The sequence below is a fragment of the Kitasatospora sp. NBC_00315 genome (assembly GCF_041435095.1).
GTDB lineage: Bacteria > Actinomycetota > Actinomycetes > Streptomycetales > Streptomycetaceae > Kitasatospora.
The window spans coordinates 4366663-4479988 of sequence record NZ_CP108025.1; the positions used below are offsets into that span (position 1 = coordinate 4366663).

Consider the following 113326-nt stretch of genomic DNA (forward strand, 5'->3'; position numbering starts at 1 on the left):
CGCCCTTTCGTCACCACGCCGTTCAGGTGCCTGAGCGTCAGTTCCGATCCGGACGGATCGTCAGCGGATGCCGACACGCGAGGCGTTAAATGTCGCATTTGATGACATATGTACTTAGCCTGAGTCTGGCACTGCCCGTCAGATCCGGGCCGCCCGTTGCGCGACACACCGACCCCGAGGATCCGTGCATGGACGTCACCCGCGATTCTTCGCAGCGACCCGACAATTTGGCCAACACCCTGCCCGGGGTGCCGCCCGAGTTCGCCCCGGTGGGGGCGAGCCCGCTCGCCAAGGCGGCCAAGGCGCCGCTGGAGGCGGTCGGCCGGAGGCCGGCGCGTACCGTTCCCGACCCGCTCGACGGCGGTCCGACCGCCGAGACGGTCGCCGTACCGGTGGTCCCGGCGGCAACGGAGCCCCACTCGGCCCAGTCGGCCCCGGCGCCGGGACGACCGGTGGTCGCCGCTCGGGCCGTCCCCCGCGAGGAGGACGCCGTGGTGCCCGCGACCGCGACCCGCCGCCCGCCCCGGGTGGACCCGGTCCTGCGCGAGCACGGCGCCGTCGCCCTGCCGGGGTGGATCGGCGTGCTCGCGCTGCTCGTCGGCCTCACGGCGGTGACGGCGGTGCTGGCGCGGGCCGGGGCGATCCCGCACTGGGCCGCGCTCCCCGACATCCGCAGCGCCGCGGCGAAGGCGGCCGGCGGTCCGGTGATCACCGTCCGGTCGGTGGCCGCCGCGGCCACCGGCGCGCTGCTGCTCCTGTTCACGCTGGCCGGGCTGCTGGCCAACGCGGGCGGTGAGACCCGCGTCCTCACCCGCTGGGGCCGCTACCGGGGCACCGTCCGCCGGACCGGTCTGGTCTGGGTCAACCCGCTGCTGCGCCGGCGCCGGGTGGACGTCCGGCTGCGGCACTGGCGCAGCGAGCCGGTCCCCGCCGTCGACCGGGCGGGCACCCCGATCGTGGTGCGGCTGCTGATCGTCTGGCGCGTCAAGGACACCGCGCGGGCGCTGCTGTCGATCGCCGACCACGAGAACTACCTGCGCGAGCAGGTGCACGCGGTGCTGACCCGGACGGCCTCCACGCTGCCCTGCGACAGCAACGCGGCGCCGGGCCCGGCCCTGCGGGACGGCCAGTGGTTCGCGGACGAGCTGACCCGGGCGCTGGCGGCCGAGGTCGCCCCGGCCGGCCTGGAGGTCTACTCCGCGCAGCCGTTGGCGCTGGACTACGCGCCGGAGGTGGCCGAGTCGATGCGTCGGCGCCGCCTCGCGGACCTCGACGCCGGCCTGCGCAACGTGCTCGTCGACGACGCCGTGGAGTCGGCGGCCCTCGCGGTGCGCCGACTGGAGCGGGCCACCGCGCACGAACTGGACGAGGCCGCCCGCAGCGCCCTGATGGAGCAGCTGCTGGTCGCCTTCGTCGCCCCGGCCGGTGTGGCCGCCTCGGTACCGTCCCCGACTGTCCGGGCCGGGGGAACGCCATCGGCCGTCAGGGCCGGACGAAAGGAAGGACGACCCGCATGAGGATAGCCATCGCACCCGCTACCGCCGATCCGGCTCTCGCAGGCTTCGACGAGAGCCGCGGCACCGCCGCCGCGATAGCGGGCTGCCGCTGCCCGGACTGCGCGTCGGCGGCGCGCGCGGCCACGCGGGCCGCCCGGGCCGGTGCCGGACGGGCCCACCGCGCCGTCCGGAGCACCTGCCTGGCCACCACCGTGGTGGCGGGGGCGGGAGTCATCGGCCTGACCGCCGGCGCCGGAGCCGCGCACGCAGCGTCCGCGCCGGTCGAGCAGGGCTGGGACGGCTCGAAGTACTGGTTCCGGACCGCGGGCGGTGAGTGGCGCTACACCGCCCACTACGACGTCTACCTGAACCGGATCGGTGGCAGGACCCAGTCGCCGGCCTCCGCACCGGCCCCCGCGTCGGCCTCCTCCGCCGGAGGCGGCGGCACGTCGGGAACCGGCCTCAAGCAGGGCTGGGACGGCTCGAAGTACTGGTTCCGGACCGCGGGCGGTGAGTGGCGCTACACCGCCCACTACGACGTCTACCTGAACCGGATCGGCCGCAGCGGCTCCGCCGCCGAGCCCGCCGGGCCGGCCAGGCCCGCTGCCCCGGCCGCCGCCTCGGACGGTGCGGAGAGCAGCGCGGACGCCGTCGACTACGCCCTCGCGCAGTTGGGCAAGCCCTACGTGTGGGGCGGGAACGGCCCGGCCGGGTTCGACTGCTCGGGGCTGGTCCAGCAGGCGTACCGGCAGAGCGGGATCGCTCTCCCCCGGGTGGCGAACGACCAGTACGCGGCCACCACCCCGATCTCCGCGGGTGAGCTCCGCCGCGGCGACCTGCTCTTCTGGTCGGACAGCGGCCGGGCCTCCGGCATCCACCACGTCGGGATCTATCTGGGCGGCGGTAAGTTCGTGGAGGCCCCACGCCCCGGGAGGAGCGTCCGGATCTCGACCCTCGCCGGCGGCTACCGCCCGACCCACTTCGGCCGCCCCACGGCTCGGTGACCGGGACGGATCTCCGCATCCGTTCGCCGGCACCCCCTCCGTCCGCGTTCACCCGGGGCGTTGTCCACAGCCTGTGGACAACGCCCCGAGGTGTGGGTCCGGCCCGTCCACAGCCTGTGGACGGCGGGGCGGCCCGCTCAGGCCGAGGCGTCGTCGAGCAGGGCCAGCTCCTCCGGTGCCAGCCGCAGACCGGCGGCGGCCAGCAGTGGCGGCAGCTGCTCGACCGTGCGCGCGCTGGCGATCGGTGCGGCGACGGTCGGCCGGGAGGCCAGCCAGGCCAGCGCGACCGTGGCGAGCTCGCTGCCGCGTGCCGTGGCGACCGCGTCCAGTGCCTCCAGCACCTTCGGGCCGCGCGCGTCCTCCAGGTAGCGGCCGGCGCCCTGCGCCCGTGCGCTGTCCACCGCGGCGCCACCGGGACGGTACTTGCCCGTCAGGAAGCCCGACGCCAGGGCGAAGTAGGGCACCGCCGACAGTCCGTGCTCGGCGACGACCGCGGCGAGCGGCCCCTCGTAGGTCGCTCGGGAGACCAGGTTGTAGTGCGGCTGGACGGCGATGTACCTGGCCAGGCCCTCGCGCTCGGAGAAGGCCAGCGATTCGGCGAGCCGCTCGGCGCTGATGTTGGAGGCGGCGATCTCACGGACCTTGCCCTCCTTGACCAGCTCGTCGAGGGCGCCGATGAACTCCTCCACCGGGGTCTGCGGATCGTCCCGGTGGGTGTAGAGCAGGTCGATCCGCTCCACGCCGAGCCGGCGCAGGGACTCCTCCGTCGCCGACTTCACGGTGGCGGCCCGCAGGCCGGTCGAGTCGGGGTGGGCGCCGACCTTGGTGGCGATCACGATCTCGTCCCGGTTGCCCCGGCTGCGCAGCCAGTTGCCGATGATGGCCTCCGACTCGCCGCCGGTGTTGCCCGGCACCCAGGCCGAGTAGACGTCGGCGGTGTCGACGAAGTCCCCGCCGCCGGCCGTGAACGCGTCGAGCACCGCGAACGACTGCGCCTCGTCCGCCGTCCAGCCGAAGACGTTGCCGCCGAGGGAGAGCGGGAAGACGGCGAGATCGGAGGTGCCGAGCGTCACACGGGGCCGGGAGTCACTGTGGTTATCGGTCATGCCCGAAGTCAACCCGATCCCGGTGGCGGCCATTCCGCCGTCGCCGAGGTCTTCACGAGCTTGTCGTGCCGCCGTTGCACACCCGCCGGGACGGCCCCCTCCGGATCCGGAGGGGGCCTGGGGTGTCGGCGGGGTGGCCGGATTCGTTAGAGTCCCTGCCATGGCTGACAACGACTACGACCCCGCCGGCAACACCCAGATGTTCCGGGCGTTCGTCGACGAGACCCCGGCCCCCCAGGCGCCCGGCTCCGTCTCCACCTATGGCAGCAACCGCGGCGGCAACCGCACCGGCGTGGTCGCCGGCATCGCTGTCGCGGTGGTGGCCGTGCTGGCCGTCGTCATCTGGCTCGCGGTCAGGTAGGGCCCTCCCCGACCGGTGCGCCTGGCGGCGCGGGCAGGCCACGGCCTGCTCAGCAGGGCTGCCGCCAGGCGTCCAGGTTCAGGTGCTTCTCCATCGAGCTGAGACCCAGCGACTTCGCCTGGGAGCAGAACTTGCCGACCGGCACGTTGTACTCGACGTGCAGCACGGCCTTGCCCGCCTTGATGAACGGGCTGAGCTTGGCGCACTCGTCGTACTCGGCGCACTGCTCGTTCACCGCGAAGTCGAAGTCGCCGACCAGCTCCGGGATCTGGTCCAGGTCGTTCTTCAGGGCCACCGCCATGCCGCGTTCGTGCGCCAGGCCGGCGATCATGCGGTTGTACGCGAGCTGGTCGTTCGCGGTGAGCGGGAAGCCGGTCTTGTTGACGTAGGCGTCCAGCAGATCCGGCTCGACGGCGTCGAAGCCCTTGGCCCTGCACATGTCGAAGCGGGTGGCCATCAGCGGCTTCAGCTTGTCGATCTGCCGGATGTCGAACCACTTCTCGCCCTGCCAGCCGTTGCCGGAACCCTGCAGCGACTTGGAGAAGGCCGTGGCGTCGGGGCGGAAGTCCTCCCAGGAGCCGGCGTTGACGTAGCAGACCACCTTGCGGCCCTTGGCGTGCAGCGCGGCGACCACGGAGGCGTCGTGCTCGAAGCCGTCGATGTCGTAGACCGGAACGTCCACCGACTGGTCGAGCGTGCCGCCGAGTTGCCACTGCCAGGTGACGCCCGGCCGCGGCTGCCAGATCGCGCCGGCCGGATTCGGTGCTCCGCCCCGGGTGCCCGGAGTGCCGCCCGGGGTGGTGCCCGCGGGTGTGCCGGGGGCCCCGGTGCCCGTGGCGGGCGGGGTGCTGCCGTCCGGGCTGGTGGGCGGGGTCTGCGACGGGGTGGCCGGGGCGGGGACGGCCGGGGCGGTGGCCGCCGGCGTGTCCGTTCCCGTCGCGTCGGCGGAGGCGCTGTCGTCGCCCTCGTCCGAGCTGCTGCACGAGGTGGCCAGCAGGGCGGTGGTCAGGGCTACGGCGGCCAGCATGGGCCTGGAACGGCGGGTCACAGTACTCGAACTCCGGATCGGGTCGGGTCTCTTCGGGTCGGTTCCGGCGGGGCGGCACCGAGGTCGGCCCGCCGGCTCGCCGCGGTGGCGCCGGGCCGTGCGGGCCTGCCGGAACCGGGGCCGCCCGGTACCGGCCGGGTCAGCTCTGCGGCTGGAGGGCGGAGAGCTCGTAGGGCAGGGTCGCCCAGGGGTTGTCCCCGGTGCCGGGGACGGCGCAGCCGAGCCCGGCCCGCCGGGCGGTGATCAGCGCGGCGGCCTCGCCGGCCGACTCGGCCGGCACGTCGTAGACCAGGTGGCAGAAGTGGGCGTTGGCGTGCCGGGCCGTCCACAGCGGCAGGGTCATCGACCGGTAGGCCTCCCAGTCGCCCTCGAAGGTGACCAGCAGGTCGGCCAGACCGAGTTCGGCGTAACCGGGATCGGGGTGGTCGCCGTGGCCGAAGACGACGGTGCCGCAGCCGGCCGCACGGGCGGCGGTGGCCAGCCGGCGGTAGTGCGGCAGCGCGCCGGTCGCGGTGGCGACCTGGTCGAAGTAGACGCCCTCGATGGCATACCACTGACGATACGTCAGCAGATCCGCCACCACGGCCGCGTGCGGACGGCGGCCGTAGTCGGTGTCCGAGTAGCCCAGCAGCGGGATCCCCGCCGCGCGGACCTCCTCGGCGGCGGCCGCGAACACGTTGTCCGGCGCGTCGCCGGGGCCGTCCGCGATGTTGAGGACGACGGCCGCGACCCGGGCCGGGCCGGCGGCGGCGACCGCCCGCCAGGCCGCCGGGTCCACCGCGGGGTGGACGTACAGCGGCACCAGCAGGCGGCCGTCGGAGGGGTGAGCGGCCGTCATGCGGCTGCCGGATCGGGCGCGGCGGCGGGCTCGGCGGTGCTGAGCCACAGGTCGCGCAGGGTCTCGCCGAGGGCGGTCTCCGGCTTCCAGTCCAGCTCCCGGGCGGCCAGCGAGACATCCGCCTGCTGCCAGGAGACGGCGGCCGACCGTTCGGAGCCGGCGCCGCTCTCGTCGATCCGGCCACCGAACGCGGCGGCCTCGGCCAGCCCGTCCGCGATCGCGCGGACCGGTCTGGCCTGCCCGCTGCCCAGGTTGATCACCCGGGGCAGCGGCCGGTCGGCCAGGACGGTCAGCGCGACCGCCCGGGCGACATCCCGGGCGTCCACGAAGTCGCGGTACGCGGAGAGGTCGCCGACCTTGACGACACCGGCCGGGCCGGCGCGGCGCAGCTCGGCGGCGAGCCTGCCGGGCAGCGAGCCGGCCGGGGAGCCCGGGCCGACCGGGTTGAAGACCCGCAGCACGACGGCGTCCAGCGCCGAGCCGGCCACCGCGAGGCTGCCGGCCAGCTTGGTGGCGCCGTACACGCCGACCGGGCGGGCCTGCGCCCACTCGGCGAGCGAGTCGCCCTCCTCGCAGACGCCGTACTCGCCGGCCGAGCCGATGTGCACCAGCCGTGCCTGCGGGGCGCCCTCCCGGAGCGCCTCGCAGAGTACGGCCGGGCCACGGGCGTTGACCTCGGCGAGGGTGACGGCGCTGCCCGCCACCGCACCGGCGAAGTTGACCACGGTGTCGACCGCGAGCTCCCGCAACCGGTCGGCGAGGGCGCCGGGGTCGGCGGTGGCCAGGTCGACGGCGAGGTCGTGCGCGGGCCGGCGTCCGCCGGTGAGCACGGTGGCCCCTTGGAGTTCCCGCAGGGCGGTGGCGGCGTGGCGGCCGAGGAAGCCGTCCGCGCCGAGCAGCAGGATCCTCACGCGGCCCGCCCGTCGGCGCCGGCCGGTTCGCCGGGCTCCACGGTCTCCGGTGCGGTCCTGGCCGCCGGGATGGGCGTCGGGGCCGCCGGGACGGCCGTCGGGGCCGGCTCGGGACGCGTCGCCTGCGGCACGGAGCGCAGGCCCTCGGCCGGCTCGTCGCGCAGGAGCAGCGAGCGGTTGAGCGCGAAGTCCGCGTTGGCCCGGTCGTAGTCGTCGGGGCGGCCGATGTCGAGCCAGTAGCCGTTGAACTCGTACGCGGACGGCGGGGTCTCGGCGGCGAGCAGGTCGAGGACCAGCTCGTCGAAGCCGAGCGGCAGGCCGGGGGTGTACGAGGCCAGGGTGGAGCGGGAGACGCCGTACACGCCCATCGAGACGTTGTAGTCGATGGTCGGCTTCTCCTGGAAGCCGGTGATGCGGCCCGACTCGCTGGTCAGCACGCCGAAGTCGATCTTGACCTGGCGGGCGTAGGTGGCGATGGTCAGCGGCGCTCCGGACTCCTCGTGGTGCTTGAGCACACCGGCGAAGTCCAGGTCGGTGAGGATGTCGCCGTTCATCACCAGGAAGTTCTCGGGCAGCCGGTCCTGCATCGTGAGCAGCGGGCCCATGGTGCCGAGCGGACTGTCCTCGACGGCGTAACCGACCCGCAGCCCCCACTGCGAACCGTTGCCGACGTAGGCGCGGATGATGTGGCCCAGGTGGCCGATGGCCAGGGTCACGGTCTTGAAGCCCGCAGAGGCGAGCTGGCGCATCACGATCTCCAGGATCGCGTGCTGGTCGCCGATCGGGACGAGCGGCTTGGGAAGGGCGGTGGTGTACGGGCGAAGGCGAACGCCCTTGCCACCGGCCAGGATCACTGCATGCATGGTGTTTCCCCCACGGAAGACGGTGTCTGAAGGCTGCTGGACGGGTCAGACGGTGTTGCGGGACCGACGGTGTGGACGCCGGGTGGGAGCTGGTGTCCGACGGTGAGGACGGACACGGCGGGGTCAGACGTTGTAGAGGTCGGTCTTGTAGCGCGCCAGGTTGGCCGGGTCGCGGAAGAACTCGATGGTCTGCTCCAGACCCTCCTCCAGCGAGTGGCCGGGCGCCCAGCCGGTGGCGGTGCGCAGCCGGGTGGCGTCGGCGACCAGGCGCATGACCTCGGAGTTGGTCGGGCGGATGCGCTGCTCGTCCTCCCGCACGGTGACGTCGACGCCCATCAGCTTGCCAACCAGGGTGACCAGGTCGCCGACCGAGATCTCGCCGCCGGTGCCGGCGTTGAAGGTCCTGCCGACGACCGTCTCGGCGGGCGCGGTGCCGACCGTGCGGAACGCGGCGGCGGTGTCCTTGACGAAGGTGAAGTCACGGGTGGGGCGCAGGTCGCCCAGGGTGATGGTGGTCTCCCCGGCGGCGAGCTGGGCGATCACGGTCGGGATGACGGCGCGCATGGACTGCCGCGGGCCGAAGGTGTTGAACGGGCGCAGCGTCACGACCGGGGTCTCGAAGCTCGCGTGGTAGCTGTCCGCGAGGCGGTCGCCGCCGGCCTTGGAGGCGGCGTACGGGGACTGCGTGTTGATCGGGTGGTCCTCGGTGATCGGCACGGTCTGCGCGGTGCCGTAGGTCTCGCTGGTCGAGGTGTGCACCAGGCGCGGGATGTCCAGGTGGCGCACGGCCTCCAGGACGTTCAGGGTGCCCGTCACGTTGGTCTCGATGTACGAGTGCGGGGCCTGGTAGGAGTACGGGATCGCGATCAGCGCGGCCAGGTGGTAGACCGCCTCGGTGCCCTTGACCAGGCCGTTGACCGAGCCCGGGTCCCGGACGTCGCCGAGGACGATCTCCACCGAGTCCAGGACCTCGCGGTCGAGGGTCTCCAGCCAGCCGAAGGACGAGAAGGAGTTGTACTGGACCATCGCGCGAACCTGGTGGCCGTCGGCGACCAGGTCCTCGACGAGGTGGGAGCCGATGAAGCCCTCGGCTCCGGTGACGGCGACTGTGCTCATACGTGTGGTGTCTCTTTCTGCGAGGTGGTCCGCTGAGGGTGGTTCCGGCGGGCTCCGCTGCCCGCCGGCGTTCAGCGGTGTTTGGTGGTGCGGCCGAGCACGGGCCCGGCGATCGAGGTGAGGACGAGGGCGGCCGCCCCGCAGCCGAACAGCTGCAGGAGGGTCGGGTCGAAGCCGGCCAGCAGTCCGGCGCACTCGGCGCCGGCCGCGGCCAGACAGATCAGGGTGGTGCTCCAGCTGTGGCCGAAGGCGTTCAGCAGCAGGGCCAGCCAGAGTGCGCCGCCGAGCACCAGCAGGGCGCCCAGCTCGACGGCGCCCAGGGTCGGCGCGCCCGGCCAGAGCACGGTGGTCGCGGCGTCCAGGGCGGCCACCGTGGTGAGGTAGGTGAGCAGGCAGCCGAGCAGCACACCGCCGGTGCGGCGGACGAACTGTCCGGGGGTGTGGCTGGTGCGCAGCGAGGCCACGGCCATCGCCCGGTAGCGGAAGAGCAGCCACTCGGCGAGGCCCAGGCTGAGCGTCAGCGCGACCATCGCCGGGCCGGTGGGGCTGGCGGTGGCGCCGGCCCGCAGGCCGCCGGAGGCGACCGCCTGGTGGATGGTGGTGCCGAGCCCGGCGATCAGGGTGAGGGTGCCGACGGCCAGGCCGAACAGGGCGTGCGGCAGTTCCTGGTGAGCCGGCAGGCGCAGCTCGGTGGCGTCCTGTTCGGCCCGCAGGCAGCGGTGCACCTCGCGGGCGGCGAGCCCGAGCGCGAGCGTGAGGGTGGCCAGCAGGACGGTGGTGCGGACGGCCTGCGGCACGTCGATCGCGAGCACCACGCCGGCGCCGAGCGCCGACGGCGCCAGCGCGATCAGCAGGGACTTCTCCCGGCCGAGCACCAGCAACACGGTCGCGGCGGCGAGGTAGCCGGACTGGCCGGCGGCGAAGAGCAGCGAGCTCAGCGGGCCGCCGACGACGTACCCGGCGGCGGCCGCGCCCAGCGCGCCCGCCGGGGCGCCGATCGCCAGGCAGCGTCCGGCGGCGCGACGCCGGCCGCGTCCGAGCCAGGAGTAGGAGCGGTGCGCCAGCGCCTGGTTCCAGGACCAGCTGGCCAGCGTGGCGACGGACAGCGCGAGCATGCCGGAGGGCAGGCCGAAGCGCATCCGGTCGACCGCGAAGAGATTGGCGCCGAGCAGGTAGCCGAGGCCGGGCAGCGCGAAGACCAGCCCGCGCAGCACGCAGCGCCAGGGGTCGGCCCGCCAGGGGTTGGCGAACTCGGCGGCCGGGCCCGGGTAGCGCCGTGCGACCTTGGCGAACAGCTCCTCGGCGAGGGTGAAGGAGTCGGGCCGGCCGTAGTTCAGCGCGGCCTGCTCGTCGGTGAGGCCGTCCGACTCCAGGAACGCGGCGATCTCGTAGGGGTGCACGGCGTCGGCGCAGACGTCGGCGAGCCGCTCGGCGAGTGCGTCGATCGGGTCGGCGCACAGGCCGAGACCGTCGTCGGCCGGCTCCGGGACGGCCTTGCGGCGCTGCCGGGGCAGTGTGCGCAGTTGCATGGTCTGCTCGGCCCACTCGGGGCCCGCCTCGTCGGGGACGAGGCGCAGTGGGCCGCTCATCGGGCCCCCTGGAGCTTCTCGCGGCGTCCCCAGGTGACCGGCCCGAGCGGGGCCGGTTCGACGGCGGGGGTGTCGGCCGGGGCGTCGGCGCCGACGGCGACCACGCCCTCGGGCAGCCAGCGGGCGGTGCCGAGCAGCTCGGTGTAGATGTTCCGGAAGCCGTCGATGTTCTGGCGGAGCGTGAACTGCTCGATCACCCGCAGCCGGGCCTGCTCGCCGAGCCGGGCCCGCCGCTCGGGGTCGCGCAGCAGTTCCAGCGCTGCGGCGGCCATCGGCTCGGGCTCACGCGGCGGGACGACCAGACCGGTGTCCCCGACCGCCTCGCGCACGCCGCCCACGTCGGTGGAGACGGTGGAGCGCCCGCAGGACATCGCCTCGATCAGGGTGAACGGGAAGCCCTCGCTGATGCTGGAGAGCATCACCACGTTGCCGGCCGCGTACGCGTCGGTGATGTCGGCGACCCGGCCCTCGAAGACCACCGAGTCGGCGATGCCGAGTTCGGCGGCCAGGGCGATGCAGCCGTCGCGGTAGCCCTCGCCGCCCTTGGGGGTGCCGCCGAACAGGCGCAGCTTGGCGTCCGGCAGCTCCTTCAGGACGATGGCGAAGGCCCGGATCAGCGTCTCCAGGTCCTTGATCGGGTCGACCCGTCCGGCCCAGCTGAGGGTGGGGATCTCGGGCTCGGGCCCGGCGGGCGGGAAGGCCGCCGGGTCGACGCCGTTGTACACGGTGCGGATGTGCGCGGACGGCGTGCCGCCGCGCTCCTCCCAGCGCCGGTTGTACCGGTTGCCGGGGGTGACCAGCGCCGCCCGGGAGTAGCTCTCCTCGGCGAGCATCCGGTAGAAGCCCAGCAGCAGCGCCTTGACCGGCCAGCGGTAGGGGCCGGTGCGGTAGCCGAGGTAGCGCTCGCGCAGGTAGATGCCGTGCTCGGTGAGCAGGAAGGGGACGCCGTACTGCTGGGAGGCGATCAGCCCCGGCAGGGTGGCGAGGCCGCCGCTGGCCGCGTGCGCGACGCCGTCCTGCGGCGGTTCGACCGAGAGCGGGCGCAGGGCGTGCTCCAGCAGGTCGGTGGCGTTGAGCGCGTCGTGCAGGGTGGGCCGGGAGACGGCGGTCGGCAGGTAGTCGCGGGTCCAGACCCGTTGGAGGGTGCGCAGGGCGGGCTCGCTGCGCAGCGCGGGACTGAGCAGGCCGCGCCGGGCGAGGTCGGCGAAGCCGTACAGCTCGGTGCCGAAGTGGGTGGTGTAGACGGGGTCGAGGATGGAGTGCAGGAAGCGCTCGTACGCGTCCAGGAAGCGGCGCATCTCCTTGCGGCGAGGTGCTCTCGCGGCGGAGGCCGGGCCCCAGAGCGGCGCCATGGTCACCGACCGCACGTTGGCGGGCAGCTCCCAGGCGAGTGGCTCGTGGCCGGTACCGGTGACCGCGACGACGTCGAACTCGACGTCCGGCATGCCCTGGACCAACTGGTCGCACCAGACACTGACGCCACCGTGTTGGTGCGGATACGTCCCCTCGGTGAGCAGGGTGACGCGCATCCCTGACCCCCCTCCTTCTTCTCTTCCCTCGACGCCTGCCGTGGTGGTGCGGGCGTACAGCCGGTGGTGGGGCGGGATCGCCCGCCCCACCACCGGTCCTGCGAACTACCGGTTGCCGGTCTTGCGAGTGGTGCTGGTCGCCTTGCCGGCGGGCTTGCCGGCCGTCCCCCCGGACGGCTTGCCCGTGCTGCCGGTGGAACCCTTGCCCGCGGCGTTCTTGCCGGGGACGACCGCGCCGCTGCCGGGAACCAGGGTCTTGGCCTTGGTCCGGGCGGTGTCGCTCGGGCCGGCCGGAACCGCGGTGGCGGTGCCGCTCGGCACGACGGTCTTGGCGGCCGGAGCCAGCAGCGGCTGCACCGTGGTGGCCGCCGCGGCGGCCACGGCCGCCGGGGTCTGCGCCGCGGTGAGCTTCAGCGTGACGCTGCTCTGCAGGGAGCCGGGCTTGACCCAGCCGGAGAGCGATCCGGCGTAGGCGGTGCCGAAGGCGCTGCTGCCGAACGCCAGCTTCTGGGTGGTGCCGGTCGGCATGGTGGCCTCGGCCTGCACGCCGGAGGGCGCGTTGACCGTGACGGTGTCACCGATCCGGTAGCCGGTGGCCTGGCCGGCCGAGACCGCGGTGTTCCAGGCCGCGCGGCGCTGGAACTCGGCGCCGATCTCGCGCTGGGCCAGGTTCACCACCGGGGTGTTGTCCGCGTAGAGGCCGCGGTAGGTGGAGAGCACCTTCTCCAGCACCGGGTAGACGATCCGGCCCTCGGACAGGTTCGACTGGTGGATGAAGTGCGGGCGCGGGTCGTTGTTGAGCACGTGGCTCAGGTCGATCCGGGCCTCGAGCGGCACGATGTACGACGTGTAGCCGGTGGTCGTGTTCAGCGGGGTGGTGAGGCAGGTGGAGTTCGCGTTGTTCTCGCAGACGCCACTGCCGCCGTTGGCCGCGCTGGTGTAGATCCAGTTGTACTCGTCGGTCTCCTCCTGCGCCGTGCCGGCGTTGTAGAAGACGTTCATCGGGTAGCGCGGGACGGTCAGCGTGGACGACCCGACGGCGCGCTGGGCGGGCTCGCGGGAGGCGTCGCTGGCGGTCCACTTGACCCCGTTGGCGACCAGGGCGGGCGCCAGGTTGGGGTTGTCGCTGGTCTCCTGGGGGGCGGTCAGCAGGCCGGAGTGCTCGCCGGTGACGAGCTCCGACTTGTCGATCACCAGGCTGTGCGCGGCCGCCCAGTCGCTGTTGCTCTTGATCTGGGTGTTGATGGTGGCCTGGTCCACCCAGACGGTGTTGCCGCCCGCGTCCTTGGTGCACTTCCACGGCACGACGGTGACGTCCTGCTGGCAGCCGAGGTACGGGTGCTGGTAGGTGTGGTTGATCCAGCGGTAGCTGGTCTGGTCGGCGACCATCTGGTCGACCAGCGGGTCCGCGGTGACCTCGTGGTCGGACTTCCAGTCCTCGCTGCCGCCGCCGTTGAAGACCATGTCCAGGGTGAAGTTGTGGTCCAGCTGCCACTGCTTCGCGTACTGGGCGTCGGCCGTCGTCATCCGGATCGGGTTGACCGTCTCGGGCGTGCCGGGCGGGCAGGTGACGTCACCGGGGGTGCACTTGAGCGTGGTGTCCCAGCGGTCGTCGGCGAGGAAGACGTCGTCGACGTGGGCCGCGAAGTAGTTGCGGTCGTAGCCGAGGTGGATGCCCTGGGTGACCCAGTCCACCATGCCGCGCGCCAGCAGCCGGTACTGCTGCTGGTACTGGTTGTAGACGAAGGTGACGACCAGTTCCTTGCGGCCGTCGTGGGTGTACTCGCCGACCAGCGAGCCGCGCGAGGTGGTGCCCGGGATGGGAGCGTCCACCAGCGGCTTGAAGTCGGCGCCGGCCAGCGGGGTGGCGAGGTAGCCGTAGCTCTCGCTGACGGAGGCGTCGTTGTCCTCGAACGGGACGCTGCCCTTGAGGTACCCGAACGGCCCGGCGAGGCCGTCCGTGGTGACCTGGCCCTGGGTGCCGTCGAGGGTGCCGATGTAACCGGGGTTCTGTGCCCAGTTCAGACCGACGCCCGGCTGGGCATAGGTGTAGGCATCGACCTGACGGATGCCGAAGGTGGCCTCGAAGGTGGCGATGGCCGCCATCTCCGTGGACCCCGCGGCGAAGGGGTTGTCATTGGGCATGACGACACCCTGGAACTTCGCGCGCGGCTGTCCGTTGAGGGTGTCGCTCAGGAAGGCGGCATCGATCACGGGGCGGTTGGCGTCGTTCAGATTGACGATCTTGTGCGGGGTGCCCTGGCTCGCGAGTTCGGCGGTGATCGCGGCGGTCGCGGGACCGCCGTCGTCGAGCACGAGAACGGTGAGGTCGATCCGGTTGGTCGTCGTCGCGTGCGCGATCGACGACTGGAGACCGCCGGCCAGCAGGACGGCTGCCGCGCAGGCGGCAGCTCTTCGGGTCGCTCGACCCATGGTTGTTCCTCCCCTTGGGCAGGGGCGGATCGCTGCTCGGCGCCCGCCTGCCCTGACCTTGTTCGAAGGCAGCAGGCTGCCTGCGCCTATCTTGGGGGAGGAACAGGGGTGCTCGGGACCAAATGGGTGACAACGCAGCGAATCTGTTACCAACGTTCAAGGGGGCGCCCGGAGTGGTTCGAACACGGTCCAGAAGTAACAACCTGTGAAAATAATTAAATCGATCGACAATCAGTCAGCGCCTGACAGCAATCGGTTGACTTTCGCTCAGTCCTCGGGGGTTACCGCTGGTCACAGGCGGATGCCGGGGATCGGAAGTCCGCCCTACCCAGACTGATCACTCCTGTCACTCGCGCATCAGCATCTTCGGTGGGCAGGTTCATGCAACATCGCGCGGGTTCTGTACCGCGGCGTTCCGAATTCCGATGGAGGCCATCCGTGACCGAGCAGCAGACCGAGATCGCCGGGCCCGCAATGACCGTGTCGGTCACGACCGAACCGGCCTTCGACGACCGGCCCGCCGGCGGTCCGGAGACCGCGCGCAGCCTCGGCCTGCACGGCGCCGCCAACGCCCGCGATCTCGGCGGCTACCGGACGGCCGACGGCCGGGTGCTGCGGCACGGCGCCGCTCTGCGCAGTGACGGCCTGAACCGGCTCACCGACGCCGACCTCGCCGCCCTCGCTGGGCACGGCCTGCGCCACGTCGTCGACCTGCGCAGCCTGGACGAGGTCCGCCAGGCGGGCCCGGACCGCGTCCTCGGCCTGCCGGTCGCCGAGATCGCCGCCACCGAGCTCTCCGCCACCGCGCTCACCGTCGGGCCCGACACCCCCGACGGCGTCACCCTGCACCACCTGCCGGTCTTCGCCGCCGACTTCGACATCTACGTCGCCCTGCGCGACGCCCTGGCGGACCGCAGCCACGAGAAGCAGCACGCACTGCTCGGCGACGGCCGGGCCGCCGCGATGATGGTCGGCCTCTACCGCTGGTTCGTCACCGACCCGGTCGCCCGGGAGCGCTTCGCCACCGTGCTGCGCCTGCTCGCCGCCCCCGACGGCGCGCCGCTGCTCTTCCACTGCTCGGCCGGCAAGGACCGCACCGGCTGGACCGCCGCGATCCTGCTCACCGCGCTCGGGGTGGACCGTGACACCGTCTTCGCCGACTACCTGCTCACCAACGAGCGTTCCGCGGCGGTGGTCGAGAACATCCTGGACAGCTTCGGCACCCGGGGCCTGATGCGGGAGCCCGCGCTCCTCCTGCCGGTCTTCCGTGCCGACCGCGGTTATCTGGAGGCCGCGTACGAGGAGGTCGCCCGCGGCTGGGCGTCCTTCGGCGACTTCTGGCGGGACGGCCTCGGCCTGGACGACGAGGTGCTGGCCGGACTGCGCGCCAACCTGCTGGCCGACTGAGGCGGACGGCCCGACGCGCACGGCCCGACGCGTACGGCCCGACGCGTACGGGCCGATGCGTACGGGCCGACGCACACGGCCCGATGCACACGGCCCGACGCGCACGGCCTCCCGGTCGGGCCGGGACCGCCCCCGGCCCGGCCGGGAGGCCGGGGCGACCGATCGGGCCGCGTCGATCACCTCTCGCTGATCAGGCCCTCGCGGAGCTGGGTGAGCGTCTTGGTCAGCAGCCGGGAGACGTGCATCTGCGAGATGCCGATCTCCTCGCCGATCTGCGACTGGGTCAGGTTGCCGAAGAACCGCAGCATGATGATCCGGCGCTCACGCGGCGGCAGCTTGGCCAGCAGCGGCTTGAGCGACTCCCGGTACTCCACGCCCTCCAGCGCGAGGTCCTCGTAGCCGAGCCGCTCGGCCAGCGGGCCGTCGCCGTCCTCCTCGCCGGGGCTGGAGTCCAGCGAGCTCGCGGTGTAGGCGTTGCCGACCGCCAGGCCCTCGACCACGTCCTCCTCGCTGACGCCCAGGCAGACGGCCAGCTCGGCGACGGTGGGGGAGCGGTCGAGCCGCTGGGCCAGCTCGTCGCCGGCCTTGGTCAGCGCCAGCCGCAGCTCCTGGAGCCGCCGCGGCACCCGGACCGACCAGCTGGTGTCGCGGAAGAAGCGCTTGATCTCGCCGACCACGGTGGGCATCGCGAAGGTCGGGAACTCGACCCCGCGCTCCGGGTCGAAGCGGTCGATCGCCTTGATCAGCCCGATCGTGCCGACCTGGACGATGTCCTCCATCGGCTCGTTGCGGCTGCGGAAGCGCGCGGAGGCGTACCGGACCAGCGGCAGGTTGAGCTCGATCAGGGTGTCGCGGACGTACGTGTGCTCGTCGCTGCCGGCCTCCAGGCCGGCCAGCCGCAGGAAGAGCGCGCGGGAGAGCGTACGGGTGTCCAGGGCCCCGCCGGTGGCCGCTACGGGCGGGGCCGCCGCGGGCGGCTCCGGGCCCTTCTGGACAGGGATCCGATCGACCACCGTCGTGGCGTCGTGGATCTCAGCAGTGCCCAGGTCTCCGGACATGCACCCACCCCCTTGTGACTGACTGTTGAACGGATGTCACCGGTCGGCGGTTCCCGCGCGGCGCCCTCCCCCTCCATACCGGCGCGCGGACCGCCGCAAACCCGAACGTCGCAAGACGTCACGCGGCGGTAACGCGGAGCAATCCCGTTCTCCTCGGTGGGGATCGGCCGGTATGAGTGGATCTGTGATGATCAGTCTTCCCAGGAATTCCCGGTTCGAAGCCTGGACAGGATCCGCGAGAGCAGCCGGGAGACGTGCATCTGCGACATCCCCAGCTCGTTGCTGATCTGGGACTGGGTCAGATTGGCGAAGAACCGCAGCATGATGATCCGCCGCTCCCGCTCCGGCAGCTGGACCAGGAGGTGACGGACCATGTCGCGGTGCTCGACCTCGGCCAGTGCGGAGTCCTCGTAGCCGAGCCGGTCGAGCAGGGCCAGGCCGCCCTCGTGCTCCTGCGCCGCCTCCAGCGAGGCCGCGTTGTACGCCCGCCCGGCGTCCAGGCAGGCCCGGACGTCCTCCTCGGGGATGCGCAGGCTGGCGGCGATCTCCGGGACCTTCGGTGTCCGGCCGTGGGTCACCGTCAGCTCCTCCATGGCGCCGCTGACCTGGACCCAGAGCTCCTGGAGCCGGCGGGGGACGTGCATGGTCCGGACGTTGTCGCGGAAGTAGCGCTTGATCTCGCCGAGGATGGTCGGCAGCGCGTAGGTCGGGAACTGCACGCCCCGGCTCGGGTCGAACCGGTCGATCGCGTTGATCAGGCCGATGGTGCCGACCTGGACCACGTCCTCCATCGGCTCGTTGCGACTGCGGAAGCGGGTGGCGGCGTACCGCACCAGGGGGATGTTGACCTCGATCAGGGCGGCCCGGACCCGTCCGCGCTCCGGGGCGTCGGGGGGCAGTTCGGAGAGCCGTTCGAACAGCACCCGGGTGAGGGTGCGGACGTCGACGGCGGGCCGTCCGCCGCCGGGCTTGAGCTCCCCGGCGGGCCCGAAGAGGGCGGCCACCAGTTCGTCCTGCGAGGGACCGGCGGGAGTCTCGGCGGCGGTCGCGGTGGTCGTGGCCGGCGGCGTGGCGGCCGGCGGCGTGGCGGGCGGCAGCACGGGGGCCGGCGGTGCGGCGCTTGGCAGTACAGGGGCCGGCGGCGTGGCGGGCGGCGGCCCGGTATCGGTGTCAGTCGCAGTCTCCTGTGTCCGCACGGACGCGTCACCCCTCCCGAAGTCGTCGATGGTGGGACCTGCGGGTCGGGTGGCGTGGCCCCCGTTCGTCACCTCGCCATGTCCGGCAAAACCGGTCATAGCATCACAAGCTGGGCACAGTTCGTTCAAGCACCGGGCCCAGGTGTGTCGAGGTGCCGTTGGGGCATCCGGCGCAGTGCCGCCGGCCCCGGGCCGCACGCACGGCGGTGCCCCGCCCGGGTCGGGAGGCGGGGCACCGCAGGGTCGTGCGAATGCGACCGAGCTGGTCGACGGGTTCAGACCTCGATGTCGGCAATCACCCAGGTGGCGAACGTCCGCCACTGACCGGCGGCGGCCTGGTGGGCCGGATGGGCGATGTAGGACTGCAGCGCGTCGCGGTCGGCGACGAGGCTGTTGATCGCGAAGTCGTAGGCGATGTCGCGCTCGGTGATGTTCCAGGCGCACTCCCACTCGCGCAGCTCGGGGACGAGTGGGCCGAGCTCCTCGAAGGCCTTGACGCCGGCGACGACGGGCTCGTCGTCCCTGCGGACGCCTTCGTTGAGCTTGAACAGGACCAGGTGCCGGATCATGATGCCGCTCCCAGCGGGCGAGGGTCGTTGGACCCCGCCACGTTAGCCGCCGGCCGCGGACGGCCCGCGCGGGGGCGGCGGCGCCCCCTGCGCCCCGGCCTCCGGTCCGCGCCGCGTCGTCCGCCCGCCGGCCCGCGTCGCTCCGCTCGCGCCCGCCTCGTCCGCCCGCCGTCCGGGTCGCGCTACTTGACCAGACCGGTCATGAACGTGCCGACCGCCTTCGCCGCCGTCGAGATCCCCTCGAACCCCGACTGGACCAGCTCGGCCGCCCTGGCCGGTGAGGTGATGATCGTGTAGAGCACGAAGATGAGCAGGAGGTACATGCCGATCTTCCTCGCCTGAGCCATCGAACTGCCCTGCCTCCCTGCTCCGGGCCGCCGCCGTCCGGCACCCGTGCGCCCCGCGCCACCACTGCCCTGCGGCCGCGCTGCGCAGCCCTCCGGCAGCTTATCCACCGAACGGCCTATCAAGTCAGCGCCGCGTTCGCCCGACGGGACGAAGGTCCCCGCGGGTGAGGGCTTTCTCCGGGTGCCCGGGCGGGGTCGGTGCAGCAGGATGGTTGTTGTACCGAGGATCTGGCAGGAATCAGCGGTACATGGTCCGGAGCCCCCGCTGTGGGACCGGTGCTGCGGTTTTCCCCCGACGCGGCGCCGGTTGTGGGGCTCCGTCCGGGGGAGCAGCTCGGCCCCCCGGAGCTGCTCCCCCCTCCAGGCTCCGTACTCAAGGCGTTGGTGGTCATCGGCCGGAGTACGGAGCCTTACGCCTTCCCCGGGCCGGTTTCGGGCCGGGAACGACGAATGGCCCGTCCGGATCGGACGGGCCATTCGTGTCAGCTGGCGGTAGCGGTGGGATTCGAACCCACGGTGAAGTTGCCCCCACACACGCTTTCGAGGCGTGCTCCTTTGGCCGCTCGGACACGCTACCGAGGGAGACTCTACCGGACGGCGGCTGCGGTCACGAAATCCTTTGGCCGGGTCCGGGGCGGTGACCGTCGAAGAAATCGCGCAGCTGCCTGCCGCACTCGTCCGCGAGCACGCCCGGGACGACCTCGGGCCGGTGGTTGAGCCGCCGGTCGCGCATGACGTCGAAGAGCGAACCGGCCGCGCCGGCCTTCTCGTCGAGCGCGCCGTAGACGACCCGGTCGATCCGGGACAGCACGATGGCGCCCGCGCACATGGTGCAGGGCTCCAGGGTGACCACCAGCGTGCAGCCGCTCAGCCGCCACTCGCCGAGGGCCGTGGCGGCCTCGCGGATGGCGACCACCTCGGCGTGGGCGGTCGGGTCGCCGACCGCTTCGCGCTCGTTGTGGCCGCGTCCGAGGAGGGCCCCGTCGGGTCCCAGCACCAGGGCCCCGACCGGTACGTCACCGGAGGCCGGCGCGAGAGCGGCCTCGGCGATGGCGAGGCGCATCTGCGCCGTCCAGCGGTCGCGGACCGGGTCGGGGCGGACGGGTGCGGGCAGCGGGGCGATCTGCGGGACGGACTGCATGGCATCCAGTGTCGGGCATCCGGTCCTGCGGCCGTCCGCGGACCGCCTACCGGACGGCCTCCAGGATCTCGCCGCAGCCCAGCGCGTCGGCGATCTCGGCCAGGGCGTCGCCCGGCATCGCGCCCTCACCGCTGAGGTCCACGAGGTCCTTGGCGGCCAGCCCGAACTCGGCGAGGAGTTCGGAGTCGCCCAGCGGTCCGACGGGCACCCCGCCGGGGCCCACGACCGGGCCCTCGTCGTCCTCGTCCTCGTCCTGGTCGGAGACCTCGGCCTCGTCGTCCAGTTCGGCGACCAGGTCGTCGAGGTCGTCGAACTCACTCTCGCCGGCCTGTTCGACCAGTTCGTCGGTGAGCACCGACCCGTAGGAACTGCGGGCGGCCGCGGCTCCGTCCGAGACGAAGATCCGCGGGTCCTCCTCGCCGTCCACGCGGACGATGGCGAACCAGGCATCCTCCTGTTCGATGAAGACCAGCACGCTGTCGTCGTCCTGTGCGGCCTCGCGGGCCAGCTCGGCCAGGTCGGCCAAGGTCTCGACATCGTCCAGTTCGGTCTCGCTCACATCCCACCCGTCCTCGGTGCGAGCAAGCACTGCAGCGAAGTACGCCACCAGGGACACTCCCAAGATTGGTCTCGGCTGTAGGCGATCTCGGGCGAACGCGGTCTGGCCGCCCCCGCGCCAGAGGCGGCCCGCCGTTCGGACCGTCCCATCGGAATCGTGACAGAAACCCCGGCATTGCGGGGGGTGTTCGGCAGCGCGTCTTCGCAGGTCGTGTCGGAAGTGTCGGCCGACGGGCGAGAAGTGGCCCGGCACGCGGTCAGATCCGGAAGGTCCGCATCCGCATGGCCTCCCGCATCCGGCGCTCCTTGGTGCGGCGCGGCTGCACGCGCGCTCTCAGCTCGCGGGCCTCGGCGAGCTCGCGGAGGAACACGGCCCGCCGCCTGCGGCGCTCCGTCTCGGTCTCCGGGTGGTCCGGGGCCGCCCTCGCGGGGCCGCCCGACGGGCCGTGCGACCCGTCCGTCGAGCCGCCCCCGGCGTTCGGGTTGCTCGTCATAGCGTCTGACCTTCCCAGATCCGCCGGATTGATACCACAGGAACGGCAACCGGCCGGGGATTCGCGGTGCGTCACGGCGTGCCGCCGGTTGCGTGACCGCCGCCCGGGGCCGGTGCCCCGGCTCCGCGGACCCGGGCCGGCACCGCTCCCCGCCCGGCGGGTCGTACGCCTGTCCGGGCGCGGTTATGGTCGAGACATGCGGATCCACGTCGTCGACCACCCCCTGGTCGCCCACAAGCTCTCCACCCTGCGCGACGAGCGCACCGACTCACCGACCTTCCGTCGCCTCACCGACGAGCTGGTCACCCTGCTCGCGTACGAGGCGACCCGGGACGTCCGCACCGAGGAGGTGGAGGTCACCACTCCGGTCGCGGTCACCACCGGTACCCGGCTGAGCTATCCCCGCCCGCTGGTCGTCCCGATCCTGCGGGCGGGCCTGGGCATGCTGGACGGGATGACCCGGCTGCTGCCGACCGCCGAGGTCGGCTTCCTGGGCATGGTGCGCAACGAGGAGACCCTGGAGGCCTCCACGTACGCGACCCGGATGCCCGACGACCTCTCCGGCCGCCAGGTGTACGTCCTGGACCCGATGCTGGCGACCGGCGGCACGCTGGTGGCGGCGATCCGGATGCTGATCGACCGGGGCGCCACCGACGTCACCGCGGTCGTGCTGCTGGCGGCGCCGGAGGGCGTCGCGGTGATGGAGAAGGAGCTGGCCGGTCTGCCGGTCACCATCGTCACCGCCGCGGTCGACCAGCGCCTCAACGAGAACGGCTACATCGTCCCGGGCCTCGGCGACGCCGGCGACCGGCTCTACGGCACGGCGGGCTGACCTCCCGTATCGCCCGCGGCCCGAACGCCGCGGGTCCGGCACCGACGAACAGCCCGTACGCCGAAGGCCCCCCGTGTCGGGGGGCCTTCGGCGTACGTCGTACGGGTGGCGTGCGGTCAGCAGCTGCCGGGCGCGGGGCTCGCGGTGGGCTTGGTGGCCAGTGCGAGTGCGGCGGCGGCCTGGGTCTCGTCGAGCAGCGCGTTGTAGCTGTCGCCGATCACGAAGTCGACGGTCGCGTCCGTCCGGGTGTCGGGGGTGCTGGTGGCGCCCGCGATCTGCGCGCCGAGCAGGGTCATGGCACCGAGGGCGGCGGGACCGCCGACCACCGTGGCGGTACCCGGGACCTTCTTGTCGAGGGCGGTGGGGGCGTTGCCGATCTTGCCGATGACGAAGCCGCGCTTCTTCAGCTCGTCGGCGGCGCGGGCGGCCAGGCCGGCCTTGGCGGTGGCGTTGTAGACGTTGACTGTCACGGTCTGCGGCTGCGGGACGGCCTTGGGATCGACCGGAGCGGCCGGCGAGGCGGCCGCTCCCGGTGTGCCGTCGGCGGCCGGAGCGGCCAGCGGCTTGCCGGAGACGGCGGCGGAGGGGGACGCGCAGGCCTGGGCGGTGGCGTGTTTGAACCTGCCGCTGAAGATGTCCACCAACTGCACGCCGCCCAGGGCGATCAGTGCCAGGGCGAGCAGTGTGCCGATCGCCGCGAGGATCTTGCGACGCTTCTTCGGTGGCCTGCCGAGCCGCGGATACGCGGTGCCGGTGACCCGGTACTGCTTCCCCTTCAAGCCTTGGGGAGTCAACATGCTCACGGTTTGTCTCCCCCTCGTGCCGGGGCGGGGTTCGGTGACGGGTACGACCGGATGCGCGGAGCGCCGGCGATATTTCGGCCGTAGTCAGCAGACTAGTGCGCGGTCGCTCCGAAGGTACTAAATGATCATCATCTGGAGTACGGCGGCACCCGAAAGGATGTACGGGGGTGCGTGCGGGCGTCCTGGCCGGTGGGCCGGGGACGGCCTGCCGGACGTGACGGCGGGCGAAGGGGCGGGGCGGTGACGGGCCGTGGGGGCGCCGGGGCCGGGCGGACGGGCGGTGCCCGTCACTCCATTTCGAGGACCCGGGCGTGCAGGACCTGACGCTGCTGCAGGGCGGCGCGGACGGCGCGGTGCAGCCCGTCCTCCAGATAGAGGTCGCCGTGCCACTTCACCACGTGGGCGAAGAGGTCCCCGTAGAAGGTCGAGTCCTCGGCCAGCAGGGTTTCGAGGTCCAACTGCCCCTTGGTGGTCACCAGCTGGTCCAGTCGCACCGGGCGTGGGGCGACGTCCGCCCACTGGCGGGTACTGGTCCGGCCGTGATCCGGGTACGGCCGCCCATTGCCGATGCGCTTGAAGATCACACGGAAAGCCTACCGTTTGGGTGGCGGGTGGCGCAGCAGACGCGGCCCGGCGAAGCGCGCCGGGTCGGGCGGACCTGCGCCGATGTCCTGAAGCCCGGGTGAAAATGTTCCTCCGCGAAGGGGCCTGTCGAAGACGGGTGGCGGGCGATTGCAGATGTTTCATGGGGAATGTCGTGATTGTCGTCCGTCCGTCCAGGAGCGTGCCCCGATGCCGACCGCAGAGCAGCCCGCCGACCGGCCGGCCCCCGCCGGGGACCCGGGCGGGTCGCCCGGCGCCGCGCTGCCGGCCGCCCTCCGGGAGATCGCCGAGGGCTACGCCTTCACCGGCCCGGCCCTCGACCTCGGCGCCGCCCTCCAGGGCGCCACGGCCTGGCCGGGGGCCGCGATCAGGATCCCGCTCGGGGTGCTCAACCGGCACGGACTGATCGCCGGGGCGACCGGCACCGGCAAGACCAAGACGCTCCAGCTGATCGCCGAACAGCTCTCGGCCCAGGGCGTCCCGGTGTTCCTCGCGGACGTCAAGGGGGACGTCTCCGGGATCGCCGCGCCCGGCGTGCCGGTCGACCGGGTCACCGCCCGCGCCGCCGACGTCGGACAGAGCTGGGAGGCGCGTGGCTGCCCCGCCGAGTTCTACGCGCTCGGCGGCCTCGGGACGGGGATCCCGCTCCGAGCCACCGTCACCAGCTTCGGTCCGCTCCTGCTGGCCAAGGTGCTCGACCTGAACGAGACCCAGGAGGCCTCGCTCGGCCTGGTCTTCCACTACGCCGACAAGCACGGCCTGGAGCTGTACGACCTCAAGGACCTCACCGCCGTCATCACCTTCCTGGCCTCGCCCGAGGGCAAGGAGGAACTGAAGGGCATCGGTGGTCTCTCGGCCGCCACCGCCGGCGTCGTCCTGCGCTCCCTCACCGTGCTGGACAACGAGGGCGCCGGGGCGTTCTTCGGCGAGCCGGAGTTCGACACCGCCGAGTTGCTGCGGACGGTGGAGGACGGCCGGGGCGTGGTCTCGGTGCTGGAGCTGCCCGCCGTGCAGGACCGGCCGCGGCTGTTCTCCACCTTCCTGATGTGGCTGCTGGCCGACCTCTACCAGGAGCTGCCCGAGGTCGGCGATCTCGACCGGCCCAAGCTGGTCTTCTTCTTCGACGAGGCGCACCTGCTCTTCAAGGACGCGTCCTCGGCGTTCCTGGAGGCGATCACCCGGACGGTCCGGCTGATCAGGTCCAAGGGCGTCGGGATCTTCTTCGTCACCCAGACCCCCAAGGACGTCCCCGCCGACGTGCTCGCCCAGCTCGGCAACCGGGTGCAGCACGCGCTGCGCGCCTTCACCCCGGACGACGCCAAGGCGCTCAGGGCAACCGTCTCGACCTTCCCGCGGTCCTCGTACGACCTGGGCGAGGTGCTGACCTCGCTCGGCACCGGCGAGGCGGTGGTGACGGTGCTCTCCGAGACGGGGGCGCCGACCCCGGTGGCGGCCACCCGGCTCCGGGCGCCGCAGTCGCTGATGGGACCGCTCGGGGCCGAGGCGCTGGTGGCGGCGGTGGACGCCTCGCTGTTGACCGCGCGCTACCGGGACGTGCTCGACCGGGAGTCGGCGTACGAGAAACTCGCGGCCCGCGCCGCCCGTCCCGTCCAGCAGGACGCCCGGGAGGATGCCCGGGAGGACGCCCGGGAGGCGCCTGGGCCGGCGCCCCGCCGGGAGGAGCCGGGCGGGAAGGACGACGGCGGGCTGCTCGGCTCGCTGCTGGGCAACCCGGCGCTGAAGTCCTTCGCCCGGTCGGCCGGCACCCAGCTCGGGCGGGAGATCTCCCGCAGCCTGTTCGGGACCTCCCGCCGCCGCCGGTAGCAGGCGGTCAGCCGGCCAGCGCGGCGCCGATCCGGTCCATCGAGGAGAGCCGCATCAGGCCGTAGTTGTAGAACTCGACCTCGGGCACGCCCAGCGAGCGCAGCACCTCGATCTTGGCGGCCAGGTTGGCCGGGCCGTCGCAGTCCGAGGCCATCGGGCGCAGGATCACCGCCATGTCCTCGGGCCGGACGCCGTGCAGGGCGAACGCCGCGACCTTCTCGCGGACGGCCTGCGGCGTCTTCGCGTAGCCGAGGGTCTCGATCTGGTGGGCGGCCCCGGCGAGAGCGGGCAGGTCGATGCCCGACAGCCAGCCCGTGCCGGGGCCGCCGCCGTCCATGAAGGTCAGCCGCATGCCGTGCCCGGCGGCGGCCTCGGCCACCTCGGCGGCCAGCGAGGTGACGGTCGAAGCCGAGGCGTCGACGTACGCGGCGACCGTGCCGCCGCCCAGTTCGTCCAGCGGGGTCTGCTCGGCGGCGGCGCTCTCGTCCGCGAGGCGGCGGCGCAGCTCGCCCCGGACCGCGGCGCGGACCTCCTCGGCGGGCACACCGGCCCGTACGGCGTTCGCCCGGCAGTGGTCGCAGAAGCAGATCCCGAGCAGCGCCTCGGCGAGCGGGCCGAGCTCCTCGAAGTAGCGCTCGTGGTGGTAGCCGTGCCGCAGGCCGTGGAAGTGCAGCGACTCGGCGCGGATCGCGTCCACGCCGTACCGGGCCAGCTCGGCGACCAGGGTCACGGCGTACTCGCGGACCTCGGGGTTGGCCGGGCACAGCTCGGTGAGGTGGCGGTCGCCGAAGGCGTTGGCGGGGGCGCAGTCGGGGTGCAGGAAGCCGAGCCGGTCGTTGTGGCAGAAGACCGTCCAGGCGTGCAGCTTCAGGCCCCGGCGGTGGGCCTGCTCGGCCGCCTCGGCGAACGGGTCGCGCTCGCCGATCGCCGTGGACGGCGCGGGCGCGAGCCGCCGGCCGGCCCAGCGGGCCGGGTCGGGGCGGAAGTAGGCGGCGCCGGGCTCCAGATAGCGGATCACCCGCTCGGGGTTGTGCGGGAACACGTCGCGGGCCTCGTGGTACACGGAGGCGAGGGTGACGCCGCCGACCGCTGCCCGGTCGGTGAGGTTGCCGAAGAAGGTGTCGGCGCCCTCGTCGATCAGGTCGGTGGCGAAGGCGAGGACGGACGACTCCACGGTGCGGCTCCGGAGCAGGGGGTACAGGTGCACCTCACGCTAACCCGGCGCCCGTGATTGGTCTATACCTCAGAGGGCCGGAGCGCCCGGTCGGAGCTCCCGGCGGCGGCCGGCGGCCGGCGTGTCACAGGCCGAGGTCCTCCAGCTCCTTCAGCAGGGCGGCGTGCGGGCCGGCGGCCTGCGCGGGCACCTGGGCGGGGCCGCCGGCGGCCTTCCCCGCCGCCCGGTCGCGGAAGATCCAGGCGCCCGCCAGGCCGCCGACCAGGCCGCCCAGGTGGCCCAGCCAGCTCACCCCCGGAGTGCCCGGTACGGCAGTGGTGAGGATGTAGGCGAAGGACGCCCCCATCACCACGCCGACCAGCGTGTCGATCAGGTTCCGGTCGAAGACCCCGCGCAGGACGACGTAACCGAAGTAGCCGTAGATCACGCCGCTCGCCCCGACCGAGAGGGTGTTCTCGCCCTGGAAGAGCCAGACGGCCGCTCCGCTGGTCACCGTGATCAGCAGGGTCAGGCCGAGGAACTTGCGCACGCCCCGGTACGCGGCCAGGAAGCCGAAGATGAACAGCGGCCCGGAGTTCCCCTCCAGGTGGTGCCAGTTCATGTGCAGGAACGGCGCCGCGAACACGTCCGCGAGCCGGCCCAGCTGCTGCGGGCGGATGCCGTGGTCCCGGGTCAGCCGGTAGTCGACCGCCCAGTTGGCGGTCTGGATCAGCCAGACGGCCGCCAGCACGCCGATCATCAGGAAGAAGGCCCTGCGCGCGTCCGCGATCATGCGGGCGGGATCCAGGGTGGAGGCGGTGCTGCGGTCGTCCGAGGCCATGGGGCGACTCTAGGGCTTGGGTGGACTGCTCCCCGGGGCAGGGGCGGCCGGCTCAGGAGCGACCGTGCGCCGGTCGTCCTACAGTGGATTCGCCCAGTCAGAACCGTCGAGAGGTGACCCACCGTGAGTGCCCGTCCGCCGCTTCCCTACGAATTCCTGCCGCAGGTGCCGTCCTTCGAGCTGACCAGCAGTGACATCACCGACGGCGGCGTGCTGCCGAAGGAGTTCGCCCACGGCGGCGGCAACCTCTCGCCGCAGCTGGCCTGGTCCGGTACGCCGGCGGGGACCCGCGGCTTCGCCGTGACCTGCTTCGACCCGGACGCCCCCACCGGCAGCGGCTGGTGGCACTGGCTGGCCCTCGGCCTGCCGGCCGACACCACGGAGCTGGCGCGCGGGGCCGGTTCCTCGGACGGCTCCCTGCCGGGCGAGGCCTCCTTCCACGCCCGCAACGACTTCCCCGGTCACCGGTACGACGGCGCCGCCCCGCCGCCCGGAGCTCCCCACCGTTACGCCTTCGCGGTGCACGCGCTGGACCTCCCGGCGCTGGACGTCACCCGCGACACCCCGGCCGCCCAGATCGGCTTCCACATCACCTTCCACACGCTGGCCCGCGCGGTGATCACGGCCGAGTACAGCTCCTGAGCCCGGCTCAGCCGGGGCCGCCCGCCGTGGCGCGGGTGGCCCTGGCGCCCAGCGCGCGCAGGTAGTCGGTCAGCTCCGGCGGCTCGTGCACCTCGAACTCGCAACCCATCAGCACCAGTCGCATCGCCAGCCATTCCAGCGCCTCCGCCCGGCTGTGCAGCCGGCAGCTGTGCTCGTCGAGCGGCACCACCGCCTCGGCGCCGGGGAAGCGGCGCGACACCTCCTCCGCCGGTGACCGGACGGTCGCCACCACCCGGTGGGTGGCCGAGATCCGGGAGAACTTCGCGGCCACGTAGGCGGCCGCGTCCTCGGCGGGCAGTTCGCGCGCCGGGGCCCGTACGCCGGTGGCGAGCGGCCGCGAGATCCGGTCCACCCGGAAGATCCGCCAGTCGTCGCGGTCGTTGTCGAAGGCCACCAGGTACCAGCGGCTCCCGGTCGCGACCAGGCGGTGCGGTTCCACCAGCCGCCTGCTCTCGGCCCCGTCGACCGCCCGGTAGCCGAAGCGCAGGCGCTCCCGGTTGGTGATCGCGGCCGCCAGCAGGGTCAGCTCCTCGGGATCGACGGTCGGGCCGTCCCCGCGCATCAGCGGCACGGTGGCGTCGTTCAGCACGCTCACCCGGTGCCGCAGCCGCGAGGGCAGCACCTGGACCAGCTTGGCGAGTGCGCGGACCGACGCCTCCTCGATGCCGTCCACGGCGTGCCCCGCGGCCGCGCGCAGGCCGACCGCGATGGCCACCGCCTCCTCGTCGTCCAGCAGCAGCGGGGGCATCGCGGTGCCCGCGACCAGGCGGTAGCCGCCCACCGAGCCCATCGTCGCCCGGACGGGATAGCCCAGGTCGCGCAGTCGCTCGATGTCGCGCCGGATGGTGCGCGGGCTGACCTCCAGGCGTTCGGCCAGTTCGCTGCCCGGCCACTCGCGCGGCGTCTGCAGCAGGGAGAGCAGGGTCAGCAGTCGTGCCGGGGTGTCCGTCATGGGGTCAGCATGCCGGAGAACGAGGACAGGATCCGGCCTACATCCCCTCTACTGTCATGGTGTGCCCAGGAACCACGAGGAGAGGCAGCGTGCCATGACCGCCGCAGCAGTGCCCGAGACCGAGCCGGAACCCGGAGCCGCGACGGCGGCCGATCGGCGCCGCTGGCTCGCGCTCGCCGTGGTGATGACCGCCTCCTTCATGGACCTGGTCGACGTCACCATCGTCAACATCGCGATCCCCAGCATCCAGCAGGACACCGGCGCCTCGTTCAGCGCCGTCCAGTGGGTGACCGGCGGTTACGCCCTCGCCTTCGCGATCGGACTGATCACCGGCGGCAGGCTGGGCGACATCTACGGCCGCAAGCGGCTGTTCCTGATCGGGATCGGCGGCTTCACCCTCGCGTCCGCGCTCTGCGGTCTGGCCGTCGGGCCCGAGATGCTGGTCGCCACCCGCATCCTGCAGGGCGCCACGGCCGCGCTGATGGTGCCCCAGGTGCTGTCCATCATCCACAGCACCTTCCCCGCGCACGAGCGCGGCAAGGTCTTCGGCATGTTCGGCGCGGTCGTCGGCCTCGGCGCAGTCTCCGGGCCGATGATCGGCGCACTGCTGACGGAGTGGGACATCCTCGGGCTGCACTGGCGGCCGATCTTCCTGATCAACCTCCCGGTCGGCGTCGCCGGCCTGCTGCTCGGTCGCAGGTTCATCTCCGAGTCCAGGGCCGAGAAGGCGCTCCGCCTCGATCTGGTCGGCATGGCGCTGGCCAGCGTGGGCCTGCTGATGGTGATCTACCCGCTGACCCACGGCCGCGAGGCGGGCTGGCCGCTCTGGGGCCACCTGTCGATGGTGGGCAGCCTGCCGGTGTTCGCGCTGTTCGTCCGGTACGAGCAGGCGAAGACCCGGCGGGACGGCTCGCCGCTGGTGGAGCTGTCGCTGTTCCGGGTGAAGAGCTTCGCGGCCGGCATCGGCGTGCAGCTGACCTTCGGGATCGTCACCGGCATCTTCTTCCTGGTCTGGACGCTCTACATGCAGGTCGGGCTCGGCTGGAGCGCGCTGCGGGCCGGCAGCACCGGCATCCCGTTCTCGATCGCCGTCTCGGCCGCCGCCGGGATGTCCGTCCAGAAGCTCGTCCCGCGGTTCGGGCGCAAGGTGCTGCAGGCCGGCGCGCTGGTGATGGCGGCGGGCGTGCTGCTCTACATCGGGGAGGCCCACCGCTACGGGGTCGGGATCCAGCCCTGGCAGATGGCGTTGCCGCTGGTCGTGATGGGTGCGGGCATGGGGCTGATCGTCGCCCCGATCACCGAGGCCATCCTCTCCGAGGTGCCGCGCGAGCACGCCGGATCGGCCTCGGGGCTGATCAACACCACCGGACAGCTCGGCACGGCGCTCGGCCTCGGCCTGGTCTCGGTGGCCTTCTTCGGGGCGATGGACGACCACGTCGCGCCGGAGGCCGTCGGCGCGGCCTTCACCGTTGCCTTCACGCACGCGCTCTGGTGGGTCGTCGGGGTGCTCGCGGTGGTCTTCGCGCTGATGTTCGCCCTGCCGAAGCGGCCCGCCGGGCCCGAGGCGGCCGGGTCGGTCGACCCGGACGGCACCGCGCAGGTCGAGCGGCAGCCGGTGCTCGTCCCCTGATCGGAAGCCGCTCCTGATCGGGAGCCGCGTCGAGGGGCCCGGCCGGCTCGGGCCCCTTTCGCGTGGCCCGCGCGGGCGGCGCACACTGGCGAAGGGGTCCGGGACGGCGAGGCTGGTGGCTCATGGCGCACACGGGCGGCAGGCGCAGGGCGGTGGAGTCCTCGGCGCTGCGGTCGGTCGGGTACGACGGGCGGGCCCGGGTCCTGGAGATCGAGTTCGTCTCGGGCGCCGTGTACGCGTACACGGGGGTGCCCCGACGGGTGCACGAGGAGCTGATGGGGGCGCCCAGCCACGGCCGGTGCTTCGGCCGCGTCGTGCGGGGTCGCTACCCCTACCGGCGGATCGGCTGAGCTGCTCCGACCCGGGTCACGGGCGCCGGGCGGCCCACACGGAGCGCTCGGTACGCACCACGAGGTCGCCGCGGCGCAGGACGCCGTGCGGGCTGTCGGGGTCGAGCAGCCGGTCGAGTGCGGCGAGGTCGCCGGGTGACAGCTCGTCGGCGACCGTGCCGCGCATGCGTCGCAGGCTCGTCAGGGCGTAGCGGCCCACCGCCTCGGAGCGGGGGTTCTCGATGTTGACGTCGAGCGTGCGCTCGGCTTCGACGGTGAATCCGGCGGCGGCGAGCATCGGGCCCCAGTCGGCGCCGCGGTGGGGCAGTTGCTCGGCGTGGTGGCGGTCACTCACGGCGTGGCAGCGCTCCAGCAGGCCGGGAGCGTCCGCGGGGGCGTCCTCGGGCAGGAAGCGGGGGAAGCCCGCCAGTTCGACGACGGCGAGGAGGCCGCCGGGTGCGAGGGTGTCGTGGACCTGGCGCAGGGTACGGGCGGGGTCGGCCATGTGGTGCAGGGAGGCGGACGCCCAGACGAGGTCGGGCGTGCCGAGCTCCGGCCATTCGGTGTCGAGGTCGGCCCGGACGGTCCGGACGCGGTCGGCCACCCCCTGGGCGAGTGCCTTCGCCTGGAGCCGGTCCAGGTGCGCGGGCGAGGAGTCGACGGCCGTGACGGACGCCTCGGGGAAGAGCCCGAGCAGGGCGAGCGTGCCGGCGCCGGTGCCGGAGCCGAGGTCGACCAGGTGACGAGGGGCGCCGTCGACGGGCAGCCACCGAACGATGGAGGCGAGGTGCTCGGCGAGTACCTCCGCGTCCAGATCGAGGATCTCCGCCTGGTCGTGCTCGTGGTCCTGCTGGTGCTGGTGCTGGTGCTGGTGCTGCTGGTGCTGCTCGTGCGGCTCGTGCGGCCGGTGGGCGGTGGGGTGGGGGCCGTCGTGCGCCGTGTGCGGCAAGGGGTGGGTCATGCGCCCCACGCTAGGTGGCCCGGGTGCCGACGGCCCGTCCGCTGTCGCGATGCGCAAGACGATTCCCCGTTCGGCTGCCGGACGCGCAAGGGCGTCCCGACGGCCGGGTGCCGGCGCCGGTCACCGGGCGGGGCCGGTCGGTGGGGAGCCGTCCTCGCCGCGCTGGTGGCCGCGGCGGGCGTCGCGGTCGAAGATGCCCAGGATCTCGCACGGTCCCCCGTCGGCGCCGATGGCGTGCGGCAGCATGGTGGGGAACTCGGCGGCCTGGTTGGTCTCGATCCGAAAGCGCCGGTTGCCCAGCAGCAGGATCGCGGTGCCGGACAGGACGACGAGCCATTCGCGGCCCGGGTGCGCACGCAGGCGCGCGGGATTGTCCGGCGGCGGGTCCGTCATGCGCTGCCGCACGACGGTCATGCCCGGTTCGGCCCTGATGGGCCAGCGCATCAGCGAATGCGCCGCGTCGATCATCGGGCTGGAGACGACGTCGTCCGTGGCCGTTTCGACCAGCTGGTCGAGAGTCGTGTCCAGCGCGCGGGCGAGGGTGACCAGCTGGTCGAGGGCGAGGCGCCGCCGGCCGGTCTCGATCCGGCTGAGGGTGGACTGGCTGACCTTGGCGCGGGCGGCCAGTTCCTCCAGCGACCAGCCCTGCGCCACCCTCAGTGCGCGGATCCGTTTGCGCACCAGGCTGTCCAGCTCGCCATCATCTTGCGTCATGAGCAACATCGTATGCCTTTGATGCAAGCCGGGCCTACGGTCGACACAGGACCCGCCTTCGGGCCCACTCGAAGGAAGGGGAGCCCTCCCATGCCGGTGACCGCTACCGAGATGCCCGTGACCGCCACGGAGACCACGCCGGACGAACTGCCGTACGAGACCGTGGACGCCGTGGTCATCGGCGGTGGCGCCGCCGGCCTGAACGGCGCGCTGATGCTCGCCCGCTCCCGCCGCTCGGTCGTCGTGATCGACGGCGGAACCCCGCGCAACGCGCCCGCCGAGGGGGTGCACGGCCTGCTCTGACTGGACGGCACGCCGCCGGCCGAGCTGCTGCGCACGGGACGCGAGGAGGTCCGCCAGGTCGTCGACACCCCGGTGACCGCCGTCGAGGCCACCGGGGACGGCGCCGTCACCGGCGTGCGCCTGGCCGACGGACGGCTGGTGTCCCGCCGCGTCCTCGCGGTCGCGACCCGTCTTCAGGCCCGTACCGAGGGTCTGGCGGCGCTGGAGCTGCCGATGCGGGATCTCCCCGGCGGGATGGGCCGCCACTTCGTCACCGGGACGGCCGGTGCCACCGAGGTTCCCGGCGTCCGGGTGGCCGGCAACGCCACCGACCTGAGCGCCCAGGTGGGTGCCTCCGCGGCGGCCGGCGCCCTGGCGGGCGCCCACCTGAACGCCGACCTCGTCACGGCCGACACCGACGCCGCTCTCCGGGCCGCCCGGGCCCGCGCCTGAGAACCCCGCGCTCCGCGGGACGCCATGCCGCTTCGGGGCGGCGTCCTGTGGATCATCCACAACCACGCCCTGAGCCCGGCGGCGCTCCTGTTGCCGCTCGGCGCCGTCGGTGACCGCTTCGGCCGCAAGCCCGTGCAGGTCGGTTCGGCACGCCTTCCGCTCGGGCGCGCCTTCCGCTCGGGCACGCCTACCGCAGGGGCGCGCCTACCGCGGGGGCGGCGCCCCGTCCTTCGCCGATGCGGACGGCCGGGCGCCCGGCGCCTGTGCTCAGGTGCACCAGAAGATGACCCGCTTGCAGGTCGGGCTGGGGGACGGGGTGGGCGACGGTCCGGTCGAGGTCGGGGGCGCGGAGGTGGGACGGCCGGTCGGACCGGTGGACGGGGCGCCGGGGCGGCTCCCGGTCGGGCTCGTTCCCGGCGCGGTGGTCGGCGGTGGCGCGGTCGAGGCCGACGGCGACGCCGTGGTCGCCGAAGGGGAGGCGCTCGGGCTGGGGCGCGCGCTCGGGGTCGCACTCGGCCTGGCCGACGTGGCCGGACCGGAGGCCGTGGGAGAGCTGCCCGCCGCACCGGTCGGCGTGGGCCGCGCCGGATCGGAGACGGCGGTGGGCACCGTCGAACCGTCCGCGCCGCCGGTGGCCAGCACCGCCACCCCGAGCCCCGCGAGCACCAGCACCACGGCCGACACCACCAGCACACCCCTGCGCGGCCTGGGCCGTGCGGCGACCCGCCGCCTGCCGCGCGGTCCGGCGGGCCCGGCGGGCGGCGGTGGGACGGCCGCCGGGAGCAGTTCCGTCGGGGCCTCGGCCTCCGGGCCGTACGGGGCGGCGGCCGCCACCGTGGAGGCCCGTCCGCACCCGGGGCAGGACAGGGCGCCGTTGAGGTGACGTCTACAGGATGCGCAGTAGTCCATGTGATCTTTCCGTACGGGCAGCGACGCAGGAGCGCGCGCCGGCCGGGGGCCGCACACTCCGTTGTGTACGCACGCGGAGCCTAAGCAGCCCGCAGGCTCCGGGAACAGCTGTTCGTGTGAGGCTTCTGGAGAGATCGCATGAACGCGTCAGGTGGACGGACCGTGTCCGTACCGGCTGCTCGGCCCCGCCGGACGCGACGCGACCCCCGCTGCCGTCCTCGCAGCGGGGGTCGGGGCGTCGCGTGGACGGCGCGGCCGGAACGGACCGCGGCGGTGGACCCGGCGTCGGTGGACCCGGCGTCGGTGGACCCGGCATCGGTGGACGTGGCATCGGTGGACGTGGCGCCGGCCGACGCTGTCGCGACCGGGTGACGGCGGATGCCGCGCCCGCGACAGGGGTGGTCAGGACGCTCCGTCCACCGCCGGTCCGGTCTTCTTCCGGTCGGCGGCCTGCTTGGCCGCCTGTTTGGCGGCCTGCTTGTAGCTGCGGACCTCCGCCAGCGACTCGGGGCCGGTGATGTCGGCGACCGAGCGGTGGCAGTCCGCCTCGCCGTACGCCCCGGCGGCCTGTCGCCAGCCCTCCGGGGTCACGCCGAACTGCTTGCCCAGCAGCGCGAGGAAGATCTGCGCCTTCTGCTTGCCGAACCCCGGGAGGTCGTTCAGCCGGGTGAGCAGCTCCTTGCCGGTGCCGACGCCCTGCCAGACGGCGGCGGCATCGCCGCCGTGGTGCTCCACCAGGTACTGGCAGAGCTGTTGCAGTCGTTTGGCCATCGCCGCCGGGTAGCGGTGCACCGCCGGCTTCTCGGAGAGCAGCGCCGCGAAGGCCTCCGGGTCGTACGCGGCGATCTCGTGCGCGTCCAGATCGCTCCGGCCCAGGCGTCGCGCGATGGTGTACGGCGCGGAGAACGCCCACTCCATCGGGACCTGCTGGTCCAGCAGCATGCCGGTGAGGGCGGCCAGCGGGCTGCGGCCGAGCAGCGCGTCGGCCTCCGGCTGCTGGGCGAGCCGAAGTGTGATGTCCATGGATGGTCCTCGCTTCCGTCCGGCCTCCTCAGTCTGCCGTAACGGGCCGGTACGGGCAGTGCCGACGCCGGTGTCCGTGACGTTCGGCGGCGGCGGGGCGGCGGGGCGGCGGGGCGGCGGGGCGGCGGCGCGGCGGCGCGGGGGTGCGCCGGTGCGCCGGTGCGAGCGGGGCAGGCGCCGGTCAGGGCGCCGCCGGCGACCCGGCGGCGGCGAGGACGGTGTCGAGAAGTCCGGGGAACCGCCCGTCCAGCTCCTCCTGGCGCAGGCTGGTCAGCCGCCGGTTGCCCTCCTCGCGCTGGTGGATCAGGCCGCTCTCGCGCAGCACCCGGAAGTGGTGGCTGAGGGTGGAGGGCGCGACATCCACCGGGAAGGTGCCGCAGGCCCGTTCGGGGTCGCGGTGGAGGGTCTGCACGATGGTCATCCGGGTCGGGTCGGAGAGTGCGTGCAACACGTCGAAGAGGTCGACGTCGGCGGCCTCGGGGTGGGTCAGCGGGGTGCGGCGCTGGTGCGAGCGGGGCATCGGTGCTCCAGGTCGGTCGGGCGTCGGCGGGAGCGAAGGTCTTTCGACGGTCATCGTACATCGTGTGATATGAATTACGTCGTACGACGAACATCGAACAACGTGTCCGAGCAGGGGAGCCAGTGATGCGCGCTTTGGTGATGACCGCTCCGGGTGGAGCCGAGAACTCGGAGATCCGCGAGACGCAGGTGCCCCGGCCCGGTCCGGGCGAGGTCGCGATCGACGTCTCGCACGCCGGGCTGAACTTCGTGGACGTGATGGCCCGCCGGGGAGACCCGGGCTATGTGTCGGCCTGGCCCTACGTGCCGGGCATCGAGGTCGCGGGCACTGTGCGCGCGCTCGGTCCGGGTGTCGAGGGCCTGGCCGTCGGGCAGCGGGTCGCCGCCGCCCCGGCCGGTGGTGGGATCGCCGAGATCGCGATCGCACCGGCCGCGCTCACCGTCCCGCTGCCGGACGGCCTGTCCGCCGCGGTGGCCGCCGCCGCACCCGCCGGGCTGGTCACCGCGTTGCTGCTGCTGGCCGACGCCGGCCGCTTCACGGCGGGTGACAGTGTGCTCGTGCACTCGGCCGGCGGCGGGATCGGTGCCGCGATCGCACAGCTCGTCCCGGCCCTCGGCGGCGGGCGGCTGATCGGTACCGTCGGACGCCCGGAGAAGGCGGCCGGAGCCGAACGGAGCGGTTACGACGTGGCGCTCGCGCGCGGTGAGGGGCTGGCCGACGCGATCCTGGCCGCCAACCACGGCCGGGGCGTGGATCTCGTGCTCGACCCGCTGGGCACCACCGCGCTCGACGTGGACGTGGAGGTGGCGGCGCCGGGCGGGCGGATCGTGCTGTTCGGCAACGCCTCCGGCACCGCGCCGGCCCCACTGCCGCCGGCCGGCGTGCTGCTCGGCCGGAACCTCGCCATCGGCGGCTTCAGCCACCGGGGGCTCTCTGCCGCCGCGCCGCACCGGATCGCCGCCGCGCTGCGCCGGATCCTCGGACTGCTGGCGGCCGGTGACCTCGACCTGCCGGTCACCGAGGTCGCCGCCCTCGCGGAGGTGCCCGCGGTGCACGACCTGCTGGCGGCCGGCCGGGGCGAGGGCAAGTACGTGGTGCGGCTCGGCGCCGAGGGTTGAGCGCGGGGAGGGGGGTCGGGGGCTGAGCGCGGGGGAGGGGCCGGGGCCGGGGTCGGGGAGAGGGAGCACCCACGGGCGCGGTATCCGGCGGCGGCCGCGTACCGCGCCCGCGGTACGCGGGGTGTCTGCGCCCGGGTGACGACATCTCGCCGCCCGGGCGGCAGGGTTGAGTACACCGGGGAGAGGGCCCGCGGCCACGGCCGAGCGGGCCCTCGGCCAGCGCCGTCCGCCCCGGCCCGACGACACCGCCGGCCCCCGATCGGGGCGCCGGGTCGTACGTACCGGCCCGCCCGCAGGGCCCGAAACCCATCGGAGAGCGGATGTCCGCGCTTGCCCGCTGGTGCCACCGGCACCGGCTCGTGACCGTCTTGCTGTGGCTGGGCCTGTTGGTCGGCCTCGGCGCGGCCTCGGGAGCCGTCGGCACCAAGTACAGCGACAGCATGTCGATGCCCGCCACCGAGTCGAGCAAGGCCCTGGAGCTGCTGAAGGCGGGCATGCCGGCCGCCGCCGGCGACACCGACACGGTGGTCTGGCACACCACCGGCGGCTCGGTGAACGACGCCGCGACCAAGGACCGGATGACCAGGGCGCTGGAGCAGATCTCCACCAGCCCCTCGGTCGCCTCGGTGGTCAGCCCGTACACCCCGCAGGGCGCGCTGCAGGTCAGCAAGGACGGCGCGACGGCGTACGCCCAGGTGAACTTCACCGGGAACGCCCGCGAGATCCCGAAGGCCGACGTCGAGCACGTGGTCGAGCTGGCGAAGCAGGCCAGGACGGACGGCCTGGACGTCCAGCTCGGCGGCCAGGCGGTCCAGAACAGCGAGAGCGAGATGGGCGGCGCCAGCGAGCTCATCGGCATCGTTGCCGCGCTGATCGTCATGACGCTCGTGTTCCGCTCGCTCTGGGCGGCCGCGCTGCCGATCCTCACCGCCGTGGCCGGGGTCGGCACCGGTGTGATCGGCACCGGCCTGCTCAGCCACGGCATGAGCGTCGCCTCGGTCGCGCCCACCCTCGGCGCCCTGGTGGGCCTGGGTGTCGGCATCGACTACGCGCTGTTCATCGTCAACCGGTACCGCAAGGGCCTGATGGCGGGCCTGAGCGTGCAGGAGTCGGTGGTCAAGGCGCTGAACACCTCGGGCCGGGCGGTGCTGTTCGCCGGCCTGACCGTGGTGATCGCGCTGCTGGGCATGCTGATCCTCGGGATCGGCTTCCTCAACGGCATGGCGATCTCCGCCGCGCTGACCGTCGGGCTCACCGTGCTCGCCGCGATCACCCTGCTGCCCGCCATGCTCGGGATGCTGAAGCTGCGGGTGCTGAGCCGGGCCCAGCGCCGGCAGCTGGCCGAGCACGGCCCGTCCGAGGTGCAGTCCGCCGGGGTCTGGGCCCGCTGGGCGCTGCGGGTGCAGGCCAGGCCGACCGGCAAGGCGTTGGTCGCGCTGCTGGTGATGGTCGCCGTCTCGGTGCCGGTGTTCTCGCTGCGGCTGGGCAGCTCGGACGCGGGCAACAACCCGAAGTCCAGCACCACCCGGCAGGCGTACGACCTGATGGCCGGCGGCTTCGGGCCCGGTTCGAACGGGCCGCTGCTGCTGGTCGCCGAGGCCCCCGCCGCGCAGGACAAGGAGGCGCTGACGAAGCTCGTCACCGAGCTGAAGGCGGTGCCCGGCGTGGCCCAGGTGGCGTCCGCGCCGATGAAGGACGGGCAGAGCATCGGTACGGTGCGGGTGGTGCCGACCACCTCGCCGCAGTCCGAGCAGACCTCCGCGCTGATCACGGACCTGCGCGAGCGGGTCGTCCCGCAGGCCGAGGCCGGCACCGGCCTCCAGGTGTACGTGGGCGGCGCCACCGCGACCGCGGCCGACTTCGCCGACGTGCTGATCTCCAAGCTGCCGTTGTTCATCGCGATCATCGTCGGGCTCGGCTGCCTGCTGATGATGGTGGCCTTCCGCAGCGTGCTGGTGCCGCTGATCGGCGTGGCGATGAACCTGCTGACGATGGGCGCCGCGTTCGGCGCGATCGTCGCGGTGTTCCAGTGGGGCTGGGGTTCGGAGGCCCTGGGCGCCGGCGCGGCCGGTCCGGTGGAGGCCTTCGCGCCGGTCATGATCATCGCGATCCTGTTCGGCCTCTCGATGGACTACCAGGTCTTCCTGATCAGCCGGATGCACGAGGAGTGGACGCACACCCGGGACAACCGGCGGGCCGTACGGGTCGGCCACGGTGAGACCGGACAGGTGATCACCGCCGCCGCCGTCATCATGGCCTGCGTGTTCGCCGCGTTCATCTTCGGCGGCCAGCGGATGATCGCCGAGTTCGGCATCGGCCTGGCCCTGGCCGTCCTGCTCGACGTGCTGGTGCTGCGGATGGTGCTCGTCCCGGCGCTGATGCACCGGTTCGGCCGTGCCAACTGGTGGCTGCCCGGCTGGCTCGACAAGGTGCTGCCGCACGTCTCGGTGGAGGGCGAGCCCGACCCGGCGCCGCTCCCGGAGCCGGCCGCGCACCGCGAGCCCGCGGCGGCCGACGCCGGCCGCTGACCGTCCATCCACCGTGGGGGCCCGGACCGGCATGACCGCCGCTCCGGGCCCCCACTGCGTACCGTGAAGGAGTGCAGATGGCCGACACGATCAGACGGTGGTTGCGGGCCCGCCCGCTGATGACCGACCTGACCGTCGCGCTGGCCTGCTTCGTGCTGGCCGCCCCGGTGTCGGCCGCGGCCGCCTACCACCAGAACGACTCGATCCCCCGGTACCTCGTCCTGCTCGGCGTCTCCTGCGTCCCGCTGGTGGTCCGCAGCCGGTGGCCCGTCCCGGTGGCGTCGGCGGTGGTCGTGCTCACCGTGCTCGGGTACGCGGTGCTCCCGGCCTCGGGGCCGCCGCCCGCCGCCGCCGGCTTCGCGCTGTACGCGGTCGCGATCCGCACCGACCGGCGTACCGCGTGGCGCACCGGCCTCTGCGCCGCCGTCACGCTCACGGCCGCCGCACTGATCGTCCGCCCGGGCGTGGACGAACTCCCGGCCAACCTCGGCCTGATCGCCTGGACCTTCCTGTCGGTGGCCATCGGCGACGCCGTCCGCAGCCGGCGCGAGCTGCTCGCCTCGGCGATGGAGCGGGCCGAGCGGGCCGAGCGCACCCGCGAGGAGGAGGCGGGCCGGCGGGTCACCGAGGAGCGGATGCGCATCGCCCGCGAGCTGCACGACGTGGTGGCGCACCACATCACCCTGGTCAACGCGCAGGCGGGTGTGGCTCACCACCTGATGCGCACCGATCCCGAGCACGCCTACCAGGCGCTGGAGCGGATCCGGGACACCAGCCGGGCGGCCCTGGACGAGCTGCGCGCCACCGTCGGCCTGCTCCGTTCCGGCGGCGAGCAGGCGGCGCCGCGGGAGCCGGCTCCGGGCCTGGCCGGCCTGGACGACCTGCTGGAGGCCTTCCGCCACTCGGGCCTGCCGGTCGTGCTCGACCGGTCGGGCGAGCCGGTCGCGCTCCCGCCGATCACCGACCTGACGGCCTACCGGATCATCCAGGAGGCCCTCACCAACACCCACAAGCACGCCGGCCCGGCGACCGCGCAGGTCCGGCTGGAGTTCCGGGCCGACGTCCTGCGGGTGACCGTCGAGGACGACGGCCGGGGCGCCGGTACCGGCGCCGGTGGCGGTGGCGGTACCGGCCACGGGATGATCGGGATGCACGAACGCGCCCGCGCCGTCGGCGGTACCCTCGCCGCCGGGCCCCGCCCCGGCCGGGGCTTTCGCATCGACGCCGAACTGCCGCTGCCCACCGGCAACGGCCGGAAGGGCTGCAGGCTGCCATGACGATCCGCGTACTGCTCGCCGACGACCAGGCGCTGCTCCGGGGCACCTTCCGGATGCTGATCGACTCCGCCCCCGACCTGGAGGTGGTGGGCGAGGCCGGTACCGGTCGCGAGGCCGTCGAGCTGGCCCGCAGCCTGGGCGCCGACCTCGTCCTGATGGACATCCGGATGCCCGTGCTGGACGGGCTCGCCGCCACCAGGCTGATCACCGAGGACGAGGACCTGGCGGGCGTCAAGGTCCTGGTGCTGACCACCTTCGAGAGCGACGAGTACGTGGCGGAGGCGCTGCGGGCGGGCGCCAGCGGCTTTCTCGGCAAGGGCATCAACCCGGAGGAGCTGCTGGACGCGATCCGGGTCGTCGCCGCGGGCGACGCGCTGCTGTCGCCGGCCGCGACCAAGGCCCTGATCGGCCGCTTCCTCGCCCAGCCGACCCCGCACGAGCGCGCCGCGCTGCCCCGCATGGACGTGCTCACCGCCCGCGAGCAGGAGGTCGTCACCCTGGTCGCGGCCGGGCTCTCCAACGACGACATCGCCGAACGGCTCTTCGTCACGCCGCTCACCGCCAAGACCCATGTGAACCGCGCGATGGCCAAGCTCGGGGCCCGTGACCGGGCCCAGGTCGTGGTCATCGCGTACGAGAGCGGGCTGGTGCGGCCGGGCAGTTCCTAGGCCAGTCCCGGGCCCTGGGCGATCCGGCCCGGTACTGGTCGCGGGCGGCCCGCACTGGTAGGCATAAGCCGTGCGTTTCGACAGCGTTCCGATGCCGCCGGCCGTCGAGGCCAGGCCCCGCGACACCCGCGGCTACCCGGTACCCGCGATCACCCCGTGGGAGGGCGACGAACCGCAGTTCGCCCGCACCGACCACGGCCGGAGCGCGAACTGCGCGCGGCGCCGGCTCTGCTCGGTCTGCGACACGGTGATGGCGCCCGGCCCGGTCTGGCGGGTGGTCGGCGCCACCGAGAGCGCCGCGATCGCCGGGGCGCTGGCGGCCGGGCGCCCCTACCGCAACCTCGCGCCGACCCTGGAGGGGCCGGGGCACCGCGCCTGCATGCTCTACGCCTCGATGGTCTGCCCCTACCTCGCCCGTCCCAACGCGCGCCGGAGCCTGACGGCCGACGCCCCGGACGAGCTGACCGCGCACGTGGTGCGCGGCGCCGTCCGGGGCGAGCTGGGCGCGGTGGTCGGCTTCGGCGGCTTCGAGTACGCCGTCACCGCCGAGCGGGTGCTGTTCCGCTTCCTCGACGTGCTGGAGTACCTGCCGCACGACACGGCCGACGCCCACCTGGCCGAGCTGCGCGCCGAGTTGGACCGGACCGGCCCGGGTCAGCGCCGGTAGGCGGGCAGGCCGGTGTAGGTGGAGACCCGGGCGGGTTTGTCGGACCCGTCGACCCGGAGGGTGTAGATGCCGTCCGGGGTCCTGGCGGCGATGGTGAGGCCGTCCGGGGACCACGCCGGCTCGGTGAAGTCCGTGGTGGCGGCCGGGGTGAGGTCCCTGATCGGCCGGTCGCCCGCGCCGCCCTCGAAGATGTGGTCGTGGCCGTCGACCGAGCGGACGAAGACCAGGTCGTCCCCGGCCGGGGAGAGGGCGGGCTGGGAGCCGTTGGTGAGGGAACCGCCCTGCTGGCGCAGGTAGTCGTCGCGGATGTAGACCTCGCCGTTGTCGCTGTTCGCGTAGGTCGTCGTGCCGTAGGCGCCGCCTCCGCTCGGCCAGGTGTTGCCGGTCGTCGGGAGCGGCGCGACACCCTCACCGCTCTCGGTGCCCAGGCTCAGGACCTCGGGCCTGCCGTTGACGGAGGTGGCGACGAGGCCCTCCAGCCGGGAGACACCGCCCTTGGCCGCCGCGAAGACCAGGTTGTTCTTGGCCGACACGTCGCCGTTCTCGGGGTGGGCCGGGGCGACCTGCCAGGTCGGGTGGGACCAGGTCTCGCCGCCCGGGTTCCCGGCGACCACGACGCGGCCGCTGCCGTCCGGGTTGGCGGTCACCAGGTCGCCCGAGCCGTTGATGAACGCGGCCTTGGAGCCGTCCGGGGACCAGGCCAGATCCCGGACGACGGTGCCGAAGTCGACCGAGGTGCCGTTCATCAGGACGTGGTCGGTGCCGTTGCTGATGGTCAGCCCGTTCTTCCCGGTGCCGTTGACGGCGGGCTCGGCGGGCTTGGCGGGCGCCGGGCCGGTGCTGCCGGGGGAGCCGGTCGCCGGCGCGGCGGCCGTCGCGGTGCCGCTGACGGCCGGGCCGGCGGAGGCCGGGTCGTTCTCCGGACCGCAGCCGGTCAGCAGGGCGGCGGCGCCGGCGGTCAAGACGGTGGTGAGGGCTACGGCGGCGGTGCTGAGCCGGTGGCGAGCGGGCATCGGTGGTTCCCCCCTGGGAATGCGGACGGGTCGGGCTGCGGTCGCGGGAGCCGCGCCGCCGTCCCGGGGCCCTTGCGTCCGCCCGCCGACCGGTTGCCGCTCTTTGCGATGTCCCCAGCCTGGCAGTGGCAGATCCGGGCTTGGTTCGGCCGCTGTCACGGCACGGCAACAGGGCGGGCGGCGGGTCCGGCGGTTCGGGCGTCGTCCGGCCCTTCCGGGGGTACGCCTCACCCGTCCGGAGCAGTGGAGGGTGTCCTCGGGGCCACCCGTCCCGCAGGCTGTCCCTGACGCCGATCGTGCGCAGGAGCCGACCGGGCGAGAGAAGGGGGGCCGTCCGTGCCGACGCACCTGGTCCGCGCGGCCCGGGGGTGCTGGGCCTACGTGCGCCGGGCGCCGGGCACGTTCATCTGGCTGGCGATCCTGTTCGGGACCACGGTGGTGATCCGGCACGTGTCGCCGGAGACGGCCCACCACATCCTGGAGAAGCGCTCGACCAACCTGCACTACCTGGCGGTCTCGCCGGTGCGGGTGCTGCTGAGCAGTGCCATGTGGATCGCCGGCGGCGGCTGGCTCTTCTACTTCGTGCTCTACAACATCTTCCACGTCCCGGCGGAGCGGTGGCTGGGCACCGGCCGCTGGCTCGCGGTCCTGCTGATCGCCCACGTCGGCGCGACCTACCTCAGCGAGGGAGTGCTGTACTGGGCGATCGAGCACGGGTACGCGCCGGAGCGCGCCAGGTTCACCCTGGACTACGGCGTGAGCTACGCGCTGGCCGGCGTCGAGGCGGTGCTCACCTACCTGGTCGTGGCGCCCTGGCGCTACCTCTACCTCGCCGGGGTGCTGTTCTTCTACGGCCTCGCCCTGGTCCAGGAACGGAACTTCACCAGCGTGGGCCACTTCTCCGCCGTACTGCTGGGCCTCGCCTGCTACCCGATCACCCGCGCCCGCCCCGGGCGGTGGGATCCGGTCGCCGCCTTCCGCGCCGGGTGGCGGCGGCTGCGGCACCGGCGGATCCCGGCCGGCGCCCCGTCCGTCCGGAGCTCCGGACGGACGGTCGGCGGTAGCCGCCTCGGTCGGACGGGCGGTCGGTAGACGTCCCGGACGGACGGTCAGTAGACGTCCCGGACGTAGCGCTTCTCGGTGCCGAGTTGCTTGACGTACGCGTCGGCCTCCTCGTCGGTCAGGCCGCCGTAGCCGGCCACGATCTCGCGCAGGGCCAGGTCGACGTCCTTGGCCATCCGGCCGGCGTCCCCGCAGACGTAGAAGTGGGCGCCGCGCTGGAGCCAGTCCCAGAGCCGGGGGCCGTGCTCGCGCATCCGGTCCTGGACGTAGATCTTGGAACGCTGGTCGCGGGAGAAGGCGAGGTCGAGGCGGTCGAGATGGCCGGTGCGCCGGAACTCCTCCAGTTCCTCGCGGTAGTAGAAGTCGGTGGCCGCGCGCTGCTCGCCGAAGAACAGCCAGTTCGGGCCGGTGTGGCCGCGGGCCCGGCGCTCCTCCAGGAAGCCGATGAACGGGGCCACGCCGGTACCCGGGCCCACCATGATCATCGGCGTCGAGGAGTCGGCGGGCGGGCGGAAGTGCGGTGAGCGCTGGACGAACACCGGCACCGGCCCGTCGTCCGCGCTGTCCGCGAGGTAGGTGGAGCAGACGCCCTTGCGGTCGCGGCCGAGGTCGTTGCCGTAGCGGACGACGGACACCGTGAGGCGTACCTCGCCGGGGTGGGCGAGCGGGCTGGAGGAGATCGAGTACAGGCGCGGCTGGAGTCGCTTCAGCACGCCCGCCCACTCGCGGGCGGTGGCCCGCACCGGGTACCCGCCGACGATGTCGACGGCCTGCCGCCCCCAGCTCCACTTCGCCAGCTCACCCTTGTTGTCCGGTCGCAGCAGCCGCTTGAGGTCGCGGTCGCCGGTCCGCTCGCAGACGAAACGCAGCAGGTCGGGAGTGATCCGGGCGATCTCCAGGCGGGTCCGCAGGGCCTCGCCGAGCGAGATCTCGCCGGCCTCCGCGACGGGCACGGTGTCGGCCGGGTCGAGCCCGGTGACGGCCAGCCACTCCGCCACCAGCTCAGGACAGTTGGCGGGCCAGACGCCGAGCGCGTCGCCCGCCTCGTAGCTGAGATCACCGCCGTCGCCGCCCCGGGTGTCGAAGGCGAACTGCCGTACCTCCTTCTGCGATCCGGGCAGGCTGAGCACCCGGTTTCCGACCAGCAGGGTCGCGAACGGGGACGCCTTCGAGTAGCCGGGCGCCGCGGGTGCGGACGGGCGGGCGGTGGCCGGGGCGGCCACCGTGTCGAGCCGCTCGGCCAGCGCGGCGACCACCTCGTCGAGCCACCTGCCCGCGGCCTGGTCGTAGTCCGGTTCGCAGTCCGCGCGCGGGGTGATCCGGGTGGCGCCCAGCTCGCCGAGCCGCTGGTCGAGGCGGCGGCCGTGACCGCAGAAGTCGTCGTAGTTCGAGTCGCCGAGGGCGAGGACGGAGTAGCGCAGGCCGCTGATGCCGGGCTGCTCCTCGTCGGTGAGGGCCGCCCAGAACCCGGCGCCGTTGTCCGGGGCCTCGCCGTCACCGAAGGTGCTGGTGATGACCAGCACGGGGACGCCGGCGGGCAGCGAGCCCGGGGTGCAGTCGGCCATGCTCAGCACCTTCGGGCCCCAACCCGCCTCGGTCAGCCGGCGGGCCGCCGTCGCGGCGACCTCCTCGGCGTTCCCGGTCTGCGAGGCCCAGAGGACCACCACCTGCGGCGCGGCGCCGGCCGTCCCGGGGGAGTCGGGGGCGGTGCCGGGCCCGGCAGGCCGGTCCTGGCTCCCGGGGGCCTGGGAGAAGAGCCCGGCCAGCAGGCCGTTGACCCACAGCGCGCGCTCGGGCTCGATCGGAGCCTCGGCGGGTAGCACCGGTACGGCGCCGGCCCCGGTCCGCCCGCCGCCGCCCAGACCGGCCAGGTAGCCCGCCAGGTACTGCCGCTCCCCGCCCGCGAAGGCGGGCGGCGTGAGGTCCTCGACGCCCAGGATGCGGGCCAGCAGCGCGGTCGCCCCTTCGCCCGCGGCGGCCTCGGCGGCGGCCGGGACGGCAGTCGGGACGGCGGTCGGGACCGCAACCGGAAACGAGCCCGGGACCGCGCCCGGCTGCTCGGCGCGGGTCGGCGCGGCCACCTTGGCGAGCGAGACGGCGCAGGCTTTGAATCCGGGTTGGAAGGAGATGGGGTCGACGGCGTCGTGGGTGACGGCGTTGATGCTGAGGTACTCGCCGAAGAGGTCGTTCCAGTGGAAGGGGGCGAAGCAGTTGCCGGGTCGGACGCGGTCGGTGACGACGGCGGGCAGGACGGCGCGTCCGCGGCGGGAGGCGACCTCGATGTGGTCGCCGTCGGTGATGGTGAGGGTGGTGGCGTCGTGGGGGTGGATCTCGATGAAGGGTCCGGGGTTGAGTTTGTTGAGTTTGGCGACCTTGGCGGTCTTGGTGAGGGTGTGCCACTGGTGTTGGAGGCGACCGGTGTTGAGGACGAAGGGGTAGTCGTCGTCGGGTAGTTCGCCGTCGGGCAGGTGGGGGCGGGGGAAGAACTGGGCGCGGCCGGTGGCGGTGGGGAAGGCGAGTCGGGGGCGGGTGCCGTCGGGGTGTTCCAGCAGGCTCTGGCTGATGCCGTCGTTGAGGTAGCGGATCGGGTTGCGGTCCTCGCCGTCCGCGGTCGGGGCCGGCCACTGCACGGGGGTCGTGCGCAGTCGCCGGTAGCTGATGCCGCGCAGGTCCCAGCCGGTCTTGGGGTTCCAGGCCCGCTTGATCTCCTCGAATATCTCTTCGGCGTCGGTGTGGTCGAAGCCCTCGGTGAAGCCCATGGCGCGGGCCACGCGGGCGATGATCTGCCAGTCGGGCAGTGCCTGGCCGGGCGGGTCGGCGAGACTCTGGGCGAGGGTGACGTTCCGCTCGGAGTTGATCATGATGCCGTCGGACTCGGTCCACAGGGTGGCGGGGAGCACCACGTCGGCGTAGGCGTTGGTCTCGGTGTCGGCGAAGACGTCCTGGGTGATGACCAGGTCGGCGGCTTCCAGGGCGGCGATGACGGTGCGGCGGTTGGCCACCGAGGCGACCGGGTTGGTGCAGATGATCCAGCAGGCCTTGATGTCGCCGGCGGCCATCCGTTCGAACATCTCCACCGTTCCGTGTCCCACGTCGGTGCGCAGGGTGCCGGGTGGGAGGTTCCAGAGGTCTTCGACGAAGGCGCGTTCGGTGTCGACCAGGACGGAGCGTTGTCCGGGCAGGCCGGGGCCCATGTAGCCCATCTCGCGGCCGCCCATGGCGTTGGGTTGGCCGGTGAGGGAGAAGGGGCCGGAGCCGGGGCGGCAGATCGCGCCGGTGGCGAGGTGCAGGTTGACCAGGGCGTTGGTGTTCCAGGTGCCGTGGATGGACTGGTTGAGGCCCATCGTCCAGCAGCTCATCCATTCGCCGGCTTCGCCGATCCACTGTGCGGCGCGGCGGATGTCGGCCTCCGCGAGGCCGGTGGTCTCGGCGACCTTCGCCGGTGGGTAGTCGGCGAGGAAGGCGGGCATCGTCTCCCAGCCGTCGGTGAACTCGGCGATGAAGGCGGGGTCGGTGTGGCCGTTCTCGACCAGCAGGTGCAGCAGGCCGTTCATCAGGGCGAGGTCGGTGCCGGGCTTGATCTGGAGGAACAGGTCGGCCTTGTCGGCGGTGGTGGTGCGCCGGGGGTCGACGACGATCAGTTTGGCGCCGGCGGATTTGATCCGGTCCATCATCCGCAGGAAGAGGATCGGGTGGCAGTCGGCCATGTTGGCGCCGATCACGAAGAAGGCGTCCGCGTTCTCGAAGTCCCGGTAGGAGCCGGGCGGGCCGTCCGCGCCGAGCGAGAGTTTGTAGCCGGTGCCCGCGCTGGCCATGCACAGGCGGGAGTTGGACTCGATCTGGTTGGTCCGCACGAAGCCCTTGGCGAGCTTGTTGGCGAGGTACTGCGCCTCCAGCGACATCTGCCCCGACACGTAGAACGCCAGCGCGTCCGGTCCGTGCTCGTCCAGGATCGCGCGCAGCCGCCCGGCGACCGCCGTGATCGCCGTGTCCACGTCGGTGGCGACGGGCTCCGCGCCGCGCTCGGGGCGCACCAGGGCGGTGCCCAGTCGGCCGGGCGCGGCGAGCATGTCGGCGGTGGTCGAGCCCTTGGTGCAGAGCCGCCCGAAGTTCGCCGGGTGGGACTTGTCACCGGACGCCCGGAGCACGGTGCGCCGACCGGTACCGCTCTCCACGCCGACGTCGAGCAGCAGACCGCAACCCACCCCGCAGTAGGAGCAGACGGTCTTCACGGTGTCGGCCTGCGGCCCAGGTGCCGTCACGGACAGCTCCTCTCGGGAGAGCTCGGCTCGCCCGGTCGGGAAGGCGGTGACGGCGTTGGCACCGGTGGCGGGCAGTGGGATGGTCCCACTTAATCGACCCTAAAAGGCCCCGGTTGCGGGAAGGTACGGGGCTCGGCGCCGACCGGTTACGTCGGGCGCACACCCCGGCCGGTGCGGGTGTGAGCCTCTCCGTCGCAGCCCGGTCGTGGCGGTGGCGCGGCTCGGGTGGGGCGGCTCGGCCCCGCAGCTCCCGGATCCCGGGGCGGCTCGGGGCGGCTCCGGTCCGGCCGGGCGATGCCGTGGTTGGCTGGTCGTGCGGGGCTCCCGCTCCGGCCGGACGACCGGCGACCGGCGGCAGTGGACGGCCGGCGACCGGTGACAGTGGAGGAAAGCATCATGGTGACGCATCGGGAACAGTCCGGCGGCGGCGAGCGCGCCGATCTGCTGGAGACACTGGCGAAGCACCGGGGCCTCCTGCGCCGGACGGTCCGCGGCCTCACCGACGAGCAGGCGGCGCTGCGCACGACGGTCAGCGCGCTGTGTCTGGGCGGCCTGATCAAGCACGTGGCGGGGGTGGAGGACCGCTGGACGCGCTTCGTGGTCGGCGGCGCCGAGGCCATGCGGAGCGAGTCGGTCGACTGGGAGGGCCAGTTCCGGATGCTGGACGGCGAGACGCTGGCCGGCCTGCTGGAGACGTACGAGCAGGTGGCCCGGCGGACGGACGAACTGGTGGCGACGCTGCCGGATCTGGACGCGGCCCACCCGCTCCCGCAGGCGCCCTGGTTCGAGCCGGGCGCGCGGTGGTCGGCGCGCCGTGTACTGCTGCACGTGATCGCCGAGACCTCGCAGCACGCCGGGCACGCCGACATCATCCGGGAGGCCCTCGACGGGTCGAAGACCATGGGTTAGGGCGGTTCGGGCGGGCCCCGGGGCCGACCGGACCGCGCCCGGCGCGGTCACTCCGGGGCACTATGTCTTTTTTTGGATGATCTGCCACGGATCGAATTGTTACCCTGGCGGACATGACCGCCATGGCGCCCACCCGCACTGAACCGGACCTCTCCTACCTCCTGGACCACACCGGCCACGTCCTGCGGAGCAGGATGTCGGCCGCGCTCGCCGAGATCGGACTCACCGCTCGCATGCACTGCGTCCTGGTGCACGCCCTGGAGGCGGAGCGCACCCAGATCCAGCTCGCCGAGATCGGCGACATGGACAAGACCACCATGGTGGTGACCGTGGACGCGCTGGAGGAGGCCGGCCTCGCCGAGCGCCGCCCCTCCGCCAAGGACCGTCGGGCCCGCATCATCGCCGTCACGGAGGCCGGTGAGCTGGTAGCCCGGCGCAGCCAGGAGATCGTCGACGGGGTGCACGCGGAGGCGCTGGGCTCACTGCCCGAGGACGAGCGGGAGGTCCTCCTGCGGGCGCTGAACCGGCTCGCCGCCGGTCACCTGGCGACACCGGTGGAGAACCCCCAGCCCGTGCGGCGGGCGCGGCAGCGCGCCAAGTAGGTCCAAAGAGGATCGTCTATTACGGGACTATCTGCTACGGTCTCTCTTGTTGTCCCCTTTCGACGGGAGAGACCCATGGCTGCCATCCCCGACGCCCCTGCCGCGCCCGACGACGCACCCGCGCCGCCCGCCACATCCGGTCCGCCCGCCGCACCCGCGCCGCCCGCAGGCCCCGCGTCGCTCACCGCCCGCTCGCGCGGGCTCGCCCTCGCCGTGATCGCCGCGGGGATGCTGATGACCGTCCTCGACGGCAGTGTCGTGACGGTGGCGATGCCGGCCATCCAGCAGGATCTGGGCTTCTCGCCGGCTGGTCTCAGCTGGGTGGTCAACGCCTACCTGATCGCGTTCGGCAGCCTGCTGCTGCTCGCCGGCCGCCTGGGGGACCTGATCGGCCGCAAGCGGATGTTCGTGGCGGGGACCGTGCTCTTCACCGCCGCCTCCGTGCTGGCCGGCGCCGCCGACTCCCCGGCGCTGCTGATCACCGCCCGGCTCCTGCAGGGGGCCGGCAGCGCGATGGCCGCCGCCGTCAGCCTGGGCATTCTGATCACGCTGTTCGCCCGGCCCGCCGAGCGCTCACGGGCGATCGCCGTCTTCAGCTTCACCGGCGCGGCCGGCGCCTCGATCGGCCAGGTGCTCGGCGGCGTTCTCACCGACGCCCTCGACTGGCACTGGATCTTCTTCGTCAACCTGCCGATCGGTCTGGCGGTGCTGGCGGGCGCCGTCCTCGTCCTGCCGGGGGACCGCGGGCCCGGCCTCGCGGCGGGTGCCGACGTGATCGGCGCGTTGCTGGTCACCGCCGGACTGATGCTGGGAATCCACACCGTCGTCCGGGCCGGCGGCCAGGGCTGGGCCTCGGTCTCGACCCTCGGCCCGCTCGCGCTCTCGCTCGCCCTGCTGGCCGGCTTCGTCCTCCGCCAGGCCACCGCGAGGAACCCGCTGATGCCGCTGCGGATCCTGCGCTCGCGCAGTGTGCGGGGCGCCAACGTGGTGCAGATCCTGATGGTCGCCGCGCTGTTCGCCTTCCAGGTCCTGGTCGCGCTGCACCTCCAGAAGGTGCTCGGGTACGGCGCGGCCCGGACGGGCCTGGCGATGCTCCCGGCCGCCGTGGTGATCGGAGCCGTGTCGCTGGGGCTCTCGGCCCGGCTCAACGCCCGGTTCGGCGAGCGCCGGGTGCTGTCGGCGGGGCTGCTGCTGCTGGTGGCCATGCTCGGGCTGCTCACCCGGCTCCCCGTGCACGCCCACTACCTCACCGACCTGCTCCCGGTGATGCTGCTCGCGGCCGGTTTCGGACTCGCCCTGCCCGCACTGACCACGCTCGGCATGTCCGACGCGGACGCCGAGGACGCCGGCCTCGCCTCCGGGCTCTTCAACACCACCCAGCAGATCGGCATGGCGCTGGGCGTGGCGGTGCTCTCCACCCTGGCGGCCTCCCGTACCGAGGGGCTGCTCGCGGCCGGGCGCGGCCGGGCCGAGGCGCTGACCGGCGGTTACCACCTGGCGTTCCTGGTCGGAGCCGGGCTGCTGGCCACGGCGCTGGTGGTCGCGCTGGTCTCGCTGCGCGACCCGGCCCGGCGCAGGCCGCCGGTCACGGGGCCGGGCCGGGAGCGTCAGGACGCGAGCCGTCGGTAGCTTCCGGGAGCGAGCCCGTACTCACGCTTGAAGGCCTTCCCGAAGGCGAACTCGGAGCCGTACCCGGCGCGGGCGGCGACGGTGCTCAGCGGGAGGTCGGCCTCGCGCAGCAGCCTGGCCGCGGTCGTCATCCGCCAGCGCGTCAGATAGGAGAGCGGGGGCTCCCCGACCATCGCCGCGAACCGGCGGGCGAAGGCCGCTCGGGAGAGCCCGGCCCGGGCGGCCAGCGACTCGACCGTCCAGCGCGCCGCCGGATCCGTGTGGATGGCCGCCAGCGCCGGGGCGACCGCCGGATCTCTCAGTGCGGCGGCCCAGCCCTCGGCCGCCCCGGCGGGCCGCTCCTCCAGCCAGGCCCGCAGGATGTACAGCAGCAGGGAGTCGATCAGGGCGGGCACGATCCCGTCGGAACCGGCGCGCGGATTCTCCAGCTCGGAGCCCAGGAGCTGGATCGCGGCGGTGAGTTCGGGCCGCCGGCCGTGGCCGGCCGGCAGGTGGATCAGCTCGGGCAGCTGACGGACCAGCGGATGCGGGCGGCCCTGGTCCAGGTGGTAGTTGCCGCAGAGCAGGCTGGTCCGCGGGCCGTCGCCGCCGATCGAGAGCGCCCCGATCGGCGGCGCCTTGCTGTACTGGCCCGGCTCGGGCACCAGCGCCGGCGTGGCGGGGTCGTCGGCGAGGATGTGGCCCTGGCCGTCCCGGAGGAAGACCACGTCGCCCGGGCCGAGGGCGACCGGCTCCGGTACGGGACCGCTCCCCTCCAGCGGGATCAGCCAACAGGTCCCCTGCAGCACCACGTGGAACCCGGCCCCCGCCACGGACGGCAGCCGAAGCCCCCACGGCGCCCGCCCGTCGGTGCGGATCGAGCTCGGGTGCCCGGTGCGCATCGATCCCAGGGCCTCGGTGAGGATGTCCATCTCCCCCTCCTTCGTACTCGCTGCCCCCACGGTACGGGCGGGCCGCCGCGGGCCGGCGGCGGCCCGTGCCCGCCCGGTGCCCGCAGGTTCAGACCGTCAGGACGACCTTGCCCCGGGTGCGGCCCGAGCCGACCAGCTCGTGGGCCTTGGCGGCCTCGGCCAGCGGCAGGACCTCGGAGACGTGCGGGCGGATCAGACCGGCGTCCACCAGCCGCGCGATCGCCTCCAGGGCGGCGTGGTCCGGCTCGACCGAGACGCCCGCGAAACGGTGGCCGGCGGCCCGGGTGGCTGCCGCGAGCTCCTTGTTCCCGTGCTCCAGGATGCTGACCAGCACACCGCCCGGCCGCAGCACGCCGAGCGAGCGCTCGCCCTGCGCCGTCGAGTCGAAGACCACGTCGACACCCCGCACCGCCTCGGTGAAGTCGGTGGTCCGGTAGTCGATCACCTCGTCGGCGCCCAGGCCCCGGAGGAACTCGTGCCCGGCGGCGCTCGCCAGCGCGATCACGTGGGCGCCCCGGGCCTTGGCGATCTGGACGGCCAGGTGGCCGACGCCGCCGGCGGCCCGGTGGATCAGGACCCGCTGGCCGGCCGAGAGCCCGGCCGCGTCCACCAGGCCCTGCCAGGCGGTGAGCCCGGCGAGCGGCAGCGCCGCGGCGTGCACGTGGTCCAGCGAGGCCGGCTTGCGGGCCACCTGGCGCGAGGGCGAGGCGACGTACTCGGCGTAGCCGGTCGCGGCACGCGGGAAGAACGGCATCCCGTACACCTCGTCGCCGACCTCGAACCTGGCCCCGGGCCCGGCCTCCTCGACCACGCCGGAGATGTCCCAGCCGACTCCGAACGGCGGCTCGCCGAGCAGCGGGAACGCGCCCGACCTGACGGCCACGTCCACCGGGTTCACCGCACTCGCGTGGACCCGGACGAGCACCTCGCCGGAGAGCGTCCGCGGCCGCTCGATGTCGACCTCCTCGAGCACCTCGGGCCCGCCGAACGACTTCTGGATGACAGCACGCATGGGATTCTCCCCTGGGGTCTCGCGGTTGATGTGCTCAACCCTAGGGAGCTCCGGCGAGACGGAGAATGGTCTCCTGTCTCACTTGCATGTCCGATCGTCTTGCGGTCGGGCAGCTTCGTCGATTCTCGCTTCGGCCGGTCAGGCGGAGAGGGCGACCCCGAGCGAGTCGGCGCCCATCGGCTTCGGAGCGCCCTTCTCGTAGAAGACGTCGAGCTCGGTGATGGTGAAACCGGCGGCGGTCAGCAGCGGGACGATCGGCCGGGTGAGGTGGCAGCCGTCGAACACCCGCTGCTCCAGCGGGTCGAGGCGCCGTTGCCAGCGGCGCACCTTCTCGTCCGGGGCGAGCCCGTGCTCGACGAAGTGCAGCGTCCCGCCGGGCCTGAGCACCCGCCGTACCTCGCGCAGCGCGGCGGGGGCGTCCGGGATGGTGCAGAGCGTCCAGGTGGACAGCGCGGCGTCGAAGGAGTGGTCGGCGAACGGCAGCAGCTGGCCGTCCAGGCCCGAGCGCACCACCGGGACGTCCGACTCGCTCAGCCGCTTGCCGGCCAGCCGCCACCCCACGTCGGACGGATCGACCGCGGTGACCCGCGTGACGGCCGGCGGGTAGAACGGCACGTTGAGGCCCGAGGCGAACCCGATTTCGAGGACTTCGCCCGCGAGGCCCTCGCAGACCCGCCGCCGCAGCGGCTCGGCCTCCTTCATGCCGCAGGCGACGTTGATCATGCGTGGCACGACCTGCTCCGCGTAGAACCCCATGGCGGCCTCCTCGCTCACCCTCCAGTCTGGCACCCGGCCGGGCCGTCGGCCCGGGCCGGCGACGGGCGCCACGACCCGGTCCCGGCGCGCGGGGGCTGTCGGTACCGGCACCTGTGCTCCTCGGCAGCCGGGGTCGACCGGGCATCGGAGCACCACGCATACTCCGAGCGGCTCCCCCGCCCCGAGGAGCGGGGGAGCGCGCGCTGCACGGTCCTGCACGACGAGAGCGGCTGTCCGTCGGCGATCGCCTACTTGGGGGATCACCGCCGACCGACCGCCGGCCGGGCCCGGGGCGCAGCGCCGTGGCGCCGGGCCCGGCCGGGCGTTGCGGGGCCTCCGCGGGAGTCCCTCGCGGGGCGTCGGCGGCCGAGGATCCGAACGGGAATCGATCGGGAACCGGTGCGGTCAGCCTGTCCACATCAGAACCGGCGGCCCGACGGCCGCCACGTGGACAGGAGAGTTCCCCCCGTGGCCAAGATCGTTCTTATCTCCGGCAGCCTGCGCCGCGACTCGGTGAACACCGCCGCCGTCGCCACCGCTCGCCGCCTGCTGGAGCAGGACTCGCACGAGACCGGCACCCTCACGGTGGGCGAGCTGCCGTTCTACCACTTCGACGTCGAGGAGGCCGACAGCTCGGCCGCTGTGCGCGAGGCCCGCGCGCTGGTCGCCTCGGCCGACGCCGTCGTGATCAGCACCCCGTCGTACAACGGCGAGGCGCCCGGCGTGCTGAAGAACGCGCTGGACTGGCTGTCGCGCCCGTACGGCCGCAGCGCGCTGAGCGGGAAGACCGTCGCGCTGCTGAGCGCCTCGCCCGGCCCGCGCGGCGGCGCCGACGCCCAGCCGGCCCTGCGCGAGGTGCTCCGCCGCTCGGGTGCGGCGCTGGTCGAGCACGAGCCGGTCGCGATCGGCAACGCCGTCGAGCTGCGCGGCCAGGACGGCGAGTTCACCGACCCCGAGGTGCTGGCCGTGCTGCAGAGCCTGCTCAAGGCCACCGTGGTCGCCGTCGCCGCGCAGGCGTGACCGGGGGCCTCGGAGCATGAACCTCTGGAGCGTCCACCGGAACATCAAGCTGCGGCTGGGGGTCGGCTTCGTCAACCGCTTCCTCAGCTTCATGCTGGCCCCGCTGATGGCCATCTACCTCACGTCCGCCCTCGGGGCCGCCGTGGCCGGGGCCCTGCTCTCCCTCGTCGTGATCGTCTCGCTGGCGAGCACGTTCTACGGAGGGCACCTGGCCGATGTCCGTGGGCGCCGGTTCACCCTGCTGATCGCCGAGACGGGGGTGGTCGCCGGCTACCTGGGCATGGCGCTCGCCAACTCCGCCCTCTGGCACAGCGCCCCGGCGACGTACGTGTTCTTCCTGCTGCTCAGCTGCTCGGGCGCGCTGGCCTTCCCGGCCAACGACTCGGTGCTGATGGACGTCGCCACACCCGAGATCCGGACCACCCTCTACACCGTCAACTACTGGTCGATGAACCTGGCGTTCGCGTTCGGCGCGGCGGTCGGCGGCTTCTTCTACGGCCGGCACTTCCCCCATCTGCTCTGGGCCGGGGTCCTGCTCTCGGCCGGTGTGCTGGCCACCACCTTCGCCGCCCTGGCCGAGACCGCGCCCGCACTGGGCAGCCGGCGTCCGGAGGACAAGGGCGTCCGGGCGGCCTTCACGGGCTACGTCGAGGCGGCGAGGGACAGGCTGTTCGCCCGGATCGTGATCGCCGCGATCCTGCTCTCCACCGTCGAACTCCAGCTCACCTACTACCTGGGCGTCCGGCTGGCCGACCACTTCACCCCGCAGACCCCGCTGCGCCTCGGCTCCTGGGCCCCGGTGGTGGACGGCGTGCAGATGCTCGGCATCCTGCGCACCCTGAACACCGTGCTGGTGGTGCTGCTGGCCCTGGTCGCCAAGCGCCTGTTCGGCCTGTTCTCCGAGCGCGTCGGCATGCACCTGGGCATCGTGCTCTTCACGGTCGGCTTCATGGGTCTGGCGGTGAGCGACAACGCCTGGCTGCTGATCGCGCTCTCCTTCGTCTACACCGTCGGCGAGCTGATGAACGTCCCGATGCGCCAGGCCGTGATGGCCGACGTGATCAACCCGCGCAAGCGGTCGAAGTACATGGCCCTGTACGGGCTGCGCTCGCGGGCCGCCGCCCTGCTGGCCTCGTTCGGCGTGGCCCTGGGGCCGCTGCTCACGCCGTACGGCATGGCAGCGCTGTTCGCGGCGTTCGGCGGGATCTCGATGCTGCTGCTGAGGGCCCCCTCCCGGCAGCGCGAGGAGCGCAGGGCCCACTACGAGGCGCGGGCCGCGGCCGAGGCGGCCACCGATCACCAGAGCACCCCAGAACCGGAGAAAGCACGATGACCGTCCTGATCCTCAACCGGGGCCCGCTGGCCAAGCGGGTCTACCACGAGTGGCTCGCCGACTACCCCGGCCCGCTGCTCCTGCTCACCTCCCAGGAGTCCCTGGACGCCTACGGCGAGGAGCTCCCCGCCACCGGCTACCTGCGGGCGGTGGCGGTCACCGACTACGAGGCGCCCGGCACCATCGAGGCGAGCGCGCTCGAACTCGCCGGTGAGCACCGGATCGAGTACGTCATCGCCACCATGGAGGCCGACCTCGAACGGGCCGGACACCTGCGCGACCGCCTCGGTCTGCCCGGCCAGAGCGAGGCCAGCGCGCGGGCCTTCCGCGACAAGCTGGTCATGAAGCGGCACGCGACGGCGGCCGGCATCCCGGTCGCCGAGCACGCGCCGGTCGGTACCGCCGAGGAGGTCCGGGCCTTCGCCGAGGCGCACGGGTTCCCGCTGGTGCTGAAGGTCCGGGACGGCTTCTCCTCGATCGGCCAGCGCATCCTCCACTCGGCCGAGGAGCTGGAGGGCCACCTCGCGGACCACCCCGAGCTGCCGGCGAACCTGCTGGCCGAGGCTTTCGTCCACGGCTCGATGTTCCATGTGGACGGCATGATCCTGGACGGCGCGGTGGCCGCCGCCTGGCCCTCGCAGTACCTCTACCAGCTGGGCTCCTTCGGCCAGGACGACAAGCCGCGGCTCGACGTCACGCTGGACCGCGACGACCCCCTGGGCCGGCGGCTGCTGGCCTTCGTGGACGAGGTGGTCGCGGCGCTCCCCACCCCCGCCGACACGACCTTCCACGCCGAGGTCTTCCACACCCCCGACGACCGCCTGGTGCTCTGCGAGATCGCCAGCCGCAACGGCGGCGCGCTGATCAAGTCGGTCCTGGAGACGCTGTACGACGTCGACTTCCCGGTGTCCTGGGTCCGGGTCGCGGCCGGGCTGCCGATCCCCGTCCCGCGCGGCGGCGAGCGGATGGTGCCCGGCCGGCTGGCCGGCCAGCTGCTCATCCTCAAGCGCCCCGGCCTGCTGCGGTCCCTGCCCGGGCGCCCGCCGTTCGACTGGGTCACCGCGTACGAGCAGTACGTCGAGCCCGGCCGGTGGAGCGCCGGTGCGGCCTCCTCGGGCGACTTCATGGTCGCCATGGTCATCGGCGGCCCGGACCGCGCGACCGTCGAGGCCCGGCTGGGCGAGGCCGCCGAGTGGTTCGAGAGCCGGGTCGTGATCGAGCCCGGCCCGGAGGTCTGCGAGCCGCCCTCCACCGGCTCCGGCCCCGCCGAGGGCGCCCCCGCCACCGACGCCACCCCCCTCACCGAGAAGGAGCCGGCCGCATGAGGCGCCAGCACGTCGTCCTGCTCGACCGGTCCGGCTACGACGCCTACCGGCACCCGGACGGCCGCCCGTACCTGGATCCGGAGCAGTACGACGTCACCCTGGTGACCCTGCCGGAGAAGGCCGACGGACCGCGACCCGGCGAGGTCGCCCGGGTGATCACCGTCAACGTGCTCGACCCGGTCGAGATCATGGACGCGCTGCCCGAGCTGAAGGCCGGGCCGCCGGTGGACCGGGTCGTCGCGGCGGGCGAGCGCCTGCTGGTCCCGGCCGCACGCTTCCGCGAGGCGCTCGGCGTCCCCGGCTACCGCGAGGAGCAGATCGAGCTTTTCCGCGACAAGACGCTGATGAAGAGTCACTTCGCGGCCCAGGGGATCCGCACCCCGCGCTTCACCGAGATCGAACGGCCGCTGGACGCCGCCGGACTGCTCGCGGAGTACGGCACGGTGATCCTCAAGCCGGTCGACGCGATGGGATCCGTCGGCGTGCACAAGGTGACCTCCCGGGACCAGCTCGCCGAACTGGAGGAGTCGGGCTTCGGCCACCAGGGCCGTTACGAGGCCGAGGAGTTCATCGACGGCGTGATGTACCACATCGACAGCGTGGTGCAGGACGGTCGGGCCGTCGTCGCGGTCGCCTCGCGCTACCTCGACCCGAACAGCGTCTTCCCGACCGGGGGCCAGCTCCGCTCCGCGGCGCTCAACCCGGGCCGGGAGCGGGACGTCCTGCTGGAGTTCAACTCCCGTGTCCTGGCCGCCGTCCCGTGGTTCTCCGGGGTCACCCACCACGAGGTGTTCCTGGATCGGAGCGGCACGCCGGTCTTCTGCGAGATCGCCGGCCGGCCCGGCGGCGGCGGGATCGTCCCGCTGTTCAAGGACCGGTTCGGGATCAACCTGTACCTGGCCACCCTGCTGCCCCAACTCGGCCTGCCGATACCGGAGATCCAGGAGATTCAGCCGCCGGAGCGGCGGTTCGGGGGCTGGTCCATCATCTTCCCGCCGGAGCTCGGTCCGCTCCGTCCGCACCACCCGCTCCCGCAGGAGGACTGGCTGCTGGACCTCACGCTGTACCGCAGGCCGGGCGACGTGCTGGAGGCGGCCAGGTCGGTCGGCAACGGCGTCGCCGCGGTCGCGGTGGTCGGTCCCGACGCGGCCACCGTCACCGAGCGCCTCGACCGGGTGAAGGCCGCCTTCACCTTCGATCAGGCTCCCTCCGCCACCACCCCCACCCACGAAGGAGAAACCCGGTGAACCCGGCCCGGACGCTGCTGCTGGTCGGCGGCAACGAGGACAACGTGCGCAAGGCCAAGGCACACGGGCTGGACGTGATCCTGCTCCAGCACCCGGAGAAGTTCACCCCCGAACAGCGTGAACTGGCCGACGTCACGGTACTGGTGGACTACACCGACTGGACGCGGCTGCGCCCGGTCGCCGAGGACGTCCACACGGACCGGGGCTTCGCCGTGGCGCTGTCGCTGACCGAGGCGGGCGTCGAGGGCGCTGCCCGGATCAACGATCTGCTGGGTCTCGGCGGCACCGGCCTGGAGGTCACCCGGCGACTGCGGGACAAGTGGACGATGCGTCGCAGGCTGGCGGAGCTCGACCCCGCCGCCCTGGGCGCCCGGCTGCTCGAGGACCGCTCGGACCTGGACCGGTTCGGGGCCGCGTACGGCTACCCGTTCATCGTCAAGCCGACCGACGCCACGGCCAGTTTCGGGGTGCACCGGGTGGCCGACGCCGCCGACGCGGACCGGGTCTGGGCCGAGGCCGAGCGGATGCGCGGCGGCACCACCGACCGGGGCACCACGCTCTTCGCCATCCGGGCGTTCCTGATGGAGGAGTACATCGACGGTCCCGAGTTCAGTGTCGAGTCGTTCAGCTTCGCCGGCCGGCACGTGGTGATCGCGATCACCGAGAAGTCGGTGGACGAACAGCACTTCGCCGAACTGGGCCACGCCCTGCCGGCCCGCCTCTCCGAGCGGGTGCAGGAGCAGGTGGCCGACGCGGTGGCGGGGTTCCTGGACGCGGTCGGGCTGCGGGACGGGGTGACCCACACCGAGCTGCGGATCGGCGCCCGCGGCCCGGCGGTGATCGAGTCGCACAACCGGCCCGGCGGCGACGGGATCATGGACCTGGTCGAGGCCGCGTACGGGATCGACCTGACCTCGCTGGCGATCGGCTGGTCGTTCGGCCTGGTCGAGCCGCTGCCCGGCCGGCCGGCCGCCCTGCGCGGGGCGGCCACCCGGTTCCTCACCCGCACCGCCGCCGGGCGGGTCGACGCGGTCGAGGGCGAGGCCGAGGTGGCCGCGCACCCGGACGTCCTGTCGGTGCGGATCGCGGTCCGTCCGGGCGACGCCGTCCGCCCGCTCAAGGACAACTGGGACCGGCTCGGCCAGGTCTCGGTGACCGGGTCGACCACCAGCGCGGCGGTCGAGCTCTGCGAGCAGCTGATCGCCACCGGGATCCGGATCCAGGTCTCGGAACCCGCCGGGGCCCTGGCATGAGCGTCCTGATCCTGCACCGCGGGCCGCTGGAGGCCAGCCCGTACCACGAGTGGCTGGCGGACTACGAGGGTGAGGTGCTGCTGCTCGCCTGCCAGGCCCAACTCGATCTCTTCGCCGAGCGGCTGCCGCTCGGGCACCCGTTCTACGCCCACCTGGAGGCCTTCGCGGACTTCGACCGGCCGGGACCGGTGGAGGACCGGGCGCTCGAACTCGCCGCCCGCCACGGCGTCACGCACCTGATCGCCGTGCACGAGCTGGTGATGGACCGGGCCGCCCGGCTGCGCGAGCTCCTGGGCCTGCCCGGCCAGGGCGTGGAGAGCGTCCTGCCGTTCCGGGACAAGGTGGTGATGAAGGAGCAGGCGATCGCCGCCGGGGTCGAGGTGGCGCCGTACACGGCGAAGGTGACCACCGCCCTGGCGCGGGACTTCGCCGGGGAGCACGGGTTCCCGCTGGTCCTCAAGCCCCGGGACGGCGCGGGTTCGACCGGACTGCGGATGATCGCGGGGGAGCAGGACCTGGCGGAGGTCCTGGCGGAGCTGCCGGCCGAGGCCGGGGCCGCCGGGGACCTGCTGCTGGAGGCGTACGTGCCCGGGCGGATGTGCCATGTGGACGGCCTGGTGGTGGACGGACGGGTGGTGCTCGCCTGGCCGTCCCAGTACCAGTACGCGCTGGCCTCCTTCCGGGACGACCCGGGAGGCCGGATCGACCTGACGCTGGACCGCGACGACCCGCTGAGCGGGCGGCTGCTGGAGCTCGCCGAGCGGATGCTCGCCCACCTGCCGACCCCGGTCGACACCGCCTTCCACGCCGAGGTCTTCCACACCCCCGACGGGCGGCTGGTGCTCTGCGAGATCGCCTGCCGCACGGGCGGGGCACAGATCCGGCAGGTGATCCGCACGCTCTTCGGCGTGGACATCAGCGAGTACTGGGTGCGGGCCCAACTCGGCCTGCCACTGCCCGCTCTGGCCGGGGGGACCCGGCTGGAGCCGCGCTCGATGGCCGGGCAGTGGCTGTTGATGAAGCGGCCCGGCGAAGTGCGCCGGGTGCCCTCGGGCCCCGCACCGGAACAGGACTGGGTGGAGCACTTCCAGGTCTTCGTCCGGCCCGGACAGGTGATGCGGGAGGCCGAGTTCTCCTCGGACTTCCTGGCCGTCGCGGTGGCCTCCGCCCCCACCCGCGCCCTGGTCGAGGAGCGACTGCGGGCCCTGGGGGAGTGGTTCGAGGAGCGTACCGAGATCGCTGCCCCGCAGCCCGTCTGATCCCGGTCCGGCCCCCGGCGCCCCTCCGGTCGCGGGCCCGTCCGATCGCGACTCCCGTCCGGCACCGTCATCCGTCCGATCCCGGCACCGAGCCGTTCCAGCCGTCGAGTTGAGAAAGAGAACCGTCATGTCCGAACAGCGCGGCATTTTCAGGACGATGCGCGAGGACCTCCGGGTCGTGGTCGAGCGGGACCCGTCCATCCGCAACGCCGCGGAGGCGCTCTGGCACCCGGCACTGCCCGCCCTGTGGGCCCACCGGGTGGCCCACCGCCTGTACCGCCGGGGCCTGCGGATGACGGCCCGGCTGGTCGCCTACGGCGCCCGGCGGAGCACCTGCGTGGAGATCCACCCGGGCGCGGTGCTCGGCCGCCGGGTCTTCATCGACCACGGCGCGGCCGTCGTGATCGGCGAGACCGCCGTGGTGGGGGACGACGTGACCATCTTCCACCAGGTCACGCTCGGGGCGGTCGGCTGGTGGAACGACAACAACCGTCCCGAGGGCGAGCGCCGGCACCCGGTGATCGGCGACGGCGTGGTGCTGGGCACCGGCGCGACCGTGCTCGGCCCGGTCTCGGTCGGCGACCACGCGATCATCGGCGCGATGGCGCTGGTGACCAAGGACGTCCGGGCCGGCGCCCGGGTGTACGCCCCGGCCGCCGTGGTCAAGCCGCTCGGCGGCGCGCCCGAGCTGATGGAAGACCTGCTCTGCACCACCGCCTCCGCCGGCTCGTGGTGACGATCCCCGACTGTCCAGGAGTACTCGCATGACCGACACCGTCACGACCACCGACACCCTCACGACCGCCGCCGCCACCACCGGCTCCGCTTTCGCCGCCGCTCCCGCCGGGCGCCGTGTCGCGGCCGGCCTGGAGGAGCTGATCGGCAACACCCCGCTGGTGCGGCTGGACCTCGAAGGCGCCCACCCCACCGTCGAGGTGCTGGGCAAACTGGAGTCCGCCAATCCGCTCTCCACGAGCAAGGACCGCGCCGCGCTGTTCATGCTCCGGGCCGCCGAGCAGCGCGGGGAGTTGGAGCCGGGCGGCACGGTGGTGGAGGCGACCTCGGGCAACACCGGCATCTCGCTGGCCGCGCTCGCCGCCGCCCGCGGCTACCGCTGCGTCATCGTGCTGCCGGACAGCGCCACCGCGGAGCGGGTCGGCATGCTGAAGGCGCTGGGCGCCGAGGTGGTGCAGACCCCGCGCGCCGAGGGCTACCCGGGCGCCATCGCCCGGGCCGAGCAGATCCATCTGGCCACGCCCGGCTCCTGGTTCCCGAAGCAGCACGAGAACGAGGACAACGTCCGGGCCCACTACGAGACCACCGGCCCGGAGATCTGGGCCGACACCGCCGGCCGGGTGGACGTCCTGGTGGCCGGCGTCGGCACCGGCGGCACGCTGACCGGGATCGCCCGGTACCTCAAGGAGCGCAACCCGGCGCTGGAGGTGGTCGCGGTCGAGCCGGAGAGCTCCCCGGTGCTCTCCACCGGTGTCGGCGGTCTGCACCGGATCCCCGGCCTCAACGGCGGCTTCGTCGCACCGACCACCGACGTCTCGGTGATCGACCAGGTGCTGACCTGCTCGGACGACGCCGCGCTGGCCGCCGCGCGCGCACTGGCCCGGCGCCAGGGCCTGTTCGTCGGCGTCTCCTCGGGCGCGGCCGCGTACGGCGCGGCGCTGCTGGCAGCGCGGCCGGAGTACAGCGGGAAGACCGTGGTGACCGTCCTGCCCGACACCGGCGAGCGCTACCTGAGCATCTGGAGCGAGCCGGACGCCGGGTGACCGGTGCTCGCGGCGGCGTCCGGACGGATCGTTTCGACGGCGTGTCCAACCCCGGGAAAACCCGCTTGCCGCCGCCGTTCCCTTAGTAGTCTGCCGACCGGTATCGCCGGGGGAACAGACCGGGAACGGCTGCGGTGAGTATCAGCGGTGTCGGAAAGAGACACCACGAAAAAGGGGTTGGGGAACATGCGCGGCACGCTGGTTGGTCTGGTCGGCTCTCTCGCGGCGGCGGTCCTGACCCTCGGTCTGGGGATCGGCGCCGGGGGCGGTCCGGCCGGCAGCGGCTCGGTGGCGGACGACCGCCCGATCGTCAACTCCTTCCCGGCGCACCCGGGAACCGGGGTCTGATCCGAGCCGGTTCACTCCCGGAGCGACTCGACCGCTCCGGAGCGTCGGGGCCCGTGCCGGCGGCGCGCAGTTCGTGCCTCACAGTTCGCAGTTCGTACCTCCTGATGCCACCGTGCGGTCCTTGGAACGTGGTTCGCACCGTGCAGTCCGTACCCCGCAGTCCGGATCCCCGGGTGCGGGGCACGGCCGTGTGACCGGTCGGCCGGTCGGTCAGTCCAGGCGGCGGCACTCCTGCGGGATGCCCATCTCGTCGAACAGCCCGGTGGCTTCGGCCCGGTGGGCCTCGGCGGCCGCACTGTCGCCGAGCGCCGCGCTGGCGGTCGCCATCCCGGCCACGGCGTTCGCCATCTCGATCCGGAAGCCGATCTCCTGCGCCAGCCCGTAGGCGCGTCTGTGGCATTCCAGCGCCGGGCGGTGCTCCCCGAGTCCGCTGCGGATCCTGCCGACGATGTTGTCGACGGTGGCCCGGCGTACGGCGGAGCCGCCCTTGCCGACCAGATCCCCGGCGCGCAGGGCCAGTTCGCGCGCCCGCGGGCCGTCCCCCATCCGGTGGTGCACGTCGGCGAGCCGCGCCATCGCCAGCCCGGCCTCGGCCGGCCGGTGCAGCTTGCGGTACAGCTCCTGGGCCTCGGCGAGACCGGCCAGCGCCTCCCGGTACTCGCCGAGCCCGGTGTGCGCGTTGGCCAGGTTGACCAGCGCCAGTGCCTCGTAGTCGAGTTCCCCCAGTCGCCGGGTCAGCTCCACCGCGCCCTGCGCGGCCCGGGCCGCGTCGGCGTAGCGGCCGAGCAGCACCCGGGCCGAGCTCACCCCGATCAGGGTGGCCGCCTCTTCCCGGGGGCTCTCCAACTCCCGGTGCAGCAGCAGCGCCTGTTCCATCCGGTGCAGCCCGGCCGCGTACTGGCCGAGGGTGTTGTGGAAGGTGCCGAGGCTGCCGAGGCAGGCCGCCTCGCCGTTGCGGTCGCCGATCTCGACGGCGATCTCCAGCGCCTGGTCGAGACAGTCGATGCCCTCGGTGAGCCTGCCGAACTGCCAGTACCCGACCGCCAGGTTGCTCAGGCTCAGGCGCAGCAGCACCTTGTTCCCGAGGCGGCGCGAGGCGGCCACCGCGATCTGCCCCACCTCCAGGAGCTCGTCGGGGTAGCCCTGCATGTGCAGGAAGGACGCGAATCCTCTCGGCAGGTAGGCGGCCTGTCGGTTCAGTCCGCGGCGGCCGGCGAGCCGTACGGCCGCCAGCAGGTTCTGGTGCTCGCGTTCGAACCAGTCCAGCGCGCTGTCCGTGTTGCCGATCAGCGGCAGCCGGCCGACCGGCTCGGGCAGGGCGACGTCGAACCGGACCCGGCCGGGGAACAGCACCTCGCAGGCGCCCTCGACGGCGAGGACGTAGTAGTCCATCAGCCGCTCACGCGCCCGGTCGTCCTCCTCGGCGGTGTCGCTCTCGCGCAGGCTGTGCGCGAAGCTGCGGACCAGGTCGTGGAAGGTGTACCGGCCGAGCTCGTACTGCTCCAGCAGGTGCGCGTCCAGGAGGAGTTCGAGCAGGTCCTCGGCCTCGAACAGATCGGTGCCGAGCAGCGCGGCGGCCACGTAGCCGTCCAGGTCCCCGCCGGGGTGGAGGCCGAGCAGGCGGAGCGCCCGTCGGCAGTCCTCCTCCATCGCCAGGTACGACAGTCGCAGGCTGGCCGCGACGCTGCGGTCGCCCGAGCTCAGCTCGTCCAGCGTGCGGGTCTCGTCCCGGAGGCGGTCGACCAGGTACTGGATGGTCCAGCGCGGCCGGTTGCGCAGCCGGGCGGTGGAGATCCGCAGGGCCAGCGGGAGCTGCCCGCAGAGCCGGACGAGCTCCTCGGCGGCCTCCGGTTCGGCCGCCACCCGCTCGGCGCCCAGGGTGCGTTCGACCAGCGCGCCGCCGTCGGCGGCCGAGAGCCGTCCGATCGAGAGCGACTGCGCGCCGTCCAGGTTCATCAGCCGCACCCGGCTGGTGATCAGCACCAGGCACCCGGGGGAGGCCGGCAGCAGGGAGCGGACCTGCTCGGTGTCCACCGCGTTGTCGAGGACGACCAGCAGCCGTCGCTGGGCGGTGGTCACCCGCCACAGGGCGATCCGGCTGATCAGGTCGTCCGGGATCCGCTCGCCGGGCAGACCGAGGGTGCGCAGCAGGATGTCCAGGACGGTGCCCGGCTCCAGCGGGGGCTGGCCGGGGGTGAAGCCGCGCAGGTCGATGTAGAGCTGTCCGTCCGGGTACTGCTCCGCGAGCTGGTGCGCGCCGCGTACGGCGAGGGCGGTCTTGCCGCCGCCGCCCATGCCGTCGATGGTGATGATCCGGGTGCCGGACCCGGCGGGCGCCGCCGCCGCGTCCAGCAGCTGCGCCAGCTCGGCGGCCCGCCCGGTGAAGTCCAGCAGGTCGTACGGCAGGGAGCAGGGCGCCGTGCCGGGGCGCGGGGCGGTCGAGGCGGCCTGTTCCTCCACCGCCGGCGGCGCGGGGGCGGCGAGTTCGGGGCTGTTGCGCAGGATGGCCTCGTACAGCTTGGTGAGGTCGGAGCCGGGGTCGATGCCGAGTTCCTCGACCAGCAGCTCGCGGACGCGGCCGTACTCCTCCAGTGCCTCCGCCTGTCGGCCTCCCCGGTAGAGGGCGGTCATCAGCTGGCCGCGCGCGGTCTCCCGCAGCGGGTGCCGCTGCACCAGCTCGCGCAGGTCGCCGACCAGGTCGGCGCTCTCGCCGAGGGCGAGGCGCAGCCCGAAGAGCTGCTCGGTGGCGGCGAGGCGCCGCTCCTCCAGGGCGGCCGAGGCGGCCTCGATCACCGCGCCGCCGCCGCCGGCCAGGACCGGGCCGCGCCAGAGGTCCAGGGCGGAGCGCAACCGGGCGGCCGCGTCGGTGCGCGATCCGGCGGCCGCGGCCACGCGGGCCGCGCGCAGCCCGGCCTGGAAGAGAGTGAGGTCGAGTTGGTCCTCCTCGACCGCCGCGCGGTAGCCCGGTCCGTCGGTGAGGATCACGCCGGCGCCGCCGGGGATCCGTTGGCGCAGGTCGGCGACGATCTTGCGGACCTGGTGCGAGGCGGTGGCGGGCGGCTCCTCGTCCCAGGTCGCCTCCACCAGTCTCGCCACCGGGACCACCCGGTTCGGTTCGAGCAGCATGGTCACCAGGACGCGTTCCTGCAGCGGTCCGCCGAGCCTGAGCCGCTCGCCCGCGGCCCAGCCCTCCAGTGAGCCAAGGATGTTGAAGCTCGGGCGGCGCTCCTTCGGCAATTCGACCGGCACGCGCTTTCTCCCCGCATTGTCTGCACATGACCTTTGCGAAGGCCCGATGACGGTGATCATACAAATCGTTCCCGGAATGAGGGGTACCGGATCGGGAGGTGATCGGGAACGACTCTCGCAAAGCTCCAGGAGTCAGCCAGCACGGCCCGACGGCGGCGGTCCCCGCGAGGACCGCCGCCCGTCGATCCTCTCCAGGAGCGTCATCCATGCAGACTTCCACCCAGCTCGGCGATGCCAAGATCATCAGGTCGCACGAGATGGTCCACCTCCCTCAGCCCGGTTCGGCGACCACCGTCGCCACCCCGGTGAGCCCGGCGCTCGGCTCCACCTGGGTCACCCTGCACGTGGTCCGGGTCGCGCCCGGCGAGTCCTGGAGCCCGCAGGACACCGTGGCCGAGGAGAACACCGCGGTCTTCTTCGCCGGCGCCGGCCGGGCCGAGGTCGGCGAGCAGAGCCGCGAGGTGGCCCGCGGCGACGCCGCGCACGCCCCGACCGGCCGCGCCCTGCGGCTCACCGCCGGCAGCGACGGCCTCACCGCCTACGTCTGGCGATCGCCGCTGCAGGACGGCCGCACCCCGGGGAGCGACCCCGAGCTGTTCTCCTCGCTCTGGAACGAGACCACCCAGCTGCGCGGCTTCGCCGGCACCGGCCAGTACACGCCGGGCGAGAAGCGCGCCACGATGAACTTCGTCTTCTGGCCGGGCACCGGCAGCTGCCAGCTCTGCCTGCACTGCGGCATCCAGCAGCCCGGTGAGACCTTCACCCCGCACCTGCACACCGAGAGCGACGAGGCCTTCATCTCGTTCGAGGGCCTCGGCCAGATGTACCTCCGCGACCGCTGGATCGACGTCGAGCCCGGCGACGTGCTGTACGCCGCCCCGATGGTGCTGCACGGCACCCGCAACCCGCACACCGGACCCGACGCCCGACGGTTCGTCACCTGCGGCGGCCCCTCCCCGTTCGACACCGCGCTCTACGACGCCGCCGGTGTCTCCTCGAAGGTCAGGTAACCGACATGTGCCGCATCTACGGCTCCTTCAACGCCCACTCCAGCCACCAGGAGCTGCGCACCGTCGCCGCCCTGTTGCACCACGGCGGGCCCGACGCGCAGAGTTTCGCGCTGGACGGCGGCTGGGCGCTCGGCAACAACCGGCTCGCCATCATGGACGTCGAGGGCGGCGCCCAGCCCTACCGGCTCGACGGGATCACCGTCGTCTTCAACGGCGAGCTCTACAACCACCACGAGCTGCGCGAGACGCTGCGGCGCCGCGGGTTCTCCTTCGAGGACCAGTGCGACGGCAACGTCCTGCCCGCGCTCTACCTGGTGTACGGGGACCGCTTCACCGAGCACCTGGACGGCATGTACTCGGTCGCCGTGATGGACCTGCGCGACGAGCCGCGCCTGGTCATCGCCACCGACGACTCGGGCATGAAGCCGCTCTACTACTCCTGGGACGACCAGCAGGCCCGGCTGCTCTTCGCCTCCGAGCTCCCCGCGCTGCTCGGCTTCGGCGGCCTGACCGCCCGCGAGGCCGAACTCGGCCTGGACGCCTACCTGTCGGCGAAGACCCCGTTCGGCGAGCAGACCATGTTCGACGGCATCAAGGTGCTGCCCCCGGCCACCACCGCCGTGGTCACCCGGGCCGGACTCAGCCTGAGCAGCCGTCCGCTCGGCCACACCACCCAGCGCGGGCCGGCCCCGACCGGCCGCTCGCTGCGGGCCGCCGCCGAGGAGCTGCGCGAGCTGCTCCGATCCGAGGTGCACCGGCTGCTCGTCGCGGACGTCCCGGTGGCCGCCGTCACCTCCGGCGGCCTGGACTCCAGCCTGGTCACCGCGCTGGCCGCGGAGGCCAAGGCCGACCTGCACACCTTCAACATCGCCTACAGCGGCAACTGGCCCTCCGACGAGCGGCACTACGCCGTGGAGGTCGCCCGGGCCACCGGCACCACGCACCACCAGGTCGAGATCGACCCGACCACCTTCCCCGACCTGCTCGCGGACGTGGTCTGGCACCTCGGCCAGCCGAACGCCGACCCGATCACGCTCAGCACCTTCTCGCTGTTCCGGGCGGTGCGCGACGCCGGTTTCAAGGTGGCGCTCACCGGCGACGCGGCGGACGAACTGTTCGGCGGCTACTCCCGGATGACCGAGGCCGTGGAGGCCCCCGTCGGCCTCGGCTGGGTCCCGGCCTACCTGGACCACCTGGCCGCCGTCCCGCTGGCGCTGCGCCGCAAGCTCTACACCGACGACTTCGCCTCGGCGGTCCGCGCGCACGGCCCCTCGCTGCCGCAGGAGCTGATCGACACCCTGGAGAACGGCAGCGGCACCCGCCTGCAGCGGATCTGCGCGGCCGAGCAGCAGTACCGGCTGCCCGCGTACCACCTGCGTCGGGTCGACCACCTCAGCATGGCCAGCTCGGTCGAGGTCCGGCTGCCCTTCTGCCAGCCCAGCGTCGTGCGGTACGCGGCGGCGCTGGCCGACGAGCACCGGATCACCCCGGACGGCGTCAAGCGCGCCCTGTACGCGGCGGCCGAGGGCCTGATCCCGGCGAGCGTCCTGAACCGGCCCAAGCAGCCGTTCACGCTGCCGATCACCGCGATGCTGTCCCCCGGTTCCGCGCTCTGGAACACCGCCCGGGACGTGCTGTCCGAGGCGGCGCTTCGGGCCGACGGCCGGCTCCGCCCGGAGGCCGTCGCCCAGCTCTTCGAGCAGCAGGCGCAGCGCCCCTCCGACGCGTCCTCGCTGGCCCTGTGGTCGCTGATGACGCACCAGATGTGGCGTCAGCAGTTCTTCGGCGGCGCCCGGCGCGACGTCACCACCGCGGGGGCACGATGATCACCCCGGCCCTCGCCCTGAACCGTCCGGTGGGCCACTTCGCGCACGCCGAGGGAGCACCCTGCCCGACCCTCGTCCTGGACGGTGCCACGCTGCCGCCCGGCGGGGCGCCGCTGCTGGGGCGACTGGCCGGCATCCGCGCGGAGCTGAGCGCGGCGGGCGCGGGACACGTGCTCAAGAACGCCCTGATCCGGCCCTCCGCCCACCCGCTGTTCGACCTGGACTACCACTTCGTCCAGTCGCTGCCCGGCGGCTTCGACCAGTTCGACCTGCGCGGCTCCTGCGGACACTCGATCCTCGCCGCGGTGGACGCGGCCGCCCGCACCGGGATGATCCCCCCGCTGGCGGCCGGCCACCGGATCCGGGTCAACGTGCTCAACAACGGCGACAACGTGGTCTGCGAGGTCACCGAGACGGCCGTCGGCCGCACCGGCTTCACCGCGCACTTCCTGTGCAACCCGGCCCGCCCGCTGACCGACCTGCTGATGACCGGCGAGCCCGTCACCCAGGTGATGCTCGGCCGGCTCACCGTCCCCGTCTCGCTGGTGTCGATGGGCAACCCGTACGTCTTCGTGGCGGCGGCCGGGCTCGGCGTGCAGAGCCGTGAGGAGCTGTTCGGCGACAACCCCGGGCTGTTCGAACTGCTCGGCCGGGTCCGGCTGGCGGTCTGCGAGCAGCTGGGGTGGGACCCCTCCGGTGCCTTCCCGAAGGTCGCCGCGCTGCTGCCGCAGCCGTCCGGGGCGATGGCGGTCCGCGCGATCTCCGTCCCGTCCTGGCACCCGACGCTGGCGCTGACCGGCGCCACCTGCCTGGGCACCGCGATGGGGATCGAGGGCACCGTGCCCTGGAGCCTGCTGCGCTCCACCGGGCACGGCGGCGGAATGGTCCGGATCGACACCCCCGGCGGCGAGGTGCGGGTGGTGGCGCGGACCGCCGGGACCGCCGAGAAGCCCAAGCTGGCCTGGGTCTCGGTGGGTGGCAAGCAGGTCAGCTACCACGGGCGGGCCGAGCTGTCCGCCGACCACTTCACCCCGGCCGACGACCTCACCCCCAAGGAGCCCGCATGGCTGCCACTGCCGGCCTGACCGAGATCGACACGGACCTGCCGGCGCCGTCCGTGCTGGCCGAACTCGCCGCGTGTGCGGCCGCCGCCGACCGCAGCGGGGCACCCGACCTGGCCGCCGTCGCCGTGCTGCGCGAGCACCGGCTGCTCGGGCTCGCGGTGCCGCGCGAGTACGGCGGCGCCGGGGCCGGCCCGGTGGACCTCAACCGCTGCGTGGAGCGGGTGGCCACGGCCAACGGCTCCGCCGCGATCATGCTGTTCCAGCACTTCGCGGTCACCAGCCGGATCGTCGAGCAGGGCTCGGCGGCCCAACTGGCCGAGATCCTGCCCGAACTGGCCTCCGGTCGGTGGCTGGCGGCCTCCGCCTGGAGCGAGACCGGAGCCGGCGCCAACAAGAAGAACCTGGCGACCAAGGGCCGGCGGACGGCCGACGGCGGCTGGGTGCTGGACGGGGCCAAGTCCTTCACCACCAGCGCCGGGGTGGCCGACGTCTACCTGGTGCTGGCCCAGACCGGCGAGCCCGACACCACGCAGGCGGACAGCGGCTACGGGGCCGCGGGCCAGACCTTCTTCCTGATCCGCGCCGACAACCCCGGCCTGCTGCCGGACACCTCGCTGCGGCTGGCCGGCATGCGCGGCTCGGCGACCGGCTTCGTCTCGCTGCACGACTGCCGGCTGACGGACGAGGACCGGCTCGGCCCGCAGGGAGTGGCGGCCTCGATCATCGCCCGGGTCCGGGAGAGCGGCGCCACCCTCGGGGCGGTCGCGGTCGGCCTGGCGCAGGCCGCCCTGGACGCCGCCTTCGACCACGCCCGCAAGCGCGGTCTGCTCGGGATGCAGGCGGTGCAGCACCGCTTGGTCGACCTGACCACGGAGGTCGAGACGGCCCGCGGGATCGTCGAGCGGGCCGGTCGCCGGGAGGCCGCCGACCCCGGCCTGACCACGCTGCACTCCAAGCTCTTCGCCTCCGCCGCCGCGGACCGGGTCTGCTCGGGGGTGGAGCAACTGCTCGGCTCGGCCGGCTACATCGACGCACACCCCGTCAACCGCTACGGGCGCGACGCGCGCGCCGTCGCGCTGATGGGCCCGACCAACGATCTCTGCAGGGAACTGGTGAGCATGTCATGGAACCACTGAACACTCTCTCGGCCGAGGCCGTCACCGAGTCCGCCACCACCGCCGACCTGGTGGTCACGGGCGGTCTGCTGGTCACCCCCGAGGGGGTCCGCGAGGGCGCCGTGGTGATCCGGGACGGTCTGGTCGACGCCGTCCTCGACGTCGACGAGCCGCTGCCGGCCGGCCCGCGGCTGGACGCCACCGGCCGGTACGTCCTGCCGGGCCTGATCGACTCGCACGTCCACTTCCGCACCCCGGGGCTGGAGTACAAGGAGGACTGGGAGCACGGCAGCCGGGCCGCCATCGTCGGCGGTGTCACCACCGTGCTCGACATGCCGAACACCAGGCCGTTCTCACTGGACCCGGACGACCTGCTGGCCAAGGCCGAGCTGATCAAGGGCCGCTCCTGGGTGGACTACCGGTTCCACATCGGCGCGGACCCGGCCAATCCGTCGGTCCTCGCCGATCTCGACCCCGAGGTGGCCACCTCGGCCAAGGTGTTCATGGCCGGCCACCACACCGCGCCGGTGGTCGCCAGCGACCCCGAGCAGCTGCGGGCCATCTTCGAGGCCGCCGCCGAGGGCGGCGTACGCCTGGTCCTGCACGCGGAGGACCAGCACGTCTTCGACCTGCTGGACACCTGGCAGGGCGAGCCCGGCACCTACGCCGAGTACGAGCCGCACCGCCCGCGGACCGGCGCGATCGTGGCCGTCGCCCGGGTGATCGAGCTGGTCCGCCGGTACGGCACCGCGGCGCACGTCCTGCACGTCTCCACCGCCGAGGAGGTGGACCTGCTGGTGGCCGCCGCCGCCGAGGGCCTCCCGGTGACCTTCGAGGTGACCGGGCACCACCTGTCCTTCACCGACGCCGACACCTGCCGGCGCGGCCCGCGCACCCGGCTCTCCCCGGCCATCCGGGGGCTCTCCGACCAGCAGCGGCTCTGGCACGCCGTGCTCGGCGGCCAGGCCGCCAGCCTCGGCAGCGACCACGCCCCGCACACCGTCGAGGAGAAGAACCGTTCGGCCACCGAGGCCCCGCCCGGTCTGCCCGGCGTCCAGGAGCTCGCGGTCGGCGTCTGGACCGGCCTGCGCTCCCAGCGGCTCTCGCCGGACGAGGCCGCGCTCACCCTGGCCCGGCTGATGGGCACCGGACCGGCCGAGCTCTTCCGGCTCCCCGGCAAGGGGCGCATCGCCGTCGGCGCCGACGCCGACCTGGTCCTCTTCGACCCGCAGGCGCGCTGGCAGATGTCCGGCAGCGACGTGCGCTCCAAGTGCGGCTGGTCGGCCTACGAGGGCTGGACGTTCACCGGCCGCGTGGAGACCACGGTCAAGGCCGGAAAGGTGGTCTGGGACCTCGGGACCGGCTTCGCCGGGGAGCCCTCCGGCCGCTGGCTCTCGCCGGCGCCGCTCGCCGGGCAGGCCGGTGCGCCGGCCGTCGCCCCCGTGGCGGTGGCCCGATGAGCGCCACCGTGCTCGAAGCCGGCCCGGGCACGGTGGCCGACCCGGCCCCGGCCCCGGCCTCGGTCGACCCCGCCGCCTTCCGAGCCGCGATGGCCGCCCTCGCCGCCCCCGTCACCGTGGTGACCTGCTTCGACGAGGACGGCGCCCCCCGGGGCCTGACCGCCAGCGCGGTCGCGTCCCTCTCGCTGGACCCGCCGCTCTTCCTGGTCTGCCTGGACAAGCGCTCCAGCACGCACGACGTGCTGGCCGGCGCGCCGTCCTTCCGCGTGAACCTGATGGGTCCCGGAAACGAGCGCCTCGCCCTGCAGTTCGCCGGCCCGGCCCGCGACCGCTTCGCCGGGCTGCGCCCCGGCCAGGGGCCAGCCCCGGTCCTGGACGGCGCCGCGCTCAGCCTCAGCTGCGAGCACCACGGCGTCCGGGACGGCGGTGACCACACCATCCTGATCGGCCGGGTCACCGCCATCACCGGCGCCGCCGACGGCGCCTGCGCGGCGGCCGGCGGACTGCTCTGGCACCAGCGCGGATTCGCCCACGCCACCCCCGTCCCGCCCTCGTCCTGATGGAGCCCCGATGTCCCAGTCCCGAATCGAACTCGCCGGCCGGATCCGTGCCGCGTCCCACCTGACCGGGAACTTCCTGCTGCGCTCGGGCCTGACCTCCACCGAGTACTTCGACAAGTACCGCTTCGAGAGCGACCCGGTGCTCCTCGACGCCGTCGCCGAACAGCTCGCCGCGCTCGTCCCGGCCGGCACCGAGGTGCTGGCCGGCCTGGAGATGGGCGGCGTCCCGGTGGTCACCGCCCTGAGCCGGCACACCGGGCTGCCCGCCGCCTTCATCCGCAAGAAGGCCAAGCCGTACGGCACCCAGCGGCTCGCGGAGGGCGCCGAGGTGGCGGGCCGCCGGGTCCTGGTGGTGGAGGACGTGGTCACCAGCGGCGGCCAGGTCGTGCTGTCCAGCGCCGACCTGCGCGCCCTCGGCGCGGACGTCCGGCAGGCCCTGTGCGTCATCGACCGCGGCCAGGGCGGGGCCGACGCCCTCGCCGCCGAGGGTATCGGGCTGCTCTCGCTGCTCACCGCGGACGACCTCCGCCCGCGGTGAGGGTGGTCCGCCCGCCGGGGGCCGGGGCCGGGGCCGGGGCCGGGCGGTGCGGGTGGTGGCGTCGGGGCGAGTCGGACGGCGCCACGGGTGGAGCGGGGACGGAGCGGGGACGGGGGGACGGGGCAGGGCTACTTGCGCCCGGGAGTCCACTTCATCCCGAGCCGGTACGCGCGGGAGATCACGTCCTGGATGCCCGGCCCGTCCTGCGGTGTGAACCATCTGACCTCGCGGCCCACCACGAGTTCACCCTTCTGGCGCTTGATCAGGGCGATCGCGCAGGCGTGCGCCTGCGCCGGGCAGTCGTCGAGCCGGACCTGGAACCGGTCACCGCGGTCCGAGGTGAGGGTGACCACCGCGTCGAGGCCGCGGAAGCTCCCGGAGCCCTCGTAGATGTAGACGAACAGCAGCAGCTTGGCGAACTCCGCCCCGTGGTCCAGGTTGATCGCGAGGTTCTCGCCGGCCGCCCGCGTTCCCGTCCGGTCGTCCGCGTCCAGGGCGACGTAGGGAAACCGGTCCAGCGCTCCGAACGCGTTCCCGAGCGCCTGCACCACGGTCTTGCGGCCGTCGCTGTACTTGATCATGCAGCCGAGGTCGAGATCCACGCCCTTGGCTCCGGCGGCTCGCAGCGAGCTCCGCATCCTGGCGAACAGGCCGCGCGACTCGGGCGCCGGTGCGACCGCGGCGGGCGGGGTCCAGTTCAGGTTGACCCGGATCAGCCCGCTGGTCACCCCGTGCTTGTCCAGTGAGACCAGCGGGGACGCCTTGGTCAGCACCACCGTTGCGGAGTCCGACATGTTCGGTGCCTTCCGGGGGAACGGACCCGGGCCCTTCCCCGCCGCCGGACGGGAGAGTCCGGGTCGGGTACGGGGGGCCGGGTGTGGAGGGCCATCAGATCCCCGATCCGGTCCGGTGCGCCGGGCGTTCGCCGATCCGTGACGATCCCGTCACCGGTCCGCGTCCGGAGGGGGAACCGTGGGACCACCGCCTGCGCCGCCGCGCCCGGGGGTGTTCGCGGCGGCCCAGGCGGCCCTGGCGGACGGCTCGGTGCGGGCGGGGATCCGGGGCGACCGGGTGAACCCGCCGACGGGATGTTCGCCGGGCGGCCCCGGAGCGGTATGTCTGGCGGAGCTGATTGACCGTCAGGACGGCCGGTGCACGGCCCGGAACAGGTGGGTACATGAGATCGATCCCTGCACGCCGGCGTACCTGGGCCGCCGCCGCCCTCACCACGGCGCTGGTCGCGGCGACGACGACGGGCGCGGCAGGCGTCGCGCCGGCACCGCACGACGACCTCGGCCCCGAGATCGCGGCGATCATGAACAAGCCGGGCTACGAACACGCCCAGTGGGGCCTGCTGGAGGTGGACGACGCGACCGGGCGGATCGTCCACTCGCAGTACCCCGACCAGTTCTTCATCCCCGGTTCGACGGCCAAGCTGATCAGCGTCTCGGGCGCCTGGCACGCACTCGGCGGCGACCACCGCTTCACCACACCGGTGCAGGCGGTCGGCGAGCGGCAGGGGACGGCGCTGAACGGCTCGCTGGTCGTGGTCGCGCAGGGCGACCTCACCCTGGGCGGCCGGACCGCACCGGACGGATCCGTCTCCTACACCCCGATCGACCACACCTACGCGAACGACGTCCCCGGTGCGACGCTCACCCCCGAGGACCCGCTGGCCGGACTGGACATGATCGCCCAGCAGGTACGGCAGTCGGGCATCACCGAGGTCCGGGGGAACGTCGCCGTCGACTCCCGCCTCTTCACGTCCTTCCCCGAACTGGATCCGAGCCCGACCCCGCTCATCGTCAACGACAACGTGATCGACCTGCTGACCACCGCGACCGCACCCGGCCGGGCGGCGCAGCTCAGCTGGCGCCCGCAGGTCGCGCCGTACCAGGTGGATTCGACCGTGCGGACCGTCGCCGCAGGCGGCCCGACGGACATCAGCGTCTCCGCCTCGCCGGACGGCACCCGTATCAGCCTCTCCGGCACGATCGCGGCCGACGCGCAGCCGACGCTGCGGATCTCCCCCGTCCAGGACCCGGCGGCCTTCGGCCGGACGGCCCTGATCGAGGCCCTCGCCCGCGCGGGCGTCACGGTCGCCGCCCCGCCGACCGGCCCGAACCCCACCGGTGTGGTGCCGGACTCCTACGACGGCACACAGCGGGTGGCCGCGTACGTCTCCCCGGTCTACGCCGAGTACGCCAAGCTGATCTTCAAGGTCAGCCACAACCTCGGCGCGAACCTCGCGATCTGCCTGATGGCCGTCACCGCGGGCAGCCACCGCTGTGAGGACGGCTTCCCCGTCCTCGACGACTTCCTGCGCGGGGCCGGCATCGACCCGACCCAGGCGCAGTTGCTGGACGGCCGCGGCGGCAACCCGGTGGACCGGGTCACCCCGCGGGTGGAGAGCGAGCTGCTGCACTACTGGCAGGGCACCCCGGACGCGACCCGGTTCCGGGAGGCCCAGCCGATCCTCGGGGTGGACGGACTGCTGGCGTTCGTCTGCGACGGGTGCCCCGACTGCCCGGGCAGGGGGAAGGTGTGGGCCAAGACCGGCACCGTCGCCGGCTTCGACGCGCTCAACCGGCGGATCGCGGTCGGTGCCGACACCATCGGCGGCTACCTCGACGCGGGCCACGGGCGGCTGCACACCTTCTACCTGGCGGTGAACGGGGCCTCCACCCCGGACATCGACGGGGTCATCCAGATCGGCGACGACCTGGCCCGGATCGCTGGTCTCCTGCAGGAGCAGGCCGCCGCCAGGGGCGGTGCCTGAGCCGAGGCCGTGGCGGACACGCCACGACGAACACGCCACGACGAACGCACCATGACGAACGCACCATGACGAACACGCCATGACGAACACGCCACGACGAACGCACCATGACGAAGGCCCCGATCGCCGTCCGGTTCCGGCGATCGGGGCCTTCGGGCCGGGTGGGGCCGGGCGTCGTTGATCAGGGCGCGCGGAAGTAGGTGGGGAAGGCCGGGGCGAGCCGGGGCCGGCGGCCCCAGGCGTAGATCTTGCCGCGGGCGAGGGCGGTCCAGGGCGAGCACCGGCCCAGCGCGATGAGCAGGAAGGTGACCGGCTCGGTGATGATGGTGCAGTCGGGGCGGTGAGCCGCTCCCGGGGTCACGGTCAGGACCCCCGCCTCGAAGGCCGCGGTGAAGCGGGGGCCGCCGCCCTTCAGCCCGAGCGTGTAGCGGGCGGTGAGACCGCCGGCGGTCCCGGGGTCGACGACGCGGGGCATGACGGTGGTGAGGAACGGCATGCAGAACTCGACCCGCCGACGGTCGGCCATGTGCGGTCGGCCCAGGGCACGCGCCAGGTCCCAGCCGTGGCCGAGCATGTGGGTGAGCAGGTAGGACCCCAGGGTGTCCAGGTCCATCGGGCCCAGCGGGGTCATCATCGGCGTTCCGGGGTGGCGCCCGGCGGCGGCCTCGACGAAGGCGCGGGCGTGCGTGGCGACGGCCTCCGCCAGCACCTCGGGCGAGCGCTCCGTGAAGGCGGCGAGGGAGTCGACGTTGGCCGCGGCCAGGCTCCCCGCGGTGCCGTCGCCGTAGGGCCGGTCGGCGCCCGCGGCGAGCTCGGCCATCAGCTCGTTGGCGACGACGAGGTGAGCCGCCGCCTCCCCGACCGTCCACTCGGAGTCGGGGATGCGGGCCGCGGGGTCGGCGCCGCCGCGCAGCAGGACGGCGATGTCCTCCGCGGTCGCGGTTATCGATTCGTGCAGCTGCTCACGTACGCGCAGATCCGGCAGGGAGGCTGTCATGAGGGTGAAGCGTGGACCACCCGGTGGCGGCTGTCCAGGGTGGCGGCACGGGCGGGGCGCGGGACCGGCGGGGGTGGCGGCCGGCGCGCCGTCGGCGGGGGCCGGACGAGCGGGCCCGGCGGCGCCGGGGGCCGGCCGGGTGGCCGGGTGGCCGCCGCCGGGGGAGGGAACCCCCAGGTGGGAGAGGCGCCGGCCGGTCAGCCGCTCGGCGTGCGCCGGGCGAGCGCACGGCTGCCCACCGAGGCGCAGAGCGCTACGGCGATCAGCAGCGTCGCGAGGGCGAAGGTGACCCGCATCCCGGTGGCGACGGCCTCCGGGCGCGCCGTGGTGACGTCGGTCGTCGCCGCCCCGAGCGCGAACACCGCTCCCATGACCGAGGCGCCCGTGATCAGCCCGAGGTTGCGCGACAGGTTGAGCATGCCGGAGACCAGCCCCCGCTGATCCGGGCGGACGTCCGCCATGACGGCGGTGTTGTTGGCCGTCTGGAACACCGCGTAGCCCATGGTCACGACGACGATGGGAGCGAGGTAGCCCCCGACACCGAGGGCCGACGGCGCCAGGGCCAGCATGCCGGTGCCGGCCGCCGTGGCGAGGAGCCCGGCCACGGTCGTGCGGTGCGCGCCGAAACGGTCCGCCAGGCGTCCGGCGGGCAGGCCGGTCAGCGCGGCGACGACCGGGCCCACCGACAGGACGAGTCCGACGCCGGCCTCACCGAGCCCGAGCGCACGGGAGAGGTAGAACGGTCCGACCACCAGGGTCGCCATCATCACCGTGGAGACGAGCGCGCTCATGGCGAGGCTCGCACTCAGCACCGGATCGCGGAACGAGGCCGGTCGGATCAGGGGCGCCGCGGCCCTTGTCTCGACCCGGACGAAGAGAGCGGCCCCGAGAGCGGTCGTCAGCAGCAGCGCCACGGTGAGGCCACCGAAGCTCCCGTGACCGAGCGTCATGGCGAGTGCGTAGGCCGCGAGCGTCAGGGCGAGCAGCAGCGTCCCCGCCCGGTCGAAGCCGGTCCGGCCGGTTTCCGCTCTCGGACGGTCGGCGGGCAGGTGGCGACGGGTGAGCAGGAGGGCCACGACGCCCAGCGGTGCGTTGACGAGGAAGACCGCCCGCCAGCCGAGTCCGGAGATCAGCACGCCGCCGAGCGACGGGCCGAGCGCCGTGCCGATCGCGGACATCGTCCCGAGCAGCCCCATGGCCCGTCCGGTCCGCTCCTTCGGGACCGTGCCGCCCACGAACGCCATGGTGAGCGCCATCATGACGGCGGCTCCGACACCCTGCGCCGCCCGGGCGGCGATCAGCAGCCAGAGCGTGGGGGCGAGGCCGCACAGAACCGAGGCGACCGTGAACAGCGAGATGCCGGCGAGCAGCAGCCGTCGGCGGCCGGTGAGGTCACCGAGCCGTCCGACGCTGACGATCAGGGTGGTGACGGCGAGGAGATAGGCGAGGACGATCCACTGGACCTGCTGGAAGGAGGCCCCGAACGCCTGAGCCAGCGTCGGCAGACCGACGTTGGCGATGCTGGTGCCGAGCGAGGACAGCACCATGGAGAGGGAGAGCCCGACGAGCACCCACCGGACCGAGGGCTGCCGCCGCGTGCCGGGAGCCGTCGCCCCTGGCCCCGCCTCCGGTCCTGGCCCGGCCGCCGGCGCTCCCCTCGTCACCGGCTCTCGCTCACTCGCCGCCTCAGCCGCTCTCTCAGCCGCCGTCTGTGCCGCTGGTTCCTTTGCGCGGACGGGCTTCACGGTGGACTCCGTTCTCCGGCGGTGCCCGGTCGTCGATGACGGCGGGGACGACGGCCGGGCATGGCCGACGGGGGATGAACCGCGCCGCCCCGGGCCGGGGGAGCGGCCGGAGGTCCCCGGCCGGTGCCGCCCCCGGCCGGGGCGACGGGCTCATGCTGGGGAGCGTGCACCCGGTGGAACGGGAACAGCAATCTTTGTTGCCGATCCCGGGACGGCGGGGTGGAATGCCCCCATGGACAATCCCCCGGCCCATCAGGCGGTCCTCGACGAGGTCGGCCCCCGGCTCAGAAGGCTGCGCGCGGCCCGTGGCCTCACCCTGGCTGCGCTCTCCGAGACGACCGGGATCTCCAAGAGCACGCTGTCCCGGCTGGAGTCCGGGCAGCGCCGTCCGAGCCTGGAACTGCTGCTGCCGCTCGCCGCCGCGTACCGCGTGCCGCTGGACGACCTGGTCGGCGCCCCCGAAGTGGGCGATCCCCGGGTGCGGTTGACGGCCCGGAACCTGGCGAACGGCGGGACGTTCGTCCCCCTGTCCCAGCGTCCGGGGCCGCTCCAGGCGTACAAGATGATCATCCCCGACCGGGGTACCGAGCCGAATCTCCGTACGCACGAGGGCTACGAGTGGCTGTACGTGCTGGACGGCCGGCTGCGGCTGGTCCTCGCCGAGCACGACTTCGTCCTCGGTCCCGGTGAGGTCGCCGAGTGGGACACCAAGGTGCCGCACTGGTTCGGCAGCGCGGACGGGCGTCCCGTCGAGGTGCTCAGCCTCTTCGGCAGACAAGGGGAGCGGATGCACGTCCGGGCGAAGCCCCGGGTCTGAGGGCGCGGCGCCGGGCGCTCGGTCGCCGCGCCGTCGGCCTCGGGCCGCCGCTCGCCGGGCGCTCGGCCCCTGTGGTTCCCCGCCCCCGGCGCTCGGGCGAGCGAGTCGATCCAGCGCTCCAGGCGGTGCCCCTCGGTGGTCATCGGTTCGGGCGCGCGGAAGGTGTTGGTGAGCAGCGAGATCCCCTGGTAGGCGGCGACCAGGGCGACCGCGAGTTCGCGGGAGTCGTGGCGCCCCATCTCCCGGAACTGCCCCTCGGCCCGGTCCATGAGGGTCTGGAGGACTCCGGCGACGGTCTCGTCGAGGCCGTCGGCGCGCTTGTCGAGCTCCGCGGCGAGGGTCCCGGTGGGGCAGCCGTATCCGGCCGCCACGGCTGTCCGTCAGGACGCGGGCGCGAGCGACGCGGCCTCCCAGGCGAACCCGTCCGGGTCGGTGACGGGACCGGCGCCGCCACCGATCACGAGCCGGTGCGAGCCGGTGCCGTCGGGAGTGACGCCGAGGTCCTTGGCCAGGGCGCGACGCCTGTACAGCGCCAGCTTGACGGGACCGGGCCCGGCGGCGAACTCGACGTACACCCGGGAGAAGCTCTTCGCCACGGCCAGACCCCGATCGACGTAGAACCGCTTGCTCGCGGCCATGTCCGCGACTCCCAGCAGGAGCACGATGTCGTCGATCACGCGAGTGGCCGGGCCGGTGTCCTTCTTCGCCGAGGTCGCGATCTTCCAGATCGTCCCGTCCGGGGCCCGTACGACGCCGCTGTAACCCCAGAGCGACTTCGCGGCGGGCTTCAACGTCGTGGCGCCGGCGTCCAGGGCAGTGCCGATGAGGCTGTCGACCGTGCTCGGCTGGGCCACCGTGAGCGCCAGCGTGAACCCGCGGAAGCCGGTGCTGGGCGCGTCCGAGGCCCGCAGGCGCAGCTGGGTGTCCAGCCCGAAGGCGGCGGTGTGGAAGGGATCGGCGGCCGTGGGGTCGGCCACCTCCAGGGTGATGGATTCGATGGATGCCATGGCCATCACGCTAGTTGCGGCCCGGCGACCGGTGCTTCTCGAATCCTGATCGATCCGTCCGGCGTCGGGCGCCGGGCTGCGTACCGGTCTTCCCGCGCTCGTGCGCCTCCGTGCGAGCGACCCGCCGGGCGAGCGGTCGCGAGGTGTCGGTGGGGCCGGTCAGCGCTGCCCGCTCTCGTTCCACGGGCGGAGCTTCTCCGGGTTCCGGACGGCCCAGATGTGGGTGATCCGGCCGCCGGTGAGGCCGAACGCCGCCACGGTCACGGTGACACCGCCGTGTTGGGCGACCAGGCCGGGCCGGCCGTTGACCGTCCGCTCCAGGAGCGTCAGCCCGGGCGCCCGGTCGGCGATGTGGATCAGGTACTGGGCGATGCGCTCGCTGCCCACGACCGGGCGCGGGACGGCGCCGACCAGTCCGCCGCCGTCCGCGACCATCGTGGCGCCCGGGTCGAGCAGGCCGACCAGGGCTCCGATGTCCTTGGCCTCCCATGCCTCCTTGAAGTGCCGTACCAGGCCGGCCTGCCCCGGGACCGGAGCCGCCGGAGCCTGCGTCACGCGCACCCGTCGACGGGCCGAGGACGCCAGCTGTCGGCAGGCCGCCGGCGTCCGGCCGACGATCTCGGCGATCTCGGCGAACGGATACCGGAAGACGTCGTGCAGGATGAACGCCACGCGCTCGGCCGGCGTCATCGACTCCAGCACGACGAGGAAGGCCATGTTCACCGACTCGTCCAGGGTGATCCGGTCGGCGGGGTCGGTCCCGCCGCCAGCCGCCGCGCCGGGCCACTGCGCCCGGTCGGGCAGCGGCTCGGGGATCCACTCGCCGACGTAGCGCTCGCGCCGGGCCCGCGCCGAGCCGAGCAGGTCCAGGCAGATGCGGCCGGCCACCGTCGTCAGCCAGGCGCCGGGCGAGGCGACGGCCGCCTGCCGCTGCCGCGGCATCGCGTACCAGCGGGCGTAGGTCTCCTGCACCGCGTCCTCGGCCTCGGCCAGCGAACCGAGCAGTCGGTAGGCGAGATTGATCAGCTGCCCCCGCTCGCCGACGATCGCGCGCAGGCCCGGCTCGGACCGCTCGTCGGCCGGCTCGGCCGGGGTGCTCATGGTCGCCACCGCTCCCTGGTTCGTCTCGTCCGCTTCCGCTCTCGCCACCACGGCGAGAACTCCGCACCGGACGGTGAGGCGGACATCCCGCCTCACATTTCGCGGGCCCACGTCGTCGGACTACCGAGACACTACCGACCCACCGCCGCAAGGCAGAAGAGGGGACCGCACCATGGCAACCCGGACGGCGACCGAACACCGCAGCCTGACGTTCCTACAGGTCGCGATCGCCCTGCAGACCCTGACCATCTTCTGCCAGGCGGTCACCGCCGGGCTCCTGCTGTCCACGTCCTACGGCGAGGTGCTGCACAGCGTCGGGGCGCGCGTGATGTACGCCGCGGCGATGCTGTACGTGCTCGCCGCGATCCTGGCCTGGCGGCCGGGCGGCGGAACGCCCCGCCCCATCCTGTACGCCTGCGGCTTCCTCGTGCTCGCCTCGGTGCAGGTGGTGCTGGGCGTCGCGCACATACCGTCGCTCCATGTCCCCCTGGGCGTCCTGATGTTCGGCCTGAGCGTGCTGGCGCTGGGTCAGGTGCTGTCCGCCCGCTTCGCTCGGCGCTCCGGCGCCCGGGCCGCTTCGGCGGACTGACCGAGAGCCGGTAGAACGGGGGAGCGAGTTCCGCCGTGCCCGTTCGTCGCGTGACGGTCGACCTTGGGTTCCAACGGTCGGGGCCCCGCGTCAGCCGTGGTCGACGCTGCCGCTCACCCCGGAGCCGGTGTCGGCCGCGGTGGTGTCCCCGGTGCGCGGTGCGGTCGCCGACGTGCTGCCCGACCGGAGGGTGAGCAGCGTGATCTCGCTCGGTGCGAAGACCCGGAAGGGCGGCCCCCAGAAGCCGGTGCCCCGGCTGGTGTAGAGCTGGGTCCGCTCCCCGTGTCGGCTCAGGCCGTGCACCACCGGCTGGTCGATCCGGACCAGGAAGTTGAACGGCCAGATCTGGCCGCCGTGGGTGTGCCCGGAGATCTGCAGGTCGATGCCGGCGGCAGCGGCCTGGGGAACGTACTTGGGCTGGTGGGCGACGAGCAGCACCGGTCGGGCCGGGTCCGCCCCCGCCAGGGCGCCGAGCAGGTTCGCGCGGTGTCCGGCCAGGCCGGAGGACTCCGCGGTCACGTCGTCCACGCCCGCGAGTACGAGGGCGTCCCCACCGCGCTCCACCACGACATGGCGGTTGTGCAGCGGCTCCCAGCCCAGTTCGCCCATGCGGTCCAGCCAGCCCTGGGCCTCTCCGGAGTACTCGTGGTTCCCCGTGACGTAGACCTTGGCCAGCCTTGCCCGGACCGTTCCGAGCGGCGCGGACTGCTCCCGGCGCTGGACGGGCGTGCCGTCGGCGATGTCGCCGGCGTGGATGACGACGTCCGCGTCGAGCGCGTTGACCGCCCCGGCGACCCGCGCCGACCAGTGCGCCCGGTCGATCGGCCCGTAGTGGGTGTCGGCCAGTACGACGACACGGGTCCCGTCCAGGCCGCCGCCGAGGCGCGGGACGTGGACGTCCAGCCGCTTCACCCGGGGCACCCGCATGGCCTCGTGGTGGCCCCAGGCCAGCAGCCCGGCCGAGACCACGGCGACGGCCACGGCCACGGTCCTGGCCCGGCCGGCGCCGCCGACGTCGAGCCCGATCAGCAGGAGGTGCACCAGGCCGCCCAGCAGCGACCAGGTGAACAGCACCCAGATCACCCCGAGGGAGGTGTCCGCGACGCGGGCGGCCCGGTCGGCCCGCCGCGGCCCGTGGCCCGCGACCATCAGGAAGGGGAAGGAGACCAGCCAGGCGGCGAAGACGGCCGTGCCGGCCAGGAAGACCGGGAACGGCCAGGCGGTGCCGGAGGCGAACAGCGTCAGCCAGGGCGGGAGGCACAGCACCAGCAGAACGAGGACGAGCACGACCAGCCGCCGGCGCATTGATCGCCGAGGCCTCGCCTTCTCGTCCGGGGCACCCGTACCCGGCCCGGGTGCCGCCTCCGTCCCAGGTCGGGCGCCGGTCTCGACGCTCTCCGACTCCCCGGGGGCCGACCGGAGGTCCGACTCCGACCCGATGGATCCGCTGTCTGTCACTGTGCCGCCCCTCACGTCCGCTGCTCCCATCATCCGGCACGCGGCAGGCGCCGGAACCGTCCGGGTGCCGTCGGTCCGCCCTGTGGTCGGTCCGTGCCGTCGGTCCGCCCTGCGACCGGGGAGCGCCCGGCCGCCGTCCCGCGTCCACCCACCCAGGGCCGGGCCCTCGACGCACGTCCGGGGGCGCGCCGGCCGGGTTCCTCGATCGCGGGGAGCTCCCGTTCGTACGTCCCGGCCCGGTCGCAGCGGGTCACCCGTGGTCGGGGGCCACGGTCGACGTACGGCGTTGCTCCAACCAGTTCTGGCTCAGGTGGGCCCACACCCCCTGGTACTCCTGGAAGACCGGCTCCAGCCGGTCGTAGGTGAGCGCGTCGGCGGGCGTCGAGGCCACGAGGAACTCGAGATCATCGGCGAGGCGCTGGAACCTGTACTGCGTGTCCTCCATCAGGACCGATCGTGACCTCCAGTTGAAGAACGGCTCGATGGCTCCGAAGAGGGTGACGCACGCGACCAGGGCGAAGGCCAGGCCCGCCCACAGGTTCAGGCTCTGCAGTCCCAGGATGATGGTCGACGCAGCCGACAGCGACAGCGTCGTCACCTTGAGAACGGAGGAAGCCAGACGGAACCGCTTCTTCCTCCGACGGGCGTACTCGTTGCCCTGCCGGATCTTCCCGAGCAGCCGACCGGCTGCCTCCACGGGATCCAGCCCGGCGTTCACAACAGGACCGTCAGATCCCATGCTCTCCCCCAAAATCCATGCGTCCCGCGCAATCGGCAGGCGTGGCCAGACCCCAGGCTTTCGCGCGGTACCTCGGCGAGCCCCCCGGCCGCTTCGCCGATCCGGCCGCTCCCCTCCCGTGCCCGTCGTCCCGTCGTCCGTCGGCGCTTGTTCTTGAATGGGCGCTCAGGTATGTTCTCCGCATGCCCAGGCCCCGCGAGTTCGAACCCGACGCCGTGCTGAACCAGGCCATGCTGCGGTTCTGGGAGCGCGGCTATCGGGCCACCTCGATCGAGGATCTCGTGAAGGCGACCGGAGTGAAGCCCGGCAGCATCTACAGCGCCTTCCCCGGCGGCAAGCGTGCCCTGTTCCTGAAGTCGCTGGAGCGCTACTCCAAGCTGGTCGTCCCGCAGAAACTCGGCGAGCTGGAGGCTCCGGGCGCTTCGCTGGCGGAGCTCCGCGGGTACTTCGACGGACTGGTGGGCGATCTGCTCAGTCCCGAGGGCAGGCAGGGCTGCCTGCTGGTGAACACCGCGATCGAGAACGCCGCGGGGGACGACGAGGCCGCGGCCGTGGTGCGCGGCCACCTGGCCCGTCTGGAGCGCTGCATGACCACGGCGCTGCAGAACGCCCGCGACCGGGGTGAGGTGCGGGCCTCGGTGGATCCGGTCGGAAGCGCCAAGCTGCTGGTCGCGACCTGCCAGGGCCTGATGGTGGTGGGCAAGGCGAATCCGGACGAGGCGGTGCTGCGAGCGATCGCGGACAACGCCTTCGCCGTCCTCGCCTGACCGCCGCGCTGTCGCCCGACCTTCGGGGCGCAGCAGAAGGCACGCGGGCCACCCCGGCGGTGGCTCTTTTTTCGGGCCCAATATTTGAATCATCATTCAAGAACGGAGTCGGATCATGAAGGCCATCGTCATTTCCTCCTACGGAGGTCCCGAAGTGCTCACCGTCACCGAACTGCCCGACCCGGTGCCAGCCGCCGGCGAGGTGCTGATCCGGGTCAAAGCGTTCGGCCTCAACCACGCCGAGGCGTACATGCGCGCCGGAGCCTGGGGCGCAGTGGCGGCCGTCACCGGGATCGAGTGCGCCGGGGGGGTCGAGTCCGACCCCTCCGGCCGACTCTCGCCCGGCACCGTCGTGGTGGCGATCCTCGGCGGCATGGGACGCACCCGGAACGGCAGTTACGCGGAGCTGGTGACGGTCCCCGCGGCCAACGTGGTCGCGGTGCGCTCCTCCCTCGGGTGGGCCGAACTGGCGGCGGTCCCCGAGGTGTACGCGACAGCGTGGAGCGGCCTGTTCGGCAACCTGGACCTGCGCGCGGGCGAGACGGTCCTGGTCCGCGGCGCGACCTCCGCGCTCGGCCAGGCCGCCGTCGGCCTCGCCGTCGACCACGGAGCCCGGGTCATCGCCGCCACCCGTACCCCCGCTCACGCGGCCCTGCTCAAGGAACTCGGAGCCGACGACGTCCTCATCGACGACGGCCTCCTCGCCCCGCAGGTCAGGGAGCGGGGAGTGGTCGTGGACGCCGTCCTCGACATCGTCGGCAACAGTGTCCTGCGGGACTCCCTGGCCACGGTCCGGGCGCGCGGCCGGGTCTGCCAGATCGGCTTCCTCGGCGGCTTCGACCCCGTACCGGACTTCGACCCGATCGCCGACCTGCCCACCGGGGTGCAGCTCAGCTTCTTCGCCGGCGCCTTCGTTCTGGGCAGCCCCGCGTTTCCGCTCACCGACGTGCCCCTGGACCGGATCTACGCCAAGGTCGAGGCGGGCACCCTCCGGGCCGGGCCGGTCCGGGTCTTCCGCTTCGACGAGATCGTCGACGCCCATCGGGTGATGGAGGCGGGCCGGGCGCTGGGCAAGTTGACCGTCATCGTGGACTGACGTGCCGAGTTCGGTGCAGGCGGCCGACCGGGCATCCGCGGTGAGCGCATCGAGGAGCGGCCGAGGAGCCGGGGTCAGCCGACGGCGTTGACGGCCGGCCGGCCGGTCGGATCGTGCTCCCGGGCCTGGAAGGTACGACGGTACGCGGCGGGTGAGACGCCGATCGCGGCGGCCAGGTGCTGACGCAGCGAGGAGGCGCTGCCCAACCCGGCCCGCTCGGCGACCTGGTCGACCGGCAGATCACTGGACTCCAGTAGTCTGCGGGCGAGTTCGAGTCGCTGGACGATGAGCCACCGGCCGGGAGTCAGGCCGGTCTCGGCCAGGAAGCGGCGGCTGAAGGTGCGCACGCTCATGCCCGCCTGGGCAGCCAACTGGGCCAGTTTGATGGGCTGGTGGAGCTGTCGGAGGGCCCACTCGCGGGCCCCGGCGGTGTCACTGCCGGCCGCATCGGGGACGGGACGGGCGATGTACTGGGCCTGTCCGCCGTCGCGCCACGGCGGAACGACGCACAGGCGGGCGACCTGATTGGCGATCTCGCTGCCGTGGTCGCGGCGGATCAGGTGCAGGCAGAGGTCCATCCCGGCGGCGGCACCGGCCGAGGTGAGCAGGTCGCCGTCGTCCACGTAGAGCACGTCGGGATCGAGCCGGGTCCGCGGGTACAGCTCGCGGAAGCGCTCGGCGTGCACCCAGTGCGTGGTGGCGGGCCGGCCGTCGAGCAGTCCGGCGGCGGCGAGGACGAAGGAGGCCGTGCAGATCGACACCAGACGGGTACCGGGCCGGAGTCGGTCCAGAGCGGCAGCGACCGGCGCGGGGAGCGGGTCACCGCCGCCGCCGATCGGGGCGTCGACGGCCGCCACGATCAGGGTGTCGGCGGTGGCGATCACGCTCGCGTCGTGCTCGACGGCGATCGAGAAGTCCTCGCTGGTGCGCACCGGGCGGCCGTCCGGGGTGCAGGTGAGCACCTCGTAGAGCCGTCCGCCGTCCGGGCCGTACGCGAAGCCGAAGGCCTTGGCGGGAATGCCGAGTTCGAAGGGGAAGACGCCGGGGAGGGCGAGGACGACGACGCGGTGCCTGGCCTGCTGCATGGCCGGATTCTCTCACTTGTTGGCATTCTGGCCACTCGTTTCGATTGCCGGGTGGCAGCAGGCTGTTGATCGACCGCAGACGAGACGGGGGAGTGGATCCGGATGACGGAGAAGATGACGGCGGTGGCCTTCGCGGAGCCGGGCGGGCCGGAGGTGCTGAAGGTCGTGGAACGGGAGCGGCCGGTACCCGGTCCCACGGAGATCCTGGTCCGGGTGCACGCGGCCGGCGTCAACCCGTTGGACTGGAGGACCCGGGCGGCCGGTGCCCTGCTCGTCCCCGGCGACGGCATCGTGGGGTGGGACGTCTCGGGCGTGGTGGAGGCCGTCGGCCTCGGCGTGACGCTCCACCGCCCGGGTGACGAGGTGTACGGCATGCCGGGCTTTCCGAGGATGGTCGGCGGCTACGCGCAGTACGTGGCCGCTCCGGCACGCCACTTCGCCCCCAAGCCGGCCGGACTCGACCACGTGCAGGCGGCGGCCCTGCCGCTCGCCGCGCTCACGGCCTGGCAGGCCCTGATGGACATGGCTGCGCTGCGGGAGGGGCAGCGGGTCCTGGTGCACGCCGCGGCGGGTGGCGTCGGGCACCTGGCGGTGCAGGTCGCCAAGGCTCACGGCGCGTACGTCATCGGCACGGCCGGCGCGGGCAAGCACGCGTTCGTGCGGGGGCTGGGTGCGGACGAGGTGATCGACCACACGGCGGTCGACTTCGCCTCGGTGGTCTCCGACGTGGATGTGGTGATCGACTCGATCGCCGGGGACTACCAGGAGCGCTCGCTGTCGGTGCTGAGGGACGGCGGCACGTTGATCACCCTCCCGGTTCGCGAGACCGAGGCGCTCGCCGCCGCTGCGGCTCTGCGCTCCATCCGCTCGGGCTTCATGCTGGTCGAGCCCGACCGGCGAGCGCTGTTGGCCATCACGGAGCTGGTCGAGACCGGAAGGCTGAAGGTGCACGTCGAGGCCGTCTTCCCGCTGGCGGACGCCGCCAAGGCCCACGAGCGCGGGGAAACCGGAAGGACCACCGGCAAGTTGGTGCTCAGAGTCGACTGATGGAACGTCATCGTTCGGTGACCCCGGGGGCGCTCGGGGGAGGACAGGTGGTACCGCCGATCGCCGGGCGGTGGTAGTCCGCGGTGAGGGTGTTGTCGGACGCTGCCAGGGCCGTCGGTGCCGCAGCGGCCGCCGCCGTCGACGCGCCGACGATCCCGCCGGTGACGAGTAGGCCGGCTGCGAGTATCGCTCTTGCTGCCGCTCCGAACTGACGGAACATCAGGCCGGGCCTCTCCATGTGAATGGATCAACGGTCACTCACGTTGGGCGCTTTGAGCATGTCCGCAACACCCCGGCCCTCCTGAATGAACTGCAGCGCCGTCAGCGTTGCGGATCGCCCGGTCTGTTGCGGCAGTCGTCATGAAGGAGCGGCATCTGCCACCGGGCTCAGCGGGCCAGCCAGGTCAGCAGGGTCGTCACCAGGAACAGCACGCCCGCCGCGGACCAGACCACCAGGCGTGTCGGTCGCGAGGACCGGGTCGGCGTCCGGTCGCCTCCTCCCGGTGAGAGCAGCGCGTCCGCGAAGGCCTTCGCGGACGGCGGTCGGTCCTTGGGAGCCATGGACGTCGCAGCGCGAAGGAGTGCGTCGACGCCGTTCGGCACCGCCAGGGCCTCGGCGATCGTCGGCAGCGCATACGTGGACGGCCGGCCCGTCAGGTGGGTGGTGTGCCCTCCCGAGCCGAACGGCTTCTGCCCGGTCAGTAGTTCGAAGGTCACGACCCCGAGCGCGTACACATCGGCCCGAGCGTCGAACCCACCGGTCTGGAAGACCTGTTCGGGCGCCATGTACGCAGGGGTACCCGTGGTCACCGTCAGACCCGACGCGTCGGCGAGTTGCTTCGCACTGCCGAGGTCCGCCACGAGTACGGCAGGAGGCGTGCGGTCGGAGTCGAGCAGCAGGTTCGACGGCTTGACGTCCCGGTGGATCACGCCCGCGCCGTGAAGCACGTGCACGGCGTATCCGGCCTCGGCCGCCAGCCGGAGCGCCTCCGCGGGCAGGCAGTGCCCGATCCTCTCGGCCAGCGTGCCGCCCCGCACGTAGTCCATGACGAAGTAGGGCCGGTCGTCCTGGACTCCGACGTCGTGAACCCGCACGACACGGGGGCTGGAGATCCTGCGGAGCAACCTCGCCTCCGCCAGGAACCGTTCCCGTACATCGGCGTTCGACGCCCAGTTGTCGGCCAGCACCTTGACCGCGACGTCCGTGTCCAGCTCGGGATCGTAGGCCTTCCAGACGGTGGCGAAGGCGCCGGCCCCGAGCCTGTCCGTGAGGAGGTAACGGCCTAGCCTCTGCATGTGGCAGCATTCTGCCCGAGGTGCGGGGGCCGGGTGCCCCGCGTGCGGCGGGGTCGGATGCGGGTCGGACCGGAACGGGGGACGGCGGGGTGCTCGAAGAGGTCGAGCTGGCAGGGCTCGTGGCTTCCGTCCGGGCAGGTGACCCGGCGTCCTTGGAGCATCTCCTGGTCAAGCTGCGGCCCCTGGTCATGCGGCGCTGCTCCAGGTTCCTGCCGCATCACGCCGACGCCGAAGAGGCCGCTCAGGACGCCCTGCTGTCCATCAGCACACATCTGCACGAGTACAGCGGACGAGGCTCGTTCCTGGGGTGGGTGACGGTGATCGCCTCGAACTCCGCCAGGTCCACGTACCGTTCGATGTGCCGACGCGCGGAGGACAGCCATGCGGTCCTTCCCGAGCACACGGACCCGCGAACGACCAGTGTGATCGCCGGAACCCGCCTTGACCTGATGGAGGCGCTGTCCGCGCTGGAGAAGCAGCATCCGGCTCTGGTCGAATCCTTCGTGCTTCGCGATCTCGGAGACCTGACGTATGTCCAGGTGGCTGAGATTCTCGACGCTCCCCTGGGGACCGTCAAGGACCGCATCCATCAGGCCCGCCGCTTCATGCGGGACCGCCTCGTCGGCGGCCTCTGATCCAGCCCTGCACGGACCGGGAGGTGCTGCTGTGCGAGCTCGGAGTGCCACCGCCGTTCTGGTGGCGGCCATCGGACTCGGCCTGGTGACCGGACGGTTCGTCCTGCCGGCTCGCTCTCCCGCCCCAGGGGCGCCGTCCGTCGCGCCGTCCGTCGCGCCGTCCGTCGCGCCGTCCCCGCCAGGCGCCGACTCCGTACTGCCGAAGGCCGCCGCTGGACCTCTGACGGAACAGAACCTCCTGACAGTGGCGGAGTTCGAGGCGGTCGGCATCTCCCAGCACATCTACGTCCGGGACCGCGTCGGTGACGGCATCTACGCCAACGCGGCCTGCGCCGGGGAGAAGACCCTCGGCGAGACCCTGGGGGGGCCGGGCGCACACTTCCGCGGGTTGGCGACGACCACGCGGACGAACCCCTCCGATCCCACGTTGGCCGAAGTCGACGGCGGACAGGTCGCGCGGGAGGTCGCCGCTGCCGCCGCCAGCGCGGCACTGGCCCAGAACTACACCGAGCGGCTGCTGCTGGAGGAGGTGCCGTGCCAGGACGAACCGGCCGGCCACTGGGTCTACGGACCGACCCGCACCCTCGATGTCGCTCCGGGTATCGCCGCGAACTGGATGGGTGCCTACGAGGGGGATCTGAACACCGCAGGGGCCGCACCGGAGGGCAAGGAGCCGTGCGGAGGCATCGCCGTACTCAGGAGCGGCACCCACTACGCCGTTCTGCAGGTCGATGCCTGCCTGGACACAACCGCGATGACCCGGATCGTCCGTGCGGCCGTGACCCGGCTCTGAGGCCACGGCGATCGCGGAAGAACACCACCCAACTTTTTCGGTACGGCCGGCATCTCCCCAGATGTAGGAGGACGCAAAGCGCGTCATGACCAACAGGGGGATCAGATGTTCGGTGACCGAGCAGCCAAGAAGCACCCGCGCCGCAGCCTCGTCGCTGGATCGGCAGCCTTTGTCGGGGCCGCCGTGATCACGGTCGGCCTCGGCCTGCAGCCTGCCGCCGCCAACGGGGACACGCGCTCCCCGAGCCACTCGGCCGCCACCCGCACGGCAGATCCGGCCGAGCCCGGCCTCGGCTCGTCCAACCTCATCCAGAGCGACGACTTCTTCCAGCAGGGACTGTCCGCGGTCGGCGCGACGGTGGAACTGGCCGGTACGCAGGGTCTCTCGGCGTGCTCCGGCGAGGAGACGATGCGGTCGCTGACCGACGGGAAGGCCGCCGCCTACGCCGACGTGGCCTGGACCTTCGACACCAACGGCAGCCTTCTGAACGAGTCCGTCGCCGACCTCTCCGGCGACGGGTCGGCGGTCTCCTACGAGAAGCAGCTCAACGACCTGGTGCGCAGCTGCCAGCACGAACCGGCCGGACACTGGCACTACGGCCCGGGGCAGGCGCTCACGCTCGCGGGCGGCGAGGGGCACTGGTACCCGTCCGTCAACGGCGACGGTGCTGTCTCGGGCGGCGTCGCGGTGGTCCGCAGCGGCCGGCGGATCGGCATCGTCGAACTCGTCGGCGCGCCCAGCAACGACCCCGGTTACATGAAGGGCATCACCGCTGTCGCGATCAACCGGCTGGCCTCCTGACCGGGGGTGCCGGCCGGACGGTCCGGGCGGCACCCCCGGCCCGTGGGAGCGCCGCCGCGGTCGGCGCAGTCGGCCCTCGCGCAGCAGTGTGCGTTCCTTGGGCCGGGGCCGGCGCGCGGCGGCCGCCCGGTGGGCCGCGTGGGGTGGTCCCCGCTGCCGGAGTTCGCGTCGAGTTCCCGCTTGATCGTGCTCGCCGACCGGCCCAGGGCCCGTCCGACCGCCCGCAACGGGTGGCCCGACGCGAGCAGATCGCGGAGCCGCTCGCGCGCCGGCAGCGTCAGGAACCTCGGGTGGAGGGCGAAGGTCGGTCAGCAGAACGCGGGCGGGATGCTCTGTTGGTACTGGAAGACGTTCTGGGGGTCGTACTTCGCCTTGATCTTGCGCAGCCGGTCGAAGTTGGAACCCCAGTAGGCGGTTTCCCAATCCGCCATTCCGATGTTCGGCACGTTGACGTAGGCACCGTTCACGTAGGGCCGCATGGCCTGGCTGAACTCGGCGATCCAGGCCTGGGCAATCGGGGTGATCGCGTCGCCGCTTCCGGACTGTCCACGAGTTCCCCAGCCTGCGCCGGGCTCGGAGTAGAAGAGCGCGTCGCGGTGCGGGAAAGACGTGCCGCCGCGGGGGCTCGTCCTGACCGCGCCGCCGAAGGCCTGGGTGAAGAAGTTGCTGTCATCCGTGGGGGCGTTCCGCATGAACGAGTCGATCACGCGGATCGCCTCGTCCGGGAACGGCTCCATGGTGAACTGCGAGAAGAACTTCCAGTTCGCGGGCTCGACCGCGGTCGGAACCTGGAATCCCGAATACACGTCGCCCCAGTTGCCGACCTGCCCCGTGACAGCAGGAGTGCCGACCGACAGGATCGGGGCCAGCAGTTCCCTCGCCTCTGCCTCGGTGCCCTCCGCGAGTACGGCGAACAGCAGGATCTGGCTCCGGTGGATCTCCACCTGGGTTCCGAGCCGGTTGTCGGCGACCGGCGCCGTGTGCTGCCATGCGTCGAAGACCCCGTGCAGGTCGCCGAGGCCCTGCCACGTCGCCGTCACATAAGCGACGCTCTTCAGCGGAGACGCCTTGTAGGTGAGTGACGTGACGATCCCGAAGTTGCCGTTCCCCGCCCCACGGAGCGCCCAGAGCAGGTCCGAGTTGTTCCGCAGATCAGCCTGGATCACCTTGGCGCAGTCGTCGTCCGACGCGACGACGACCTCGGCCCCCACCAGGCTGTCGCAGGCCATGCCGAGGTAGCGGGTGAGGAAGCCGAAACCGCCGCCGAGCGTCGCACCGGCCAGGCCTACGCTGCCTTCCGTTCCGGTGGTCACCGCGAGGTCCTTCTTCGCGAGCGCGGTCACCGCCTCCAACTGGTTGAGCCCGGCGCCGACCGTCGCGATGCGGGAGTCGGAGTCGATCTCGGCCGACTTCAACTCGCTGACGTCGATCACGATGCCGTTGTCCACGTTCGACCAGCCCTCAAGGCTGTGGCCGCCGGCCCGCACCCGCAGCGCGACGTCGTTCTGCCGAGCCCAGGTGAGGGCGTTGACCACGTCCTGGGTGTTCTGGGCGTAGACGATGACCAGCGGATAGTGGACGAAGAGTTCGTCCCAGCCGAGGCTCGCCTTCGCGTACCCGGGGTCGTCAGGGTGGACGATGCGGCCGGTCAGCTCGGCAGGTGCGGACTTCGTGCCACCGGACTGCTTGCTCGCGGCGCTCGCGCGCGGGGCACCGGCGGCCGAAATCCCCGGGATGGCGACCGCGCCGGCGCCGACGGCCGCCGTCGCTTTGAGCAGGTCACGACGGGAATAATCGTGCATTGTCCGAATCCTCTCGACCGGGATGCGACAGCACTCGGCCAAGGAAAAATCTGTCGGCCGACCGGTGTGCAACATCCTCTGTGGACAATCCTTGGTTGTTCGTAGAGTAACAAGGGTGGCTGTGTCGGCTTTTCCTGACACGCCACTTGGGGATGACGGTGGCAAGCTCAGGGGGTGAGAAATGGATATGAATTGATTATTATCAAAAAGTGGACCGACGTAGTGGCTGGCGTGTGATGCTGCACATGGGTGAGGTCTGGCGATTGTCCGCTGATTTAGTTTCCCTATGACCTCCCGGGGTGCATGGTGACCCGATTGCTGGTGGACATCGTGCCGTCGACCCGAAACGATCTGTTGGATTGGCGGAGAGCATATGGTCCGAGGTTTCGTATTCCTCCGACTGCGGCCTGTGTGATCAGCTGCCGCGCGCGCAGTTGGCGGTGGTCTTGGCCGTGACTGTTCTCTGGGCGGGGTCGACAGACTGCCCGTCGGGCGGTCGGGCAGGTGGGTGCGAGGCGGCGGTGCCACAGCGGGCTTCCGGGGCGTCGGTGTTCCTGCCGAGTGCGCCGGTGTCGGCCTTGTCGACGTAGACCTCCCAGGCACTGCCGACGGGGACGAGTCCGAAGTCGCCTGATCTGGGCCGCTGGGAAGGCGGGTGAGACGGGGAACGCCGAAGGCCCCGGGCGCTGGGCCTTCGAGCTGCCCTGGCGGGCAGAGGCGGAGGATACGAGATTCGAACTCGTGAGGGGTTGCCCCCAACACGCTTTCCAATTGTTCGTCCGGGTGTTCAGGCAGGTTCGTCAACGTCCTGACCTGCCACTGAGTGAGGTTATCCGCCCCCTGCGGACCCCTCTGAACGAGGTTGAATGCAACCCCAACTGCAACCCTCGCCACAGCCTTGGCTCGTGGCGCTGAATAGAGCAATAGCCTGGACATTGCCACTGTGATCAGAACGGCGGGTCTTCTCGGAAGCCGCCGTTCCCGAAGAGCGGCTCCGCGTCCTGCAACGGCGCTCCGAGGGCGCCAGGCTGCCGGTGAGCGTGGCACCCCCAGGCCGTGCAGGCGTCGACGGCCCGAGAGCGGTGCCAACGGTCCTGACTGCTCGCCAGGAGCCTGTGGAGCAACGGCATCAGTGCCTCACGATGCTGGGCGAGTTCCGGAGCTTCGATCATGGGAACCACTGCGACCGCTGCGGAGTCCCGTACTTCCTGGTCGGCGTCGGTGAGGAATGGCGCCACCGCGCGAAAATACACCTGTCGGAGCGAGCGCAGGACCTCCTGGGCCGGGTACGACTCAAAACCGTGGCGACGCCCCATTTCCACGCACGAGTCGTCAGCGTCATAGGCGACTTCGCCGAGCCAGTCCAGCAAGGCCGCGCGGAACGCCCTCGGCCGCAGTTCCGTCCCCGGATGCGTCCGGACATTCACCAGGGACGCAGTACGCGGATCGGACAGGATGCCGGCGACGTAGAGGGCCACGGGCGCAGTTGCCTCGTAGGTCGAGTTCTGGTGACGCACCGGTTCCAGGTTGTTCAGGGCTTGCGCCTGTACGACCGGGTCGGGATCCAGTAGTGCAGTCAGCTGCGGGCGGGGGTCCCATGGGCCCGGGTACGCGTGCTGCAGCGACGGCCAGTCCGTGTCGCGGAGGAGCACTTGCGGATCAGGTACGCATGAATCGGCAGTGTCGGCCTTGAAGTCGGGAAGGGTCACCTGAAAAGCGTATGAGGGCGCCGCCATTGCCGTGATCACCGAAAAAGCCATCCAGGAGACGAAGGCGACCGACACCGTCACATGCGAAGCGCTCCGCACGGGGCGCCGAGGCGGCGACCGTATTCGGTGAGGGCCAGCAGGCCGAGTCCCCGGGTCGGAGTGCCGGCGTCGATCGACAGGGGGTCGATGCTCAGCTCCCCTGCCAGTTTGGTGGCCATTTCGAGTAGTTCCCACATCCACTCGTCGTCGTCCTCGTCAACTTCCATGTGCTTCGCTGTCAACGCGGGCAGTCCGAGAGCGGTCTGGCGCTCTTGCTCGTAGGCGAGTGGGATCCCGAGTTCCAGGTGCTGCGTGTCGTCGCCCGGGATGTAAGCGAGGCGGCGTAGGGCCTCGCCGCGCTCGGCGACCAGGACGGCCGAGCCGTCGTTCTGCGCTCCGTACCAGTACGCCTGGGCACGCCCGTACCGCGCGCTGAGGCGTTCGCACGCCTCCAGCACGTCGGCCTCGCGCTCAACTGCGCTGGGGTCACACCACGAGCCGACGACCAGGGTCCAGCCCGCGAGCTCGGGCGTGACGAAACTCTTCGGTACCGGTCGTGCGGGTCGTCGTCGAGTCCGCCGTGGCTGTCGCAGTCCGCGGCGTAGACCCCGGCGGAGAACGGCACCGGATACGCAGCGGTCAGGCCCAGCATCTCCATAACGCCGGCCTGGTCGCCGGTGCTCACCGCGATCCAGGAGAGAAAGCAGCACGAGAGGGGGACCGGCAGGTCGTCCAGCAGCTTGATCTGGACAAGACGCTCCAACGCTGCTCGGTCACGCGCACTGATCGCCTCCTCGCCGCTGATCTCCGCCAGGCACTCCAGGGCACCCCTGCGCGCCGAACCAGGACCGTTGCGGCGCACCGACTGCAGCAGCGGCACAACGGTTGCTCCCCACGAACAGAAGGCGTGGACAGCGGCCTGCCGCACCTCCTTGTCGCCGTCACCCAGAAGCGGAGCCAGATGTATCGCTACGGGCACCGCGTCCTCGCCGCAGCCGTTGACGCCCCTGACCGCTGCCCGGCGTACGAAGGGATCGTCGTGGGTCAGCGTCTGCAGGTACCCCTCCAACACCGGGGTTCCCAGCGCCGTGAACACCCGCAGCACCCGCTAGTGCGATCCCGGTACCGCGCCCCGCAGGGCATCGAACACCGGATCGAAGGCCGGGGCGCCGATGCTGCGCAGCGCCGAAAGCAGCGCGCTCTCGGTCACCGGGGAAGCATCGTCGCGCAGTTCGTCCACGAGGGCGGGCAGCGCCGCGGAACCGAGCGCGGCCAGGTGAACTCCAGCAGCGTGGCGCTCCGCCTCCTCGCCGGCCGACAGAGCCAGAACCCACTGCCGCACGGTCATGCCAGGTCCTTGAAGAGCGCGTCGTACGGCTCGTCCTCCGGGGTGAAGACCAGAACGAAATCCCTGCCCGTCACGGTGACGACCTCCCGCAGCCGGGCCAGCGCGTCGGTCTCCGTCGGGAGGGAGAGACCGAGGGCGGCTGCCGCCCGGTTCCGTCGAGCCCAGAGATCGGGTATGTCCTCCAGGTACCCGGCGGCGAGCGCGCGGCTCTTCTCCACGGTGAACGTCCGGCAGTCCTGCCACCACGGCACCACCAACAGCAGCCGCAGCAACTCGGGCAGCCCGACGGCGACCAGTGCCGCACGGCCTTCGGAGTCCGCGAACAGGATTGGCCGCTCCTCGCCGCCTTCACCGCAGAAGAAGTACGTGCCCCCGGCTCCGTGCCCGGCGAAGCCCTCCAGGGCCGCGCCCGAGGCAAGGTGCACCTCCTCGCCGTGGGCACCCTGGTCCAGGTCGAAGTCACCCGGCCAGGCCAGAAAGGTGGCGGCATCGTCGTGCGTGCGAACGGCGGCGATCAGCGATTGCATGCACCGCACCTTAGTGAGGGGGGACTGACAGCCCGCTTGCGGGTAACTCCAAGCCTCGCCAGTGCTGGAGCCAGGCGCCTCCGCCCGACCCAGCCTGGACAAAAACACAGGACATCGACGGGTGCGCGACAACGATGAAGGGCCGGACGCGATGCGGCCGGCCCTTCATCTGCCCTGGCGGGCGGGTGCGGAGGATACGAGATTCGAACTCGTGAGGGGTTGCCCCCCCAACACGCTTTCCAACTGTCCGTCCGGCCGTCCGGCAGTGGTCACAGGTGTCCTGACCTGTGGCGGAGCGGCCCGCTCGCCAGGCTTCGGACGGTCCTGGACGGAGGTGAATGCAACCAGAACTGCCAACCATGCTGCCGCCGGTCCGGTCCGGTTCAGACCTTGCTGACGACGATGGTGTCCGGGAGCAGTTTCTCCAGGTCGTCGACGTCGGAGGTGAAGACGGTGACCTGTCCTTTCTGGCGCATGGCGACAACGGCGAGCATCGCGTCGATGGCGTACTTGTGACCGTGCAGGTTCGTTGCGGCCAGCAGTCTGCGGGCTTGCCTGGCCTCGTCCTTGCCCAGGTCGGCCACGCTGACGCGAGAGAGGACCCAGTCCCACCGCTGCTCGGTGGTCCTGCTGTCGTATGCCTCGACGAGAGTCATGGGAGAGGTGACCACGTCGGCCTCGCCACGTGCCGCGAGTTCGAGGCGGGCGATCATCATCCGGTCACCGCGAACGGCGAGGGAGAGGGCTTCGCAGTCGAGCACGAAGACACGCACCGGCCTGGCCTCGCTGCCGTGCTTCCTCGTCACGCGGCCTCTCCGGTGCGCTTGCTCCGGGCAGCGCGGCGGCGTTCGTGCTCGGCATCGAGGTCGTCCAGCTCGGCGTAGGCCGTTGAGCGCTCAGTCTCGGTGACGGGTCCGTGCTCCTCTTCGAGCCAGTGGACGAGCTCTCGGAGCTTGTCCCGGTCGCGCTTGGCACGCAGCGCGTCGGTGACGTAGGCGGAGATGCCCCGTTCGTCGGCTTCCGCGCGGATCTCCTCAAGGAGATCCTCCGGGATCGTCACGGTCACTTTCTTCGATGCCATACAAGTGACCATACTTGCCGTATACGGCACCCGCCAGTAAGGCGGGGCTTGTGCAGCGTGCGGCGGTGAGCGCAGTCCATGACCCGGTCGACTGTGATGAGCCACGCCGCGTCCTCCTCGGCGCTGGTCCCGAGCACGCTCTCCCGGTCCACGGACATGGCGACGAACTCCGCCCGGCCCGGCTCGGGGCCCAGAACCCCGGCGGGTCGGCCTGCTTCGGCAGCCTCGCCCTCGTCCGGTGGGGGCGCCCACAGCAGCCGGGACCCTGGCCGGCGACGCTGATCAGGAACTCGCCGTTCGCGTCGACGACCCCATGCTCGACCCCGAGTCCGTGTCACCGCCGGCCCGGCTCCGCCACCAGGTCGGGATGGTCGCCCGGTACGGCGACCGTGGGTTCCGCGCTCCCGACGATCATCGGCCGCCAGGCGGCCCCACCGGCCTCGCCTCTAGATGATTGATTCCAAGGGATAGCTGCGGAGACAGCGCGAGGGTGTCCAGGCTCAGTTTGTGACGACCGAGATGGACACCCTCGCGACTGCACTCTACGTGCGCGTCGACGATCTGCTGAAGACTTCGCCGGAACTGCTGCCGTGGCGCCCGCCGGTGGGGCTGGCGCCGAAGCTGACCGATGCCGAACTGGTCACCCTGGCGGTGATGCAGGCTCTGCTCGGCTTCACCTCAGAAGCCCGGTGGCTGCGCTTCGCCCATGCCGCCCTGCACCCGCTGTTCCCGTACCTGCCCCAGCAGAGCGGCTGGAACAAGCGCCTGCGACGGGCCGCCCCACTGATCCAGCACGTCACCAGGGCGCTGGCCCGCGACACCGCCCTGTGGAGCGACGACGTGTGGGTGGTCGACTCCACGCCCGTCGAATGCGGCCGCTCCCGCGAGACCGTCAAGCGCTCCGACCTGGCCGGATGGGCCGAGTACGGCTACTGCGCCAGCCACAGCCGCTTCTTCTGGGGCCTGCGCCTGCACCTGGTCTGCACCCTCCACGGCCTACCCGTCGCCTTCGCGCTCACCGGCGCCAAGGCCGTCGAGCGCGAGGTCCTGCTCGACATGCTCGCCGCCGACCCGGACCTGACCCGACAGCGGCCGGGCCAGATCCTGCTCGCCGACATGAACTACTACGGCCGCGCCTTCGAACACGAACTCGCGGCCACCGGCGTGCGGCTCCTGCGACCAGCCCGCAAAGGCGAGGCCCCACGAGCCGGATCGCACCTGTTCAAGCCGCTCCGGCAGCTGATCGAGTCCGTCAACCAGACCCTCAAGAGCCAACTCGACCTCGAACGCCACGGCGGACGCACCCCATCCGGAGTGACCGTCCGGGTCCTGCAACGCATCCTCGCGCTGACCGCGGCAATCTGGCACAACCACAACACCGGCCGGCCCACCCTGCGATCACTCACCGCCTACGACCACTGACCTCGGAATCAATCATCTAGATGCGACCACGCCCGACCACCTCCAGCCGCGCGCGATGCAGCAACTCGGTCAGCGCACTCTCCCCGCCCGTTATGTCGGCATCCTCCCTCGTCATCGCGGGAGTCGAGTGGGACTCCTCCATCGGGCGGGGCAGGCCACCGGGCTGCAAAAAGGAGCGGAATGCGCTAAATACCCGATATAAGTGCAACCAGAACTGCAACCACGGAACGACGAAGGACCCGGCCGCAGTGCGGTCGGGTCCTTCGTTTGCCCTGGCGGGCGGGTGCGGAGGATACGAGATTCGAACTCGTGAGGGGTTGCCCCCAACACGCTTTCCAAGCGTGCGCCCTAGGCCACTAGGCGAATCCTCCGTGGGAGAGCTTAGTACATGTTCGGGGGTGCTCGCGACCACCTATCCGCAGGTGGTCATGGGTGGGTGCCTGCGGATCGGAGAGCGGGGTGGGCGGTAGGAGCTGCGGTCGGAATCCGCTACTCTGGGGGCAGCCCCTCGTGTGGCGTTATCTCTCTGAACCCCCCCAGGGCCGGAAGGCAGCAAGGGTAAGAGGGCTCTGGCGGGTGCACGAGGGGTCTTTGCGTTCCCTGGGGCCCGGTGCGCCGGGTGGCCGCTGGGCTGCGGGGCGCCGCGTTTGTCCGTGCGTCCCGATATCGTCGGTGGTGTGTCCCTAGCCCTGTACCGCCGCTACCGCCCCGAGACTTTCGCCGAGGTCATCGGGCAGGAGCACGTGACCGCTCCGCTCCAGCAGGCCCTGCGCAACAACAGGGTCAACCACGCCTACCTGTTCAGCGGCCCGCGCGGCTGCGGCAAGACGACCAGCGCGCGCATCCTGGCCCGCTGCCTCAACTGCGAGCAGGGTCCGACGCCGACGCCGTGCGGGGTCTGCCAGTCCTGCACGGACCTGGCGACCGGCGGGCCGGGGTCGATCGACGTGATCGAGATCGACGCCGCCTCGCACGGTGGTGTGGACGACGCGCGTGATCTGCGTGAGCGGGCGTTCTTCGCGCCGGTGCACAGCAGGTACAAGATCTTCATCCTGGACGAGGCCCACATGGTGACCCCGGCCGGCTTCAACGCCCTGCTGAAGGTGGTCGAGGAGCCGCCGGAGCACCTCAAGTTCATCTTCGCCACCACGGAGCCGGAGAAGGTGATCGGGACGATCCGCTCCCGTACGCACCACTACCCGTTCCGGCTGGTGCCCCCCGGCACGCTGCGGGACTACCTCGCGGAGGTCTGCGGGCGGGAGGGCATCCAGGTCGAGGACACGGTGTTCCCGCTGGTGGTGCGCTCCGGCGCCGGCTCGGTGCGTGACTCGATGTCGGTGATGGACCAGCTGCTCGCGGGCGCCGACGAGGCCGGTGTGACGTACCCGATGGCCACCGCCCTGCTCGGGTACACCGACTCGGCGCTGCTCGACGAGGTGGTGGACGCCTTCGCCGCGCAGGACGGGGCGACGGTCTTCCAGATCATCGACCGGGTGGTCGAGGGCGGTCACGACCCGCGGCGGTTCGTGACCGACCTCCTGGAGCGGCTGCGGGATCTGGTGATCCTGGCGACCGTGCCCGACGCGGGGGAGAAGGGCCTGATCGACGCTCCGGCGGACCGCGTCGCGATCATGCAGGCGCAGGCTGACTCCTTCGGAGCCGCCGAGCTGAGCCGCGCCGCCGACATCGTCAACACCGGGCTGACCGAGATGCGCGGCAACGCCGCGCCCCGGCTCCAGCTGGAGCTGATCTGCGCACGGGTGATGCTGCCCGGCGCGTACAGCGACGAGCTGTCGCTGCAGGCCCGGCTGGACAAGCTGGAGCGCCGGGCGGCCGCCGGCGGATTCGCGCAGGCCGGTGGTTTCGCGCAGGCCGGGGCCCCGGTGGCTGCCGTGGGCGAGCCGGTCGCGCCGATGCCGGTGGTCCCGCCGGCCGGTCCGGCAGCGGCTCCGCCGGCCGCTCCGCCGGTCGCCGTCGCTCCGCAGGCGCCGGCCCAGGCGCCGCCGCCCGCCGCCGCGGCGGGACCCGCCCCCGGGGCCTGGCCGATCGCGCGCAGCTTCCCGTCTCCCGGCGCCGGTGCACCCGCGCCGACGCCCGCACCGGCACCCGGCCCGATCCCCGCCCCGGGGCCCGGGCAGAGCCCGGCGCCCGCCGTCGCGCCGCCGGTGGCCGCGCAGCCGGGCGGTGGTCAGCCGTCGGCGGCCGCGGCGCAGGGGGCCGGGCAGGTCAGGCAGATGTGGCCGCAGATCCTGGAGGCGGTGAAGAACCGCCGGCGCTTCACCTGGATCCTGCTCAGCCAGAACGGCCAGGTCGCGGGCTTCGACGGCAGCGTGCTCCAGGTCTCGTTCATCAACGCGGGCGCCCGGGACAGCTTCGTCAGCAGCAACAGCGAGGACGTGCTGAAGCAGGCTCTGGCCGACGCGCTGGGCGTGGACTGGCGGGTCGAGTGCATCGTCGACCCCTCGGGTGGCGGGAGCACCGCGCCCGGCGGCCCTACCGCTGCCGCTGTCGGCGGCGGGGGCTGGGGCGGACAGCAGGCGGCCCGTCCAGCGGCTCCGGCGCAAACCCCGCCGCCGGCTCCGGCGGCGTTCTCGCCGATGGCGGCCCCGGCGCCGCCGGCCGCCCCGACAGCCCCGCCGGTCCAGGCGGCCGCTCCGGCGTCCCAGCCCCGCGCCCAGCAGGCTCCGGCGGCGCCCGCGCAGCAGGCGGCCGCGCCGTCCGCTGCGACGGGGGCGACGGCCGGGGCCCCCGGGGCGCCTGCGTCCGGCGAGAGCGGCCTCACGGGCCAGGAACTGATCCTTCGCGAGCTGGGTGCCACGGTGCTGGAGGAGATCCACCACAGCGGGAACTGACCACGGGGGCCGGCCACGGAGGCGGACGGGGACGGACGGGGACGGACGGGGGCCGACCACGGACGGGGACGGGGACGGACGAGTCCCGCCGGGAGCCGCCGGGAGCCGCCGCGCTCCACCTTTGGCAGCCCGGCGGTGAGGCGAGTCGTGGCAGCCCGGCGGTGGGGCGAGGTGTGCCGGGGGCGGCCCGGGCCGGCTCCGCGCCGGGTACGCCCGCGTCCGGCGGGTGCAGCACGTAGGCTCGGAGCCACGTACACCGCCGTGCGCAGCCTCGTGCACGGTGCCGGCGGTGCGACCGTGCCTCACCAGGCGTCCGTACCCAGGCAGGAGTGATCCGTGTTTCCCGGTGGCCAGCCCAATATGCAGCAGCTGCTCAAGCAGGCGCAGAAGATGCAGGAGGACCTCGCCCGGGCCCAGCAGGAGCTGGCCGAGGCGAAGGTGAGCGGATCGGCGGGCGGTGGCCTGGTCGAGGCGACGGTGACCGGTGCGGGGGAGCTGGTGGCGCTGACCATCGCGCCCGCCGCCGTTGATCCCGAGGACACCGAGACGCTCGCCGACCTCATCCTGGCGGCCGTTCGCGACGCCGCCCAGGCGGCGCAGAAGATCCAGGCGGAGCGGATGGGCCCGCTGACCCAGGGCCTGGGCGGCGGCATCCCCGGTCTGCCGTTCTGACCTCCGGCGCGCCGACGGCCCACCACCGGTCGGCGCCGATCCGGGCGCGCCACCCGCGGGCGCGCAGCGCACCGGGTCGCATACACCGCTGCGGTTCCGGCGGCACGGCTTTGTGTGATTTGTGCGGGAGTCGGGCGTCGGACGGTGCGTCCGGCGCCCGATTCGTTGGATGATGGCACCGGAGTACCCGTAGGCATGAACGGCGGCCAGCGAGGCCGCCGGACGTACGGCATCCACGAGGGAAGGCGCGACGTTGTACGAGGGCGTGGTTCAGGACCTGATCGACGAACTGGGCAGGCTGCCCGGCGTCGGGCCCAAGAGCGCGCAGCGGATCGCCTTCCACATCCTGCAGGCCGACCCGACCGATGTGCGCCGGCTGGCGCACTCGCTGTTGGAGGTCAAGGACAAGGTCCGGTTCTGCGCGGTCTGCGGCAACGTCGCGGAGTCCGAGCGCTGCCGGGTCTGCCTGGATCCGCGCCGCGATCTCTCGGTGATCTGCGTGGTCGAGGAGTCCAAGGACGTGGTGGCGATCGAGCGCACCCGCGAGTTCCGCGGCCGCTATCACGTGCTGGGGGGCGCGATCAGCCCGATCGAGGGCGTCGGCCCGGACGACCTGCGGATCCGGGAGCTGCTGGCGCGGCTCGCGGACGGTACGGTCACCGAGCTGATCCTGGCCACCGACCCCAACCTTGAGGGGGAGGCGACCGCCACCTACCTGGCCCGGCTGTGCAAGCCGATGGGTCTGAGGGTGACCCGGCTGGCGAGTGGACTGCCCGTCGGCGGGGACCTTGAGTACGCGGACGAGGTCACCCTCGGCCGGGCCTTCGAAGGGAGACGACTGCTCGATGTCTGACCAGACGTACGACACCAACACGCACGCCCACGGTTCGGAGCCCGACGACTTCGCGGTGCAGATCGCGGACTCGGTCGAGAGCTTCGTCCTCGCGGTGACCGAGGTGGCCAAGGGCGACGAGCCGGGCAGTGCCGTCTCGCTGCTGCTGCTGGAGGTGTCCCAGCTGCTGCTGGCCGGCGGCCGGCTCGGCGCGATCGAGGACGTCGTCCCGGACGACCGTTTCGAGCCGGACGCCGGTCCGGAGCCGGACGGCGTCGAACTGCGTGAGCGGCTCGCCGAGCTGCTGGCGCCGATCGACGTCTTCCACGAGGTCTTCGACCCGTACGGGCCGCCGTCGATGCCGAACGCGTTCCGGATCTCGGACGACCTGGCGGGCGTGGTCAGCGAACTGCGGCACGGGCTGACCCACTACCGCGAGGGCCGGGTCAGCGAGGCGCTGTGGTGGTGGCAGTTCTCGTACCTCTCCAACTGGGGATCGACCTGTTCAGCGGTGCTGCGGGCCCTGCAGTCGCTGATCGCGCACGTCCGGCTGGACAGCCCGATCGGCGCGGCGGTGGACGGCGCCGACACGGACGACGACGGACTGACGGACGAGCAGCTCGAGCAGCAGGCGGGCGACCTGATGGCGGCCGAACTCGGGCTCTGAGCTCCCGGCCCCGGGCCCGAGCGACGGGCCCGAGCGACGGGCCTGAGCGACGGGCCCGCAACGGCCCGAGCCCCCGGTCCCGAGCGACAGGCGCACGCAGCGACGGTGCCGGACATCCGGCTCCGGGCACTCGGGGAACTCCTGAGCGTGCCCGGAATCGGGCGGTTCGGGCGGAGTGTGACGCAGACCTCGGGAAAAATCTTCCGGCGCGCCCGGGCGAAGAATTCGGGGGCCGGACCGCCGTTGCCCGCCGATTCTCCGGGCCCGTGCTCGCCGCTCCGGACAGCTGCCCGTCGGGGTGTCGGAAAGCTGCCCACCAGGTGAAACGGCCGTCTCATCATGTGGAAAGCACCGGTCGGGACGCCCTCGCTCGGTAGACTGGCGCTGACCGCAGAACCCCCGTACCCGGGGGATCCGGTGGCCGCCGGTAGCCACTCGCATCCGGCCCGGCCCCGGAAAAACCGACACAAGTCGAGGAGCGCACGTGGGCCTTGTCGTGCAGAAGTACGGCGGCTCATCCGTTGCGGATGCCGAGGGCATCAAGCGCGTGGCCCGTCGAATCGTCGACACCAAGAAGGACGGCCATGAGGTCGTCGTCGTGGTGTCCGCGATGGGCGACACGACGGACGAGCTCATCGAACTCGCGGAGCAGGTGTCACCCATCCCTGCCGGCCGCGAGTTCGACATGCTGCTGACCGCTGGAGAGCGGATCTCCATGGCGCTGCTGGCCATGGCGATCAAATCCCTGGGCCACGAGGCCCAGTCGTTCACGGGCAGTCAGGCCGGGGTCATCACCGACTCGGTCCACAACAAGGCACGCATCATCGACGTGACGCCCGGCCGCATCCGCACCGCTCTCGACGAGGGCAACATCGCGATCGTGGCGGGTTTCCAGGGTGTCTCGCTCTCCAGCAAGGACATCACCACCCTGGGGCGCGGCGGCTCGGACACCACCGCGGTGGCCCTGGCCGCGGCGCTGAAGGCCGAGGTCTGCGAGATCTACACCGACGTGGACGGCGTCTTCTCCGCCGACCCGCGCGTGGTGAAGAAGGCCCGCAAGATCGACTGGATCGCGTACGAGGACATGCTGGAGCTGGCCTCGTCCGGCTCCAAGGTGCTGCTCGACCGCTGTGTCGAGTACGCGCGCCGCTACTCGATCCCGATTCACGTACGCTCGTCCTTCTCCGGTCTTCCGGGGACCATCGTCAGCAGCACCAACCCGACCAAGCCCGAAGGGGGCGAGATGGAGCAGGCCATCATCTCCGGGGTCGCTCACGACACGTCCGAGGCCAAGGTCACGGTCGTCGGCGTGCCGGACAAGCCGGGCGAGGCGGCCCGCATCTTCCGCGCCATCGCGGATGCCGAGGTCAACATCGACATGGTGGTGCAGAACGTTTCGGCGGCTGCCACCGGTCTGACCGACATCTCCTTCACCCTGCCGAAGGCCGAGGGCCAGAAGGCCATCGACGCGCTGGGCCGGGTCAAGGAGGGCATCGGCTACGAGTCGCTCCGCTACGACGACGCGATCGGCAAGATCTCGCTGGTCGGCGCGGGGATGCGCTCCAACCCGGGGGTCACCGCGACCTTCTTCGAGGCGCTCTCCGAGGCCGGCGTCAACATCGAACTGATCTCCACCTCCGAGATCCGCATCTCGGTGGTGACCCGCGCCGACGACGTCAACGAGGCCGTCCGCGCCGTCCACTCGGCCTTCGGTCTGGACAGCACCACGGACGAAGCGGTCGTCTACGGCGGCACCGGCCGCTAGTCACCCGGAGCCCCGGCCACCGGCTGTCGGGCCCGGCCACCGGCCGTCGGGACCCGGAGCCGTGCGGGCCCGACAGGGTCCGACGGGGCGCTTTCGGGCGTCTTTTGAGACGGTCTGTCAGAATCCCCCTCCCACCCCTGGAGGGGGATTCGGCACATGCGGGAGAATGTGCCGCGAGCTGGGCAACCATGACAGGGGATCGAGTGTCCAACGAGCGTGGCGAACATGGTCGGGGTAGGGGTCGGTGTCGGGGCGATGTCTGTCGCGACGCTGGCTCCGCGCGCCCCGTGGTCGGTGGATAGGCCGGTAGACAGCACGATGACGGCGCTCGCAGCCGGCACGGCGGGTACCAGCGAAGACCTGCTCACCGAGACGTACCAGGCCCACTACCGCTCCCTGCTGCGGCTGGCGGCCCTGCTCCTCGACGACCTCTCCACCTGTGAGGACGTCGTCCAGGAGGCGTTCATCCGGGTGCACGCGGCCAGACGCAGGGTGCGCGAGCCGGAGAAGACCCTCGCCTACCTGCGGCAGACGGTGGTGAACCTCTCCCGCTCGACGCTGCGCCGGCGGATCCTCGGCCTGCGCCTGCTGCCCAAGCCGATGCCTGACATGGCCAGTGCAGAAGAAGGCGCCTACGATGCGCTGGAGCGCGACCAACTCAAGGCCGCGCTGCGAGGGTTGCAACGCCGTCAGCGGGAGGTGCTGGTACTGCGCTACTTCGTGGACATGACGGAGGCGCAGGTCGCCGACACCCTGGGCATCTCGCTCGGCTCGGTGAAGGCGTACGGATCGCGGGGGCTCGCGGCGTTGCGCGTGCAGATGGAGGCCGGGTAGTGACCGACGACCACCAGCCGGGCGGCCGCCGGGGGGACAGCCGCCGGCCGGTCAGCCGTCAGGGGGAGGGCCCCCGGCCGGAGGGCCACCCGGGCCGGAGCCTGCCGGCGGGGGGACCGCTGTCGGCCGAGGAGCAGGCGGTCCGTGAGCTGATGCGCCGTTCCGTGGCCGGGCTCGAACCGGACCACGGCTCGCTGGGGCGGATCCGCAGCGGGGTGCCCCGACGCCGGGCGATCCGGCGCAACGCCTGGACGGGCGCCGCCGCGGTGGCGCTGGCCACGGCCGTCGTCCTGCCCGCCCTGCGCTACCCGGACCGGCTCGGCCTCGCCGGGCCGGCCGCCGCGAGTACGGCGGACGGCGCGCAGACGGCGCCGGACGCCACGCCGCCGGTCGGGAGCGGTACGTCCGGTCACCCGTCCTTCCCCTATTCCTGGGGCGGCCCGGCCCGGGGCCCCGGCGGTGGCCCGTCGTCGTCGAGCCCGGCCGCGAGCGGGGGCGCGGGAGCAGCGTCCGGGGGCGCGAGCGCCGGGCCCGGCGCGGGAGCGCCCGTACCGGCCTGCACGGCGGCCGACCTCGGCCCCGGCCCCTCCTACGTGGGCGTACCCGACGCCGCCGGCGCGCTGTACGGCTCCTTCACGGTGGTCAACGTCTCGGCGCACAGCTGCGCGCCGCCCGGTCCCGGCATCCTGGTGGTCAGCGCCGCCACCGGGAGCAGCCCCGCCCAGGTACGGGTCGTCGACCACCTCGCGGGCGACGCCGCCACCGCGCTGCCCGATCCGGTCGCGCTGGCGGCGGCCGGGCCGGCGGTACTGGCGCCGCAGGCCGCGTACCGGATCGGCTTCGGCTGGGTGCCGGGCGCGCCCTGTCAGAAGTCGGCCCCCGCCACGGTGGATCCCGCCGCAGCGGTACCGGCGGCGCAGGACTCACCCGGTCCGGCCGCGGCGGCCGCCTCGGCCGGACCGGGGGTGGCCGGGGATCCCTCGCCGTCCGCCGCCCCCCAGACCAGCGCGCCGAGTCCGACCGCAAGCCCCTCCTCCGCGCCGAGTGCCCCGGTTGCGGGCATCACGCTCGCGTACACCCCGGCTCCCGCCGGCTCCGCCACCGAGACGGCCGTCCTGCCCGGAGCCTGCGCGGGCACCGTCTACCGCACCGCCCCGCAGCCCGCCCCCTCGCCCGGGGCGTCCACGGCCACGGGGGGCTGAGCGGCGGCCGAACGGCGGCCGGGTCACGGGCGGGCCGCCGCCGGTCGGGCGGGCAGGGCGCACCCCAGCGGTCCGACGGCGCGTAGGCACTGGCTACCGTGGTGGGTGTGTACCGGTTCCTCCTGACTCCGCGCTGGCTGAGCAGCACCGTCCTCGCCCTGGTGGCCGTCGCGGTCTGCCTCTGGCTGGGTTCCTGGCAGCTCAGCCGCTTCGAGGACCGGCTCTCGGCCCACCACGACAGCGGCAGCACGGCGGCGGCCGCCACGGCCACGGGCGCCGCTCCGCTGGGCGGGGTGCTGACCACCGGCGCGCCCGACGTCAGCACCGCCACCGTCGGCCGCGCGGTGACCGCGACCGGCAGCTTCGATCCGGCGCACCAGCTGCTCGTCCCCGACCGTGTGCTGGACGGGAGGCAGGGTTACTACGTCCTCACGCCGCTGCGGACCACCGACGGCCGGACCGTGGCCGTCGTCCGCGGCTGGGCCGCCGGTACGCCGGGGGCCCAGGCACCCGCGCCGCCGCCCGGCGAGGTCACCGTCACGGGCCGGCTGCAGGCCGGCGAGAGCGCCGGCAGCAACGGCGCGGTGGCGGGCGGCCTGCCGGCCGGTCAGCTCGGCACGATCAGCCGCGCGACCCTGGTCAACATGCTCCCCTACGGCGGCTGGTACGACGGCTGGGTGGCCGCCGACAGCGTGCCGGCCGGGCTCACCGCGGTGCCGACCGTGCAGCCGCAGGGCGGTGACGGGCTGAGTCTGCGGGCCTTCCAGAACCTCGGGTACACCCTGGAGTGGTTCGTCTTCGCGGGCTTCGTGGTCTTCATGTGGTTCCGCCTGGTCCGCCGCGAGGCGGAGGCGGAACAGGACCGGGTCCTGGGGCTGGACCCGGTCCTGGAGTGAGCCGCCGTCGGGCCGGCCCGACGGCTTGAGGCCGTGGCGTCCGGACGGCGTGGTGTCCGGATGATGTGGCGTCCGGATGATGTGGTGTTCGGACGATCCGGTGTTCGGACGACGTGGTGTCAGGACGCCGCACCGCCCCAAGGGCGTGGCGTCCGGCTACTTGGACGGTTTGACGCTCGGGGAGGGCAGCGGGAGCACCGGTCGCCCCGGCGAGGGGGAGCCGGACGGCGCGGAGGACGGGTAGCCGCTCCCGCAGTCGCTGCCCGACCCGCTGCTGCCGGAGCTGTAGTGGTCGGTGTGATGGTGCACCGTGCGCCCCTTGGAGCTCTTGCTCTTCGATCCGCTGCTCTTCGACCCGCTGCTCCGGGAGCTCTTGGCGACAAGCCCGGCCCGCGTCACACCGGCCCGCGTCACATCGGCCCGCATGCCGTCGGCCCTCGCCACCCCGTCGGCCGCCCCGGCCGCCCCGGCCGGCGCGTACACCGCGGGCACGGCCGGAGCCGCTCCCCGGGTGCCCGGCGCCGCCGCCCTGGTCGCACCGGCCGCCGGCGTGGCCGAGGCGGTGGCGGGCGGCGCGACGGGCGCCGCCGAGGGCGACGTGGTGAAGGCGGCCGGTGTGTAGTCGTCGCAGGCCTGCGCGTCGCCGGCGCCGGAGCAGCCCGTCAGCGCCAGCACGGCCGCCGCGATCACGGCGGCGGCCGCCACGGTACGTCTAGCCAACGGAGTCCCCCAGAGCCAGGTGTCGCCGCGCGAAGTCGATCTCCAGGCGCAGCTGCTTGATCCGCTCGTCCACCACGAGCGAACCGTGGCCCGCATCGTAGCGGTACACCTCGTGCGGGCTGCCGAGCTCGTCCAGCCGCCGGACGTAGTTCTCGATCTGCCGGATGGGGCAGCGCGGGTCGTTCACGCCCGCGATGATGTGCACGGGCGCCCGCACCTGGTCGACGTAGGTCAGCGGGGAGGACGCCGTCCACCGCTGCGGCACCTCCTGCGGGGTCCCGCCGAACAGCGTGCGGTCCAGCGACTTGAGCGCCTCCATCTCGTCCTCGTAGGCGGCCAGGTAGTCGGCGACGGGCACGGCGGCCAGGCCGAGCGCCCAGTCCCCCGGCTGTACGCCGAGGCCGAGCAGGGTCAGGTAGCCGCCCCAGGAGCCGCCGGAGAGCACCAGCCGGGCCGGATCGGCCAGACCGCTCGCCACCGCCCACGCCCGGACGGCGCCGATGTCCTCCAGTTCGATCAGGCCGATCCGCTCGCGAAGGGCGTCCGTCCAGGCCTGGCCGTAGCCGGTCGAACCCCGGTAGTTGACCCGGACGACGGCGAAGCCGTGGTCCAGCCAGGCGGCCGGCCCGGCCGCGAACGAGTCGCTGTCGTGGTGGGTCGGGCCACCGTGGATCTCGAAGACGGTCGGGTACGGGCCCTCGCCGGCCGGTCGCTGCACCAGGGCGTGCACCCGGCCGCCCGGTCCCTCCACCCAGACGTCCTCGACCGGCACGGAGCCGGGCGGCACCTCGCCGGGCGCCCGCAGCACCACCGCACCCGAGGTCGACCGCACCGCGGCCGGTTCCGCGGCGGAGGACCAGAGGAACTCCACCGTGCCGTCCGGACGGGCGGTGGCGCCGCCGACCGTGCCGCGCGGCGTCTCCAGCCGGGTCAGCACGCCCTTCTCCAGGTCGTACGAGAAGAGCTCGCTACGTGCCTCGTACTCGTGCTCGACCAGCAGGGAGCGGGCGTCCGGGCGCCACTGCGCGGAGACGTCGCCGGGCAGCTCGCGGCCGTCCTCGTCGCGCAGGACCGGCTCTGTCTCGGTGCCGGTCGCCACGTCCCAGATCATCGGCTCCCAGCGGCCCCGGCGCTGGTGCGCCACCAGCAGCCGGGTGTCGCCCTCGACCGGCGCGAAGCCGAGGCAGGCCACCCCGCGCGGCTCGGCGCGGCCGGTGACCTCGTCGAGCTCGGCCACCGTCGCGTTGTCGGCGAGCCGCAGGACCCGGATCGCGGAGTGCATGGCGTCGCCGTGCTCGGTGTGGTCGACGGCGAGCAGCGCGCTGTCGTGGCTGAGGTCGCCGACGCCGCCGTACTCCTCGTGCCGGTAGATCTCCACCGGCTCCGCGGTGCCCGGGCGGCGCAGGTGCAGGGTGGTGCCGTCCGCGTCGGTGGAGCGGCCGACCACCACGGTGCCGTCGCGGCCGAGCGCCAGGCCCGCCGAGTAGGAGGCGGTCAGCCCCGGCACGGCCTCCTCGTCCGGCCCGCCGGCGAACGGCTGGCGGCGCCAGACGCCGAACTCGTCACCGTCGTGGTCGTCGAACCACCAGATCCACGCGCCGTCGGGGGACAGCTCGGCGTCGGTGGTGCCGTTCGGACGGTCGGTCACCCGGCGGTGCGCGCCGCTCGCGCGGTCCCAGGCGTACACCTCGTACGTACCGGTCGCGTTCGACACGTACAGGGCGCGGTCGGGGGCGTCCTGCGCCCAGTCCGGCAGGGAGACCCTGGCCGCCCTGAACCGCTGCTCCCACGCCGGTGCCGTGCTCTTCTCGTCGCTCATCCTCCCATCCAACCCGATGGACGGGAGGGTGC

Annotated in this window: 102 protein-coding genes, 2 tRNA genes, 1 other RNA gene and 3 pseudogenes; 56 read left to right on the plus strand and 52 right to left on the minus strand. The window is 72.9% G+C overall.

Features of this window, described 5'->3' with window-relative positions; translation table 11 throughout:
• Positions 1–188: 188 nt before the first annotated feature.
• Together OG823_RS17835 and OG823_RS17840 are read left to right on the plus strand one after the other, a co-directional pair.
• Complete coding sequence (locus OG823_RS17835) at positions 189–1517, plus strand: SPFH domain-containing protein (RefSeq protein WP_371480575.1); 1329 nt, start codon at positions 189–191, stop codon at positions 1515–1517.
• Positions 1514–2500 (plus strand): C40 family peptidase, encoded by a 987-nt coding sequence (locus OG823_RS17840; protein ID WP_371480576.1) that lies wholly within the window; start codon positions 1514–1516, stop codon positions 2498–2500. Before OG823_RS17835 ends, OG823_RS17840 begins: the two co-directional genes overlap by 4 nt.
• A gap of 137 nt (positions 2501–2637) precedes the next feature.
• Here the strand turns inward: OG823_RS17840 and OG823_RS17845 are convergent, their stop codons facing one another.
• A complete protein-coding gene (locus tag OG823_RS17845) occupies positions 2638–3606 on the minus strand; it encodes an aldo/keto reductase (RefSeq protein ID WP_371480577.1) in 969 nt (322 codons plus the stop codon).
• A 160-nt stretch (positions 3607–3766) separates the two neighbouring features.
• Between OG823_RS17845 and OG823_RS17850 the strand changes: the two genes are divergently transcribed.
• Entirely contained in the window at positions 3767–3967 is a 201-nt protein-coding gene (locus OG823_RS17850; RefSeq protein ID WP_371480578.1) for a hypothetical protein, read from the plus strand.
• Between the two features lie 49 nt (positions 3968–4016).
• On the opposite strand, the gene OG823_RS17855 is transcribed toward OG823_RS17850, so the two are convergent.
• The 8 genes and pseudogenes from OG823_RS17855 to OG823_RS17890 all read right to left on the minus strand — a co-directional run bounded on the left by OG823_RS17855 (position 4017) and on the right by OG823_RS17890 (position 14294).
• Entirely contained in the window at positions 4017–4994 is a 978-nt protein-coding gene (locus tag OG823_RS17855; protein WP_371480579.1) for an endo alpha-1,4 polygalactosaminidase, read from the minus strand.
• A 160-nt stretch (positions 4995–5154) separates the two neighbouring features.
• Positions 5155–5853 carry a spherulation-specific family 4 protein gene (locus OG823_RS17860; protein ID WP_371480580.1) on the minus strand — a complete coding sequence of 233 codons (699 nt, stop codon included), beginning with the start codon at positions 5851–5853 and terminating at the stop codon, positions 5155–5157.
• On the minus strand, positions 5850–6764 hold the full coding sequence (locus OG823_RS17865; protein ID WP_371480581.1) for an NAD-dependent epimerase/dehydratase family protein: 915 nt from the start codon (positions 6762–6764) through the stop codon (positions 5850–5852). Before OG823_RS17865 ends, OG823_RS17860 begins: the two co-directional genes overlap by 4 nt.
• 158 nt (positions 6765–6922) lie before the next feature.
• Positions 6923–7627: pseudogene (locus tag OG823_RS17870) on the minus strand (NDP-sugar synthase); the annotation flags it as partial.
• Between the two features lie 123 nt (positions 7628–7750).
• Positions 7751–8743, minus strand: coding sequence for an SDR family NAD(P)-dependent oxidoreductase (locus OG823_RS17875; RefSeq protein ID WP_371480582.1), 993 nt, complete (start codon positions 8741–8743; stop codon positions 7751–7753).
• A 71-nt stretch (positions 8744–8814) separates the two neighbouring features.
• Positions 8815–10332, minus strand: coding sequence for a hypothetical protein (locus tag OG823_RS17880; protein WP_371480583.1), 1518 nt, complete (start codon positions 10330–10332; stop codon positions 8815–8817).
• Positions 10329–11861, minus strand: a complete 1533-nt coding sequence (gene pelF, locus OG823_RS17885) for a GT4 family glycosyltransferase PelF (protein WP_371480584.1) — start codon at positions 11859–11861, stop codon at positions 10329–10331. The genes OG823_RS17880 and pelF overlap by 4 nt, the downstream gene beginning before the upstream one ends.
• Positions 11862–11966: 105 nt before the next feature.
• The gene (locus OG823_RS17890) at positions 11967–14294 is read right to left on the minus strand and encodes a hypothetical protein (protein WP_371480585.1); all 2328 of its coding nucleotides are present in this window, start codon (positions 14292–14294) and stop codon (positions 11967–11969) included.
• Between the two features lie 438 nt (positions 14295–14732).
• Between OG823_RS17890 and OG823_RS17895 the strand changes: the two genes are divergently transcribed.
• Positions 14733–15701 carry a tyrosine-protein phosphatase gene (locus tag OG823_RS17895; protein WP_371480586.1) on the plus strand — a complete coding sequence of 323 codons (969 nt, stop codon included), beginning with the start codon at positions 14733–14735 and terminating at the stop codon, positions 15699–15701.
• 176 nt (positions 15702–15877) lie between these two features.
• Here the strand turns inward: OG823_RS17895 and OG823_RS17900 are convergent, their stop codons facing one another.
• From OG823_RS17900 to OG823_RS17935, 8 genes are all read right to left on the minus strand, one after another.
• Positions 15878–16759, minus strand: a complete 882-nt coding sequence (locus OG823_RS17900) for an RNA polymerase sigma factor SigF (RefSeq protein WP_371480587.1) — start codon at positions 16757–16759, stop codon at positions 15878–15880.
• 191 nt (positions 16760–16950) lie between these two features.
• Entirely contained in the window at positions 16951–17859 is a 909-nt protein-coding gene (locus OG823_RS17905; protein ID WP_371480588.1) for an RNA polymerase sigma factor SigF, read from the minus strand.
• Positions 17860–18230: 371 nt separating this feature from the next.
• Positions 18231–18524, minus strand: coding sequence for a Dabb family protein (locus OG823_RS17910; RefSeq protein WP_371480589.1), 294 nt, complete (start codon positions 18522–18524; stop codon positions 18231–18233).
• Between the two features lie 182 nt (positions 18525–18706).
• Positions 18707–18847 (minus strand): hypothetical protein, encoded by a 141-nt coding sequence (locus tag OG823_RS17915; protein ID WP_371484757.1) that lies wholly within the window; start codon positions 18845–18847, stop codon positions 18707–18709.
• A gap of 511 nt (positions 18848–19358) precedes the next feature.
• Positions 19359–19448 (minus strand) — tRNA-Ser (locus OG823_RS17920).
• Positions 19449–19478: 30 nt separating this feature from the next.
• Entirely contained in the window at positions 19479–20012 is a 534-nt protein-coding gene (gene tadA, locus OG823_RS17925; RefSeq protein ID WP_371480590.1) for a tRNA adenosine(34) deaminase TadA, read from the minus strand.
• 46 nt (positions 20013–20058) lie between these two features.
• Positions 20059–20619 (minus strand): hypothetical protein, encoded by a 561-nt coding sequence (locus OG823_RS17930; RefSeq protein WP_371480591.1) that lies wholly within the window; start codon positions 20617–20619, stop codon positions 20059–20061.
• Between the two features lie 208 nt (positions 20620–20827).
• On the minus strand, positions 20828–21064 hold the full coding sequence (locus tag OG823_RS17935; RefSeq protein ID WP_371480592.1) for a hypothetical protein: 237 nt from the start codon (positions 21062–21064) through the stop codon (positions 20828–20830).
• A gap of 196 nt (positions 21065–21260) precedes the next feature.
• On the opposite strand from OG823_RS17935, the gene upp reads away from it, so the two are divergent.
• Positions 21261–21896 carry a uracil phosphoribosyltransferase gene (upp, locus tag OG823_RS17940; RefSeq protein WP_371480593.1) on the plus strand — a complete coding sequence of 212 codons (636 nt, stop codon included), beginning with the start codon at positions 21261–21263 and terminating at the stop codon, positions 21894–21896.
• 116 nt (positions 21897–22012) lie between these two features.
• Here upp and OG823_RS17945 read toward each other — a convergent pair whose 3' ends face one another.
• Both OG823_RS17945 and OG823_RS17950 read right to left on the minus strand, forming a co-directional pair.
• A complete protein-coding gene (locus tag OG823_RS17945; protein ID WP_371480594.1) occupies positions 22013–22693 on the minus strand; it encodes a LytR C-terminal domain-containing protein in 681 nt (226 codons plus the stop codon).
• Between the two features lie 293 nt (positions 22694–22986).
• The gene (locus OG823_RS17950; protein ID WP_030061387.1) at positions 22987–23283 is read right to left on the minus strand and encodes a type II toxin-antitoxin system VapB family antitoxin; all 297 of its coding nucleotides are present in this window, start codon (positions 23281–23283) and stop codon (positions 22987–22989) included.
• A 208-nt stretch (positions 23284–23491) separates the two neighbouring features.
• On the opposite strand from OG823_RS17950, the gene OG823_RS17955 reads away from it, so the two are divergent.
• A complete protein-coding gene (locus OG823_RS17955; protein ID WP_371480595.1) occupies positions 23492–25126 on the plus strand; it encodes a helicase HerA-like domain-containing protein in 1635 nt (544 codons plus the stop codon).
• Positions 25127–25133: 7 nt separating this feature from the next.
• Here the strand turns inward: OG823_RS17955 and OG823_RS17960 are convergent, their stop codons facing one another.
• The gene (locus tag OG823_RS17960) at positions 25134–26300 is read right to left on the minus strand and encodes a hypothetical protein (protein ID WP_371480596.1); all 1167 of its coding nucleotides are present in this window, start codon (positions 26298–26300) and stop codon (positions 25134–25136) included.
• A gap of 124 nt (positions 26301–26424) precedes the next feature.
• Complete coding sequence (locus OG823_RS17965) at positions 26425–27120, minus strand: rhomboid family intramembrane serine protease (RefSeq protein ID WP_371480597.1); 696 nt, start codon at positions 27118–27120, stop codon at positions 26425–26427.
• A gap of 123 nt (positions 27121–27243) precedes the next feature.
• Between OG823_RS17965 and OG823_RS17970 the strand changes: the two genes are divergently transcribed.
• Positions 27244–27762 carry a YbhB/YbcL family Raf kinase inhibitor-like protein gene (locus OG823_RS17970; RefSeq protein ID WP_371480599.1) on the plus strand — a complete coding sequence of 173 codons (519 nt, stop codon included), beginning with the start codon at positions 27244–27246 and terminating at the stop codon, positions 27760–27762.
• 7 nt (positions 27763–27769) lie between these two features.
• Here OG823_RS17970 and OG823_RS17975 read toward each other — a convergent pair whose 3' ends face one another.
• Positions 27770–28735, minus strand: coding sequence for a helix-turn-helix transcriptional regulator (locus tag OG823_RS17975; RefSeq protein WP_371480600.1), 966 nt, complete (start codon positions 28733–28735; stop codon positions 27770–27772).
• Positions 28736–28829: 94 nt separating this feature from the next.
• Between OG823_RS17975 and OG823_RS17980 the strand changes: the two genes are divergently transcribed.
• On the plus strand, positions 28830–30365 hold the full coding sequence (locus OG823_RS17980) for an MFS transporter (RefSeq protein ID WP_371480601.1): 1536 nt from the start codon (positions 28830–28832) through the stop codon (positions 30363–30365).
• Between the two features lie 122 nt (positions 30366–30487).
• Positions 30488–30715: a KTSC domain-containing protein gene (locus OG823_RS17985; RefSeq protein ID WP_371480602.1), complete on the plus strand. Its 228-nt coding sequence runs from the start codon at positions 30488–30490 to the stop codon at positions 30713–30715.
• Positions 30716–30731: 16 nt separating this feature from the next.
• Here the strand turns inward: OG823_RS17985 and OG823_RS17990 are convergent, their stop codons facing one another.
• Together OG823_RS17990 and OG823_RS17995 are read right to left on the minus strand one after the other, a co-directional pair.
• Positions 30732–31655, minus strand: a complete 924-nt coding sequence (locus OG823_RS17990) for a methyltransferase (protein WP_371480603.1) — start codon at positions 31653–31655, stop codon at positions 30732–30734.
• Positions 31656–31775: 120 nt separating this feature from the next.
• Positions 31776–32369 carry a helix-turn-helix domain-containing protein gene (locus OG823_RS17995; protein ID WP_371480604.1) on the minus strand — a complete coding sequence of 198 codons (594 nt, stop codon included), beginning with the start codon at positions 32367–32369 and terminating at the stop codon, positions 31776–31778.
• A 111-nt stretch (positions 32370–32480) separates the two neighbouring features.
• Between OG823_RS17995 and OG823_RS18000 the strand changes: the two are divergent.
• A pseudogene (locus OG823_RS18000) lies at positions 32481–33104 on the plus strand (FAD-binding protein).
• Between the two features lie 283 nt (positions 33105–33387).
• The gene (locus OG823_RS18005) at positions 33388–33987 is read left to right on the plus strand and encodes a hypothetical protein (RefSeq protein WP_371480605.1); all 600 of its coding nucleotides are present in this window, start codon (positions 33388–33390) and stop codon (positions 33985–33987) included.
• 428 nt (positions 33988–34415) lie between these two features.
• Here the strand turns inward: OG823_RS18005 and OG823_RS18010 are convergent, their stop codons facing one another.
• Positions 34416–35036 carry an HhH-GPD-type base excision DNA repair protein gene (locus tag OG823_RS18010; protein ID WP_371480606.1) on the minus strand — a complete coding sequence of 207 codons (621 nt, stop codon included), beginning with the start codon at positions 35034–35036 and terminating at the stop codon, positions 34416–34418.
• A gap of 181 nt (positions 35037–35217) precedes the next feature.
• The gene (locus OG823_RS18015) at positions 35218–35556 is read right to left on the minus strand and encodes an ArsR/SmtB family transcription factor (RefSeq protein ID WP_371480607.1); all 339 of its coding nucleotides are present in this window, start codon (positions 35554–35556) and stop codon (positions 35218–35220) included.
• 125 nt (positions 35557–35681) lie between these two features.
• On the opposite strand from OG823_RS18015, the gene OG823_RS18020 reads away from it, so the two are divergent.
• The 5 genes from OG823_RS18020 to OG823_RS18040 all read left to right on the plus strand — a co-directional run bounded on the left by OG823_RS18020 (position 35682) and on the right by OG823_RS18040 (position 41814).
• Positions 35682–36674: a zinc-binding alcohol dehydrogenase family protein gene (locus OG823_RS18020; RefSeq protein WP_371480608.1), complete on the plus strand. Its 993-nt coding sequence runs from the start codon at positions 35682–35684 to the stop codon at positions 36672–36674.
• Between the two features lie 359 nt (positions 36675–37033).
• Complete coding sequence (locus OG823_RS18025; protein ID WP_371480609.1) at positions 37034–39202, plus strand: MMPL family transporter; 2169 nt, start codon at positions 37034–37036, stop codon at positions 39200–39202.
• A 77-nt stretch (positions 39203–39279) separates the two neighbouring features.
• Positions 39280–40479 carry a sensor histidine kinase gene (locus OG823_RS18030; protein ID WP_371480610.1) on the plus strand — a complete coding sequence of 400 codons (1200 nt, stop codon included), beginning with the start codon at positions 39280–39282 and terminating at the stop codon, positions 40477–40479.
• Positions 40476–41147, plus strand: coding sequence for a response regulator (locus tag OG823_RS18035; protein WP_371480611.1), 672 nt, complete (start codon positions 40476–40478; stop codon positions 41145–41147). The genes OG823_RS18030 and OG823_RS18035 overlap by 4 nt, the downstream gene beginning before the upstream one ends.
• Before the next feature lie 70 nt (positions 41148–41217).
• On the plus strand, positions 41218–41814 hold the full coding sequence (locus tag OG823_RS18040) for a hypothetical protein (protein WP_371480612.1): 597 nt from the start codon (positions 41218–41220) through the stop codon (positions 41812–41814).
• Here OG823_RS18040 and OG823_RS18045 read toward each other — a convergent pair.
• The gene (locus OG823_RS18045; protein ID WP_371480613.1) at positions 41802–42827 is read right to left on the minus strand and encodes a hypothetical protein; all 1026 of its coding nucleotides are present in this window, start codon (positions 42825–42827) and stop codon (positions 41802–41804) included. The two genes, OG823_RS18040 and OG823_RS18045, sit on opposite strands and share 13 nt — an antisense overlap.
• Before the next feature lie 336 nt (positions 42828–43163).
• On the opposite strand from OG823_RS18045, the gene OG823_RS18050 reads away from it, so the two are divergent.
• Complete coding sequence (locus tag OG823_RS18050) at positions 43164–43919, plus strand: rhomboid-like protein (RefSeq protein ID WP_371480614.1); 756 nt, start codon at positions 43164–43166, stop codon at positions 43917–43919.
• 17 nt (positions 43920–43936) lie between these two features.
• Here the strand turns inward: OG823_RS18050 and OG823_RS18055 are convergent, their stop codons facing one another.
• Positions 43937–48151 (minus strand): molybdopterin-dependent oxidoreductase, encoded by a 4215-nt coding sequence (locus OG823_RS18055; protein WP_371480615.1) that lies wholly within the window; start codon positions 48149–48151, stop codon positions 43937–43939.
• 396 nt (positions 48152–48547) lie between these two features.
• Here OG823_RS18055 and OG823_RS18060 point away from each other — a divergent pair, with 396 nt between their 5' ends.
• From OG823_RS18060 to OG823_RS18070, 3 genes are all read left to right on the plus strand, one after another.
• A complete protein-coding gene (locus OG823_RS18060; RefSeq protein WP_371480616.1) occupies positions 48548–49060 on the plus strand; it encodes a DinB family protein in 513 nt (170 codons plus the stop codon).
• A 113-nt stretch (positions 49061–49173) separates the two neighbouring features.
• A complete protein-coding gene (locus OG823_RS18065) occupies positions 49174–49662 on the plus strand; it encodes a MarR family winged helix-turn-helix transcriptional regulator (protein WP_371480617.1) in 489 nt (162 codons plus the stop codon).
• 75 nt (positions 49663–49737) lie between these two features.
• Positions 49738–51291 carry an MFS transporter gene (locus tag OG823_RS18070; protein ID WP_371480618.1) on the plus strand — a complete coding sequence of 518 codons (1554 nt, stop codon included), beginning with the start codon at positions 49738–49740 and terminating at the stop codon, positions 51289–51291.
• Here OG823_RS18070 and OG823_RS18075 read toward each other — a convergent pair.
• The 3 genes from OG823_RS18075 to OG823_RS18085 all read right to left on the minus strand — a co-directional run bounded on the left by OG823_RS18075 (position 51270) and on the right by OG823_RS18085 (position 53970).
• Complete coding sequence (locus tag OG823_RS18075; protein ID WP_371480619.1) at positions 51270–52202, minus strand: AraC family transcriptional regulator; 933 nt, start codon at positions 52200–52202, stop codon at positions 51270–51272. The two genes, OG823_RS18070 and OG823_RS18075, sit on opposite strands and share 22 nt — an antisense overlap.
• Positions 52203–52290: 88 nt before the next feature.
• The gene (locus OG823_RS18080; protein ID WP_371480620.1) at positions 52291–53214 is read right to left on the minus strand and encodes an NADP-dependent oxidoreductase; all 924 of its coding nucleotides are present in this window, start codon (positions 53212–53214) and stop codon (positions 52291–52293) included.
• Positions 53215–53352: 138 nt separating this feature from the next.
• A complete protein-coding gene (locus OG823_RS18085; protein ID WP_371480621.1) occupies positions 53353–53970 on the minus strand; it encodes a class I SAM-dependent methyltransferase in 618 nt (205 codons plus the stop codon).
• Between the two features lie 468 nt (positions 53971–54438).
• Between OG823_RS18085 and OG823_RS18090 the strand changes: the two genes are divergently transcribed.
• From OG823_RS18090 to OG823_RS18130, 9 genes are all read left to right on the plus strand, one after another.
• Positions 54439–54990: an NADPH-dependent FMN reductase gene (locus tag OG823_RS18090; protein ID WP_371480622.1), complete on the plus strand. Its 552-nt coding sequence runs from the start codon at positions 54439–54441 to the stop codon at positions 54988–54990.
• Between the two features lie 16 nt (positions 54991–55006).
• Positions 55007–56323: an MFS transporter gene (locus OG823_RS18095; protein WP_371480623.1), complete on the plus strand. Its 1317-nt coding sequence runs from the start codon at positions 55007–55009 to the stop codon at positions 56321–56323.
• Positions 56320–57648 (plus strand): acetyl-CoA carboxylase biotin carboxylase subunit family protein, encoded by a 1329-nt coding sequence (locus OG823_RS18100; RefSeq protein WP_371480624.1) that lies wholly within the window; start codon positions 56320–56322, stop codon positions 57646–57648. The genes OG823_RS18095 and OG823_RS18100 overlap by 4 nt, the downstream gene beginning before the upstream one ends.
• The gene (locus OG823_RS18105) at positions 57645–58895 is read left to right on the plus strand and encodes an acetyl-CoA carboxylase biotin carboxylase subunit family protein (RefSeq protein WP_371480625.1); all 1251 of its coding nucleotides are present in this window, start codon (positions 57645–57647) and stop codon (positions 58893–58895) included. The genes OG823_RS18100 and OG823_RS18105 overlap by 4 nt, the downstream gene beginning before the upstream one ends.
• The gene (locus OG823_RS18110; RefSeq protein WP_371480626.1) at positions 58892–60148 is read left to right on the plus strand and encodes an ATP-grasp domain-containing protein; all 1257 of its coding nucleotides are present in this window, start codon (positions 58892–58894) and stop codon (positions 60146–60148) included. The genes OG823_RS18105 and OG823_RS18110 overlap by 4 nt, the downstream gene beginning before the upstream one ends.
• Positions 60145–61407, plus strand: a complete 1263-nt coding sequence (locus OG823_RS18115) for a hypothetical protein (protein WP_371480627.1) — start codon at positions 60145–60147, stop codon at positions 61405–61407. The genes OG823_RS18110 and OG823_RS18115 overlap by 4 nt, the downstream gene beginning before the upstream one ends.
• 127 nt (positions 61408–61534) lie before the next feature.
• Complete coding sequence (epsC, locus tag OG823_RS18120) at positions 61535–62143, plus strand: serine O-acetyltransferase EpsC (protein ID WP_371480628.1); 609 nt, start codon at positions 61535–61537, stop codon at positions 62141–62143.
• A gap of 28 nt (positions 62144–62171) precedes the next feature.
• Entirely contained in the window at positions 62172–63185 is a 1014-nt protein-coding gene (locus OG823_RS18125) for a PLP-dependent cysteine synthase family protein (RefSeq protein WP_371480629.1), read from the plus strand.
• A 186-nt stretch (positions 63186–63371) separates the two neighbouring features.
• Complete coding sequence (locus tag OG823_RS18130; RefSeq protein WP_371480630.1) at positions 63372–63533, plus strand: hypothetical protein; 162 nt, start codon at positions 63372–63374, stop codon at positions 63531–63533.
• A 210-nt stretch (positions 63534–63743) separates the two neighbouring features.
• Here the strand turns inward: OG823_RS18130 and OG823_RS18135 are convergent, their stop codons facing one another.
• A complete protein-coding gene (locus OG823_RS18135; RefSeq protein WP_371480632.1) occupies positions 63744–66782 on the minus strand; it encodes a BTAD domain-containing putative transcriptional regulator in 3039 nt (1012 codons plus the stop codon).
• A 206-nt stretch (positions 66783–66988) separates the two neighbouring features.
• Here OG823_RS18135 and OG823_RS18140 point away from each other — a divergent pair, with 206 nt between their 5' ends.
• From OG823_RS18140 to pyrE, 7 genes are read left to right on the plus strand one after another with little or no spacing between them, the layout of a single operon-like run.
• Entirely contained in the window at positions 66989–67792 is an 804-nt protein-coding gene (locus tag OG823_RS18140) for a cupin domain-containing protein (protein ID WP_371480633.1), read from the plus strand.
• A gap of 5 nt (positions 67793–67797) precedes the next feature.
• A complete protein-coding gene (asnB, locus tag OG823_RS18145; RefSeq protein WP_371480634.1) occupies positions 67798–69618 on the plus strand; it encodes an asparagine synthase (glutamine-hydrolyzing) in 1821 nt (606 codons plus the stop codon).
• Complete coding sequence (locus tag OG823_RS18150) at positions 69615–70703, plus strand: PrpF domain-containing protein (protein ID WP_371480636.1); 1089 nt, start codon at positions 69615–69617, stop codon at positions 70701–70703. The genes asnB and OG823_RS18150 overlap by 4 nt, the downstream gene beginning before the upstream one ends.
• Positions 70682–71818, plus strand: a complete 1137-nt coding sequence (locus OG823_RS18155) for an acyl-CoA dehydrogenase family protein (protein ID WP_371480637.1) — start codon at positions 70682–70684, stop codon at positions 71816–71818. Before OG823_RS18150 ends, OG823_RS18155 begins: the two co-directional genes overlap by 22 nt.
• Positions 71806–73257, plus strand: a complete 1452-nt coding sequence (locus OG823_RS18160; RefSeq protein WP_371480638.1) for a dihydroorotase family protein — start codon at positions 71806–71808, stop codon at positions 73255–73257. Before OG823_RS18155 ends, OG823_RS18160 begins: the two co-directional genes overlap by 13 nt.
• Positions 73254–73817: a flavin reductase family protein gene (locus OG823_RS18165; protein ID WP_371480639.1), complete on the plus strand. Its 564-nt coding sequence runs from the start codon at positions 73254–73256 to the stop codon at positions 73815–73817. Before OG823_RS18160 ends, OG823_RS18165 begins: the two co-directional genes overlap by 4 nt.
• 10 nt (positions 73818–73827) lie before the next feature.
• A complete protein-coding gene (gene pyrE, locus OG823_RS18170) occupies positions 73828–74355 on the plus strand; it encodes an orotate phosphoribosyltransferase (protein WP_371480640.1) in 528 nt (175 codons plus the stop codon).
• Positions 74356–74483: 128 nt separating this feature from the next.
• Here the strand turns inward: pyrE and OG823_RS18175 are convergent, their stop codons facing one another.
• Entirely contained in the window at positions 74484–75149 is a 666-nt protein-coding gene (locus OG823_RS18175) for a hypothetical protein (protein WP_371480641.1), read from the minus strand.
• Between the two features lie 383 nt (positions 75150–75532).
• Here OG823_RS18175 and dacB point away from each other — a divergent pair, with 383 nt between their 5' ends.
• The gene (gene dacB, locus OG823_RS18180; protein ID WP_371480642.1) at positions 75533–77134 is read left to right on the plus strand and encodes a D-alanyl-D-alanine carboxypeptidase/D-alanyl-D-alanine-endopeptidase; all 1602 of its coding nucleotides are present in this window, start codon (positions 75533–75535) and stop codon (positions 77132–77134) included.
• A gap of 181 nt (positions 77135–77315) precedes the next feature.
• Here the strand turns inward: dacB and OG823_RS18185 are convergent, their stop codons facing one another.
• Positions 77316–78131: a maleylpyruvate isomerase family mycothiol-dependent enzyme gene (locus tag OG823_RS18185; protein WP_371480643.1), complete on the minus strand. Its 816-nt coding sequence runs from the start codon at positions 78129–78131 to the stop codon at positions 77316–77318.
• Between the two features lie 197 nt (positions 78132–78328).
• Positions 78329–79702 (minus strand): MFS transporter, encoded by a 1374-nt coding sequence (locus OG823_RS18190; RefSeq protein ID WP_371480644.1) that lies wholly within the window; start codon positions 79700–79702, stop codon positions 78329–78331.
• 406 nt (positions 79703–80108) lie between these two features.
• On the opposite strand from OG823_RS18190, the gene OG823_RS18195 reads away from it, so the two are divergent.
• Complete coding sequence (locus OG823_RS18195; protein ID WP_371480645.1) at positions 80109–80693, plus strand: helix-turn-helix domain-containing protein; 585 nt, start codon at positions 80109–80111, stop codon at positions 80691–80693.
• Positions 80694–81073: 380 nt separating this feature from the next.
• Here OG823_RS18195 and OG823_RS18200 read toward each other — a convergent pair whose 3' ends face one another.
• Positions 81074–81700, minus strand: a complete 627-nt coding sequence (locus tag OG823_RS18200) for a glyoxalase (RefSeq protein ID WP_371480646.1) — start codon at positions 81698–81700, stop codon at positions 81074–81076.
• A 159-nt stretch (positions 81701–81859) separates the two neighbouring features.
• Positions 81860–82801, minus strand: a complete 942-nt coding sequence (gene sigJ / locus OG823_RS18205; RefSeq protein ID WP_371480647.1) for an RNA polymerase sigma factor SigJ — start codon at positions 82799–82801, stop codon at positions 81860–81862.
• A gap of 172 nt (positions 82802–82973) precedes the next feature.
• On the opposite strand from sigJ, the gene OG823_RS18210 reads away from it, so the two are divergent.
• Positions 82974–83390 carry a hypothetical protein gene (locus tag OG823_RS18210; protein ID WP_371480648.1) on the plus strand — a complete coding sequence of 139 codons (417 nt, stop codon included), beginning with the start codon at positions 82974–82976 and terminating at the stop codon, positions 83388–83390.
• 90 nt (positions 83391–83480) lie between these two features.
• Here OG823_RS18210 and OG823_RS18215 read toward each other — a convergent pair whose 3' ends face one another.
• Together OG823_RS18215 and OG823_RS18220 are read right to left on the minus strand one after the other, a co-directional pair.
• Entirely contained in the window at positions 83481–84695 is a 1215-nt protein-coding gene (locus OG823_RS18215; protein ID WP_371480649.1) for a metallophosphoesterase, read from the minus strand.
• Between the two features lie 403 nt (positions 84696–85098).
• Positions 85099–85566 carry an SLATT domain-containing protein gene (locus tag OG823_RS18220; protein ID WP_371480650.1) on the minus strand — a complete coding sequence of 156 codons (468 nt, stop codon included), beginning with the start codon at positions 85564–85566 and terminating at the stop codon, positions 85099–85101.
• 203 nt (positions 85567–85769) lie between these two features.
• On the opposite strand from OG823_RS18220, the gene OG823_RS18225 reads away from it, so the two are divergent.
• The gene (locus OG823_RS18225) at positions 85770–86354 is read left to right on the plus strand and encodes a TetR/AcrR family transcriptional regulator (protein WP_371480651.1); all 585 of its coding nucleotides are present in this window, start codon (positions 85770–85772) and stop codon (positions 86352–86354) included.
• Between the two features lie 115 nt (positions 86355–86469).
• Complete coding sequence (locus tag OG823_RS18230) at positions 86470–87450, plus strand: zinc-binding dehydrogenase (protein WP_371480652.1); 981 nt, start codon at positions 86470–86472, stop codon at positions 87448–87450.
• A 74-nt stretch (positions 87451–87524) separates the two neighbouring features.
• On the opposite strand, the gene OG823_RS18235 is transcribed toward OG823_RS18230, so the two are convergent.
• A complete protein-coding gene (locus OG823_RS18235) occupies positions 87525–88535 on the minus strand; it encodes a GlxA family transcriptional regulator (protein WP_371480653.1) in 1011 nt (336 codons plus the stop codon).
• Positions 88536–88637: 102 nt separating this feature from the next.
• Between OG823_RS18235 and OG823_RS18240 the strand changes: the two genes are divergently transcribed.
• Positions 88638–89582: an NADP-dependent oxidoreductase gene (locus OG823_RS18240; protein WP_371480654.1), complete on the plus strand. Its 945-nt coding sequence runs from the start codon at positions 88638–88640 to the stop codon at positions 89580–89582.
• 387 nt (positions 89583–89969) lie between these two features.
• On the opposite strand, the gene OG823_RS18245 is transcribed toward OG823_RS18240, so the two are convergent.
• Positions 89970–90878 (minus strand): serine/threonine-protein kinase, encoded by a 909-nt coding sequence (locus OG823_RS18245; RefSeq protein ID WP_371480655.1) that lies wholly within the window; start codon positions 90876–90878, stop codon positions 89970–89972.
• Positions 90879–90967: 89 nt separating this feature from the next.
• On the opposite strand from OG823_RS18245, the gene OG823_RS18250 reads away from it, so the two are divergent.
• From OG823_RS18250 to OG823_RS18260, 3 genes are all read left to right on the plus strand, one after another.
• Entirely contained in the window at positions 90968–91513 is a 546-nt protein-coding gene (locus OG823_RS18250; RefSeq protein ID WP_371480656.1) for an RNA polymerase sigma factor, read from the plus strand.
• Positions 91514–91757: 244 nt separating this feature from the next.
• On the plus strand, positions 91758–92306 hold the full coding sequence (locus tag OG823_RS18255; protein WP_371480657.1) for a hypothetical protein: 549 nt from the start codon (positions 91758–91760) through the stop codon (positions 92304–92306).
• Between the two features lie 105 nt (positions 92307–92411).
• Positions 92412–93107, plus strand: a complete 696-nt coding sequence (locus tag OG823_RS18260; protein WP_371480658.1) for a hypothetical protein — start codon at positions 92412–92414, stop codon at positions 93105–93107.
• Between the two features lie 63 nt (positions 93108–93170).
• Here the strand turns inward: OG823_RS18260 and OG823_RS18265 are convergent.
• The 4 genes and pseudogenes from OG823_RS18265 to OG823_RS18280 all read right to left on the minus strand — a co-directional run.
• Positions 93171–93403 (minus strand): annotated as a pseudogene (locus OG823_RS18265) (helix-turn-helix domain-containing protein); the annotation flags it as partial.
• A 12-nt stretch (positions 93404–93415) separates the two neighbouring features.
• Positions 93416–94909 carry an FAD-binding oxidoreductase gene (locus tag OG823_RS18270; protein ID WP_371480659.1) on the minus strand — a complete coding sequence of 498 codons (1494 nt, stop codon included), beginning with the start codon at positions 94907–94909 and terminating at the stop codon, positions 93416–93418.
• Positions 94910–95856: 947 nt separating this feature from the next.
• Positions 95857–96693: a hypothetical protein gene (locus OG823_RS18275; protein WP_371480660.1), complete on the minus strand. Its 837-nt coding sequence runs from the start codon at positions 96691–96693 to the stop codon at positions 95857–95859.
• A gap of 2 nt (positions 96694–96695) precedes the next feature.
• Positions 96696–97115, minus strand: coding sequence for a hypothetical protein (locus OG823_RS18280; RefSeq protein ID WP_371480661.1), 420 nt, complete (start codon positions 97113–97115; stop codon positions 96696–96698).
• On the opposite strand from OG823_RS18280, the gene OG823_RS18285 reads away from it, so the two are divergent.
• On the plus strand, positions 97068–97262 hold the full coding sequence (locus tag OG823_RS18285) for a hypothetical protein (protein WP_371484517.1): 195 nt from the start codon (positions 97068–97070) through the stop codon (positions 97260–97262). The genes OG823_RS18280 and OG823_RS18285 overlap by 48 nt on opposite strands.
• Before the next feature lie 503 nt (positions 97263–97765).
• On the opposite strand, the gene OG823_RS18290 is transcribed toward OG823_RS18285, so the two are convergent.
• From OG823_RS18290 to OG823_RS18305, 4 genes are all read right to left on the minus strand, one after another.
• Positions 97766–98005, minus strand: a complete 240-nt coding sequence (locus OG823_RS18290; RefSeq protein ID WP_371480662.1) for a hypothetical protein — start codon at positions 98003–98005, stop codon at positions 97766–97768.
• Entirely contained in the window at positions 98002–98532 is a 531-nt protein-coding gene (locus OG823_RS18295; RefSeq protein ID WP_371480663.1) for a hypothetical protein, read from the minus strand. The genes OG823_RS18290 and OG823_RS18295 overlap by 4 nt, the downstream gene beginning before the upstream one ends.
• Positions 98533–98915: 383 nt before the next feature.
• On the minus strand, positions 98916–99338 hold the full coding sequence (locus OG823_RS18300; RefSeq protein ID WP_371480664.1) for a PIN domain-containing protein: 423 nt from the start codon (positions 99336–99338) through the stop codon (positions 98916–98918).
• A complete protein-coding gene (locus tag OG823_RS18305; RefSeq protein WP_371480665.1) occupies positions 99335–99613 on the minus strand; it encodes a CopG family transcriptional regulator in 279 nt (92 codons plus the stop codon). The genes OG823_RS18300 and OG823_RS18305 overlap by 4 nt, the downstream gene beginning before the upstream one ends.
• A 507-nt stretch (positions 99614–100120) precedes the next feature.
• Between OG823_RS18305 and OG823_RS18310 the strand changes: the two genes are divergently transcribed.
• Positions 100121–101035, plus strand: a complete 915-nt coding sequence (locus tag OG823_RS18310; protein ID WP_371480666.1) for an IS982 family transposase — start codon at positions 100121–100123, stop codon at positions 101033–101035.
• 286 nt (positions 101036–101321) lie between these two features.
• On the opposite strand, the gene OG823_RS18315 is transcribed toward OG823_RS18310, so the two are convergent.
• Positions 101322–101406 (minus strand) — tRNA-Ser (locus OG823_RS18315).
• A 128-nt stretch (positions 101407–101534) separates the two neighbouring features.
• Here OG823_RS18315 and ffs point away from each other — a divergent pair.
• The 9 genes from ffs to OG823_RS18360 all read left to right on the plus strand — a co-directional run bounded on the left by ffs (position 101535) and on the right by OG823_RS18360 (position 110755).
• An RNA gene (gene ffs, locus OG823_RS18320) (signal recognition particle sRNA small type) lies at positions 101535–101631 on the plus strand.
• Positions 101632–101712: 81 nt separating this feature from the next.
• Entirely contained in the window at positions 101713–103887 is a 2175-nt protein-coding gene (locus OG823_RS18325; RefSeq protein WP_371480667.1) for a DNA polymerase III subunit gamma and tau, read from the plus strand.
• Between the two features lie 360 nt (positions 103888–104247).
• Positions 104248–104559 (plus strand): YbaB/EbfC family nucleoid-associated protein, encoded by a 312-nt coding sequence (locus tag OG823_RS18330; RefSeq protein WP_371484519.1) that lies wholly within the window; start codon positions 104248–104250, stop codon positions 104557–104559.
• A gap of 253 nt (positions 104560–104812) precedes the next feature.
• Positions 104813–105412, plus strand: a complete 600-nt coding sequence (recR, locus tag OG823_RS18335; protein WP_371480668.1) for a recombination mediator RecR — start codon at positions 104813–104815, stop codon at positions 105410–105412.
• Positions 105405–106058: a DUF5063 domain-containing protein gene (locus OG823_RS18340; protein ID WP_371480669.1), complete on the plus strand. Its 654-nt coding sequence runs from the start codon at positions 105405–105407 to the stop codon at positions 106056–106058. The genes recR and OG823_RS18340 overlap by 8 nt, the downstream gene beginning before the upstream one ends.
• Before the next feature lie 484 nt (positions 106059–106542).
• Positions 106543–107823, plus strand: coding sequence for an aspartate kinase (locus OG823_RS18345; RefSeq protein ID WP_371480670.1), 1281 nt, complete (start codon positions 106543–106545; stop codon positions 107821–107823).
• A 318-nt stretch (positions 107824–108141) separates the two neighbouring features.
• On the plus strand, positions 108142–108657 hold the full coding sequence (locus OG823_RS18350; protein ID WP_371480671.1) for a SigE family RNA polymerase sigma factor: 516 nt from the start codon (positions 108142–108144) through the stop codon (positions 108655–108657).
• The gene (locus OG823_RS18355; protein WP_371480672.1) at positions 108657–109859 is read left to right on the plus strand and encodes a hypothetical protein; all 1203 of its coding nucleotides are present in this window, start codon (positions 108657–108659) and stop codon (positions 109857–109859) included. Before OG823_RS18350 ends, OG823_RS18355 begins: the two co-directional genes overlap by 1 nt.
• 107 nt (positions 109860–109966) lie before the next feature.
• The gene (locus tag OG823_RS18360; protein WP_371480673.1) at positions 109967–110755 is read left to right on the plus strand and encodes an SURF1 family protein; all 789 of its coding nucleotides are present in this window, start codon (positions 109967–109969) and stop codon (positions 110753–110755) included.
• Between the two features lie 156 nt (positions 110756–110911).
• Here the strand turns inward: OG823_RS18360 and OG823_RS18365 are convergent, their stop codons facing one another.
• On the minus strand, positions 110912–111475 hold the full coding sequence (locus OG823_RS18365; RefSeq protein WP_371480674.1) for a hypothetical protein: 564 nt from the start codon (positions 111473–111475) through the stop codon (positions 110912–110914).
• Positions 111468–113294, minus strand: a complete 1827-nt coding sequence (locus OG823_RS18370; RefSeq protein WP_371480675.1) for a prolyl oligopeptidase family serine peptidase — start codon at positions 113292–113294, stop codon at positions 111468–111470. The genes OG823_RS18365 and OG823_RS18370 overlap by 8 nt, the downstream gene beginning before the upstream one ends.
• Between the last annotated feature and the right edge of the window lie 32 nt (positions 113295–113326).

Coding starts and splice junctions, on each gene's coding strand:
- OG823_RS17835 (WP_371480575.1), top strand. CDS start 189: ATGGACGTCACCCGCGATTCTTCGCAGCGACCCGACAATTTGGCCAAC.
- OG823_RS17840 (WP_371480576.1), top strand. CDS start 1,514: ATGAGGATAGCCATCGCACCCGCTACCGCCGATCCGGCTCTCGCAGGC.
- OG823_RS17845 (WP_371480577.1), bottom strand. CDS start 3,606: ATGACCGATAACCACAGTGACTCCCGGCCCCGTGTGACGCTCGGCACC.
- OG823_RS17850 (WP_371480578.1), top strand. CDS start 3,767: ATGGCTGACAACGACTACGACCCCGCCGGCAACACCCAGATGTTCCGG.
- OG823_RS17855 (WP_371480579.1), bottom strand. CDS start 4,994: ATGCTGGCCGCCGTAGCCCTGACCACCGCCCTGCTGGCCACCTCGTGC.
- OG823_RS17860 (WP_371480580.1), bottom strand. CDS start 5,853: ATGACGGCCGCTCACCCCTCCGACGGCCGCCTGCTGGTGCCGCTGTAC.
- OG823_RS17875 (WP_371480582.1), bottom strand. CDS start 8,743: ATGAGCACAGTCGCCGTCACCGGAGCCGAGGGCTTCATCGGCTCCCAC.
- OG823_RS17880 (WP_371480583.1), bottom strand. CDS start 10,332: ATGAGCGGCCCACTGCGCCTCGTCCCCGACGAGGCGGGCCCCGAGTGG.
- pelF (WP_371480584.1), bottom strand. CDS start 11,861: ATGCGCGTCACCCTGCTCACCGAGGGGACGTATCCGCACCAACACGGT.
- OG823_RS17890 (WP_371480585.1), bottom strand. CDS start 14,294: ATGGGTCGAGCGACCCGAAGAGCTGCCGCCTGCGCGGCAGCCGTCCTG.
- OG823_RS17900 (WP_371480587.1), bottom strand. CDS start 16,759: ATGTCCGGAGACCTGGGCACTGCTGAGATCCACGACGCCACGACGGTG.
- OG823_RS17910 (WP_371480589.1), bottom strand. CDS start 18,524: ATGATCCGGCACCTGGTCCTGTTCAAGCTCAACGAAGGCGTCCGCAGG.
- OG823_RS17915 (WP_371484757.1), bottom strand. CDS start 18,847: ATGTACCTCCTGCTCATCTTCGTGCTCTACACGATCATCACCTCACCG.
- tadA (WP_371480590.1), bottom strand. CDS start 20,012: ATGCAGTCCGTCCCGCAGATCGCCCCGCTGCCCGCACCCGTCCGCCCC.
- OG823_RS17935 (WP_371480592.1), bottom strand. CDS start 21,064: ATGACGAGCAACCCGAACGCCGGGGGCGGCTCGACGGACGGGTCGCAC.
- upp (WP_371480593.1), top strand. CDS start 21,261: ATGCGGATCCACGTCGTCGACCACCCCCTGGTCGCCCACAAGCTCTCC.
- OG823_RS17945 (WP_371480594.1), bottom strand. CDS start 22,693: ATGTTGACTCCCCAAGGCTTGAAGGGGAAGCAGTACCGGGTCACCGGC.
- OG823_RS17955 (WP_371480595.1), top strand. CDS start 23,492: ATGCCGACCGCAGAGCAGCCCGCCGACCGGCCGGCCCCCGCCGGGGAC.
- OG823_RS17965 (WP_371480597.1), bottom strand. CDS start 27,120: ATGGCCTCGGACGACCGCAGCACCGCCTCCACCCTGGATCCCGCCCGC.
- OG823_RS17975 (WP_371480600.1), bottom strand. CDS start 28,735: ATGACGGACACCCCGGCACGACTGCTGACCCTGCTCTCCCTGCTGCAG.
- OG823_RS17980 (WP_371480601.1), top strand. CDS start 28,830: ATGACCGCCGCAGCAGTGCCCGAGACCGAGCCGGAACCCGGAGCCGCG.
- OG823_RS17985 (WP_371480602.1), top strand. CDS start 30,488: ATGGCGCACACGGGCGGCAGGCGCAGGGCGGTGGAGTCCTCGGCGCTG.
- OG823_RS17990 (WP_371480603.1), bottom strand. CDS start 31,655: ATGACCCACCCCTTGCCGCACACGGCGCACGACGGCCCCCACCCCACC.
- OG823_RS17995 (WP_371480604.1), bottom strand. CDS start 32,369: ATGACGCAAGATGATGGCGAGCTGGACAGCCTGGTGCGCAAACGGATC.
- OG823_RS18005 (WP_371480605.1), top strand. CDS start 33,388: ATGACCCGCTTGCAGGTCGGGCTGGGGGACGGGGTGGGCGACGGTCCG.
- OG823_RS18010 (WP_371480606.1), bottom strand. CDS start 35,036: ATGGACATCACACTTCGGCTCGCCCAGCAGCCGGAGGCCGACGCGCTG.
- OG823_RS18015 (WP_371480607.1), bottom strand. CDS start 35,556: ATGCCCCGCTCGCACCAGCGCCGCACCCCGCTGACCCACCCCGAGGCC.
- OG823_RS18020 (WP_371480608.1), top strand. CDS start 35,682: ATGCGCGCTTTGGTGATGACCGCTCCGGGTGGAGCCGAGAACTCGGAG.
- OG823_RS18030 (WP_371480610.1), top strand. CDS start 39,280: ATGGCCGACACGATCAGACGGTGGTTGCGGGCCCGCCCGCTGATGACC.
- OG823_RS18035 (WP_371480611.1), top strand. CDS start 40,476: ATGACGATCCGCGTACTGCTCGCCGACGACCAGGCGCTGCTCCGGGGC.
- OG823_RS18045 (WP_371480613.1), bottom strand. CDS start 42,827: ATGCCCGCTCGCCACCGGCTCAGCACCGCCGCCGTAGCCCTCACCACC.
- OG823_RS18060 (WP_371480616.1), top strand. CDS start 48,548: ATGGTGACGCATCGGGAACAGTCCGGCGGCGGCGAGCGCGCCGATCTG.
- OG823_RS18065 (WP_371480617.1), top strand. CDS start 49,174: ATGACCGCCATGGCGCCCACCCGCACTGAACCGGACCTCTCCTACCTC.
- OG823_RS18070 (WP_371480618.1), top strand. CDS start 49,738: ATGGCTGCCATCCCCGACGCCCCTGCCGCGCCCGACGACGCACCCGCG.
- OG823_RS18075 (WP_371480619.1), bottom strand. CDS start 52,202: ATGGACATCCTCACCGAGGCCCTGGGATCGATGCGCACCGGGCACCCG.
- OG823_RS18080 (WP_371480620.1), bottom strand. CDS start 53,214: ATGCGTGCTGTCATCCAGAAGTCGTTCGGCGGGCCCGAGGTGCTCGAG.
- OG823_RS18085 (WP_371480621.1), bottom strand. CDS start 53,970: ATGGGGTTCTACGCGGAGCAGGTCGTGCCACGCATGATCAACGTCGCC.
- OG823_RS18095 (WP_371480623.1), top strand. CDS start 55,007: ATGAACCTCTGGAGCGTCCACCGGAACATCAAGCTGCGGCTGGGGGTC.
- OG823_RS18100 (WP_371480624.1), top strand. CDS start 56,320: ATGACCGTCCTGATCCTCAACCGGGGCCCGCTGGCCAAGCGGGTCTAC.
- OG823_RS18105 (WP_371480625.1), top strand. CDS start 57,645: ATGAGGCGCCAGCACGTCGTCCTGCTCGACCGGTCCGGCTACGACGCC.
- OG823_RS18115 (WP_371480627.1), top strand. CDS start 60,145: ATGAGCGTCCTGATCCTGCACCGCGGGCCGCTGGAGGCCAGCCCGTAC.
- epsC (WP_371480628.1), top strand. CDS start 61,535: ATGTCCGAACAGCGCGGCATTTTCAGGACGATGCGCGAGGACCTCCGG.
- OG823_RS18125 (WP_371480629.1), top strand. CDS start 62,172: ATGACCGACACCGTCACGACCACCGACACCCTCACGACCGCCGCCGCC.
- OG823_RS18130 (WP_371480630.1), top strand. CDS start 63,372: ATGCGCGGCACGCTGGTTGGTCTGGTCGGCTCTCTCGCGGCGGCGGTC.
- OG823_RS18140 (WP_371480633.1), top strand. CDS start 66,989: ATGCAGACTTCCACCCAGCTCGGCGATGCCAAGATCATCAGGTCGCAC.
- asnB (WP_371480634.1), top strand. CDS start 67,798: ATGTGCCGCATCTACGGCTCCTTCAACGCCCACTCCAGCCACCAGGAG.
- OG823_RS18150 (WP_371480636.1), top strand. CDS start 69,615: ATGATCACCCCGGCCCTCGCCCTGAACCGTCCGGTGGGCCACTTCGCG.
- OG823_RS18155 (WP_371480637.1), top strand. CDS start 70,682: ATGGCTGCCACTGCCGGCCTGACCGAGATCGACACGGACCTGCCGGCG.
- OG823_RS18160 (WP_371480638.1), top strand. CDS start 71,806: ATGGAACCACTGAACACTCTCTCGGCCGAGGCCGTCACCGAGTCCGCC.
- OG823_RS18165 (WP_371480639.1), top strand. CDS start 73,254: ATGAGCGCCACCGTGCTCGAAGCCGGCCCGGGCACGGTGGCCGACCCG.
- pyrE (WP_371480640.1), top strand. CDS start 73,828: ATGTCCCAGTCCCGAATCGAACTCGCCGGCCGGATCCGTGCCGCGTCC.
- OG823_RS18175 (WP_371480641.1), bottom strand. CDS start 75,149: ATGTCGGACTCCGCAACGGTGGTGCTGACCAAGGCGTCCCCGCTGGTC.
- dacB (WP_371480642.1), top strand. CDS start 75,533: ATGAGATCGATCCCTGCACGCCGGCGTACCTGGGCCGCCGCCGCCCTC.
- OG823_RS18185 (WP_371480643.1), bottom strand. CDS start 78,131: ATGACAGCCTCCCTGCCGGATCTGCGCGTACGTGAGCAGCTGCACGAA.
- OG823_RS18195 (WP_371480645.1), top strand. CDS start 80,109: ATGGACAATCCCCCGGCCCATCAGGCGGTCCTCGACGAGGTCGGCCCC.
- OG823_RS18200 (WP_371480646.1), bottom strand. CDS start 81,700: ATGGCATCCATCGAATCCATCACCCTGGAGGTGGCCGACCCCACGGCC.
- sigJ (WP_371480647.1), bottom strand. CDS start 82,801: ATGAGCACCCCGGCCGAGCCGGCCGACGAGCGGTCCGAGCCGGGCCTG.
- OG823_RS18210 (WP_371480648.1), top strand. CDS start 82,974: ATGGCAACCCGGACGGCGACCGAACACCGCAGCCTGACGTTCCTACAG.
- OG823_RS18215 (WP_371480649.1), bottom strand. CDS start 84,695: ATGCGCCGGCGGCTGGTCGTGCTCGTCCTCGTTCTGCTGGTGCTGTGC.
- OG823_RS18225 (WP_371480651.1), top strand. CDS start 85,770: ATGCCCAGGCCCCGCGAGTTCGAACCCGACGCCGTGCTGAACCAGGCC.
- OG823_RS18230 (WP_371480652.1), top strand. CDS start 86,470: ATGAAGGCCATCGTCATTTCCTCCTACGGAGGTCCCGAAGTGCTCACC.
- OG823_RS18235 (WP_371480653.1), bottom strand. CDS start 88,535: ATGCAGCAGGCCAGGCACCGCGTCGTCGTCCTCGCCCTCCCCGGCGTC.
- OG823_RS18240 (WP_371480654.1), top strand. CDS start 88,638: ATGACGGAGAAGATGACGGCGGTGGCCTTCGCGGAGCCGGGCGGGCCG.
- OG823_RS18245 (WP_371480655.1), bottom strand. CDS start 90,878: ATGCAGAGGCTAGGCCGTTACCTCCTCACGGACAGGCTCGGGGCCGGC.
- OG823_RS18260 (WP_371480658.1), top strand. CDS start 92,412: ATGTTCGGTGACCGAGCAGCCAAGAAGCACCCGCGCCGCAGCCTCGTC.
- OG823_RS18270 (WP_371480659.1), bottom strand. CDS start 94,909: ATGCACGATTATTCCCGTCGTGACCTGCTCAAAGCGACGGCGGCCGTC.
- OG823_RS18290 (WP_371480662.1), bottom strand. CDS start 98,005: ATGACCGTGCGGCAGTGGGTTCTGGCTCTGTCGGCCGGCGAGGAGGCG.
- OG823_RS18295 (WP_371480663.1), bottom strand. CDS start 98,532: ATGCAATCGCTGATCGCCGCCGTTCGCACGCACGACGATGCCGCCACC.
- OG823_RS18305 (WP_371480665.1), bottom strand. CDS start 99,613: ATGGCATCGAAGAAAGTGACCGTGACGATCCCGGAGGATCTCCTTGAG.
- OG823_RS18330 (WP_371484519.1), top strand. CDS start 104,248: ATGCAGCAGCTGCTCAAGCAGGCGCAGAAGATGCAGGAGGACCTCGCC.
- OG823_RS18340 (WP_371480669.1), top strand. CDS start 105,405: ATGTCTGACCAGACGTACGACACCAACACGCACGCCCACGGTTCGGAG.
- OG823_RS18350 (WP_371480671.1), top strand. CDS start 108,142: ATGACGGCGCTCGCAGCCGGCACGGCGGGTACCAGCGAAGACCTGCTC.
- OG823_RS18370 (WP_371480675.1), bottom strand. CDS start 113,294: ATGAGCGACGAGAAGAGCACGGCACCGGCGTGGGAGCAGCGGTTCAGG.